The organism is Patescibacteria group bacterium, from assembly GCA_041651155.1.
Lineage (GTDB): Bacteria > Patescibacteriota > Patescibacteriia > CAIXNZ01 > CAIXNZ01 > JAPLYF01.
In genome coordinates, this window is record JBAZJU010000001.1 from 229387 (window position 1) to 340448 (window position 111062).

The following is a 111062-nucleotide window of genomic DNA, read 5'->3' on the forward strand; positions in this document are numbered from 1 at the left end:
ATATGAGCAGGGTGAATACGAATATTATGAAATTATAAAGAATAAAATTATTGAAGAAAACTTGCTTTTTCCATAAATAAGAAAACCCCCGGCTTTAGCGGGACGCCTTACGGTATCCCAATGCAGGAGGATTTACTTCTATGATTAAAGTATATCAAAGGTTATGCACGTTGTCAATATAGCCTAACTCATCTAAAATAACTTTATGACCAAACAATTTTTAAGAGACTCTTTAATTTGGGGCGTGGCTTTATGGTTAATTGGCTATATTTTAGGCTTTATTTTTTTTGCCATGGCTCCGGCTAATTTAATCGGCTGGTATATAATGCCGTTTGGTATTGTTATCACTCTGTTTGTCGCTTACAAATTTATTAAAAGCAATAATTTGCAGGATTATTTGAAAGTCGCTTGCATCTGGACAATTTTGGCGATTGTTTTAGATTATATTTTTTTAGTTAAACTGCTTAACCCAACAGATGGTTATTATAAGCTGGATGTTTATGTGTATTATAGCTTAACTTTTATTCTGCCGATTTTAGTCGGTTGGTACAAAATTGCCAAATTTGCCAAATAAAAAACTTATGAAATATGATGTCTCAATTATTGGCGGGGGTCCAGCCGGATTAATGGCCGCGGCGCGAGCAGCCGAGCTTGGCGCTAAGGTTATTTTAGTGGAAAAAAATCCTGGGCTCGGAGTTAAGCTTCTTTTAACCGGCGGCGGCCGTTCAAATTTGACCAATAATATCACAGATCCGCGGGTTTTTGCGGCACGCCTTGGCAAAAATGGTAAATTTCTACTGGCTGCTTTATATAAATTTGGCGTTACAGAAACTTTGGATTTTTTTCACAGTCGCGGTTTATTGACAAAAGTGGAGAATAACAACAGGGTTTTTCCGGTTAGTAATAAAGCCGCTGATGTGTTAGCTGTTTTTTTAAAAGAATTGCAGAAATATCAGGTGGTAATCAGCGCTAAAAGCCAAGTTAAAAAAATTGTCAGCCAAAATAATAAAATTGTTAAAATCGTTTTGGCTAGTGGCCGGGAAATCCTGGCTAATAATTTTATTCTGGCGACCGGCGGTAAATCATATCCGCAAACCGGTTCCAGCGGCGATGGCTATAAATGGCTTGTGCAATTGCACCATACCATAATTTCTCCTCAGCCTTGCCTAGCGCCGCTTTTAGTTGAAGCTGCTTTTATTAAAGACCTGGAAGGCTTAAGTATTATTGGAGCGAAGCTAAATCTTTATTTTGGGGCAAAAAAGATTGCCAGCACAAGCGGCGATATTATTTTTACCTCAAGTGGTTTAAGCGGTCCGGCGGCTTTAGATTTGAGCCGTTTGATTGCTCCCGAAGCAATCAAGGATTTATATGTGGAGGTTGATTTTTTACCGCAGCTGGAATCATCTTTTTTGGACAAAAAATTACAGCAAGCTTTGGCCTGCGGAACTAAGCAGATTAAAAATTGTCTTGATGGCTTGGTCGCGCCAAAATTTAAGCCGGTTTTATTTAAACTGAGCCAAATAGATCCAGCCAAAAAATCCAGCCTTATCAGCCGTCAGGAAAGATTAGCCCTGGTAAAATTATTGAAAAATTTTAAACTTAAAATAAAAGCTCTGGCTGGTTTTGAGCGCGCCATGATTACCAGCGGCGGAGCGGTTTTAACTGAAATTGATCCCAGGACAATGCGTTCTGAAATAATAAGTAATTTATTTATTTGTGGTGAGATTCTGGATCTGGCTGGCCCGACCGGCGGTTTTAATCTGCAAATTTGCTGGTCAAGCGGCTATTTGGCGGGTGAGTCAGCAGCAACCGGTATAATAATAAAAAGCCAAAGAACAAAGCTCAAATAACAAACCTTTGTCCTGCGTGGCGGGACTATGGCTGGCGAAGGCAAAATAATACCAAAATCTAAAATTAAAAATTTAAATTTCTGGATTAAATCAGCTTCTTGAGACTAAGTGCGACTTTTTTAAATTAAAAAAGGCAGAGATGACTCTGCCCTTTAATTTTGAAGCTAATGAAGAGTTCTATTCCAGTCCGCCGGGATCTTTCCAGCAGTCTGGCTCCAGATGGAAAACTGCCAGCGGAAGCTTGAGTCCGGTTTGTGTGAAGATACATAGGAACGGCCGATTGATGATAAGCTTTTTTTTCGGAATTGTTACGCAGGCACGTATCAATGTCATGGCTGCTGCATCCTGAACCCTGGCGCCGTTTTCATTCAGGCGCAGTTTTGTTTCCTGCAGAGCTTGGGATATAACAGCAGGGTTGCCGTTACTGTCAGTGGTGGACATGCCGATTAACCAGGAAAGGTCAGGCTGATTGGTAAAGTCAACCATCGGAAATTGGAGGCCTTCGTAGCCAGGATTATACCGAAGTTGTGAGATTAGCTTTGAGGCATAGCCAATTAGCTCCAAACCAGTCGGGACATCATTGGCCATGGTCAGATAAACAGCATCATCTGAAGCCGTGCTTATTTTGGCAATCGGCTCTGCCCGGTCATAAGCGTTGAAAAAGCTCACTTCTTCTTGCAGGTGAATACCAGGGTATTTTGCCCCATTTTGTCCCTGGATCTGGATCCTTTTACCTTTAAGAATCCATTCAACCATTAAGTCCAGAACAGCGGCTACGCCGAATTCTTGCGTTTTAAATTCAGGCAACCGGATGGAAAAACCGCGTTTTTTCAGGAATTCGTTGATCATTTTTGCATCCAAAGAGGCGATGCTCTCAATTTCCTTGATCTTTGTGATTTCCTTACTATGTTCCAGAAATTTCCGAATCAATTTCTCTTGGTCGGGGTTTTGGGCCAGCCATTCTCTTCCTTTGCCGAGCAAGTCTTCTGATTTGAGCAGGGCAGCTATGAGCGTGTAGATCGTTGCAGAATGAGACATTTTTTCCTTCCTCCTTTTTTTTGGATTTTTTCTTAAATATTCATTTGTAGAGCTGATTAAAAAGTAGCAAAATAATTAATTTTTGTCAATAATCTGATATAATAAATTAAGCTGCTAATTCTAAATAATTTGCATGCAAGCTCAAAAACAATATAAATTCCATTTATTCGTATTATTAGGGTTAATCCTCTTAAATTTAGCCTTTTTTGCTTTTAATTTAAATGATTTTTTTGTGTCTGATGATTTTGACTGGCTGACTATTTCCAAAAATACAGAGCACTCTTTAACTGATTATTTTGGTACTAATTATTACGGGAACAGGGGAGCTGGCGGCAGCTATCGGCCCTTGGTTAATTTGGTTTTTTGGCTCAATTATCAAATCGGAGGTTTAAACCCATTATCATACCACCTGACAAATTTAATTTTTCAGATTGGTGTGTGTTTTTTAGTTTATTTGTTGGTTTTAGTTTTATTTTCAGAATTTCCCGAGAAAAAACGTTTGGCAATTTTATCAGCACTTTTTTTTAGCATTTTGCCCAATCATAGCGAGGCAGTAATTTGGATTGCAGCAGTCTCAGATCCAATGGCTGCCTTTTTTTATTTGCTGGCATTTTATTTTTATATTTTATTTAGGAAAAAAGCCAAGTTTTATTTTTTGTTAATTTCTGCGACTGGTTTTATTTTGGCATTATTAACAAAAGAAATCGCCATGACTTTGCCGCTTTTAATTTTGGTTTGGGAACTTTATGAGGCGATTAACAAAAATAAATTCTCCTGGCGAAATATCATTTTAAAGCCATTGGGATATTGGCTGATTTTAACTCTGTATTTTATTGCGCGTTATGCCTCAATCGGCTTGTTTTTCGGCTACTATGCCCAGGAAAAAATAAAAATACACTTAGGCTTAATTTTTAAAATGTTTGCTTCCTTGGTAACTGATTTATTCTTCTATGGCAAAATGCGGGTGGTTTTAATAGATTATTTTTGCGCCAATAAATTATTCTTTGTTTTCTTGCTGATTTTAATTTTAACTCTGGCTTGGTATGCGCTTAGGAATTATCAGCCTTTGGCTGATAAATTTAAAGTCCTTTTTTTATTTGACGCGTATTTTGTTTTAATTCTGCCGGTTTTGCTTTTGAATTTTAATAATCTGACTGATGAAGGGGAGAGATATAATTATCTGCCTTCGGTTGTATTTTGCATCTTGCTAAGTTTGTTAATTGTCCAGATTAAAAAAGACAGGTTTTTAAAAATGATAATTCTCGGCAGTTTACTCCTTTATTTCTCTGCCTTTTTAATAACTAAGAATGAGAATTGGCACCAAGCTAGTTTGATTTCGCAAAAAGCCGTTTTAAATGATTTTAAACAAGCAGTTGATTTAACTAAGCAAAATCAAAAGCTGCTTTTTGTGGGTTTGCCTGATAATTTTGAGGGAGTGCCGGTTTTAAGAAATGGGATTAAATTAGCGATCAACTTGTATTATCCAGATTATAAATTTACAGGTGAAGTTTTAAATGCTTATCTGCGGTTAACCCGGCAAAATTGGGATCAGCAGATTTTAAAATGGGCAGATTATCCAACTGGTGGTTATTTGGCCAAAACAATAGATGGCAGGTATTGGGTAACTGGCTTTGACCGCAGGGAAACAGAAACTTATATTTTTGAAAACTGGCATTATAATTATGCCAATTACACGGCTGATACAATCCGTTTGATTTTAAAAGGGGACTATGAGAAAGCTTTAGCTGAAAATAATTTGCAGATTTTAATTTTTGATCAGGGGCAATTGAAAAGCTTGAATAAATAAGGTGGTTTGTCTAAAAAATTATAAATTTAAAAGACCCTCGGTTGTGAGGGCCTTTTGAGTTGGTCGCTTTTTAGAAGTAAATCTTTGGCATAAGATTCTGCTATGTAATCCTCGTCTCGCTCCAATCTTTTTTTGCCATGTTTGCCTGGATTCTTTGCGTGATCTCGTGGGGCACTTCAATTTCTTCACCACGGGTATGGTTGGCAAGCCTTTTACAGAAGTCCGGAAATTCACGCTTTAATTCTTTAACGTGTTTTCTGATTATCTTTAATCTTGACACTTTCTGGGGCATTTTTACCTCCTTTAATTTCTTTTCTGCTTAGCAGTAAATCTTTGGCGCACTTTCGTGCGCGTGTGCCTCGGATTCTTCGGCGGAAAAAGAAATTTTATCCAATTTTGGGCTGACATTTTTTACATGTTCAGCCCTGATCCTGTTAGAAAGCTCCTTGGGCATGGCGACTGGTTCGCCCGGTGCCGCTTTTCTAATGGCTTCAAAATATTCAGGGAATTCCTTTTTCATTTTTTTTAAGTTCCGCTTGGCCTTCTCAAAGATCGACATTTTTTTTGGCATTTTTACCTCCCTTTCAAAGTACTCTGTCAGCTAACTTTTTAGTGGCGGGATCCTCAATTTCGTGGGGTCCGATTTTGATGACTGGTTTAGACTTTACTTTGTACATCCTTGCTTCACCCTGCCGTCCTATTAGAATTACCTCAATTTTCCGTTTTTCTTTTCCACTGCTTTTCCCTTCTGTTTTTTCTTTAGCCATCTCAACCCTCCTTTTGATTTTTTGAGTTAAAGATCTATTTCTAGTTGTTTTTCTTGTCTTAAATATAATTTAAATGGCCTTTGAAGTCAAATTAAAAGCCCCTCGTTTATTTGAGGGGCATGTTTTGATTCCTGAGTTATTTTAGGTTTTTTTTGTTTTGGGCAGTTGAAGTGTAAACCGCATGGTTTTTTCCAGGCGCTTTAAGGAAGCGGGTTTCCCGATTTCTTTTAGGAGATTAGCCATTAGTTTTTTGCGTTGGCCAAAAAGCCTTAATTGTCCGTCTGCCCGAATATAACCGCGCGCTTCCGGATGGCGTTTATACAGCTTTTCTTCTCCCAGCTGTTTTTGCATTTTCAAGAAACGTTGCCTTTTATCCAAGAGCGCCCAGGCAATCAATGGCATTACCGTGGAATAATCTGTCTGGAAACTTTCCACTGTGGACTCTAGCGCTTCTTTGGAAACCTTGCCCCAGGTGTGGGCTTCTTGGCCTTTGCAGGAGGTAAGAGAGCCGTCAGTGACTGGCGCGCCGACAATTTGCACGTCATAATCATAGCCATTGATATTGGGAAGCATGAAGATCTGCGAAAGAGTCGGCTCTGGCTGGAGGGAAAAATTTTTCGGTACGCCGCCGCCCAAAATCAGGATGGCCAATTGCTTGGTTGCTGATTGTTTCAGACCCCAATAATGGTAGGCGCAGCTCTCAAAAACTTCCTCATGGATGTCAATATCAAATTTGTAGTTTATTTCTTTGAGCTTACGAAGAGCCCACAGTTTTACTGAGTTTAGAAAGTTTGAGCCATCGCCAGGTGCGCCAACAAAGACAGGAATTGCATTGCGATAACAGGTTGAAATTAGGCCGGGTTTTATCTTGAATGCTTGTTCTTGCGCTGCATAGTATTTGCCAAGCAGATAGCGAAATTCTGTGCCTGTCATTTTGCGTTGGAATTCGGGCTGACATAGCATGGCAGTGATAAACTTGTCTTGATCGTAGAGGATTTTTTCTGAAAAGCCGATGTCAGTAATCCGAATTACTCCCTCTTCGCGTAATTTTTCATCAGCTCCTTCAATGGGAACCTCGTAAAGCGGGCGCTCGGCAAAGGCCTGGAGCAAATCATGACCGTCATGATAGCAGACAGCATCAGTTGTCGTGATATAGGCCACCCAGCCGGTTTCCAGAAGAGGGATGAACCAGGCTCGGTGCTGGTTAGAGGCTGTGAGCGGACCAGAGACTGAAATAATCAGGGGAACGCCGCGGCCAATGGCCTTGTCCAAAATAGAATAGATGCGCCTGACATAAGCGCCGCCAAAAGCTGGCATGCACTCTAAAATAAGCTGTTCTGGCGTGCTGATGTCTGTGACTGGTGTTACTTGAATAGATCTCCCCATGAGCTTTGATTTTTTAGTACCAATCCCATTTTTGCAGGGATGTCTTTTTTTAGCTTTCGCCATTTAATGCCTCCTTTTTTGTATTAGCGAGTGTTGGTCGGTGAGGAATGTATTCTGAAAAAAATATCATCTGTTGGTTGCTGTTTTTTTGTGAGCGCTAAATTCGGCTCTTCTGACATAGGTGGAATATGTGAATTTTGCCCATAGCAGGTTTTGCAAGTCAATTTTCTTTCAATCGTGGGTTTAAATGATTTGCCGCACCTTGCGCATTTCCTTGACTTAACTTTTTCTTCTTTCATTGGATCCCTCCTTTAGCGCCAGCCAATACCCTGAGCACTGGGGGAGAAATGTTTGTTTGAGCTATTGCATTTTGGGCAAGTTCTGTTGTCGCGATTTTTGTGGACTAATAATTCTTTTTTGCATTTGAGGCATTTTACAATAATTAGGTTTTCTTCTTTACATTCTGAACAAAGCTGATGATCAAATTTTGGATTTGTTAAAGAACTTAGCTGTTTGCGGCAGTGCCAGCAAAATATTTTTTCTTTTCCTTCTTTCATTACTCCCTCCTTGGTTAATTTGCCTATAATTTAACATGCAAGTTTGCAAAAGTCAAAGCCAAAGGCTTAACTTTAAGAAAATAAAAGCCCCAAAAAAATGGGGCTTGTTTAATGGACGAAATGAGTTTTTAAGGCGCTGCTGCTGCTTTGATCGAACCTCTGACAGAGTAGGTGCCTTCAGTTGTTAAGTCTGGTTTAAGCCTTTTACTTCGGCATTCATTGCACATGCGTAGATTTTTTGCCAGTACCTTAACTGGCTTTCCGCACCTTGGGCAGGGCAGCTTTTTAGGTTTATCAAAATAATTATTCATCTTTCTCCTATTGCCATTGTTTTTTTACATGGTTTGCAGAGCAGTTTGCGAGGGTTTTTTGTTTTAAAGGGTTTTTTGCAGATCAAACATAACCTTCCTACCTTTTTTCCCTTATTTTTTGCTGACATCCTGCCTCCTTTTTGTTTTTTGACTTGTTTTAAAGTTAGCAAAACTATTTATAAACGTCAAGGATTTATGCTATAATATATTGAGATCGTGGATTGCAGATTTCTGATTGCTGATTGCTGTTTTTCATCTGTAATCGGTAATCTGCAATCATTAATCATTAATAAAAAATTATGCCAAAATGCGGCTGCAGTTGTTGCGCTCCCAAAAAGAAAGTAGTTAAGAAAAAGAAAAAGTAGGGGAGTGAAAATCGTTTTCCGCGGTGTGGGAGGCGATTTTTTTATTTGCCTGCAGTGAACTGAGCGAGCTAAACGAGCTCTGGTGCATTGTGGATAAGTCACCCTTGACATGCGGTTTTTGTTCGGGTATTATACTTGTATAATTTGGTAAATGTTCGGATAAATTGAAAGATTATAGAATATAGATTTTAGATTATAGTTTAGTCGTATGAATAAATTAAATTCATTTAAAGATTTAAAAGTTTGGGAAAAAGCGCATAAGCTAGTCTTAGAAATTTATAGGGTTACTAGATGTTTTCCTAATTATGAACTTTACGGATTGGTATCTCAAATGAGAAGATGTGTTGTATCTGTCGCTTCTAATATTGCAGAAGCTTTTAAAAGACGAGGTCGTGATAAGTTCAATTTTTATAATTATGCCGAATCATCTTTGGAGGAGTTAAAATCTCAAATGTTATTAAGCCAAGACTTAAAATATATGACTGAAGTTGATTACTTAAACTTAGTTGAATTAGCTAGCGAAGTTAATCGTATGTTGTCAGCATGGGTCAAATCATTAAAATAAAATTATTCTTCCACAATCTATAACCTATAATCTACAATCTGCCATCTAAATATAACTTAACGTAATACTTAACACTTACTACTTAATACTTAATTCTATGTCACTAACCAAACGACAAAAAGAAATTATAGACTTCATCAACGAATTTACCCAAGACAAGGGCTATTCTCCGAGTTACCGGGAAATTGGCCAGCATTTTGGTTTGTCTTCAACTGCCACAGTCTGCGAGCATATTCAGACCTTGCAGGAAAAAGGCTATTTAAAAATGGATCCAAATGAAGCCAGGTCAATTGAAATTATTGATGATAATAAGGCAGAAGCTTTTTTATTAAATTTGGCTGGCTTAATTACTGCTGGTGAGCCAATTGAAGCAGTAGAACAAAATGAAAAAATAGCCGTGCCAAAAGATTTGGTAAAAGATGAGTCTAAAGCTTTTGTTTTGAAAGTCAAAGGCCAGTCAATGATTGATGAAGGTATTTTTGATGGTGATTTTGTAGTGGTTGAAAAAAATCCTAGCCCGAAAAATGGGCAAGTGGTAGTGGCTTTGCTTGATAATACCTTTGCCACCTTAAAAAAGTTTTACAAAGAAGCAAACAGAATCAGGTTGCAGCCGGCTAATTCCAGTATGAAACCAATTTTTGCCAAAAACGTTATAGTCCAGGGAGTAGTCAGAGCAGTTATTCGTAAATTTAGTACTATTTAAGAATAACCTATAGATCAAAACTCGCCCGAGTTTGAGCCTGGACGAGTTTTGGAAAAGAGAACACCTTGTTTAAAGAAGCGCTCTTTTATTTATCATAACATATTTAATTTATTTTTAAAAATTAATTTTATAACATTATGTCACGCAGACAAAAAGCTATTTACCGCAGATTTATTTGTAGAATATTTGATTTTATAGTATCCATGGATCCTGTGGCGAAAACCAGACAATTTTAGCTTTAATTCCGTTTAAGTTTCGGCTGGGCTGGCAACTCCGGGATATTATGGGCTCTTGGGGTTAGCCCCGGCCGTCTAAATTCGCTTAGTCAAATGTTAAATTAATTACTGACAACGAAATTTAGCCGAGCCAGGGCTTTGCCAGCCCAGCCGAGTAATTTTTTTATGATTATAAAATTTAGCGACAAATTTGAATCAATTTTTTATGCCATGTTGTTAGCAAATATCAGTGGAAATTTTTTGGTGTCAAAAAATGATGAAATGGGTTTGTTTGCCAATGAAGAATTTATTGATATTGATCAGTTAAATTGGTTGCAGATTTTGCTGGAACATGATAAAAAATTCGGGGAGATTAAATGGTTTAATTATAATAATTTCAGTTTTATTAAATTCAAAAATGAAATAGATTCAGCCTTGCAAAAAAATAAGGCGAATAAATATAAAAGAGTTGTGTTTTTAATAAAACAAGCTTTAAAATTCGGCTTAAACTATAATGAATATTCGCCTAAAGAAAAAGTTAATAAAGAAAAAAGTAAGTTTAGCCCAATTTTTGTATTTGACAAAAGGTTAATTTAAGAATAAATTTAGATAATCAAATAAGAAAGGTCCGTTTTCGCATAAGCTATAGCGGACAAAGGGAGGTGATTAAATTGGCAGATGCTATTGTCACGACAATTGGCGGAGGGACTGGACATAATGCTGTACTTAACGGTTTAAAAATGCACTCTGGCATAGATTTAGCCGCCATAGTAGCCATGTTTGATGACGGCGGTTCTTCGGGAGTTTTAAGAGATGAGTTGGGCGCTTTGCCACCGGGTGACTCACGTCAGTGTTTAGTCGCCTTATCGCAATCTGAGGAAATTTGGCGTAAACTTTTCAATTTCAGATTTGTAGGGGATTCATTATCTGGCCAAAATTTTGGGAATTTATTCATTGCTGCCTTACAGCAGATCACAGGCAGTTTTGAAATGGCTTTGAATCTAGCTGGCGAAATCCTCAAAACAAAAGGCAAGGTAATCCCGGTAACTTTAGATGATGTTCGGCTAGTAGCCCATACGCCTGATGGAAAAGTAATCATTGGCGAACATCAAATTGATCTAAAAGAGATGCCCATCAAATCACTAAGTTTTACAAAAGAGCCTACGCCGAATCCCAGAGCGATTGAGAGGCTTTTGGAAAGCGACATGATAGCATTTTGTCCCGGAGACCTTTACGCAAACACTTTGTCAATTCTGAAAGTCAGAAGCGTGGCAAAAGCTATTTGCGCTTCAAAAGCACTTAAGGTCTATGTCTGCAACATCATGACTCAAAAAATGCACACGGCTGACCTTCAAGTCATTGATTTTGTGGAATTGCTTGAAAAGTATCTGGGACAGAAAGACATCTTTGATTACGTACTATACAACACGAAAAAGCCCAGTCAGAAATTTTTGGCTTCGTATTTGCAGGAAGGGGAATCACCAGTAAAATTTTTACGTAAAGATTTTGTCGGCCGGCGGACAAAGTTTATTGGCCAAAATTTCCTTTCCCAGAAAATGCCACAAAAAGTGGAAGGAGATAGCTTGAAACGGGCTCTGATTCGCCACGATCCAATAGAGGTGGCCTTGGCTCTGAAAAAACTACTTTAAAAAAGAGAGTGAAATACCTCTCTTTATTTTTTATTGACATTTTTAGTTTAATAAGTTAAGTTAAAGAAAAAAAATAGTACTTTGAAAGGAGTAAAAATGCTATATACCCTGAAAAAAGCAACACCTCAGGCGTTGGCTCAAATTGAAGAAGAAAAAAGAATTCGCCAAACAAATGAAATTTTTCTTTTGTTTTCTCTGGGCAGCCAGTTTGATCACCTAATTAAGCAGGAGATTGAAAAGCTCGGTGTTTATTGCTTGGTCGCTGACCCGGCCAGCGTGACTGCTGAAGATGTCAAAAAGTTGAAGCCAATCGGTATCATTCTTTCAGGCGGTCCAGTTTCAGTCTATGATTCACCGCCGCCTTTTGACAGTAAAATTTTTGATCTGGGAATTCCGGTTTTGGGAATTTGCCTCGGCTTTCAGCTGTGGGCAAAACATCTTGGAGTTGGAGTGATTCCAGCCCAAAAGAGGGAATTTGGTACACATCTTTTTGAGCAACTTTCACGTTCGCGGCTTTTTAAAGGTTGCCCACAACAAATGAATGTATTGGAAAGCCATGGCGACAGAGTAGAAGCAGTCGGTAAAATAAAAATTTCAGGCCAAACCGCAAATGCGCCTCTAGCTGCCGGTGAATACAAACATTTATATGGAGTTCAATTTCACCCGGAAGTGACTGAAACAGAATATGGGCCGCAAATTTTCAAGAATTTTCTTTTTGGGATTTGCGGAGCCAAGGATCATTATCCAGCGGCTAAAGTTGCTCAGCAAAAAATTGAATCGCTAAGGCAGCAAATCGGCGATAAAAAAGTGCTTTTGGCTCTTTCTGGTGGCTCAGACTCTTCAACGTGTGCTTTTCTATTAAAGCATGCCTTAAAAGGTAAAAAGGGACGGGTTCGGGCAATTTACATTAAAGGCATTGACCGTTCTGAAGATGAAGCTCATGTGCTGGAATACTTTGGCAATCAGGACTGGTTGGATTTAAAAGTGGTTGATGCCACTGACCTTTTTCTCGCTATCTTAAAAGGTAAGGTGACAATGCAAGAAAAGCGGATAGCCATGCGTTCAGTTTATAAGGCTGTTTTGGAAGAAGAGGCAGCTTTATTTGGCGCAAGCTTCATTGTTCAAGGTACTCTTTACACAGACATTTCAGAAAGCGGGGGCGGTTATGCCACGGGTGCACAGAAAGCTCAAATTAAACAGCACCATAATGTAAACCTGGGCTTAAATGTAACAGAAATTCTTCCACTTTCGGACTGCGTAAAAGATTCAGGTAGAAATATTGGCCGCGAAATCGGTGTGCCAGAAGTACTTTTAACTCGCCATCCATTTCCCGGGCCAGGCATGGTCGTGAGAATTGAAGGTGAAGTGACTGCTGTCAATTTGTCAATTGCGCGCAAAGCTGACGAGATTTTTATTGGAGCGCTGCGCAAATGGAAACTTTATGACACGGTCTGGCAAGCAGGTGCGACCGTGGAGCAATCCATAACAACCTGTACAAAGGGTGATGATGCTACCAGTGGTGTAGTTGTTAGTATTTGGGCAGTCTGGAGTGTTAATGGTTTTACAGCCAGACGAGCCAGGTTATCAGATGATTTCCTGGATTACGTTGCCCAAAGATTAACCAATGAAATTCGTGAAGTTGGTGAGGTGACATTTAGAATTTCTGGTAAACCGCCGACTACGATTGAAAAAGGCTAATTAAATTCAAATTATAAAACCGTCTCTCAAAAATTAGAGGCGGTTATTTTTTTATAAATTATGACAGGGCGTTTATTTTCCGAAATTTTTTGATTTTTTCATTAGTTCAATAACTTCCTCGTCTGTAGTTTGTCCAAAATCCTGATAAAAAGCGCCGACTGCGCCAAAAAATAAAGGCGCATCTAAATAAATAACATTTGGAACTTCTTTTTGAATTAATTTAAGCGTATCCTGGGCAGAAACTGGCACTGCCACGATAATTTTTTTTGCAGCCTTTTCTCTAACTGATTTAATGGCTGCCCGCATGGTTAAGCCGGTAGCAAGACCATCATCAACAATAATCACTGTCATATTTTTTAAATTTAAAGCTGGTCTATTTAGGCGATATGTTTTTAGTCTGCGAATGGCTTCCATTTTTTCCGCTGTTACTTTTTTAGCTAGATATTCTGGGGAAATATTAAGTGATTTAATTGCTTCTTGGTTAAAAATGCCTTCACCGGTTTCAGTTATTGCTCCAATTGCATATTCCTCATTATCAGGCGCGCCAATTTTACGGGTGACTATTAAGTCCAAAGGTAAGTTTAATTCTTTGGCAACTTCAAAAGCTGTTATTACTCCGCCTCTAGGCAAAGCTAAGACTAAAACATTTTTTTGGTTTTTAAATTCTTGTAATTTTTTAGCTAATTTCTGGCCAGCTTCCTGGCGATTTTTAAATATCATATGTTTATTATAACTTAACTTTTAGTCCATCAAAAGCCAAATATACTTTAGTCTTAATCTTATTTAGTCTGACAAATTTTTGTATTTCTTTTTGGGCTATATTGTATGGTGGATATGAATGTCCGATTTGGGTCAAATAAAGATTTTTAATTTTTAGTTTATCGGCTAATAAAATTGAATCTCCTGTATTTAGATGGCTGAAAATTTGTTTATTAAAGTACATGGCTGCATCTAAAATTAAGTCTTTAACATTTTTAAAATAAACCGAAGAATCTGCAGGAATTTTTTTTACATCTGAACAATAGATAAAATTATTGATTTTAAAGGCAAAAGTGGGAAATTTTTGTTCATTAATAATTGAATGTCGAACTGACAGTGGCAATATCTTTATATTGTTGATTGATAAATTACGTAATGGTTTAATTACGTTAAATTTTAAATTTGGTAAATTTTTAAAATGTTTTTTAATAATTCGCCAGGTTTGTTTCTGGCAGTAAACGGGGATAGGGGATTTAAGCCAAGAATTTAATTGTTTAAGTCCGCCATAGGCATCAAAATGCGGATGGGTAATTAAAACCGCATTAATTTTTTTTATTTTGTTAATTTTTATTTGTTTTAGAAAATCAGGGGAAGCGTCAATTAAGATATTAAAATTAGTAAAACTTAAAATAACAGAACTGCGGGTTCGTTTAGATTTGCTTTTAAATTTTCTGGCATCTTGGCAAGCAGGGTCTTGATGCTTAAGATGAGGAATAGAGTCCATTGGCCCAGTGCCTAAGAAAGTTAGTTGCCTATATTTATTTGACATATAAATTTGGTTTGGATAAGATGACTTTCAGAACCTTGATTTGCTAATGGGTAGCAGGCACCGTCAAGCTCGGGCATAAAAAAGAAGCGTCTTTCTCCGCGAACTTGAACTTCCCAAATAAAATAGCGGACAAAATAACCTTGACGCAAGCTGAAATTGTGCCCAAACGAATGCTGGAGACAATCTGCCATTGCACTTCAAAACCCAAACCATTGCCACAAGCCATGGTTAGGATGCGCATAGTTGCGTCTGCGCGTCAAAGCAATCAAGGTTCTATTTTTACTTTGAGCTCCTCTTTAAAAGGGGGGCTTTTAATTTGAATGCGAATTTACAAATTCGCTGCGAATCTACGAATAGATTTAAATTATAAGAATTTAAGGAGTAAAAGTTGAATTGTTTTTTTAAAAAATATATACTTATTATACAGCCAATTGACAAAACTAAAAAGTTGCTTTAAAGTTTGCTTAAGAGCATTGAAATACACTATAAAATTTTCAATGCAAGAAGTGCTAGCGCCACAAAGCGCACAAAAGTCAAAAGGAGGCAGCTGAAAATGAACATTTTGAAAAAGGCGTGGTTAAGTTTTACTTCCTCTGAGAGAGACGGCATGAAAGTGCTCATCTGGGCCGTAGTCATTATATTAATTGGGATTGCTGGAGATGTATTAATTTCTTCAGTGACAAAAACTAAAACCGCAACGGCCGAACAAGACAAAACGTATAATATTGAAATGCTCGTGCCGGAAAGAGTAGTTCTTATCCAGGTAAAAAAGCCAATAGGCTTCCCGAGTGACTATGCTGTAGAATTAAGTGATGGATTAAAGGAGGTAGGCAAAACTTACAAAATTTTGTACCTAACCCCGATAAATGGTCAAATAGGCAGCGGAAGCGCAACCACTTCTCTAATTGTCCTGGTAGAACCCAAGCCTAATTAACGCAACTGCAAATCAAAATTAAAGCTGAAAGGTGCAAACCGAGTAAGCTTTTTTTATTTTTAGACATTGGCTTTTTAATGCTATAATGAGGTTAAGAATAATTTAATTGTGCTATGAAAATAAAATTACAACAATTTTTAAGCTTTGGTTTTCTTTTGGAGCTTTTTTTATTTGCGTTTAGCCTTTTTTTGGCCATGAGCATTGCCTTTAATTTGGGCAGTAGAATGCAACTTGTTCCTCAAAACACGCCAAGCAATTTTAGCGCCTGGGAATTTATTCTGGCCTTTTTTATTGGTACTTTAATCTTATGGCTAAGCATAAAATACTTTAAAAGGCCGCTATTAATTAGGATATTTTTTTATCTGGCGATTTTTGACGGCTTAATTATTTTTAGCCAGGCATATTTTGGCTGGCCCTGGTCTTTGCTTGCGTTTGGATTTATTATGGGGATTTGGCTGGCTTACAATAATATTTTGCTGCATAACCTGATTTTGGCCTTAGCCATAAGCTCAATTTCCGTAATTTTTGGCTTAAATCTTACGCCTAACGCGGTTATAATAATTTTGCTGATTTTGGCGATTTATGATTATTGGGCTGTTTACAAAACAAAACATATGGTCAAGATGTTTACTGGTATGGCTGAAGTCAAAGTCCATTTTGCCTTTATAATTCCGCCAGCTATCAGAGGTTTGTTCCAAAAAGTTAAAGATGTCAGCTTGTCCTCTGAATATGTATTTTTAGGAACTGGTGATCTAGCCATGCCGACAATTTTTGTTGTGACTTGCTTAAAAATTAGCTTGCTTGCTAGTTTTTTTACTGCTTTTGGCGCTATTTTAGGTTTTATCGGGTTATATGCTATTTTTATGAGCCAAAAGGATAAAAAACCAATGCCAGGCTTGCCCCCGATCATTTTAGGGGCTTTAATTGGTTATTTAGTGTCTTTTTTAATTTAAAAATCTTTTGACTTCAGCTGTTATTTGGTGTTGTGAAAGGGGAGCGAAAGGGGTATACTTTACTTATCAAATAGCTAAAATAAAAATAAAATTTTAAGCGAATCTAAAGAAAATTGATTTGTAATATTTTTATTGTAAAAGTAAGTTTATTTACGTATGAAATTTGTACCGCTTCATGTCCACTCTCATTACAGCCTGCTTGATGGCTTGGTTAAAATTGATGATCTAATTGCCAAAGCCAAAGCCGATGGCATGGAAGCCATGGCTTTAACAGACCATGGTTCAATGTATGGGATTATTGAGTTTTATCAAAAAGCAACAAAAGCAGGGGTAAAGCCAATTGTTGGCGTGGAAACATATGTGGCGCCTTATGGCCGTTTAAATAAGAGGACCAGGATTGATGAAGAACGTTTTCATTTAATTTTATTGGCTAAAAATAATCAAGGTTATCAGAATTTATTGAAATTAGTGACTATTTCTAATTTGGAAGGTTTTTATTATAAGCCCAGAATAGATTTGGAAATTTTGGAAAAATATAAAGATGGCTTGATTGCGCTTTCGGCCTGCATAGAAGGTGAAATTCCCAATTCAATTTTAACTTATAAGGATTTAGAGAAAACCGAGAAGATACTGGAAAAATATTTGAAAATTTTTGGACAGGACAACTTTTTTTTAGAGTTGCAATCTCATCCTAACATGCCTCAACAAAAATTCGTCAATGAACAATTGCAGCTCTTGGCTAAAAAATATAATTTGGGCTTGGTCGCGACCAATGATACTCATTATTTAAACACGGAAGATGATAAGGCTCAGGACATTCTTTTATGCGTACAAACCAATCATAAAGTGACTGAAGAAAATCGACTGACCATGATCGGCGATGATTTTTCTTTAAAAACAACAGCGCAAATGGTCAAAGAATTTAAAGATTGTCCGGAGGCTATTTCTAATACAGAAAAAATAGCAGAGCAGTGCGCGGTTAAAATAGAGTTTGGCAAAAACATTTTGCCGGTTTTTGAAGTACCAGAAGGCAAAAGCGCAGAAGTATATTTGCAGGGTTTGTGTTCCCAAGGCTTGGTAAAAAGATATGGCGGTGAATTAACCAAAGATAATGACTGGGAGATTGATGAACATAAGGTTTTGATTAAAAATAAAAATCAGGATTTTAAAAAGAAAGAAATTCTGGAACGCTTAGAATACGAAACTTCAGTGATTGCCAAGACAGGTTTTGCCCCTTACTTTTTGATTGTGGCTGATTTTATAAATTGGGCAAAAGATAATGGAATTGTGGTCGGGCCAGGTCGCGGTTCAGCCGCAGGTAGTTTGGTTGCTTATTTGACCCGCATTACCAATATAGATCCTTTGGCCTATGATTTGCTGTTTGAAAGGTTTTTAAATCCCGATAGAATCTCCATGCCTGATATTGATATTGATTTTGCCGATATAAGACGAAGCGAGGTGATCCGTTATGTTGAAGAAAAATACGGGAAAGATCATGTTTCCCAAATTATTACTTTTGGAACCATGGCAGCGCGCGCTGCTGTGCGTGATGTGGGACGCGCTTTGGGGATTGCTTACGGTTATTGCGATAAAGTGGCTAAAATGATCCCCATAAATACTAGTCTGACCCAGGCTTTAGACAAAGTCCCTGATTTAAAAAACGAATATCGCAGCAATAAAGAATGTAAAGATTTAATTGATAATGCTAAAAAATTGGAAGGCGTGTGCAGGCATGCTTCTACTCATGCGTGCGGCGTTTTGATTACGCCTGAACCCCTCATAAATTATGTGCCATTGCAATATGCTTCCAGTGATGATCAAAGCATTGTTTCACAGTATTCTTTACACCCGATTGAAGATTTAGGCCTGCTGAAAATGGACTTCTTAGGTTTGCGCAACTTAACTATTATTGAAAATACTTTAGAAACTATTGAAAAAATTCATGGCCAAAAAATTGATATTGATACCATACCTTTAGATCATAAAAAGGCTTTTGATTTGTTGCAAAAAGGCGAAACCATGGGTGTCTTTCAATTAGAATCAGGCGGGATGAGAAGATATTTAAAGCAATTAAAGCCTAATGAATTTGAAGATATTATTGCCATGGTGGCGGCTTACCGTCCAGGCCCCATGGAATTGATTCCTCAATACATCAGTAATAAGCATGGCCAGACAAAGCCCACTTATTTGCACCCGAAATTAGAGCCGATTTTGGCTAAAACTCATGGGGTGGCAATCTATCAGGAGCAATTAATGGAAATCGCGCGCAGTTTGGCAGGCTTTACTTTGGCTGAAGCAGATGTGTTGAGAAAAGCAGTAGGTAAAAAAATAAAAACTCTGTTGAATGAACAAAAGAATAAATTCGTGGCCGGCTGTTTGAAAAATGGGGTTGAGAAAAAAACAGCCAATGAAGTTTTTGCTTTTATTGAACCTTTTGCCGGCTATGGCTTTAACCGTTCTCACGCCGCTTGTTATGCCATGATTGCTTATCAGACAGCTTATTTAAAAGCCATTTACCCTGTAGAATTCATGTCAGCGTTATTAACCGCAGATTTAGATGATATTGAAAGGATTGCTCTGGAAGTCAATGAATGCCGCAATATGGGAATTGAGGTAATGGCGCCTGATATTAATGAAAGTTTTACACGCTTTACAGTGGTGGCGGAAAGTTTGCAGGAAGAACGGCCGAGGATTAGATTCGGACTGTCTGCGATTAAAAATGTAGGTTTAAAACTTACCAAGGCCATTATTCATGAAAGAAAAGAAAGCGGTTCTTTTCAGTCATTGTGTGATTTTTTAACACGTATTAAAGATAAAGATCTAAATAAAAAATCATTAGAGAGCCTGATTAAATGCGGAGCTTTAGATCAATTTGGGGATCGCTATGAAATGCTGATGAATATAGACAAATTATTGAATTTTATCAAGGAAGTCCATAGTAGTGAGAATTCCAACCAGAATAGCTTGTTTTCTTTGTCAGAAGTAAAAATAAGACATAATTTGCAATTGGAAAAATTTCCGCAGGTTAGTAAAAAAGCCAAATTAACCTGGGAAAAAGAGCTGCTGGGTCTGTATTTGTCAGATCATCCATTTAGCGACTACCAAAAAGAATTAGAAGGTTATGTTTTTACGACCCAAAGCGTTAAAAAGGGCAAAGCAGCCGGTAATATAAGAATAGCCGGTGTGATCAATAAAATAAAGAAAGTCATCACCCAAAAAGGCGAAATTATGCTTTTTGTCAGGCTGGAAGATACTTTTGATAGCGTGGAAATCATTGTTTTTCCCAGTGTATATAGCGTGACTAAAGAAAATTGGCTGGAAGATAACACGGTTATCATCAGCGGCGCTGTTTCCAACAAAGACGGAGAATATAAGGTAATCTGTAATGAGGTTAAAACCCTGAGCTTGGAAATTATAAAGGATTTAAAAAATAAATTGCAAAAAATTAATCAAAATGTGCAGGCCGGTGTTAAAAATTTATTTATTTTTTTTAAAAAAGTTGTGACTGCCCAGACAATCAGCAAATTAAATAATATTTTAAGCGCGACTACAGGGGAAAATAAAGTTTATTTGGCCGTGCCTATTGACGATTCGCGCTTTAGGAAAATTGAAACAAATTTTTATGCTGATTTTAATAATCAAGAACTGCAAAAAGAATTAAATAGCCTGGGTGAAGTGAAATTTGTTAAACTAATGTAAATTTGCTACAATATTGACAGTATAAAGTATTAAGAATATAGAATATGGAAGAAATACATATTGATTAAATTATTTGTTCTTAATTCTTAATTTTCAAAAATATGTACCGTAAGCATCACGTTAATCCGCCTTTAAGCATTTATAAAAAAATAGCTTTGACTTTTATCATTCTCACGGTCATTCTAATCGGGGTGATTTTTTATTTTACGCTGACTTATGCTTATATCACAATTTATCCCAAGCAAGATGAAGTTAAAACAGATTTTAATTTTGCGATTGTGGAAGATGATAAGGCAATCAGCCCTGAACAGGGGATTTTCCAGGGTAAAATTGTGGAGCAAATAATTCAGGGTGAAAAACTTTTTGTCACAACAGGGAAAAAACAAATTGTTGGGGACACAGTTGGCGAGGTAAAGATAATAAATAATTTGGCTAAAACCCAGACCTTGGTTGCTACCACGAGGCTTTTAACAGCTGACAATATTCTCTATCGTTTAAAAACAAGAGTAGATATTCCAGCGAAGGGTTCGGCTGTTGTTGCTGTTTATCCCGATGATGCTGCAAAGCCATTAGCCAAAGCAGGCGCAAAATTCACTATTCCCGGCCTGAGCCAAAGTGTCCAGGAATTAGTTTATGCAGAGAATTCTCAAGATTTTATGGCTAGCGGGCAGTTTGTAGCGGCAATTAGCCAGGAAGAATTAGATAAGGCAGTTGCAGATTATTCCGATGAATTAGCTCAGCAGGCTTTGACAGCTGAAGATAAAGATAAAACTAAAGTTTTAAGCAAGGAGATTTTAGAAAAAAGTTTTGACCAAAAAGCAGGCGATGAAGATTTGAATTATCATTTAACCTTAAAAATAAAAGTAAGCGGAGTTATTTTTACTGGTCAGGCAATAAAAGATTATGCAGTGGCTCAGCTAAATAATTTAGTTACTCAGGATAAACAATTAGTCTCAAATACTAGCGACCAATTGGTTTATGAAATTAAAAAGCTTGATTTTACCGGTAAAATTGCGCAAATAAAAAGTTCAGTCAGCGGGACAGAGATTATTAGCCAAAATAGCCCTATTTTAAACCGTGATAAATTTGTTAAGTTAAATCAGGAAGATATTCAGTCATATTTAGGAAATTTCCAGCAAATAGAAAGAACTGATGTGTCATTTTTTCCGGTCTGGGCTAAAAAAGCGCCTTATTTCCAGGATCATATAATTATTAAAATCGCCCAATAATTTAAAATTATGCCAAAAGAATTTGGGAAACATTTTGAAAAACCAGATGTAGAAAAAACAGGGGAAGATAAATCGGAAGATTTTATAGAATTAGATGAATCAGCGCCAGACATTTTAGAATTAGTTGAGCCTTTGGCTGACGCTTCTGCAACTAGAAACAATGAAAAACCTGTTCATTGGGAAAGACCAAAAGAGGAAGATTTGCCGATTGAAGAGCGGGCGTCATTTCAGAAAGTTGAATTGTTTGGCTTGAAAAAAAATAAGGGAAATTTTAAAATCAATGCTTTGGCAGACGGCAGTTATATCTTGGAATATTTGGATAAAAATGGTAAGCGCGAGGAAATGTATTATTTTGATAAAAATGGCAATTTGACTGAATTCAGAGATCCAAAGTATGACCTGAAAGATCTGCAAAGTACAGCAGGGAAAATAAAGAAAAATTTGAAAAGAATGAATGATCTAATGATTGAGACTTTAGAAACGGAGGCAATCCATTCCAAGAAGTTTTATAACTAGGGCTTGACGGCAAATTAAAATTAATTTATTATTGAAGTATCCTTAAAAAGCGATTGAAATGGCTACCAACCATTTGGCCAGCCTAGCATGTCTAGGCGGTTAAATCCTTAAGGGTTTCTAAGCTTTATAAAATCAAGAGTTCTGCTAATGCAGAGAATTTGGGTGGAACCGCCCTAATTTTAAAAAGGGTCCCAAGATTATCTATATTTTTAGGTAGTTGAGGGATCCTTTTTAAAATTAAAATCCAAATGACAAATCACAAATAACAAACCTTCGTCCCGCGGGGCGGGACTACGGTTTGCGAAGGCAAAATAATATCAAATTTTAAAATTCTAAACAAAATTAAATTTTTAATTTAAAAATATGAAAGATCAAGAAAAATTAGACATTATGCGACATTCAGCCAGCCATGTTATGGCTGCGGCTGTTAAGGAACTTTATAAAGACGTTAAATTCGCAATTGGGCCGACAATCTCTGAAGGTTTTTATTATGATTTTGATTTGGGCTCAAGAACTTTGAAAGAAGAAGATTTAGCAAAAATTGAAGCCAAGATGAAAGAAATTATTAAAAATAATTTAAAATTTGAAAGAGAAGAAGTGCCAATCAAGAAAGCCCTGGAAAAGGTTGAAGGCCAGCCCTATAAAATAGAATTGATTAAAGACTTAGAAAAAGAAGGGGAGAAGGAGGTAAGTTTTTATAAATTGGGTGATATTTTTGAAGATTTATGTCGCGGTCCTCATGTCAAATCAACCAAAGAAATTGGCGCGTTTAAACTCTTGCGAATTTCAGGTGCCTACTGGCGCGGGGATGAGAAAAATAAAATGCTGCAAAGAATTTATGGCACTGCGTTTGAAACACAAAAAGAATTGGACGAACATTTAACTTTATTAGCTGAAGCAGAAAAAAGAGACCATCGCAAAATCGGCAAAGAGCAGGAGTTATTTGTTTTTTCAGATCTGGTTGGGCCTGGTCTGCCGCTTTACACAAATAAGGGTGCGATTATCCGCAATCAGATCCAGAATCTTTCCAGGGAATTAAGAGAAAGCATTGGCTATAAAGAAGTGCATACCCCACAAATAAATAAGGCTGAGCTTTTTAAGATATCGGGACATTATGATAAATACAAAGAAGATATGTTTAGGGTCATATCTAATTATACTGATGAAGAATATTATTTAAAACCCATGAACTGTCCTCAGCATACTCAGATTTTCGCTTCTGCCTTGAGAAGCTATAAAGATATGCCTGTGAGAATTGCGGATTTTGCCAATCTTTATCGTGATGAAAAGCCAGGTGAACTTTCTGGTCTGACTAGATTAAGAGCATTTTCTCAGGATGATGGGCATTGTTTCTGTACTGAAGATCAGATCAAAGATGAATTCAGCAATGTTTTGAAATTAATTGAGGCTGCTTTAAAAATTTATAATTTGGAATATTATGTGAGATTGTCATTGCGTGATGAAAAGGCGAAAGATAAATATTTGGGTGATGATAAGGTCTGGCAAAAGTCCCAAAAATTACTGGAAGAGCTTTTAAAAGAAAAGAAACTTAAATATGTTATCGGCGAAGGAGAAGCCGCTTTTTACGGACCGAAAATGGATATAATTGCTAAGGATGCAATAGGTAGAGAGTGGCAGATTTCTACTATTCAGTTGGATTTTAATATGCCAGAGAGATTTAAGCTTGAATACATTGGCCAGGACGGGAAAAAACATGTGCCAGTAATGATTCATAGCGCAATTGCCGGTTCGCCCGAACGTTTCATGGCTTTATTAATTGAACACTATGCTGGTGTGTGGCCGGTTTGGTTAGCTCCTGTTCAGGTTAAGATTATAAATATTGGCGCAGCGCATGAAAAATATTGTCAGGATGTGGCTGAGAAGTTAAGAGCTGAAGGAATTAGGGCTGACTTGGATTTAGTTAATGAGACAGTGGGCAATAAGATTAGAAAAGGTGAAAAGGATAAGATCCCTTACATTTTGGTTGCAGGTGATAAGGAAATGTCTTCTGGCCAAGTTGCTGTCAGGCAAAGAGGCAAGGGTGATTTGGGACCACAGGATTTGGAAAAATTTATTAAGCAAATCAAGGCAGAAATTTTAAACCGCTTGTAATATCAATTACATCCCCATTGAAGAAGCGATTAGCCAATCGCTTCTTCGTCGGTTAAGGCGGTTTAAAATTTCTTGGCAAGTATGAAATATTTTATTAAAATTTTCGGCTGCCAGATGAATTACTCTGATGCCGAACGGGCAGCCGCTAAATTGGAAGAATTAGGATACAAAGTAGCATCTAATGACAAAGATGCTGATTTGATATTGCTGGTCACTTGTTCTGTCAGAAAATCAGCAGAGGATAGGGTTTATGGCGCGATCAATAATTACCACAAGAAAAAGTTATACCCAAAATTAAAAACAATAATTTTAAGCGGCTGTATGGCTTTGCGACCAGAAGTGGTTAAGAAAGCTGATAAAGCCGATATTTTTTTAGATATTAAAGATTTAAATAAATTGCCAGATCTTTTACAGAAAAAAAGTTTGCAAGGTGAGGTTGAGACCTATTTTTCTTTAAAACCAAAATATCAAAGTTCTTTTACTGCTTATGTGCCGATTATGACTGGCTGTAATAATTTTTGTTCCTATTGCATTGTGCCTTATGTGCGGGGCAGGGAAGAGTCTCGCTTGCCCGAGGAAATAATTAAAGAAGTGAAGGATTTAATTATACAGGGATATAAGGAAATAATTTTACTGGGGCAAAATGTAAATTCATATCTACCTAAATTAAAAATTAAAAATTTAAAATTAAAAATTGCGATTGAGAATTCAAAATTGGAAATAAGTGATTTCCCCGACTTATTGGAATGTTTATCTAATCTTTCTGGCAAATTCTGGCTAAGCTTTATTACCAGTCATCCTAAAGATTTGTCAGATAAATTAATTAAAGTAATTGCCAAGAACAGAAAGATTTGCGAATACATAAGTTTGCCGGTTCAATCGGGTGACAATGAAATTTTAAAAAAAATGAATCGCCACTATACTATCTCGCATTATAAAAATTTAGTTAAGAAAATTAGAAAAAATATTCTTGGGGTAGCAATTTCCACGGATGTAATTATTGGTTTTCCGGGTGAAACCAGAAAACAATTTTTAAATACAGCCAAACTTTTTGAACAAGTTAAATTTGATATGGCTTATTTAAATCAATATTCGCCCAGAACGGGAACTGCCTCGGCCAGATTAAAGGATGATGTGTCTAAAATTGAAAAGAAAAGAAGAGAGAATGAATTAAATGATATTTTGTCAAAAACAGCTTTAGAAATAAATAAAAAATTAATCGGCAAGGTTTTAGATGTTTTGGTTTATCAAAAAGGAAAAAATGATATTTGGCTCGGTAAAACAAGGACATTCAAAGTAGTTAAGTTTAAATCAAAGAAGAATTTACTAGGGAAATTTGTAAAAGTAAAAATAATTAAGGCCAAAGCTTTTGGTTTGGAAGGTGCTCCCGCTCTGTCATTCTGAATTTAATAAAGAATCTATTACACCGATGTAATGGATCCTTCGCAATGCTCTGGATGACAGAGCGGGGTTGACTTTATAAATTTGTTGAGCTAATCTTTAACCAAGTTCGTTAAAATTTTCAAAAGGCACAATGTGCCAAGGAGGAGGAAATATGAGAAAGAAAGAGGAGAACCTCGAGGTTGAAAAAAGTGATAAGGCTTTTAAGCGAGCATTTGAAGAAGGGCAACCTTTCTCGTTAGAAGAATTTTGTGATATACTCTCACAGGCGCAAGAGGATGCAAGAAATAAACCAGAAGAAATTGAATCAATTATTGAGGCGTTCAGAGCACGAATAACAGATCAGATCGGCCCTGACGCCACAGCACATTTTGACCTGGGCATTGCTTACAATGAAATGGGGCTGTACGACGAGGCAATCACAAGTTTTGAAAGGTCGCTAAGCTGTAAATACAGCAATCCAGCTGAATGTCTACACATGATCAGCAGATGTTTGCAAGGGCAAGGGGAATTTGCTGAAGCAAAAAAGGTTTTGCGCGAAACTTTGTCTTATAAAAATTTGCACGCTCACGAAACAGCAACTCTCAATATGGAATTGGGCATTGTGCTTGACAAGCTCGGAGATAAAAAGGGCGCCTTAAAATGCCTGGAAATCGCGCGTGAAATTACGCAAAACCTTGCGCAAAATTCCTCAATCAAGGATCACAACCAAGAGCGAATGCTCAATGGGATATTAAGTCTCATTGTCAATATCAAATGGGAAAGCCTTAGTCCCTGGCAACAGAAAATTCACATCATCATGGACAAAGTGCTCAGGCGCAGGAAAAGGTTTGAAGACTTAAAAAGAGCCTAGAAAAATAGCGGCAGGTGTAAACTTGCCGCTTAGCTTCTAAAGGAGGCGATTAATGAAAATTCAATTGGAACTTAGTCCTGAAGCAATTAAATTCCTGGATCTACTTCAGGAAAAAATGGGATTTGCTTCAAAGGCAGAAACAATTCGTTATGTTTTTGATATATTGAAAAGCGGCTGGGGATGGAAAGACGCCAATATAAGCGAGCTTGCTAGCAATTTTCAAGTTGAACAAAAAGTGCCAAACTGAAAAATACACGATTTAGCTCCTTGCAACGCAGGGAGCTATTTTATTTGATTTGACTATTATAAATAATTATGATAAATCTAAGTTAGTACTTTTGGACAAAAAGAAAGGAGAATCCAATGGGTTTATTTGGCGGAGAAAGAAAAAAATCTTATATTGGCGGAAGAATTGATCCCCCAAATATAAGAGAGCAGAAACAAAAGCAGTGGGAAAAAGTTGAAAAAGCAATGAAAAATAAAGACCCGGATGGCGCGATTGATCCGCTTAAACGGATTTTGGAAATTGACGAAAAAGATTCTCGGGCGCTTTGTCGGCTCGGTTGGATCTTTGTACAAAAGGGTTATAAAGAAAATGCTGCCCACTATCTAATAAGAGGGGCCGAGGAATACAGCAAAGACGGCTTTTATCCCAAAGCAATTGCCGTTTACAAAGAAGTGCTGGAGCTGGATGATTCCCTCATGGATGTAAGGGAAAAGATGGCTGTTCTTTATGACAAATTAAATTTGTTTGAAGACGCCGTTAAATTGCGTCGGATAATCTCCTCTGCATCGGCTGCCAAGGAAGAAGAAGTTTTGAAATTCATCGAGGGTAAACGCCAGGCAGCCGATAATGGCGATGAGAGCGCCAGAAAATTCCTGAAAGGGATATTCAATCAGACAGGCCGATTTTTAAAAACACAGAAAGTCTAGAGTGAATGTCTTTCTAATCCTTAAACAAAAATCAAGCTCCTTGCAACGCAGGGAGCTATTTTATTTAAAAAAAGAAAAAAGCCCCGCGTTTGCAGGACTTTTAAATAATTTGATGTTTTTTTGCTTATTCGTCGGTATATAAACCGAGTTGAGTTGAAAGGTGCAGAAAGTGTACCCAAAGCCCTGTTACAATCGGAGTGAGAAAAAGGGCAGGTGCAATGAGATATGTTTTGGCTGGGATTTCTACGATTACAGGAATAAAGATCGCCCAGGAAATAAGCAAAGTTATTAGACAAGTTTTCCATCCTGAGCTTATAGTGTCACTGTTATGACAGGTTTACTATAATCTCTATATTTGATGATTTGGTAGCAGAAATCCAGGGCAAGCATTGTTACTCCAAGATAGATAAATCCATAGACGAAGGGGATACCTATGGTTGAGAGTAGGACAACCAATATAATCTTGCGGACTTTTTTGTCTCGGTGAATTCGCCAGAACCATCTTTTGTCTTCAAGCAATTCCCAGCCGCAGAATCCGGAAAGGCCGCAAATAATTGTCGTAAACGTGATTGCTAGCACAACGATTATTACAGTTCCCATTTTTTTTCCTTTCATTGTGGGTTTTTAAGTTTAGTTGATTTTTCTTTTCTTTCTTCCAGCTTGGTTTTGATCATATAGAAAAAAGTTTTAGCCAGAAGTATTGACCAATAAATTATGATTACGCAAAAAATGAATTCAAATATTTTTTCAATGAGCACAATGCCTCCTTTTTTGGTTGATTATTTTATAAATTAGCATATAGATTCAATTGTGTCAAGAAAAGCCCCGTACTTTAAGTACGGGGTTAGAATTGTATTCTTGGAAATTATCGTGGCCACCAAATTAAAGTTATTCCAAGGCCACAAGCTGCGGCCATGCGGTCATAATTCTGCCAATCTTTTTTTATGGGAATACATAATTTTATGATTGGCGGAAAACCTGCGAAGGCAATGATTAAGATTGGATTGACATTGGCGATAATGAAAAAGAGTCCAATAATTTGCATGATTGTGCAGACAAGGTAGCATGTTTTTAATAGGAAATGACAATCTTTTTTACCTTTTGTTTTTTCCTTTTGGCAATCCGTGTCTTCGTTGTCTGACAGTTTCCTTTCTTCCATACGGAACCTCCTTATTTGATTTTGTTTATAAATTATCATATTATTATTTATATGTCAATACAACTACCTAAAATTTTAATAATAGTCGGCCCCACATCTAGCGGAAAAACCAGCCTGTCTATTAAATTGGCAAAAAAGTTTAATGGGGAAGTGATTTCTGCTGATTCGCGCCAGGTTTATAAGGGCATGAATTTGGGGACAGGTAAAGTGACCAAAAAAGAAATGCAGGGAATTAAGCATTATCTTTTAGATGTGGCTTCGCCAAAGAGCAGGTTTAGCGCCGCTCAATTTGTGAAATTGGGTGAGAAGGCGATTAAAGAAATTCAGAAAAAAGGGAAGTTGCCGATTATTTGCGGCGGCACTGGCTTTTATGTTGACGCTTTAATTTATGGTTTGCCGCAAACAGTGGCGCCTGACTGGAAACTGCGTCAACACTTAGAAAAGCTCAGCGCTGACGCTTTATTTATGAAATTAAAAAAAGTTGACCCAGTGCGGGCAAAAAATATTGACCCTCATAATAAGAGGCGATTAATCCGCGCTTTGGAAATAGCGCTAAAAACTGGCGCGCCAATGCCGCCGCAGTCCAGGACTCTAAGATACAATGTTTTAAAAATTGGAGTTAAACGAAGTAATGTGGAATTAAGAAAAAGAATTCATAATCGCTTGTTGGCTCGTCTGAAACAGGGGATGGTTAAAGAAGTTGGGAAATTACACAAACAAGGCGTTAGTTGGAAAAAAATGGACGACTTTGGTTTGGAATATAGATTTATATCGCGCTATTTAAAAGGGGAGTTGGGCAAAGAAGAAATGCAAACCCAGCTGGAAACAGCTATTTGGCATTATGCCAAAAGGCAAATGACCTGGTTTAAAAGAGATAAAGAAATTTATTGGATTAACAATGCTCAAAATGCAGAAAAAAAAGTGGAAAAATGTCTATTTGACAGAAGTTAAAATTCGTGTTGTGGTGCATTGACAACTAAATATTTTTGTGTCAAGGTTAAATCAGAATTAACTCAAAGTTCTTTTTAAGGAGGTGATTTTAAGTGCATTGCACAATTTTCAGCAGATATCGCATACCTTTAAAAACAACAGTCATTGGTAATTTTGGGGAGGCTATCAAAAGAATCAGAGAGGTTAAATTTTGGCCTGATCAGGTAGTAATTAATCTTGTTTCGCTTGACCTCTCGGTCAGAGACAGTGTCCTTTTACTTAAGATGAGGGTAATTGTTGAAAACGGTATCTTCCCTTATATCTCCGGAGAATTTGATTTGACAGAAGAGTATCTGCAGCATTCAGTAGATTACGATACGTCTTTGCAGGCCATTGTTATCCCGATCCGGGGGGTAAAGTCAATAATTTTTCTTGGTAAAAATAGCAAGAAAATTTTCAGTAAAAAATAAACCCGACCACTCAACGAATGAAGGTCGGGTTTTCTTATTTAGATCAAATTTATCTATTAGGCATGACCAGCTGTTAGCTCTTCTCTTATCAAAGCGATTGCTTTCAATGATTCTGGATCATTAGAAACTTGTTTTTCCAAGGCATCCAATTCCATTAAGAGGCCATTTCTGGCAACTATTTTTTCTGTTGATTCCTTTGAGCTTTCCTGTAAATTCTTCCAATTGGCCCATTCATCAGTAGTATAGAAATTGGCAATTTGTTCTTTAGGAGATTGTTTGGCCTTTAATTCTGCTTTTTCTTTAGCTGTTAATTCTTCTTCAATCTCTGAACCTATCTTTGCTAATTGCTCAGATTCAATAGGTTGCATTGAGTGAATTTTTGGTTTAATTTCTCTTGAATATTCAGGTGTAGGCATATAAATTCCTTTCATTAATAGTTAGTTTAATTTAAGATACCGTTATTATAGCATAGATATAATAATTTGTCAAGGCTTGAGCAGATTCTTCATTATTTCAGCTATTTTCTCTGGATTAGCCTTGCCATGCGTTTTGGCCATAACCTGGCCTATAAGGGCGCCTAAAGCCCTTTCCTTGCCCTTTTTATAGTCTTCTACTGGTTTGGGGTTTTTAGCGATTATTTCTTTGGCAATTGTTTCTAATTCGCCTTCATCTGAAATTTGGGCTAAATTGCCTTCCTTTATCAAGTGGGAAGGGTCAGCGCCGGTTTTTATCATTTTGGGTAATATTTGCAGGGCAGTATTAGTGGTAATTTTTTTACTAAATAACCAGGTAATTAATTCAGCCATATTTTCCGGGGTCATTTTAATTTTTTCAATATTCAAATTAGCTTCAGCCAAATAGGGGATTAAATTATTTATAATTAAATTGCTGGTTAGTTTTGTTAATTGCGGTTTATAATCTTCCCAGACATTTTTAAGTTTATTAGGCTCTTCCAGGCTTTCAACCCATTCCCTTAATTCAGAAATCACCTCTTCCGTATAATTGGCAGTGGCTTTGTCTTCAGTTAAAATTTTAACTTCATCATAATTCAAATCAAATTCTGCCATAAATCTTTTACGTTTAGGGTCTGGCAATTCCGGCAGCTTTGTTTTTAAACATTCAAGGTCAATGGCAATTTCTTTTTGGTCGCAAACAATTTCTGGGCTGATCAAAAAATGAATTGGGGGAATGTCCGGCTCGGGAAAATAGCGGTAATCATGAGCTTCTTCTTTGGTCCTTTGTTCTTCAGTTATGCCCTTGGCATCATTCCAGCCGCGGGTGGTCAGATCTTTGGGCGCATTGCCTTCTAGCCAAAGTTTTGTCTGCCTTTGGATTTCATATTCTAAAGCTTTTTCCACGTTTTTAAAGGAATTAAGATTTTTAATTTCAGTTTTGGGATACAATTTTTCTTCGCCAATGGGCTTCATGGAGATATTTGCATCACAGCGTAAATGGCCTTTTTCCATGTCAGCTTCGGAAATATCCAGATAACGCATGATTTGGCGCAATTCTTGTAAAAATAATTTAGCTTGGAGAGGAGTTTTTATGTCTGGTTCACTCACAATTTCCATCAAAGGCGTTCCTCCGCGGTTGTAATCAATCAAACTGTAATTCTTTTTGGCTGGATGAAGTAATTTAGCAGCATCTTCTTCTAAATGAATGCGGTTAATCCTGATTTTTTCTCCATCCTTATCTTCAGGATTTAAAATATATAAGTAGCCATTTTGACAAATGGGCTGGTCAAATTGGGATATTTGGTAAGCCTTGGGTAAATCCGGATAAAAATAATGTTTGCGGTCAAATTTAGAATATTCAGCAATTGTGCAATTCAAAGCCAAGCCAGCTAAAGCTGTCCATTCAATGGCCTGTTTATTTGCCACAGGCAAAGTGCCTGGATGACCCAAACAAACCGGACAAACACAAGAATTGGCAGGTAAATTTTCACCGCCATTATCACAAGTGCAAAACATTTTTGATTTGGTTTTTAATTGGACATGGATTTCCAAGCCAATAACTGGTTCAAGTTCCATAGAATTAATAGGTGAATAAAAGCGAGAAGAGCAATAAGGGAAAAGCTTTAAACAGTAGGTTGAGTTGGGGTTGGAGTTTCTTTGGTTTCTTTTAAATTGTTATATAAGATAAGGCTAAAGGATGCAAATAAAGGAGCCAGGAAAATAAAAATAATTGAGGAAACAATATTCATCATTATGCTTTGGCTGTAGGAATTAGAATCAATATGTCCGCCGGTTAATAAATACATAAGTATAATTACGACTAGCATGACAACAAAATAAACGGCTAAAGCAGGGAGGATTAAACGCCAGAAAGTTGAACCCCAGCGTCCTTGGACTAATTCTTTGCTGGATTTTAATGCTTCCCAGCCTTTTTTATTTTCTAAAATATTAGTATAAGCAGAAAAGGCATACCAGACTGCGAAAATAATGCCTGGAATAATTAATAAAACAAAGCCGCCAATTAATATTAAGCCTGTCAGGATGGCAACTAAAAGGTAAGAGGGGATTTTTTTTAGCGAAGATTCAAAGATTTTATTTAAATCATAGGCCTGCTTTTTTAAAATTGCATTTATCAATTGGATTATTACAATTGCAATCCAAAGATTAACGGCCAGCATTATGACAGTCAGTAGCAAAACCAGAATTAAAATAGAAGGATTGCCAAAATATAAGGCCAAATAGTAAACCAGATATGGAATGATCATGATAATGACTGGGGTGATGAATTTTTGGAAATTGTCAGTGTAAAAATCCCAGCCTTTTTTCATTAAATCTGAGATTGGCATTAATTGTTGCATAGGTTTGTATGATTAGGTTTTATTAGGTTAAATGAGGTTTGATGAAGTTATATAAGGTTGCTTTAGGTTTGAATTATTCAATGATAGTTATTTTGCGTTTAATTATTTCCATAATTTGCGCCTGGACTTCTTCAATTGTTTGGTTGGCTTTGATTATATGCCAGCCAAAGTCCTGGGCGATTTCCGCAAAAGCATTATTAACTTTAGCCAGAGTTGCGGTGTTTGTTTCATGTATATTATTTTTATCCAAATCTTCAGGGAATGATTCTCCTTGAAATAATATGCCAAGGTCTTCTTTTATGAGATGTGAGTTCAATTTGTAAAGCAAGTTTTTATCAATGCCGGCGACCATGCCCCAGGCAATGCCAGTGCCAATATAATCTTCAGCCACTATCCAGGTGCCTTTATTTAATTTTTCCGCTAATTTCGGCTCATATTGAGTCCTATTTAAAACCTGCAGCATTTGAAATTCGCGGGCTGTAAATTGGTTGGGATTGCCTTGTCTCAGATACTCATTAATTAAACTGCCTGAAGGTTCCAGGTTATAAATCGCATATTTTAAATATTCCGCGTTTTTGCTTTGTTTAATAATTAAATTTTCCACGAGTAATTTAGCCTGGGTTGATTTGCCTAGGTTGTTTATGCCGTAAAGAACGATGAATTTGCCTTTTTGGTTTTTCATAAAATGGAATTATGAATTATGAGAGCCCGGCTTCGGCTCAGGCTGTTTTATTAGTCTTTTCTTAAGTGAGCAAAAGCCGAGACGAGCTGAAATCTGAAATTTGGATTTGTTATCAAATTACTATAATTTTAACAAAATATGCTAATTTTAGCCAGCCTTCGCAGGCCGAAGCCTGCTACGGCATGCATAGGCCTGTGGTACCAAATCCTCCGCGCGAAGGTTCATCCATTGATTCAACTTCATCAAAATCAAAGTTTTCACATTTGATGAGGACTAATTGGCAAAGGCGTGTACCTTTGTTGATGCGGACTAAAGAGTCAGTAAAGTTTCTTACAGCAAAGTGATATTCATCATCATTACCACAGTAATCACGATCCATAATCCCAACGCCATTAATACCCTGGATCCCTAATTTATGAGTTGATGATCTTGGAGCTAGCAAAATAAAATAACCATCAGGAATTTTTATGGCTACATTCATAGGGATATAGGTAATCTCTTTTGGTTTAATTTCAACATCAAGGCGGGAACAGAGATCAACGGCAACGGCTCCGGGAGTTTTATGAATTGGCAGTGGAAGGGATGGGTCTAATCTTTTAATTTTTATTCTCATAAATTTTTACGTTTTAAAATTCCAAATGACAAATTTCAAATAACAAATAAAATTCAAATCTCAAATTCTAAATTATAAAAACCGTTTGTTTCGGTGTTTGTATTTTGTTATTTATCTGGTGCTTGTGGTTTGGATTTTGTGATTTTTTTAAATTTAAATTAAATGACTAATTGTCTGCCAAAGCAGGGTACTAATTTCATCAATAGTCAAAAGTTGATTTTCTGGAGCGCAGTCAATTGTTATCCAATTATATTTATCAGCCACATAACGATAAGCCTCGGCTGCATTTTTCAAATGTTCCAAATCAGCTTCATGGATGTCTCTTTTTTTATCACCTATGTAATCGCGCTGGCCTTTTTGGCCAACTAGTTCTTGCCCAATTTCCGGTGGCAAATATAAAAGAATATTCAAGTCAGGTTTTGGAATGCCAAATAAATTATATTCCAATTCAAATAGCCATTCTAAAAATTTATCCCTTTCTTGCAGATCTGAAATTTTGCCAGCCTGGTGGCCCATATTGGATGAAACATAACGATTACTGATCACAATATTGCCTTCATCCAGCCATTTTTTTATTTGAGAAGAAGAAGCATAGCGATCGCAGGCATAAAAAATAGACGCTCGGTAAGGGCCGACATCATTAGCTGAGCCAAAATTTCCATTCAAATATTCTTCAACCAAGCCAGCGCTTTTTTGGCCATATTGGGGAAAATCAATCATTTTGACTTGATGGCCTGATTGTTCTATTTTTTCCACTAACAATTTTGTCTGGGTTGCCTTGCCAGAGCCATCAGTGCCGTCAATCACTATAAAAAATCCTTTTGACATAGATTATATTTTTAATTCGCGATCCTGCTGATAGGTCAGATTATTTTTTAAGGCTAATTCAGCTTTCATTAATTCTCTGCCCAAATCCAAAGCATGCAAGATCTCGCTGATAAAAGTAAAAATTTGGTTATTAATTTCTGTGGCAGTTGCGCCTGAAAATTTTTGGATAAATTGGCCGGTGGGAGAATAGTGGCTGACGATTATTTTATCGTTTTCAAGTTGAATTTCAAAACTGCCTCTTGGGTCTTGGACGCATTCAGTGGGTGGTTTATGTTTGGCCACTGTTTCAGCGGCTGCTAAAAAATCTCTTTCGTAAATATGCGCCGAATTGGAAATAAAACAAAGTTTGCCCATTTTAACGCCTAATGCGTCAGCAATTTCTTTTTGGACTTTGCGCAAAGCAAAACAGTTTTGCGGCCAGGCTCTATACATATCATTAGAACGCATATAGGTGGTTAAATAAAGTTTATCGCCCTGAATTAAGGCATTAACTAAATTGATGCAAGGACTTTTTGGGTTTCCAGTGTCTTTCATCACATCCCAGGTAAAGGCAATGGCGCGGCGGCTATAGCTATTAGCTTTTAAATCATTGATCAGGGCTTCAATCTGGTTAATGCCGTTAAAATTTCTTAAACGGCTGCCATAAGTGTATTCCACGCCTTCAAAAATGCGGTCAGTCATTAATTGCGGATAGTAATTTTCCAGATCTTGTTTGTTAAAATAAAGATAATCTGTCAGGTAAGGATTGTCAGGGTCTTCATCACTGATTATGGTTGAGACATTGATTAATTCACGCTGCATTTCAGAATACTGGCACATTTTATTAACCCCAAATTTTAAAACGCGATCCAAGATTTTTAACCACAAGTCAGCAATCTTTTTGTCTTCCAAGCGGAAGCATATTTCTTCAGAAGGGAAATCAATCTTTTCCCTTTGGGCTTGATCAGGAAAGTCAATTATTTCAGGCAGCCAGGCTGGGCTATTTTGGGGCTGCTCGCTAAGGAAATCATTAATTTTTTCCTCTGGAATAAAATGGGTGTTATTTTTAAACCAGTCAATAAATTGTTGGGTTTTTTCCGCTGGTATTTCTTTGTGTAAAACTTCCTGTCCTTGCCCTGCAGCTAGAAAATTTTCAAAAAATTTGAGACTGCCGGAAAGGTCTTTGCCTGTCACAATTAATTTGGAGATTTTTGGATTTAAAAAAATATTGCGGATAATATAATTAATGCCTTCTTTGCTGTAAAGCTGGCCAATGGCGCCAATTTTGGCTTTATTGTCAGGAGAAATTAAATCATTAATGTGCTCTTTTTTGCTCCAGCCCGTAATAATGCCAAAATATCCTTCGGTTGAAGGTATTAAAATTTGGTTATTATAATATTTTGGCCAAGTCATATTTTAGCGAGTTAATTGTCGGATTATATTTTCAATTTGGCGCTGTAAATCTTCAGCGGTGCCGTTATTATCAAGATGAAATTCGGCGATTTTTGCCACTTCTTTTATTTGTAATTCAGCTTCTTTTTGTTCATCATCTTGGAATTCGGCAAGTGTTTTTTTGTTGTCATCAGTATTCTCACCCCGCCTAATAATGCGCTCAAAACGAATTTTTTGCTCAGCATTAATTTCTATAAGATGAAAATTTGGCATTTTTTGAAGATATTTAATATCAGCTTGGCGGCGAACCCCATCCAAAACAATTATATGCGCAGAAGAGTTTTTAACATCATTAGCAATAGTTTGAGCCATTAAATCATCGCCAAAAGTTTTCCTTAAGGCTGAAGAGGCAGCCTGCATATTTTCACGGCTTTGAGGAATGTAAAAACGGTCTAGGACATCACGCAACATGCTGGAAAACCGAAAAATTTGCGCCTGGTGTTTGTCTTTGAGATAATTGCATGCCGTGCCTTTGCCTGAAGCAATCGGGCCGACAAATCCCAGAATAATTTTATTGTTTGTCATATTTTTCAATTTCATCTTCAAAAAAAATAAGTTCCACCCCGGCGCATTTAAACATTTCTTCGCTTTCTTTGCCGGCATGATATTTTTTTTCGCTGACAACGCGTTTAATGCCGGCGTTAATAATCATTTTGGCGCAGGTTGAACAAGGCGTCATTTTGCAGTACAATGTCGCGCCATTTATGGAAACGCCCAGTTTAGCTGCCTGCACAATGGCATTTTGTTCAGCATGAGTAGTCCGAACACAATGTTGCGTCTGGCTGCCGTCTTCATGGACCATGGTTTTCATTTGGTGCCCGATTTCATCGCAATGAGGCAAGCCTTTGGGCGAGCCAACATAGCCAGTGACCAGAATTTGTTTATCGCGGGCAATTACGCAGCCAGAGCGGCCTCGATCACAAGTTGCTCTTTCAGCCACTGTTTTGGCAATATCCATAAAATATTTGTCCCAGGAAGGCCTTTGATATTTTGTTTCTTCAGCCATAGGAATTAAAAATAATTAATAAAAAATAAAATTTAAGGTGATTATATTTTAGCAGAAGAATTTATAAAAATAAAGGGGATAAATACAAAAAAACGCCCCGCAGTGCGGAAGCGTTTTTTTTGCTTAAATTTGGACTCGGATGCCAGGACCCATGGTTGAAGAAAGTGTGATGTTTTTGATAAAAATTCCTTTAGTGCTTGCAGGTTTTAGTTTGTTTAAAGCTTCTACTACAGCCTGATAATTTTCCTGTAGTTTTTTATCATCAAATGAGGCTTTGCCAATACTTAGGTGGATATTGCCGGTATCATCATTTTTAAAGCTAATTTTGCCTTTGGCCAATTCTTCAATAGTTTTTTTCAGGTTGTTTGTAACCGTTTCTGTTTTAGGGTTTGGCATCAAGCCTTTTGGGCCTAAAATTTTGGCTACTTTGGCCAGATCTTTCATCATTTCCGGCATGGTGACCAAAATATCAAAATTTATCTTCTGTGTTTTGGCAATCTCGTCAATTATTTCCTGTCCGCCAACAATATCAGCGCCAGCTGCCTTGGCTTCTTTTTGCTTTTCAGCCGGCGCCACCACAGCAATTTTGATTTTTTTGCCTGTGCCATTAGGTAAAAGTACCGTACTTCTGATTTGCTGTTCGCTTTTGGCCGGATCTATGCCGGTTTTGATTGCAACGTCAATTGATGAATCAAATTTGGCAGTGGCAGTGTCTTTTGCCAGTTTAATTGCTTCTTCAAAGGAGTAAGCTTTTGTTTTGTCAATCTTGGCGTTTAATTCGCTAAATCTTTTAGAATGAGGTGCTTTTTTTGTTCGTCCTCTTCGCATAAATTTTTTATGATTAATTTTGTTAAAAGTGATTATACTTGTTGTATGTATGTGGCTCTACGGATTACAGATATGTACAGATATACAAATCAGTTATGTATTCGTAAATCTGTATCTATCTGTAATCTGTAGTAACAAAAAACTGATGTCGCAATACACCAGTCTTTAAGTAAATAGGGTAGTAGTATTGCGTGGTGCAAGCGAAAGGAAAATTCTTTCTCCCACTTATTTAATGCTGAATGCTGAATTCTGAAATAATATTTTAGTTTTGTGATTTGAGATTTATATTTTGATATTTTTTTGAATTTTGTGATTTGTCTTTTGAATTTTAAAAATTTAGCCTTCAACTGTCAAACCCATTTGTCTGGCAGTGCCTTCAATAATCTTCATAGCTGCTTCAATGTTATCAGTATTCAGGTCTGGCAGTTTTTTTTCTGCTATCTCCCTGATTTGAGCTTTAGTAACTTTGCCTACCTTTTCTTGAAGCGGTTTGCCTGAACCTTTGGCAATGCCAGCGGCTTTTTTAAGAAGTTCAGCAGCAGGTGAAGTTTTTAAAACAAAATCATAAGTGCGGTCATCATAGACTTTTATTTCTACCGGGATAATATCGCCCATTTTATCTTTAGTCGCTTCATTAAATCTTGCGCAAAATTCAGCAATATTTAAGCCATGCTGGCCTAAAGCTGGTCCGACTGGAGGTGCAGGATTGGCCGCACCAGCTGGAATTTGTAATTTGATAATTGTTTTGATTGGTTTTGGCATAGGGTAAATTGGGTTAATTGAACCACAGATTTATACTCACAGATTGCACTGATTTTTTTAATGAGAAGCCCATCTAATGGCATTAAAAAAATGATTTATCTGTGGAAATCAGTGAACGAAATCAGTGGTTCCATTATCATATCTTTTTTATCTGTAGAAAGTCAAGTTCAACCGGGGTTTCGCGGCCAAACATAGAGACCAGGATTTTGACTTTGCCGCGCGCTTCATCAATGGCAGTAACTTTGCCTTCAAAATTTTTAAACGGCCCATCTGTAATTTTAACCGGCGAACCTTCAGAAACATCAATTTTGAATTTCGGTTCTTCTTGGCCCATTCTTTTCAATAAGCCCTGGACTTCTGTTTCAGAAACCGGAGTCGGGCTTGCGCCTGAGCCGACAAAACCAGTAACATTAGGTGTGTTTCTGACCACATACCAGGAATCGTCAGTCACATCCATATTAACCAGCAGATAGCCTGGAAAAATTTTTTCAATCACGGTTTTTCTTTTGCCGTTTTTTATCTTAATTTTTCTTTCAGTTGGAATAATAACATCAAAAATTTTATCTTCCATGTCCATTGACTCAATCCTTTGTTTTAAATTGTCCGCGACGCTTTCTTCATAGCCGGAATAAGTGTGGATTACATACCAGCGTTTGCCGCGGGATATTTGTTTTGCCATAGAGTAATTGGGTTAATTGAACCACTGATTAATATTCACAGATTACACGGAGATTATCTGCGTAATCCGTGAGCAAAAATCCGTGTTTCAGTTTCCTATTTAATTATTAATTGGACGCCCAAAGATAACAGATAATCAGCCAGGCCAATAAAAGCGGCTAAGCCCAAGCTAATGCCAATCACCAAAAGAGTATAGTTGACTGTCTGCCTTCTGGTCGGCCAGGTAACCTTTTTTAATTCGGCGATTGAATCTTTGATGTAATCTGTTATTTTTTGAAAAATGTTCATATATCTGAATTATGAATTATGAAATCTGACCTTCGTCAGCCGAAGCTCCGCACCGCGGAGCGAAGGCTGAGATATGAAATTAGATAAGTAATTCTTGGTTTTTAAAAAGACCCTGGCAGGTCTTGTATACTTATATTATAAACTATTTAAAGATATTGTCAAGCTTTTATTTTTGGAAGCTTTTTATTTGACAAATTATGGGATTTATGTAAACTAAAGACAAGAACCTTTGGTTCTTTTAAATTCAAAAGGAGGAAGAAAATGAAGCACATGATATCAAGATTTGTTGTTTTGGGGCTGTTGGTAATTCTTATCGCCCTTGTCACTTCAAATGAAGTTCGTTCAAAGGGTAAACAGGATTTTCCCACAATATCGCCATCCGAAAGTTACGTTGACTTTTTAGGAATGGTGAAACTTCAAGCCATGGATGCTCTGATTCAAATAGACAAAGAAGCGTATGAAAAGAGTAAAAACGGAGAGAAAATATTGCCTCCCCAGACTGAATTCGTAATGCAGTATCTTCTGGATACAGATGCTAAGGTCTGTCCAACTTGCTCAGCCGATCTTCAGAAAATACTGACCGTACTTTTTTTTAACTCAAAACTCGCAGAAGAAAAGAAGATTACGTTCACACTTTTATTGAGATCAAATGAAACAGAATCATTTGATTTCGTAGCTTCCGTTCTGGCCAGGGTTGCTTATGAACATGGCGGCTTTCAGCGCGGTTCATTTGCGACATCAGAAGAGCTTGTCTCACTTTTGCACAGGATTAATTTTTCCTATGGAAGTGAAATTCTCTTTTCCGATCTTGGCTTTCCAGATGATGTAGTAACGATACTGGAAAAAAATGTGGGTAAGGTTTTCCCATTCGTTTTTATTTGGGGCCCGGCCAGTGACACTGAATTCAAAGAAAGAAAAATAATTTATCTGGGCATCCATGAAAAAGTCAATTGGTCTAAACTTGACCAGATAATTACTGATAATACTCCCCAATAAAATAATTTAGAATTTAAAAGCGGTCTCCCAGTGCGGGATCGCTTTTTACTTGAAAAGGTTTGATTTTAATATATAATTAAGATATAAATTTTAATTCTATCTATGGAAAATAAATTTGAAGACCGCAACCAAAATATAAATTTTCCTCCCCAAAAAGTATTGCATGCTTTTAATCTTACTGGAGACCCCATTCTCTTAAGTGGCGGACAAGGTAATTCTTTCCTTGTTGATAATGTCGTTTTAAAGCCTACAAAAGATGTGCAGGAAGCTTCATGGCTGGCTGAAATTAATAACAGTCTAATTAGTAATGAATTTAGAGTACCTAAGCCAATTCGTGCAAATGATAATTCCTGGGTTTTTGAAGGCTGGACAGCAAACACGTTTTTATCAGGCGAACATATCCCTGGCAATTATTCTGGGGTGATTGATGTTAGTAAAGTTTTCCATAAAGCTTTAATTGGCATACCTAAACCTGATTTTTTTGATCAGAGAAACACGGTGTGGTCTGTGGCTGACAAAATCGCTTGGGGGGAATTACCGCTTCCTGATTTTGCATTGACCAATAATCCTTTACTGAAAATTTTTAAGTTACTTAGAAAAAATGAATTACCTAACCAACTTATACACGGTGACATGGGTATTGGCAATGTCTTATTTGATAAAAAATTACCTCCGGCAGTAATTGATTTTAGTCCTTATTTCAGGCCTGCTGATTTTGCTATTGCCATAATGATGATTGATGCACTCGTTTTTGAAAATGCAGATAAATCAATTCTGAATCTAGGCAAAGATTTTAAGGATTTTAATCAGTTGCTCCTGCGAGCTTTAGTCAGACGTATTTGTGAATATATCGGACATCAGACGCACAAAGAGGCTAGTAAGGATTTTTCACCGGAAATCATTAAACATTTGCAGATTATAGATATTATTAGTAAATAGGTGTTTATTGCTTTAGCGTATTTTGGGCTATTTTTTGCGTTAATTGTTACTTTTTTGATAAAATATCCAAATTGCAGTTGACAGAAACATAAAATTGGTATATAATTAAGAGCATAAATGATAAATTTATCCAGCTGAAGTCAGCGGATTTTTTTATTTTTTAAATTCTTAGGCACTATTTTATGATTAATATTAGAAATGTCGCAATCATCGCCCATGTGGACCACGGCAAAACAACGCTGGTGGATGCTTTGCTGCGCCAATCAAAAACCAATTTGAATAAAGATGTGGTTGATACAGAACTAATCATGGACAGCAACGAATTGGAAAAAGAACGCGGTATTACAATTTTCTCAAAAAACGCCTCAGTTATTTGGCAGGATGTGAAAATAAATATTATTGATACTCCTGGCCATGCTGATTTTGGCGGGGAAGTGGAGCGCGTTTTAAATATGGCTGACGGCTGTCTGCTTTTGGTTGACGCCAAAGAAGGGCCAATGCCGCAAACAAGATTTGTTTTGAAAAAAGCTTTGGAAATGGGCTTAAAAATTATTGTCGTAATCAATAAAATTGATAAGCCAGATGCTCGGCCTGATTTTGTTTTGGATAAAACTTTTGAATTGTTTATTGAACTGGGAGCTGATGATCAGGCTTTAAATTTTCCTGTTATTTACGCTGCAGCCAAACAAGGCAAAGCAGGCTTAGACAAAGACTTAAATAAAATGACAGATATTAGTCCGGTTTTTGAAGCAATTTTAAAACATATCCCGGCGTTTTTAGGCGATTCTGACTTACCTTTACAAATGTTAGTTACAAATATCACTGGTGATAATTTTAAAGGCCGAATTGCAATCGGCCGGGTGCATAATGGCAAGATTAAAGCAGGCCAGGACGTAATGCATATCAATAGACTGGGCCAGATGGCTAAATATCGTTTGGTTTCGCTTATGACTTTTAAGGGTTTGGGCAGAATTGAAACAGCAGAAGTTCAAGCAGGCGATATTGCAGCCATTGCCGGAATTGATGATATTAATATCGGTGAAACCATTGCTGACACAGAAAATCCCAAAGCCTTACCGCTTTTAAATATTGATGAGCCGACAATTAAAATGGGCATTATGGTTAATGATTCGCCATTTGCCGGCAAAGAAGGCAAATACAGTACTTCCAGGCAGATTAAAGAACGTTTATATAAAGAATTAGAAACTGACATGGCTTTGCGCGTTGAAGACGGTTTAAAAGGGGATTGGGTAATTTCTGGCCGCGGTGAATTACATTTAGCAATTGTGATTGAACGCATGAGGCGTGAAGGCTATGAATTCCAGGTTTCACGTCCGCAGGTAATCAATAAAGAAATTGATGGTAAAAAATTAACACCCTATGAGCGGGTATTTATTGAAGTGCCTGAGGCTTATTATGGTTCAGTCATGCAGAAATTAGGCTCTCGCAAAGGCGAATTAAAGGACATGAAAACTATTGAAGGTATTGTTTATTTAGAATTTATCGTACCGACTCGCGGTTTATTTGGTTATCGCAGTGAATTTTTAACAGACTCTCATGGCATGGGAATTATTAATACAACTTTTTATCAATATCTGCCTGATCCAAATAATTGGAAAGAAAAAGAGCAGGGCTCATTGGTTGCCCACGAAAGCGGTGTGACTAATTTATACGGTTTGCTTAATGTTCAAGACCGCGGTGTTTTATTTTACGGACCGGCTGTTCCGGTTTATGAAGGCGAAGTGGTTGGCCAAAATTCCAGGCCTGGAGATATTAGGGTAAATGTTTGTAAAACCAAACAATTATCAAATATGCGTTCTAAAGGTGATGGTTCGGCTGACCATTTTAATACTCCAAAAATAATGGACTTGGAAGACGCGCTTGAATATATTGGCGATGATGAATTGGTTGAGGTTACGCCAAAAAATGTGCGTATTAGAAAAATTTATTTAAATGCGCTGACTGCAAAGAGAATGGCGCAGGCTGGTAAGGATTAAAAATCTTGTGGAGACGGAATCTAATTCCCAATTGGGAATTGGATTCCTAGAACTCTCAAAAATGTGGTATAATATTTGTAAGCCAATAAGCCAATAAGCCATTGGCCATTGGCCATATAAATTTTTATGATAAATTACCAGGAATTAAAAAAAATAGGCCTATCAGACAAAGAGGCTAAATTATATTTGACTTCTTTGCAGCGCGGTCCGGAAACAGCGCCGACTTTGGCAAAGTTGTCAGACATTGTTAGACCGACTGCTTACGTGATTATTGATAGTTTAACGAAAAAGGGCTTAATGAGTTCTACTGCCAAAGGAAAGAAAACTTTTTATACTGCTGAGTCGCCAGAGCATCTTTTGAGCCTGATACGTCTGCAAAAAAGAGAAATTGAAGAAAAAGAAAGGGAAATTTTTAAATTGATTCCGCAATTAGAGTTGCTTGCCAATATAAAAGGGGAAAAGCCTAAAGTCAGGGTTTTTGAAGGTAAAGAAGGCTTAAAAGCAGTCATAGAGAGTATTTTAAAAAGCAAGACCAAAATTATTTACAGTTTCATGCCAGCTGATCGGCTTTTTGATTTATTCCCAGCGGATGAACATAAAGAATTTATGGCCAGTCCCCGAGTCAAGAAAGGAATTAAAGGGAAGCTTTTATATACCAGTAAAAATGGACATATTTATAAAGCTAAAGATCCGCAAAATTTACGCGAGGCAACTTTTATTGACCAGAAAGATTTTCCTTTTGATTGCGGGATTGATATCTATGACGATAATATTGCTTTTTACACGTATAAAGGAGCAATAATGGGGGTTGTAATTGAGAATACAGATATTGCCAATACGATGAAAACAGTTTTTAATATGATTTGGGAAAAATATAATAGAAAATAATTTTTTTTGCGTAGAATCCTGAAAATGTCAATAGCTATTGACATTTTTTTTAATTTATGGTAGAATACCAGATTGATTGTCGGAGGGGAGATACTTTTGGGCAAGGAGGTGAAATAATCATGGGAGCAGGATGAAATATCTCAAAGATGCCTAAAGGGCTGAGAACATGAACAGATTTAGTTAGTATAAAAAGTAAACCACTAGCTGACAAAATTAAAGGATTGTCCTTTGGCAAAATCAAGAAGCAAAACATGACAATAAGGAGAAGCGTACTTGAAAAAAAGAAGCAGACTCTGTCGTCTGGGCCGTTATAATTAAAGAAAAAATGGTTTGGCCTAGGCTGACTTATATGCGATGATTCAGTCCATATCCCATCAGGCTTATCAGAAGCAAGCCAGTAGATAAAGAATTAATGGGGTGGATAGAGAATCAAGTACTCAACGAGCAAAATGGCTTTCGGAAATTTCGCAAATGCGAAAAATCCGGAAGCCATTTTTTCTTTTCTAAAATTTTTTTTCAAATGTACAATCTAGTATAAATTGACTTTAATTTAATACAAATAACCTTTATTTTATGAGCCTTTTTAGCATTATTTTGAAATTTGGTATAAGGGGGCTTGACAAATTTTTTTACTTATGCTAAGATGCTATATTAACTAAAAAAAGTTTCTGGAAAAAAAGTTAGCAGAGGGAATAGTACAAATAAGATTTTGCAGCATTGATCCCGAAAGCCCCAAGAATTGGGGATCAATCTGGTCTTATTTGCACTATCCTCTTTGTTAAAACAAAGAGTCCCATGCTTATCGCCGCTCTTTAAAAAAATAATTTCACTGCGTGCTTTTGCAGCTTTATAGAATTAAGGCTCCAGAATGGACGCAGTGAAAAATGCTGGTAGGAAAATTTTTCCTGCGGCTTGCCAAAATGAACTGGGAGTATTTCCTACTCCCGAATCCTGGGTCACCTTGTTAATTATTGTCCTTAGATTATTGATCAGAGCAAATAAGTCCTGTAAAAAGGATAAATCAAAGATAAGCCAGGAATCTCAGTCGCTTGAAAAAGCAGCTGATTGGGAGAGGGAAATCTCCGACGACTTATCTGCGATTTCAGCAATGATTATTTGCTTAAGGGATAAAACCCGTGATCAATCGGAGGACTGCATAACGAGGTTACTTCAAAAACAATGAAGCTGGGCTTTCTCAGTTCATTTGGCAAGCACTAAACGCAAGTAAAAACAGTTAGTCGTTATAGCAAGAGATGACTAAACTGTTTTTACTTGGAGGAACAGCAATACTCTGGATTTCTTGCAGCTCTTTATCCCGCAAGGGAAACCTTAATTTCTTTTTGCCTTCACTCTTTTGCTAAGAGCGATCATGCTCGCGGTGATTTCCCGGCAAAAGACTTGGGCTGCGAATTGAGGTTACTCCAATAAAAGATTAATAACAGAGATCTGTTGCCAGAGTGTTGGCTGTTCCAAATTTTAAAATATCAAAGGGCTTTTACGCCCTTTTCTTAAACTCTATAATTTTTGTTGCTATGTAATCCTTCGCGCTACATAGCAGAATAAAGGATTGTAGGATTTAAAAAACACATTAACTAAGCTAGTGTGCAAGGTACATTACAATTTTCAACCAACTAATAACTTAGGACAAAAGGAGGTCCCAGATGAAGAATATTGCGAGATTGATTAAGTCAGTAAAGGCTGCCAACCAGGGCTCTCAAACTCATCCCAATAGGGAAGGGGCTCCGAGTTTCTATCGGAGTATAAAAGAGCAGGTTGTGCAGATCCTCACCACTGGGACCTTAAGCAACACCTTTTATGCCTCGACCGAGCAACTCGGCAGGGAAGCCATAGAGGTTTTGTTGCAGGCAAGGCAAGAGTGTCCGGAATTTTTGGCTAAGGCCGTTGCCTATGCCAGGAATGAGGGACTACTCAAGTCAATGCCGGTCCTGGGGCTAGCGATGCTCTCCGGAGAGAGAAAGGCCAAGCAATACTTCCAGGCCACTTTTAATCAGGTAGTAAAAACGCCGGATGATTTGAGGGCATTTGTACTGCTCTGCAAATCAGGCGTTATACCTGGGCGAAAGGGCTTGGGCGGGATGACTCGTGATGCGGTGGCGAACTGGCTGGGAAATCTTTCAGAGTATCACACGATGAAATACGGTTCGGCCGTTTCTCGTGAGATTACACTCAGAGATATACTTCGCTTAGCTCACCCCAAACCGCAAAACGAAGCTCTCTCCGAGCGTTTCGGCTACTTGGTTTCAGGGAAGCGGGCTTTGAGTGCAAACTCTGGTCTTAATCCCCAGATTCGCATGCTGGAAACTTTGAAGCGGGCGACTACTGAAGAAGAGACGCTGAACCTCGTGCGCGAGGGTAAGCTGCCTTTTGAAGTAGTCATTCCTGCGGTTAAAGCGACCACGCCTGCAATCTGGTCAGCTCTGCTTCATAACGCGCCCTACTTTAACTTGCTGAGAAATTTGGTGACGTTCACGCGCCATCAGGTTTTTTTAAGCGAGGCAGAGGTAGAGTACGCTGTGCAGCGGCTGACTGACGCCAGAGCTGTCGAGCGTTCGAAAGTGTTGCCGTTCCGGTACTTCCAGGCCTGGCAGCAGTATGTGGCGATGGAAAATCCAGACAGCCTGATCGCAGATGCACTGCGACAGGCTTTGGAGCTTTCCTTTGTTAACATGCCATCGCTGGGTTCTTGCCAGATTGCGATCGGTACTGATACTAGTGGTTCAATGGGCAGTCAGGTCTCTGAAAAGAGCTCGACTCGTTTCATTGATATCGCAGGTATCTTTACCGGTGCATTACTGCGCAAGGCAGAAGGCCGGGTTATTCCTTTACCTTTCGACACCGAGATCCACATCAACCATGGTCTTTCTGGCCGTGATGAAATACTCACGACTACTGATAAGATCAGCCATTGGTGTGGCGGTGGCACTGCGGTTGGCGCGCCGATACAGTTCCTACTTGATCGACGGATTTCCGTTGATGTCTTTATTGGCATCACTGATCAGGAGGAATGGGCGTATGGCGGCGGATATCCCTGTCGTGGGAGTTTCCTTGACTTGTGGCACGAGTACCGCAAGCAGGTTAACCCTCATTGCAAGGCATATCTGGTAACCATTGCCCCGTATCGAGACGCGGTTGCACCGCAGGGCGAGGAAGGTATTCGTTTCACCTACGGATGGAACGACAGCGTGCTCGGTTACATTGCCAATGATCTGGCAGGCGGCGCAAGCCAAATCCAGGCCATTGAGCAAATGGAGCTTGAGTTCGTTGGGGATAACGGTCCGCTTTCCGAGACCGCTAGCGAGGACGCGCAGATTGAAGATTAACCATGGGGTTAGTCTTCACTTCCAAATGGAAGTCCCACATCAGACTGCGCGAAGCTCTGTTTCCGCATTGCGGAGATCTTTACCTTTACTGCGGTTAATGTGATGCCACACGTTTTCTGCGGTTCTGTGTGATGACCAGAGAGCACCCTGGGTCTAAAAGACCGAAACCAATTGTTTAGACTTTAATGTCTGACAATTGTCCCAAATGGGATCAGGGATAAATTAAGTGGGAGAACGTAGATTCTTCCAGGGTGACAAAAAGTCACCCTGTTCATTCAAAGCTTGTAAATACTTGTAGGTTTTGAAGGTAACATCAGATTTGCTGGTGTTAAAAAGTAAATTGAAAAAATAGGGAGGTGCTAAATGATTTATACAGATACAGCTTTACTAAATTTAAATCCTGCAGATTTAGCGCAAGCAGATGACGCGGAAATCAATGCGCTTAGAAAACTTCTGCACCAAATGTGGGATGAGAGCAAGGGAGATGATAAAAAATACCATCGAGCTATTTGGGAACTCTGGGGTAGCTTATCTTATCCTTTCACGTCCACGGAAGTTGCTGAATATCAGGCAGAGAGAGAACTCACGCCTCGCCAGGCTTGGATTAAAAACTATAACGAGCGATTTAAGCCGGATAGTGATATTCTTTGCCTTAGCGATGCCGAGTTCGATGAAGTCTTTCGGCTTCTGCTTCGGCCTTATTCGGAAATTTATCAGCGTCTTGATGAACTAACGTCAAAACGCTGGAATCCTTTCCAGGCTGAATATTTGTATGAACTTGAACATATGACTTTCCCGATCTGTAAGCGGGATAGCTGGCTGGTCAGCAAAATCATGCAATATGATTTGGATGACTATAAAACCAGGATACTTCCTCACCTCGGTCTTAAGACCGAATGGCAGGAAGAGTCTGATGCCGAATATGAGGAATATCTTCTTGAGCTTTCTAATCGTAGCCTCTGGAGAAAATCTATTGACAAACTGAGATCTTGGAAATGGAGAATTAAATCTCTGTTTCAGAAACGTGAAAGTCCCTGGGAGCAACCTGGCATTCAGCAAGCCCTAACAGGCAGCATCTATGAGCAATCTCCGAGTGCATATGTACAGCTTAGATTCAGACGGGGTTATCACGAATTACCTGATCTAGTTTTTGTTCCCTTGGTACCTCTGGAATATTTCCGTCTTTCGTTCAATGGGCATGCTCTCTGCGGGTATGCTTACGGTCCTTGTTATTCTGAATATGGCATGCTTGACATGCTCGACAATTTTACCGGCAATGACGATGATTGGCGATTCATGGACGGTTTTAGTTACGAATTCAATCCGGTCAATTCATTTCCATGGAAGGATGAATTACCGGGTAATCCTGACCGCCTTTCGAATGATCATCGCATTGAATGCCGTTATTATTGATTATTTGCACCCCACCAGATCAGCCCTCGGGCCTCTGGTGGGGTTATTCATTTTCAAACCTCCTTGGGTGCTGTGAAAAAATGGAACAAAGAAGTGGTTTCCCAAACAGCAACCCTTAACAATTGGCTAGAATGCCAATGAGGAGGTAAAATTATGTGGAGTGATAATGGTTTAGCGAGTGAGCATCTTCAACCAAATTTTCCTAAAAATGTTTGGAGAGCTCTCTACCGGCATCTATGTGGGATTGATCCTAATTGGTGTACAGCTCATTTCATATTCGATGAAAAATGTGAGATCATTAGGTCATTCTTTAATGGTCCAAAATTTGGAGATTTTGGATCTTTAGTAAAACTCCCTAAACTTCTAAGGGGACAATTTTTTGAACGGTTGAAAACATACATGTTAGCACATCCATATAAATCTAACATTGTCGGCGATACCCGTTATGGTATCAAATTCTATAACCCTAGCTACAAAATTGAACTCATCAATGGCCGAACGGAAATTGTCTTTGAACATTGTGTTGAGGGAATTGTTCAAAACTATAACCCTCAAAAACATACTTTTGAGATTCAAAATCTGCGCGACATGTTTAGCGGGAAATCTGAAATGAGGGTTATTGATGGGAAGACATGGAATCAGTCCTGGAAAATGACAATGCAGGAACTTAAGCAACAGCTTAAGGATGATGGCCCTAATTTTCAGGCAACTGAAATATGCTATTTACCCCCAAAATAATCAATTAGCCGCAAAGCCCTGAACTCAACGAAGTTCAGGGCTCTTTTAATTATGTCAGAGTTACAAAAAAGCAGACACAAATGTCTGCTTTTAAAATTTACCTGCTAAAGCAGGGTATAAAAATAATTTTAAATATCCAGATTTTTTACATTCTTCGCATGAACCTCAATGAATTTTTTGCGGTTTTCAACTTCGTCTCCCATAAGGATTTCAAAGACTTCATCAGCTTTGGCAGCATCAAGTATATTAACTTTTTTCATCACGCGATGTTCTGGATCCATGGTTGTATTCCATAGCTGTTCTGGGTTCATTTCACCCAAGCCTTTGTATCTTTGGATCACAATTTTTTGTCCGCCTTTTGAAACCACTTCTGTTTCCTCTCCCTCAACTTCAACAACTTCTGTAATTTCTTCCTTTTCTTTTTTATTTTTTTCCGGTTTTTCTTTTAGTTTAGTCAGTTCAGCAATGATTTTTTCTTTTTCTTCATCACTATAAACATATCTGATTTCTTTGCCTTTAGCTAAACGATAAAGAGGCGGTTTGGCAATAAAAATGTGGCCGTTGGTAATTAATTGGGGAAAATAGCGATAGAATAAAGTTAAAAGCAAGGTTCTGATATGCGAACCATCAACATCAGCATCAGTCATGATAATGATTTTGCCATAGCGCAAATCTTCTATGTTAAATTGTTCGCCAATGTTTGTGCCAAGCGCAATGATTAAGGATTTTAATTCATTGTTAGCCAGCATTTTATCAATTCTGGCCCTTTCCACATTTAAAATTTTGCCGCGCAAGGGGAGGATAGCCTGAAATTCTCTGCTTCTTCCTTGTTTTGCTGAACCACCGGCAGAATCGCCCTCTACGATATATAGTTCAGATGCAGCCGGATCTTTTGATGAACAATCAGATAATTTGCCAGGCAAGGTAAATCCTTCTAAGGCGCCTTTTCGTAAAATTGTGTCGCGGGCAGTTTTGGCTGCTAAACGCGCTTTAGCTGCCAGCAAACATTTGCCAATTATGCTTTCAGCATCGCGCGGGTGTTCTTCCAGGTAGATACCAAAATTTTCGCTCATAACTGTGTCCACGATTGATTTTACTTCCGCATTGCCAAGCTTGGCTTTAGTCTGGCCTTCAAATTGCGGATTTTTTAATTTAACGCTGATTACAGATGTTAAACCTTCCAGAGTATCGTCGCCAGTTAAGTTTTCATCCTTTTCTTTGAGGATATTTTTACTGCGGGCGTAATTATTTAGTGTTCTGGTTAAAGCAGTTTTAAATCCAGCCAAATGCATGCCGCCTTCCAGGGTATAGATGTTATTGGCAAAAGTTAAAGTGTTTTCATTAAATTCAGTTGTATACTGCAGGGCGATTTCTACCATCACACCTTCAATTTCTTTTTGGACATAAAAAACATTATCATGCTTCGGCTCTTTAGTGTGGTTTAAATATTTTACATAAGAAGCAATGCCGCCTTCAAAATAAAAAGTATAGCTGATTTTGTTTTTTTTATCCCTGTCGTCCAAGACAACAATTTTTACGCCCTTTGTTAAATAAGCCTGCTGGCGCAAATGGTTGAGAATTATTTTAAGCTTGAATTCCAAGGTTGTAAAAATTTGGGGATCTGGCTGGAAAATAATGGTTGTGCCAGTGCCGCGAGCTGGCTTGGTCGGCTTTACTTTGGAAAGCGGCTTGCCGCGCTTGTATTCTTGAACCCAAAGTTTGCCGTCTCTTTTAACTTCCGCGCGCATATATTCTGACAGGGCATTAACAACTGACACGCCGACACCGTGCAAACCGCCGGAAACTTTATAGCCGCCTTCGCCGAATTTGCCGCCGGCATGAAGTTTTGTTAAAACTGTTTCTAAGGCCGAGACTTTTGTTTGGGGATGGATTTCAACCGGGATGCCGCGGCCATTATCCTCAACAGAAACAGTGCCGTCGGCAGCCAGAGTGATAATTATTAAATTACAAAAGCCTGCCATTGCTTCATCAATGGCATTATCAACAACTTCCCAGACAAGATGATGCAAGCCAGCTTCGGCAGTATTGCCGATGTACATTCCGGGCCTTTTTCGCACCGGTTCAAGGCCTTCTAAAACAGTAATTTGTTTGGCTGTATATTCACTGGAAGCTTTGCTTTTTGCTGTTAATTTTGGAGCTTTTGGGGACATAGGATAATGAGGTTAATGTAAAAAGAGTAAGAAGAGTAAAAAGGGTAAAAGGGGTAAGAAGGGATGGTAAATTTAAAATTGTTATAAGCAAATAAGCGACGGATTTGGCATCGCTTTCTAAGATAATTATATCATAGATTAGAGTATGGCTCAAGTTTGATTTTTACTAAGTAAAGTTAAAATGGTATAATGTAATTGATAAATACAAAAGACAAAATTCAAAAGATAAAATAAATCTAAATACAAAAATTCAAAATTTAAAATTAGGATGTACTATGATTCCAGAGGATAAAATATATGAAAAGCAGCTGGGGTTTTCTTATTGGTATGTGACCCACAAGCTTTTGTTAAAAACTATTATAACTATTATTTTGTTAGTTATAAATTTTGGTTTAATTGCGTATTTTCTTTTTTTAGCGATTTTTAATCTGGCTATTTTTCAAAAAAGCTATCAGGCTATTCTGAACGATTTAGTTTCGGCCAATCCTGACTATGCCATCTTGCGCCAGTTTAATTTGCCGCCTGAAATCAAAGTTGAGAGTATTACTACGTTGCAAAATACTGTCGGTTATGATATTGTAGCGGAAATCAGCAATGCTAACGACAAATGGTACGCGACTTTTGATTATCAGTTTAAAATAGGCGCTGAATTAACTCCTGTTAGAAAAGAATTTATTTATCCGGGGGAAACAAAGAAAATTGTTAATCTGTCGGTCGTGGACGGAAATTTAGCTTCTGAAGCGGTTATTTCCAATGTAATCTGGCAAAAGGAAATTGATTTTGCCCAGCTGTATCAGGAAAAATTTAAATTTAATATTAAGGATGTGAAATTTATTCCTGCCCAGGAACTTGGCTTGGGAGAGAAAGTCCCGGTCAGCCGCGTTAGTTTGACGATTGAAAATTTAAGCGCCTATAATTACAAAAATATAAATTTATTAATCACCTTGAGCTCTGGCGGTCAGCCGGCTGCCCTTACTCAATTTCCGAGCAGTACGCTTGCTAGCGGCGCCTCTAGAAATTTGGATATTAATTTTTTCCAGCGTTTGCCCAAAATTGACAAGGTGGAAGTTATCCCAGAAGCGAATATTTTTGATGAGTCTATATTTTTGAAATATTAAGCAGGGGTCTTTGATTTTATGAAATTGAATAGAATAAATGTAATTTTCCAAAAATTTGATTGGCTGCTTTTAATCACTATTTGTCTTTTAACCATCTTGGGCCTGGTCATTATTTACAGCGTCGCCACTGGCAGCGGCACGGATCAGAGCTTAATTAATTTTAAAAAACAAGTAGCTTTTTTTATTTTAGGCATTTTTTTGCTTTTTTTTGCGGCTATTTTTTTTGATTATAGAATTTTGATAAAATATAATTTTTTAATCTATGGGTTGGGCGTTGTTTTGCTTTTGGCTGTTTTAATTTTTGGCAGGACTATCAGAGGTACGACCGGCTGGTTTAATTTGGGAATTTTTGCTTTCCAGCCTGTTGAATTTGTTAAAATTTTCATGATTATTTATTTAAGCAAATATCTCAGTGATAAGGCCAAATACATCAGCCAATTTAAATATCTTGTGTTAAGCAGTTTGGGCGTGATTTTAGTTATGGTGCTGATTGCCCTGCAGCCTGATTTTGGCTCTGCCTTGATTATTTTTTGTTTATGGCTAGTTTTGATTTTGCTGACTGGCATAAAAAAAAGCCATCTCCTGATTTTAATTGGTTTATTCCTGATCAGCAGCGTAGTGCTATGGTTTTTTGTTTTTCAGGGTTATCAAAAAGAAAGGATAAAAGTTTTTATTGATCCCAGTCTTGATCCTCTAGGTCGGGGCTATAATGTGAGCCAGGCAATAATTGCTGTCGGCTCCGGGCAGTTATGGGGCAAAGGCCTGGCTTTTGGCTCCCAAAGCCAGCTAAAATTTTTGCCTGAAAGCCAGACTGATTTTATTTTCGCAGTCTTAGCGGAAGAATTGGGCTTGGCTGGCGTGATCCTGTTTTTAGGCTTATTAGCTTTTTTGTTTTTACGCTTAATTAAAATTGCCAAAAATTGCAGGGATAATTTTGCCATGTACATAATAGTCTCTATAATTTCACTTTTTTTTATCCAGACTATTGTTAATGTCGGCGGCAACTTGGGTATTTTGCCTTTAACCGGCATTACCTTGCCCTTTATGAGTTATGGCGGCAGTTCCTTAATAGCTAATTTGCTTTTAATCGGGTTGGCAGAATCAATTGTTGTCCGCCAATAAATTCTTTCAATTAGCTTGTGGTTGTTGACAAATTTATAAAAATATTTTAAGATGATTAAATAAATTGCCTTTTGGCAGAAATTATTGAATGTAAAAATTAATTAAACATTATGACAAATTTTTCAATTAAAGCCCAAGCCAGAGAATTAATAGGTAAAAAAGTTAAAAGTCTAAGGATTAAAGGCTTAATTCCAGCTGTTTTATTCGGGCACAACATAAAAAATCAAAACCTTACAGTCAAGCGAAACGAATTTTTGAAAGTATATGGCCAAAGCGGCGAGAGTAATTTGGTAGATTTGCAGATTGATGAGAAAAAACCAGTTAAAATTTTGGTTCATGATTTACAAAGAGATCCGGAAAATGATGAAATAATTCATGCTGATTTTTATCAGATCAGTGAAGATGAAAAATTAAAAACAAGAGTTAAATTGGAGTTTGTCGGCGAAGCGCCGGCAGTCAAAGAATTGGGCGGCGTGCTGGTTAAAAATTTGGATGAAATTGAAATTGAATGTTTGCCTAAAGATCTGGAACTTTTAGGTGAGTTAAAAGTTGACTTATCGTCTTTAAAAACCTTGAATTCCGCAGTTCATATTAAAGATCTGGAAGTCCCAAATCAAATTAAGATACTTGCTTCACCCGATGAAGTTGTCGCTTTGGTCGCCGAGGTCAAGGAAGAGGCTGTGGTTGAAGCGAAACCCATTGCTGAAATAGAAGTGGTGAAAAAGGAAAAGGAAGGTGAAGAAGCTAAAGAGGGGGCGGTTGGGGAGAAATCTGATGCCAAGGGCGGCAGTAATGAAAAAAAATAATTTTTTGCTTAAATATACTCCACTGGCTGGGGTATATTTAAAATATATAAAATTTTAAAATTACAGTTAGTTAAAATAATATGAAAAAACTTTTTTATCTTATTTTGGCTCTGAGCATTCTCGGGCTCAGCGGCTGCGAATTAGTCAGGATTTTAAACTACAAAATGATCAGCAGTCCGAATTTAGTTTTGAGGCAAAATATTGAACCGGAGATAATTCGCCGTAAAATTGACGGCCAGGAAGTAAAATCAGAAGCTGAGGCAAATTTATATCCAGTGGCCATCATGGTTGAGAATGCCGCTGATTCATGGCCAGCCAGCGGATTGGATAAAGCAAATTTAGTATTTGAAGCCATTACCGAAGGGTCTATTCCGCGTTTTGTGGCGCTCTATGCGAATTCTGAGGAAATAAAAAAAATCGGGCCAGTGCGTTCTGCCAGGCCATATTATTTAGACTGGATAGATCCTTATGAACCACTTTATCTCCATGTCGGCGGATCTCCCGATGCTTTGGCTAAAATAAAAAGCGGCAATTGTGCTCTTACTGATTTGAATCAATTTTGGAATGCCCAAAACTTTTGGCGGGATAAATGGCGCTATGCTCCGCACAATGTTTATACTTCTTCGGAATTGATTAAACAGGCATTGGCAGATAAAGAATTAACTGCGCCAACTGATTATCAGACGTGGCCCTATAAAAAAGATTTAGAATTAGAAAAACGGCCGGAGCAGGTTAATGACATTGCTATTAATTATGCCCAGCAATATTACAAAGTAAGATGGCAGTATAATCGCGAGGAAAATAATTATATCCGTTATCAAAATGGCGATATCCATAAAATGAGCGATGGGGAATGGATTAAAGCCAAAAATGTAATTGTCCAGGTCAATGATATGATCGTGCTTGATGAGGTGGGCCGAAAAAAAATCACCACCACTGGCGAAGGCAAAGCCTGGATTTTTAGAGACGGCGAAACTACTGCCGGCCAATGGAAGAAAGATGATATAAAATCAATCATAAAATATTACGATAATAATGGCAAAGAAATTGAATTAAATGGCGGCACGACTTGGGTAGAAGTAATTCCCAACGAAGATTTCTTAAGATATTGATGCTGAATTACGAAGTCAGAATTATGAATTATGAGATATGAGATATGAAATTTGGTAGTTTTAAAATTCCTAAAATCCGGGAATTTTTTATTTAGATCAAGATTGACATTTAGTTTGTGTTGTGCTAAATTTTAGTAAAATAAATTTAAAAAACAAGGAGGTGATTTTCTTGGAGGAAAGAAAATTTAAAGTATCAGCGCATATCAGAGTAAAATCCGATGTGCAATCCGGCATTACTATTGCGCCACCAATGGAAACAAAGATAGATAGTTATATCCAGCCCTTGGCCAGATTATTTCAGCACGTAAAAGCAGAATTTGAAGAGAATTTCAAGGGCATTAAAGTGGCTGAAGTAACTAATATCAGAATTAGCATAAGCCAGGAAAGACAATTTGCACTAAGCGCGCATCTATTTGTCCAAATACCGGAATTGTTTACCTGTTCAATTGATAAAAAAACCGGCGATCAAAAATTTGAACTAAGCCGGCTCTTTGAGCAATTTGAAGAGGTGGCAAAAACTCTTTACTCTGACTTTGAAGCGATCGTTTATTTAAGGGTTTTGCCCATAAACAAATTGGGCGAATCCACTGGAATTAAATTTTAAAAACCTTTTGGGCTTAAGGAAGCGAAAAGGTTTTTTAAAATAGGAAGAAATTTTAAGTTTTATTTTGTAATGGCAAGAGCCCGATCATGTCCGCAAAAATCCTTTATGACTTTAAATTTATATTTTGGGCCGTTATTTTTATTCTCAATAAAAGCAATTGAATTGTGTTGACTTAATAATTTAAAATAGTTAAGATGTGCTTAGGATTTAATGCCGAGTACTTTAAAAAGGAGGAAACTGAGATGTCAATAACTGAGCTAAAAAAACCCGGTGAGATTGTAAATTTTAAAATCACCAAACCTGACTCAAAAAAAATTTATTGGGTGCAAGCCCTGGTCAATGGCGTTTACGGGGATAATCTGGTAATTGAGGGAGGATGGTTTGTCCTGGAGGGCAAAAAATGGTATCCGGTCAATTGCGGTCATCAATATGAAATAGGAACAACGCCACCCCAACTTTTCCCCACTGCTAAATTATTAAAAACAGGGATTGATTTTCCTCCAGAGATTCCCAAGATTAACCAGGCAGTAAAGATTAGCTGGGATGAACCCACTATTCCCGATAAATTTGATTCATTTGAAATCGGTTCCCTGGTGCGAGTCAGGCAAAAGATTTGCCTTAAAGGCAAAGAAGACATCGTATTGATTGATGTCACAAATCCTCGCCAGGTCGGGTATTCAAATAAACCGCAACGAGTATTTTTTGCCAAAAACAAATTTTTCGTTAATGACTTTCGAGGGCGAAGTTGTCCTGCGGAAATAACGCTTCTCTGAAAGCAAAAAAAGGCCTCAGCAAATGGGGTCTTTTAAAATTTTGAAATTATTACTGCGCGATCATGGCCGCAAAGATCTTTTATGATTTGAACTTTGTATTTTGGCAAGGCTTGCTTAGCCAGATTTTTAATTCTTTGTCCTTGTTTGTGTCCGATTTCCAGAAAAATCGCTTTTGGTTTTAAATTATATTTTTGCACCTGGGCAAAGAGCTGACGAAAATATTTTAAGCCGTCAGATCCGCCGTCATAAGCTAGTTTGGGCTCAAATTTTAAGCCAATTGTATCTGAGGAGGGGAGAAGGTTCTCTTCTTTTTTATCAAGGTAGGGGAGGTTGGCTGTGATGATGGAATTCTGAATGACGAAAGCCGAATTCTGAATTTTGTTAAGTGGTTGGAGAAGATTGCCCTTGAGAAACTTAATTTTTGCTTTATTGTCTTTGGCATTTTGTTTGGCGATATTTAAAGCTTTGGCTGAAATGTCTGTGGCAAGAAATTTAGTGTTTTGGATGTTTTTAGCTAAGGCAATGATAATTGCGCCTGAACCGACTCCTATTTCAATAATTCCGATTACGGATTGCTGATTACGGATTGCTGATTTGTGGTATTTAATTATTTCTTCAACCAAGATTTCTGTTTCTGGGCGGGGGATGAGGACGTTTCTATTAACTTTAAAGTCAAGGCCGTAGAATTCCTTATGCCCGAGAATATAGGCGATTGGCTCGCCTTTGAAACGGCGTCTAAACAATTTTTTAAATTGGTTAAATTGAGAATTTGTTAATTTTTTTTCTGGGTATTCAAAAAGATATTCTTTGGGTTTGGTCAAAACTTTTGTTAAAAGAAGTTCAATATCTAAAATTGGGCTGCTTGATTTCGCTTTTAAGTGTGCTGAATAAATTTTGATAATTTGTTTGATTTGCATATAACGATTGTAAAACGGTTGTAAGATTGTAGTAATACAGTTGTAGGACATTGTAAAACAATTGTATTACTATGTCTTACTATTATCTTACAATCACCAATTTATTCATCAGCTTCTTTGAGGGCATTAATTATTGGCGCAAGATCTCCATCCAAAATTTTCGGCATATTGTGCCAGCTTTCTTTGATGCGATGATCCGTAATTCTGTCCTGAGGAAAATTATAGGTCCTGATTTTTTCCGCGCGCATGGCAGTGCCGATTTGGATTTTTCTTTTGGCTCTGAGTTCTTTCATCTTTTTTTCTTCTTCATAGGCAAAGAGGCGTGAACGCAGAATTTCCATGGCTTTTTCTCTGTTTTGCAATTGAGATCTTTCATCCTGGCAGGAAACTACGATGCCAGAAGGATTATGCACGATTCTAACAGCTGAATATGTGGTGTTAACACTTTGCCCGCCGTGGCCGCCTGAGCAAAAAGTATCAATTCTTAAATCTTTCGGGTCAATTTTAAAGTCCACCTCTTCAATAATCGGCAAAACTGCGACTGAAGCAGTTGAGGTATGGACACGGCCGCTTTTTTCAGTTGCCGGCACTCTTTGGACTCTATGAACGCCGCTTTCATATTTCATGTCTCCGTAAACATCATGCCCTTTGATTTCAGCAATGACTTCTTTCAGGCCGCCGATTCCAATTTGATTGGACGAAAGCATTTGCACGCTCCAGCTTTTGCTTTCCGCATAACGGGAATACATGCGAAAAAGTTCAGCGGCAAATAAAGCTGCTTCATCTCCGCCTGCGCCAGCTCTTATTTCTAAAATCACATCTTTTTTATCATGCGGATCTTTGGGCTTGAGAAATAATTTGATTTCATTTTCAATTTTTGCTTTTTCAGGAATAAGCTTGGACAGCTCTGATTCAGCCAGTTCTTTTAACTCTTTTATTTTCAATGATTCATTGGCCTCATCAATGCCCTGATCAATTTTTTGCAATCTAATGATTTTTTTGTATACGTCATTATAATCTGCAAATTCACGGCTGATTTTTTTATATTCTGCCGCATTATTAATAATAGCAGGATCCTGGAGCTGCTTTTGGAGTTGGTTGTATTTGTCTAGGATTTTTTGATATTCAGGGTTGTTCATAGGATGTGGAATATCTGAAACACGGATTAATTTCACAGATTAACACTGATAAATAATTCTCGTTGGTATCTGTGAAATCAGCCCGCCTTGCTCGCTATTAATTCGGATTATTAAGAAAATAAAGGGATCAAGGCAAGCGAGGCAGGTGATAAAAAATCCGTGGTTTTATTATAACACAAAACCCCCATTTAGTCGGGGGTTATGTTTTATAACAATAACCTCCTTCGCGTAAAAACGAAGGTAGGGGTAGTAGTTATTTTTTTGTTTTCTTGGCTTTTTTCGCAGACTGGGCAGCTTTTTTAACCTTTTTGCCTTTTCTGGCAATGGCTAATTCAGCTTTTTTTGCCACTCTTTGTTTGAATCTATCAACGCGGCCGGCAGTGTCAACCAGCTTTTGTTTGCCGGTATAAAATGGATGGCAAGCTGAACAAAGTTCAACTTGTATTTCAGGCGCAGTTGAGCCCACTATAAATTCATTGCCGCAGGCGCAAATTACCTTGGCTTTGTCATAGTATTTCGGATGGATTTCTTTTTTCATAATGGTGATTAATTTTTGAATATATTAAACTTATCATAAAAAATAATATTTGGCAAGTAGGTGTACAAGATGAGTACATAGGTAACACTTTAGAATATTGAAGGGGTGTTTGGTAATTTAAGGAATAATGAGGCCTGCGGAAATTGTATTCAATAAGCCATTCGGTCAAGGCCTTGTTGAATTGCTTAACATCGGGATTAAAGTTACCCATGTCCAGAAATTCAGTTTCCAACGTCTGGTTAAACCTTTCACAGTCGGGGTTGTCCTTTGGGGTTCTGATTCTGCTGAAGTACTGCTTGATGCCAAGCTTCAGGCAAGCCTGTTGAAAGTACTTTTTAAATTCAGTTCCGTTATCATGGCCGACTCGGGGAATCTGTCCATCCAGCAAATAATTGAACCTGTAAAGAAAATCCTCTCCATTTTTTGAAGTCTTGGTATGATAGGATCTGGCATAAGCAAATTTACCATATTTATCTATCGCTGTAAAAACATAACGCTTTAATTTCAGCCGGTAAATTGTAATCGTATCAAGGCAAATGATATACCCCGCTTTTTTCTTGTAACTCGGCAGCTTGCCCACTAGTTCGATTGTTCTTTTCTTCCTCCCCATTTTCTTCGTTTGAGCCCGTTTTTTGCTGGTTTTATCCGTTTTGGAGTGATTGTAATACAAGCGGTACTTTTTGATTGTATACTGGACTTTCCAGGCGCTGATTTTGACCCCGAATTCACTCTCGTAAATCCTAGCAATTTTTTCCTTGCCGTACCTGATACGATCTTTGCGTAAGGCAATAATCCTGCTTTCTTCTAAAGGCGTAATTTCTCTGTGCCGAACATGCTTAGGCGCTCGGGATCTGTCTGCCAGCTTGTATAGGCTGTAAAGGTTGTCTTCATCAAATTCCTTAAACCATTTGTAGAATGTTTTAGGGGCGATGTCAAAATGGCGGCTGGTTTCCGCGGGGCTATGGTCATAGCTGTAAATTATCCAATCAAGACGCTGCTTTGCCTCTTTTGAGACCTTAAGTATCTTGGCTACCTTACGCCATCTTTCAAATTTATTTAAAAGCTTTATTTCGGGAACAAGATAATATGGAGCTATTTTTTTAACATGTGGTGCTAGCATAGTTGATGAGATTAGGTATTTAACCCTTCATTTTGCCCTTTTTGCCTATTTTAGGCAATCTAGAAGTGTTACCTATGTATCTCATCTTCCGCAGTAGGCAAGATGATTGAGGCTAAAATTTGTGGGAATAAACTGCTTAAGCCTTGCATCAATTTTGTTTCTGTGATAAGATTCAAATCAAGTTTTATTTAATTTTAATTACTCATTTAATCTCCCACATCTGGTATTTTTCCTTGCCCTAATCGGGTGAAGCCGGATGGAGGTTAGAAAGGAAAAACTATGACAAAAATCCCTGATATTTTGGAGCTTTTAAAGGCAGGCGCGCATTTTGGCCATCAATCATCTCGCTGGCACCCAAAAATGGAACCTTATATTTTTGGCGTTCGCAACGGCGTTCATATTATTGATCTAGAAAAAACAGCTCAAAAATTGCAAGAAGCCCAGGATTTTATTAAAAAGGTAGTTTCTAATAATGGGACTATTTTATTTTTGGGCACAAAAAGACAAGTTCAGCCGATTTTAGAGCGTGAAGCAAAAAGATGCGGCATGCCATATATCAGCCAGCGCTGGATCGGCGGCTTTTTAACTAATTTCCCAGTGGTCATTAAATTGACCAAAAAATATAAAGATCTGGTTAAAAAAAGAGATAGCGGTGAATTAAGCAAATACACTAAAAAAGAACAGATTAATTTTGAAAAAGAAATCGCCAAGCTTGAGTCAATGGTTTATGGTGTCAAAGATATTGAAAAAATCCCTGATGTAATTTTTATCTGGGATGTAAAAACTGAGAAAACAGCGGTTAAAGAGTCAAAAGTAAAACACGTGCCAATTATCGGCATTTGCGATACCAATACCAATCCTGAAGACATTGCTTGCGTTATTCCGATCAATGATGATGCGACCAAAACCATTGAATTGGTTATGACTTATATTGCTGATTGCGTGATTGATGCCAAGGGCAAAGTCGCAGAACCAGAGAAAAAATAAAAACTAAATATTAATTTTAAAAAATATGAAAATTGATTTGGAATTAATTACAAAATTAAGAAATCAGACTGGTGCTGGCGTGGTTGATTGCCGGGAAGCTTTGATTGAAGCTGAAGGAGATATAGACAAAGCCATTGCTATCTTAAGAAAAAAAGGCGCAAAAATCGCCAGTAAAAGAGAGGCTAAAGAGGCGAGTGAAGGCATTATTTATGCTTATATCCATGCTAATGGCAGAGTTGGAGCTTTGGTGGAATTAAAATGTGAAACAGATTTTGTCGCCCAAAACCAGGAATTTAAAAATTTAGCCCATGACCTGGCCCTGCAGATTGCCGCTCAAAGCCCGTTATATGTTGCGCCTGAAGATGTGCCAGAAGAAATATTGAACAAAGAAAAAGATCTTTATAAAGAGCAATTAATACTTGAAGGCAAGTCTGAAAAAATGCTGGATAAGATAATTGAAGGCAAAATAAATAAATGGCATGAAGATGTCTGCCTGCTCAAGCAATCTTTTATTAAAAATGAAGATATTACCATTGAGGATTTGATAAATGAAAAAATTGCCAGTTTAGGTGAAAAGATCAAAGTCGGCGGTTTTTGCCGCAAACAAATTTAAAACACTGATTTTGTTCACAGATTGACACTGATATTTGTAAATATCCATGATAATAATCAGCGGTTCCAGGTTTTTATCATATGCAGATTCGTGATTTATTCGTTAAATTCGCATTATATTTATGAAGATAGCTGAAGTCCAATTTAATTTATGGGAAACGCCAGGCCAATTTTTATTAAACGAATTGGATTTAAAAATTGGCGATTATGTAATTGTGGAAACTGACACAGCAGTTGAAATAGGAAAAATTATTGAAATTAAAGAAATGGATGATAAAACAGCAACTCAGTCAGTTACCCCGATAAGCAGAAAAGCCACCTTAGCTGATTTGGAAAGTCTGGAAAAATATGAAAAGAGCAAAGAAGAGACGATGGATATCTGCAAAAAAATGATAATCAAAAACCAGCTGGCAATGAAGCTGATTGACATCCATTATTCTTTTGATGATAAGAGAATTACCTTTGCCTTTATTGCTAATGGCCGCGTTGATTTCCGGCCTTTGGTCAAAGATTTAACCAGGCAATTTCAAAAAAATATTCGCCTTCAGCAGCTCGGGGTTAGAGATGAGGCCAAAATTGACGGCGATATCGGCGCTTGCGGGATTGATCAGTGCTGCAAAACGCACCTCAAAGTTTTAGGCAATGTGAGCGCTGACCAGGCGCAATTGCAGCAAGTTTCTCATCGCGGGGCAGAAAGATTATCAGGCATCTGTGGCCGTTTAAAATGCTGCCTGCGTTATGAAAATGATTTGTATAAAGAATTATCAGCCAAATTTCCAGCCATTGGCAGTAAAGTTAAAACCCCGCGAGGCAAGGGTGAAGTGGTAGATTGGCATATTTTAAAACAAACAGTAAATGTCAGGCTGGCCGATGATCCTGATTCAATTGTTGATGTGCCTATTGATAAAATTAGTTAAGATGCTTTTAAAAAGGTTAAAAATCCTCTATACTATAAATAGGGGATTTTTATAATCCTAAAAAGTCGCTTTAATTATCTCAATAAAAAAATATGTCAAACAATTTAGATAATAAAAAACCAATTAAGCCTCAAGATTCCCAGGCAGTCTTATTTTTAAAGCTGCTTATCTTGCTTGTAATTGTAACATTGCCCGTGGCTTTTATGTTTTTGGATTTGTCTCGCACTTTTTTTATGGTGAATAACGGAATAGCTGGTTTAAATATTCAGGCTAATTCCAATATGTCCAAAGGCACTGTTAATGAATTTAATATCCAGGTGCCTTTGCCAGCTAAGGCCGCAGATATTAATTCAGTGCCAAAAGAAGAACTTGATTCTCTTTTCCCTGAACTTAAAAAATAAATACTTAATGATTAAAGCAAAAATTATGACAAAGATAGTCGCAATTAATGGCTTTGGCCGGATTGGCCGCCAGGCCTATAAAGCGGCGATTGATCTTAAATCCAAATTTAAAGTAGTGGCTGTCAATGACTTAACCGATCCAGCGACTTTGGCTTACCTTTTAAAATATGATTCAGTCTATGGACAATGGAAAGGGCATAAGGTTTCAGCCACTAAAGATTCTATTATTGTTGATGGCAATAAAATCCAGGTTTTTGCGGAAAAAGATCCCGGCAAATTGCCCTGGAAAAAGTTAAAAATTGACGTGGTTATTGAATCAACTGGTTTTTTTACTGAAAAGGAGGGCGCGAGCTTGCATTTGAAAGCAGGTGCGAAGGCAGTTGTTATTTCAGCGCCGACCAAATCTGAAGATATAAATACTTTTGTGATTGGCGCAAATGAAAAAAAACTGAAAAAAGGTGAACAAATTATTTCCAATGCTTCTTGTACTACAAATTGCACTTCGCCCGTGATGTCTGTTTTAATGAACCGTTTTGGCGTAAAAAAAGCCATGTTAACGACTGTTCATGCTTATACCGCCACTCAAAAGCTCGTTGATGGCCCTGATGCCAAAGATCCAAGACGGGGCAGGGCAGCTGCGGTAAATATTGTGCCCTCAACCACTGGCGCTGCAAATGCGGTTATCCAGACTTTGCCTGAACTTAAAAATAAATTTGACGGTCTATCAATCAGAGTACCTGTTATAACAGGATCATTAATTGACGTGACAGCGCTATTAAAGAAAAAAGTTACTGTTAAGCAAGTTAATGATGCATTTATTAGTGCGTCAAAAAATCCATTATATAAAAAAATAATTGGTGTGACTTATGATCCGATTGTTTCCACTGACACAATCGGCACGACCTTGTCTGCGATTGTTGATTTGGGTACAACGAAGGTGGTTGACGGGGATTTGGTCAAGGTTTTGGCTTGGTATGATAATGAATATGGATATTCATGCCGTTTGGCTGAAATGGTGGAAATGGTGAAGATCTGAATTATGAACTCTGAATTATGAATTATGAAATATTGATATATTAAGCGCTTCAGTAAAATGGGGCGCTTTTTCTTGACAATAAAAAAAATACGTGTTTAGATTTATTTAAGAAGAATACAATTGATCTTTAAAAAGGAGGAAAAAATGGATCTAAGGGATAAATTAGGGATTGTTTGTATTTTTTTAATGGTATTGGCTTTTGGGTTGGCTGGTTTTTTACATGTATATGAAAAAAAAGTTCTTCCCGAAGTCAAAGACGCAAAACAATATTTTGAGAATTACAAACAAAAAAATCCAGTGCCCAAAAATTGTAATGCAGAAGGGCCGATTGACACCAATGACTGGGAACAAAAAGCCAAGGTCTACACTTATGTTTATCAATGTGAAAAAGGAATAACCCCAGACGGCCGTTTGAAGGAATTAGAGATAAAATATCTCTTTGTCGTCTGTTCATCGCAGGGTTCAAATCTCAAACTGGATATTATTCCCAGATTTGAAAATCATCTGGATCTCGTGCCAACCAAGGATAATGTTGTTTGTGGCTCAAAAGGGCCAATCTGAAAGAAGTTAACTGGCGAATAAGGAAATGCATTAAGCGTTTCCTTTTTTATTATCTCAAATTTTGATATAATTAGAGCAGTTATGAATAAAACCAAATTAAATCAATTTGTTGATTATTTAGTAAAAAATAATCTAGTTTATGCGCCACAATATAATGTTGAGGGATATTTGCATTTGGCTGAATTAAAAAATGCCAAAGATTTTTATTTGGGCTCAGAACTTCCGCTTGATTCCTGGAAATGGTACATGTTGCCGCCTTATCAGAAAATGTTTGATTATGAGGGACAAAATTTTAAAGAAAGCTTGCCCGTCTTGGCCGAGGCCAGGTCTAAGATTAAAAGTCAGATTTTTCTTGGCGTTTCAATTCTAGATTTACAGGCCTTAACTTTGCTAAATCAGGTTTTTGAGCAAGACCCTTATTATCAGGAAATTAAAAAGAAAACTTTGGTTATTGGCACAAGTCATGTGCCCAAAGAAAATTTTTATAAATATTTTGCCAAGTTTGAGGAGGATAAACTTGAACATCTGCAGTTTGATATTTTTCTGGCAGTGCAAAAAAATGATTTTAAAATTTATACTGGCTCAGAAGACGGACAGCGACTTTTGGATAAGTTTTCCGCCAAAGGCGGATCCGCCTCTGGCGGAGGCTATAAAAATTACCAGCATATTGAATATGCAGGACCAATCAGGGAAGAAGGGCTAGATGCTCAAATGGTTTCAGTCATGGATGGCATGCAAAATTTCCATAACCAGAAAATTTGGGATGATCTGGGTAAACGCTGTATTCAATGCGGCAAATGCACCATTGCCTGCCCTGTTTGTTTTTGTTTTAGGATTTATGACCAGTCAAATTTAGCTAAAGATTCTGGTAGCCGAAATCGCTGTTGGGACACTTGTTTTTATAATGAATTTACCCAGGTCGCTGGTCCAGCGCCGTCTGCACCAAAACATCGGCTTATGACTACCACCGCTCAGAAAATTTATTTTTGGTACGAACATCACTTTGTCAGAACACCAGCAACCTTTTCTTTGCCTGGGTGCGTGGAATGCGGACGCTGTACTAGGACTTGTCCGGCAGATATAGATGTCTTTCAGACGCAAAGAGATATATTGAAAGCGAGAGAAAAGAAAGCGAAGAAATGAGGAGGTTTGTGTAAATGGTTCGGTTTAATGATTAATTAATAATTTTTAATTTTTAAAGAATTTTTAATAATTTAATGATTAAATTCTTATGGGGGAAAAGAAAAATGGCGTATTTGATTTAGAGGAAAGAACTGGTAAATTCGGCGAAGAGATTATTGATTTTGCTAAGACTTTGCCTGAAACAATTATCAATAAACCATTAATTAATCAATTGGTAAGATCAGGAACTAGTCTTGGTGCAAACTATATGGAAGCCAACGGCGCAGAATCAAAGAAGGATTTTGTTCATAAAATTTCAATTTGTAAAAAGGAATCGAAAGAAACAATGCATTGGTTGAGAATGCTTGCTAAAGCTAACCCGGCCAGGAAAGAAGATTGTGGCAAGCTTTATCAAGAAGCGCACGAATTAACCAAAATATTTGTCAAAATATTAAGTTCATGTAAGAAAAATGGTAATAAGGATAATTAAATCATTATAACATTAGCCATTGATTAAAAATTAATAATTAATAATTAGAAATTAGACCCGACATTTATTGATTAACTATGTTAAACGAATACAAGACCTACAATTGTAAAATTCTAAAGATAGATACAGAGAGTATTGGTTCCAAGACCTTTACTTTAAGTTTGCCTTACAAAGGTTTTTTATTTGAGCCAGGACAATATGTTATGGCTTCACTCCCAGGGTTTGGTGAGGCGATTTTTGGAATTGCATCAAACATGGAAAATAAAAAGTCCATGCAAATAACTGTTAGAAAAGTAGGAACATTAACTTCAGAACTGCATAATAAGAAAATAGGGGATATAATTGGCATTCGCGGTCCATATGGCCATGCTTTTCCAATTGATTTGGCTAAAGGTAAAAATGTGCTTTTGGTGGCTGGCGGCATTGGCATTCCACCGTTGCGACCAGTAATTTTGGATGCTGTAAAATATCCGAAAAAATATAAGAAGGTCTATATTTTTTATGGCTGTCGTGATGAGAGTTTGTTGAATTATACAAAAGAGTATAAAGAGTGGAAAAATGTTTGCGATTTAAGTATAACTTTGGATAATCCTGAAACTAAAAAGTACCGTAAAGGAGTGGTAACAACATTGTTTGATTTAAAAAATATTCCCGCAGATGCCGTAGCTTTCATGTGTGGTCCGCCGATAATGTATAAATTTGTTATCCAGAAATTGATTGCCAAAGGATTAAAACCAGAAAATATTTTTGTCTCTTTGGAGCGCCATATTGATTGCGGACAAGGCGTTTGCCAGCACTGCGCTATTGGCACAAAATATGTGTGCAAAGATGGGCCGGTTTTTTCTTATGCGGAACTTAAGGATTTTAAAAGTTGGCTTGGTCCGATTTAATCCCGAATTATGAAAGCCGAAATCTGAATTTTGGATTTAATTTTTAAAATAAAATATGAAAAATTTTAAAATCATTTTAATTTTATTTGTAACGATAATTTTTTTAAGCGGCTGTAATTTGGTTGTCAAGCCAGTTAATAATGTTAATTTGAACCAGAATATAAATCAGCCGGTCCAAAATGAATTTAATTTTTTTGCCACAGGCAATATGGTGAAAAATAATCCTGGCTTAAAGCCAGACACCTGGTATTTGGTTTATGAAGAGCCGGGCGCGCCAGCTTTGACAATGGAATTAAAATTTGATCAAAATAGCAAATGTAATGTTGAAAACACCCAGGTTCTATGCGCCTCAATTAATTCAGCTGACTTTTTCCAGCAGGGTGAACAGGTGACAGTTAAAGGGACAAAAAGCGATAGTTTGGTTTTAGTGGCAGAAGTGACAAAACAGCCGATAAATACATCTGCGGGGAGTCAGACCGTTACCTTGGCTGATAACAATAAAACCATAACCCTAAAAATCGGTGAGACGTTTTTATTAAATTTAGGTGAATTTTATAATTGGGATATTAGCATCAGCGATCAAAATATTATTAGCCGGGTAGTAAATATTTTGGTGATCAGGGGAGCGCAGGGTGTTTATAAAGCCAAAACTGCAGGCACAGTTACGCTGAGTGCGACGGGTACCCCGACCTGCTACCCTCAATGCCTGGCGCCGTCAATCTTATTCAAGTTAAATATTGAAGTAAAATAGATGAAGAGCCATTACCCACAAATTAAGTTTGTAATTGATTATAAAAAAGATACAGAGAATGCAATTGATTTTTTAAAAAGAAGAAAAGGTCACCCCTTTATTAAATGGTTTTTACCACAAAATTTTCAGTATGTATTAGAAAGTAGTTTCTCAGAAAAGGAGAGAAATAAAATTCTCAGGGCTTATACAAAATTTATTTTTGCAGTAAAAAAACAGGAAATTGTTAAGGGCACGCAAGAAGCGAGAGAAAATTGGGATAAAGTAAAAGATAGATATTTTAAATTAGTTGATAAAATTTTTTACGGACGGAAGTGGCCAAAAGGCAAATATCTAGCAATTGTTACAATTTATGGCATGTATCCTAGAGATATAAAAAATAAAATGTTTTCTTTTCCTTTTTGGCATCGCTTGCCAAAATTTTCCAATTCAGTAATTGCCCACGAAATGCTGCACTTTATGTTTTTTGCTTATATTAAAGATAGATATGGACTAATTGAAGGAAGCAAAATTAAGAATAAAAATCCCGAATATTTATGGCAGGTTTCAGAGGTATTCAATGATGTAATTGAAAGATGGGCACCGCATTATAGAATTTTTAAGCGCGGCTCCAAGCCCTATCCCGGAACACAAAAGATGTATGATAAAATGAAAGCTGATTGGAAAAAGTCTTCGGATCTAAATAAATTGCTTGATAAGTGGTTAAAATAAATTTATGCAATATAAAAAACATCCAGAACGAGTTTACCGGCATCTATTATCCATGCCCGTGATTTATTTTATGATTATTCCCTTGGTTCTTTTTGATCTATGTTTGGAAATGTATCACCAGATTTGTTTCCGGCTTTATAAAATTCCCATTGTTAAGCGTTCAATGTATATAAAAATTGACCGCCAGAAATTAAAATATTTAACGCGCTGGGAAAAAGTTAATTGCGCTTATTGCGGTTATGCCAATGGCTTAATGCATTATGCTTCAATTATTGCAGCTAAAACTGAGAAATACTGGTGTGGCATTAAGCATGCCAAAGATCCGAATTTTATACCGCCGGAACATCATAAGAATTTTTTAGAATATGGCGATGCCAAAGCTTATGAAAAATTAAGTAAATAAAATATATGTTTAAGCCAAAGATTTTTGAAGGGGGGAGGAGTGAGCCTTTGCAGAAGAGCGCGGAATTTAAGATAGTAAAAATTAGAAATTCAGTAATTGAGGAGGAGAAGATTTTTGAAAAATTTGAAATATTAGGCTTGATTAAAAATATTGCCAAAGAAGAGGATATTGAAGATGATCAACTTGAAATCACAGAGGAATATTATGATCGGAATAATAAATTGGTTGGCTTAAGAGTTTATGTGAAAGTTGGCAGGGCTAAAGGCGTGGGGTGGGGCAGTATATTTTATGAATATATGGTTAAAGGCGTTCACGAAGGACTTGGTTCTAGTGCGGATTCTTCAATTTGTAGAATATACGGGACTATAGATAATCCGGATGTCCCTGATCAGGGCGGTATTGTTGGAGAATATAAAGATGGGAAATGGGAATTAAGGCCAGGCGTGATTGCGCCAAAAGCAACAAATCTTCACTTGTTGTAGCAAGCTATGCTTTTGCGAAGGTAAATGTAAAATAAGTAATTTAAAATAAAATAAAAGCTGGATCAGATGATCCAGCTTAAGGGGGTTTTACGCCTGTGTTTGCAGCAGCCTTAGTTGCTTTCTGCGTTCTCTTTCCCTTTGCCGTTTTTCTTCTTTTTCCATTTCAGAAGCTGCTTCCTTAATCGCGGCAATGGTTTTGCCTTGTTTGCCCTGGCCGACGCAAAAGCTGACTTTCAGTGGGTCTTGACCCTCTTTAATCGGATTTTTGTGCTTTGGCAGGGTAAAAGGCGGAGGAAGATTAAAGATTTGTCCGCAAAATATGCAGCGTACTTCCTCTTTTTGCGGCGGCACGGGTACGGGTTTTTGATCGTTTTTTTCCAAAATTCCCTCCTTGGTTGATTTTTTTGCCACAGTCCCTTTGTAGCGCCTTAATTGTATATAATAATATAAGCGTTTGTCAATTTTATTAAATTTATGTGTTTAAGCATCCCATATAAAATAAAAAAAATTATCGGACAAAAAGCAGTCGTAAGTACTGCCAATAAAAAAAGCAGGGAAGTAAGTTTGAATTTATTAAATAAAGTTAAAGTCGGGGACTGGATTTTAGCTCTAAATAATTTTGCGATCCAAAAGATTGCAGCTAAAGAAGCAAATCAAATTATTAATTTATATAATTATGAAAAAAGTAAATAAGGGCTTGTATCTGGTTTTGGGCACTGCATTAATTTCAGGCGTTTCGGTTTTTCTTAATAAATTTGCGGTATCAACAGTCAGTAATTCTGATATTTTTACCACTAGCAAAAATTTGATAGTTGGCATAATTTTAACTGCCTTGATTGTAACTCCTTTTTTGTTTAATAAGTTAAGAAAAATTGCTAAAGATGATTGGGTAAAATTAGGCCTAATAGGAATTATTGGCGGCAGCGTGCCCTTTCTTTTATTTTTTAAGGGTTTAAGCATGACCAGTGCTACTAGCGCTGCATTTATTCATAAAACATTATTTGTTTGGGTCAGTTTATTGGCCATCTGGTTTTTAAAAGAAAAAATAGGCAAATTGCAATATTTGGCTTTGGCTTTATTATTTTTAGGTAATTTAGCGCTGTTAGGCTTTAAATTTTTTAATTATGGCTATGGCGAACTTTTAGTTCTAACTGCGACTTTGATGTGGACAATTGAATTTGTGATAGCCAAAAAAGTTTTAAAAAATGTTGCCTCAGAGATCGTGGCTTGGGCCAGGATGTTTTTTGGTTCAATGATACTACTTGCTTATTTATCAGCTACAGGTCAGATTCATACTCTAGTCTCTTTAAATTTAAACCAATGGATTTGGGTGATAATCAGCTCAGTTTTATTGTTAGGTTATGTTTTAACGTGGTATAAGGCTTTGAAATATTTGCCAACGGTAACCGTGACATCAATTCTAGTATTAGCTTCGCCGATTACAACCAGTTTGGAAATTATATCTAGCCATAAGTTTAATATTTATCAAATTGGGGGATCTTGCTTGATTACTTTAGCTTGCATATTAATAATTTATTCTGTAAGGAAAATCAAAGATGTCCAAGTTAATTCCCCAAAATTCAATTGAAGGTGTTTTGCGCTGCGCCAGATATGCATTTATGCCCAATTATTTCGCCTATTGCGGGCCTGATAAAAACAAGGCGCTCTTTGAGTATTGCAGCCAAAATTATTTTGAGCCGACTTTACAAAATATTTTGTCAGAATTTGAAGTAATGCACCCTTATTTAAAATTAATTGCCAGAGAAAATAGGATTAAAGATGAATTTGACCCAGAAGTTGTTGAGGCCTATTGGCTTGGCAATAATTTAATTGAGAATGTGCAAATTAAAAAGTTGTACAGGCATTTTACAGAGGATAAAAATCTAAAAGCAAAATTGCCAACTTCTGTGGCAGAAAAAGTTTTAGGTTTAGCGCCTCAAATGACAAAGCCGCATCATAATTTTCATGTCATGAATATCTGGTTGCGCGCCGGTAAGGTAAATATTATGCACACCTTGAAATCAATTGATGAATGCAGGATTTCCTGGGGTAAAATTAAAAAAATAAAAAAATCATCCATTTTGGTTGATTACAAGCCTTTAATTATAAAAGATGATAAAATAACTTTAGGCGATACATTAGAACGAGAAGTTTTAACCCAGTTTGCGGATAAAGGATTTGTTAAAGATTTAAAAATCGGGGATATTGTGACAATTCACTGGGGCTGGGTCTGTGAAGTAATTAATAATTCACAATTAAATAATTTGCAAAAATATACACAAGAAAGTTTGAATATTTTTAATGAGCAGGGGAAGGAATTTATATGGGGAGGGTGAAGAAGGTAAATTGATAGTAAGACAATGGTAAGACAATTGTAAGACAGTGGTAAGACAATGGTAAAAAAATTATAAAATAAAAACAAAAATCATGGAATTAAATAATTTGGAAATCTATAAATTGGCTGTGGAAATTGCCGAAGAATGCTGGCCAATATATTCAGAATTTGATTGGCAAACCAAGAAGTTGATGGGCGATCAATGGATGCGGGCGGTTGATTCTATGGGAGCTAATATTTCTGAAGCAAATGGCCGTTATCATTTTTTGGACAGAAATAGATTTTATTACGTCGCTCGCGGTTCTTTAAAGGAGTCTGTCCATTGGACTAATACTTTATATAAACGTGAAAAACTTACTGAAATGCGATATAACTCAATATTTGGGAAGCTTAAGAATTTGGATGTAAAATTAAATAATGCGATAACTTCTACCTATAAGACGAAACAAGACGAAGGGCAACGGAATCGTTTGTAAGACGATTGTAAGACTATTGTAAGACAATGGTAAGGCAGCTGTAAGATCGTGGTAAAACAATTGTATTACAATATATTACCATGGTATTACAATCGTTTTATTCGCCTAATTCCAAGCAAACATTATGAAGTCAAAAAACAGATTAAAACCCCACGTCGCCATCTTCGGACTAACAAGCTGTGAAGGTTGTCAATTCTCTCTCTTGGATTTGCATGAGAAATTTTTAGAATTAACCAGCTATATTGAATTGGATGAATTTAGATTAATTGAGGATGAAAAAGAACGCTCACATTATGATATTGCTTTTATTGAAGGCAATCCTGTGACCACGGAGAATTTGCATATTTTAAAACGCATTAGGAAAATTTCAGATGTGGTGGTTGTTTTAGGCAACTGCGCTGATTTAGGCGGGGTTTGGGAAATAAAAAATTACCATGATTTTAAAAAAATAGGCTGTTATGTTTACAAATCATGCAAGACAATTGAAAATAGGGAAGTAGTAGAAGTGCCCAAGGCCATTAAGGTTGATTATGTAATTCCTGGCTGCCCGATTAATGCCCAGAATTTTTTAGATTTGGTATATAATCTTATAAACAAAAAACCCTGGGCTTTGAAGATGAATCCGGTTTGCTGGGAATGCCAGATTAATAAAAACCCTTGCCTTTTGCAGGAAGGGAAGATTTGTCTGGGGCCAATTGCTTTAGCTGGCTGTAATGCAGTCTGTTTGAATTCGCGTCAGGAATGCTGGGCGTGCCGGGGAATTTTAGATCAATCAGATGAGAAAATCAGGAATTTGATTAAGATTTTACAAAATCATGGTTATAGCCTGGCTGATATTTTAGAGAAAATGGAATTTTTTGGAGCACGAGATAGAATTGAAGCTGCCATGAAAAAGGCAAATGACTGAGGAAATAAAGCTAAGAGACTTGACAATCATTATATTAAATTGTATACTCCATTCGCGGAACAAACTGCAGCCCAAAAAGCGGCATACGGGAAGCTGTATAAGTTTCGCAACCCTCCTTTTGTAGCGCTGAGTCCTAGGTCTCGGGAAATGACTGTCGCCCAACAGTCATATATCAGGGCGGGCTCAGCGCTGAAAACTCTGGGGGAACATTAATTGTTCCCCCTTTTAAATTTCTTATGTTAAAACTTGCTTGGAAGCGTCTTATTGACAAAGTTTCCAAAATGTATATAATTTAGATGAAGCCTGTTGTCACTGCAGGCTTCTCCTCAAAGCGCTGAGCTTAGATCTCGGGTATGACTGCTACCGTCACATATTCAGGCTGGGCTCAGAGCAAGCAAATTCGGGAGAGCGTATTATCGCTCTCCCTTTTAAATTATTAAAAAAGAAAAAGGCGAGATTGCTCTCGCCCTTTTATTTTTTAGTTCTTAGCTATGCCGCTAATGTTTTTCTGGTTGATTTTCCTTCTTTGAAGGCTTGTAACGAGCTAAGAAGATTTTCCCTTATTTGCCAGTTGCTTTTGTCTGCCATTTCAATGGCTTTGCCAGTTTGAACGATAAGCGCGGCTACTTGTTCTTCAAGTGATCGCTCAGCTGGAAAACGTTTGGCATAAGGGCCGGGAATTTCGTTGTCGTGGTCTGTCCCGCAATTGCATGTTCCACCATCATCGATAAACGAGCCGCATCTAGCGCATCGATTACCGAATCGACCAGGATATGATGCCCGGTTGAATTCGATGAGGAAGGGTTTTTCGCCGATAAATTCTGCAAGAGCATTAAATACCGGCTGGGTTTGATGTTTACACCGAGTCCCTCTCTGGAGCAAGGAAATGGCGCAGGCACATAAGGTGCCTAACTTTTCCGCGTGGTTGGTCGCAGCAACCATTTTAAATACCTCCGGTTTGTTGTTAATGTTTTTCTTTTGCTAATGGTATTAGCACTAGCAAAGAGCTTCTTTGCTTTTATCATAATAATTACTTAAAATTTTGTCAAATTTGGGTTTTTAAAGATTTTTGGTATAATGTTTATAGAATAAAGCAGTAAGAATTTAGAATATAGAAGAAATTCGTAATTGTTGTATTCTTTGTTCTATATTCTTAATTCTTAATTCTAAAAAAATATGACTGAATTTTTATCATTTGACTTGCAAACAGCTTACAATGAAATCAAAAAACGCGCTGAAGAGGCGCCAGTGACTAATAAAGAGGCCTGGGATGAAATGGTTGATGATTATATTACTGAAAGGTTAGAAGTTGGGGAATTAGATTTGGATAATGACAGCCAGGGGATGATTGAAGAACTAAAGTCAATGTGGTCTGAATATGAAAAAAATCTGAATATAAGATAACAGAACCACGAAATTTTATCACTAAATAACACGAAAATTAATTTAATGTAAATGAACAAGTGGTTAAAAATTTTAGTTATTGTTTTTGTCATTCTTGCCATCGGGCTAGCTGGTATTGTTATTTATTTTTATCCGCAGATTGGGCCGGCTTTTGGTCAGCCAGTGGCAGATGTGAGTAAATTATTAAATGCGAATAATAATACGAATGTAAATAATAATGCGAATATTGCGAATGATGCGAATGTCGCGAATGTGGTTCCGGAAGTTATAACGCCAACTGTTCAGGGTCCATTTACGATTTTGGGTAATTTTAAAATTGATGTATTTGCCAAGGATTTGAATACGCCAAGAGTATTGCTTTTTGATGATCAAGGTAGTTTGCTGGTTTCAGCCATGGGCGAGGGCAAGGTTTATGCAATTAAATCCGATGGCTCAAAAGTTGTCATAGCTTCAGGTTTGAATAATCCGCATGGTCTGGCCATTGATAACGGTTATTTATATATTGCTGAAACAAACAAAGTCAGCCGTTATACTTATGATTCAGCCAACTTAAAATTAGGCAATAAAGAATTTTTGTTTAATTTGCCAAGCGGAAGCGGACATTTTACCAGAACATTGCAATTTGGCCCCAATGGATTTTTATATGTGTCAGTTGGCTCATCCTGCAATGTTTGCCATGAAACTGATGAGCGCAGAGCTACGATTTTAAAATATGACCCGTCCAATTGGTCTTATGAAATTTTTGCTAAAGGCTTGAGAAATACTGTTTTCTTTATTTTAAATCCCAGGACCAAGCAGTTTTGGGGCAATGATATGGGGCGTGACAATTTGGGCGATAATTTGCCGCCAGATGAATTTAATATTTTAAGTGCTGGCAAAAATTATGGCTGGCCAATTTGTTATGGCCAGAAAATTAATGATCGCAATTTTGATAAAAATGTTTATATCCGTGATCCTTGCGCTGATTCAGTGGCACCGATTTATGAATATGGCGCGCATAATGCGCCGCTTGGCCTAACTTTCATTGATTCAAAAAAGTTCCCAGCAAGTTGGCAAGGAGATTTACTTGTAGCATTACATGGTTCCTGGAATAGTTCAGTACCAGTTGGTTATAAAGTTGTGCATTTGAAAATTGATGGCAATAAAGTTGTCAGCTCTGAAGATTTTATAACTGGATTTTTAACTTCAGCTGGAGTAATTGGCAGGCCTGTTGATTTGGTGTTTGGGAAAGATGGTGCGCTTTACCTCTCTGATGACAAAGCAGGGGTAATTTATCGGATTTATCGGTAATAAGATGATTGTAAAACAATGGTAATATGGTGGTAAGACAGTGGTAAAACAATTGTATTACAATATCTTACAACTGTCTTACAATCGTCCATCCCTTGACATTTTTATAAAAATGAACTAAGCTAAAATATCAAGAGTTCTTTAAGGCATCAGTTTATACTTAATTCTAAACAAAGTAAATAAGGAGGTAAATAATGTTAATAGATGAAAAAGATGAAAGGTGTTCTGAAGAGTCAATAATCATGAGTGGATGTAAAAAGCGAGATGAATTATGGGAATCTCTGCATATGAATAAAGAGGCAAATAGCCCATTAACAGAAGTTGAATGGGATATGTTAATGAAGCATGTCGAGGAGTGTGATATTTGTAGAGAGTCATTCGCGGCATTTCATCAACTCCTGGAAACACATGGAAAGGAGATAGTGGAGGGTATGATAGATGATTGGCCGGAATTAAGGAGAGAAATACTATCTCCGAAATGTCTTCATTAAGGAGTCAGTTTCTTAGGAATAAAATATAATGTAAAATTTAGCTAGCGGGAAATGCTAGCTTTTTTATTTGCGTAAATTTGGTAAGGCGAAAACGCCAAGAAACGGAATGACAGACTTTAGTCTGTTACTTAAAATAGGAATTTGGTAGTTTGTGTTTTACCTGGGTTCAGTACAACCTCCCCTGAGCCACTCCTTTTTTAAGGAGGTAAAGCGAGGATAAGAATTTTGTATATTTGTAGAAGATTCGTAATTTTGTAGGAATCCCTTGACATTTTCATAAAAATGAACTAAGCTAAGATATCAAGGGTTCTTTAAAAAGCATCATTTGATGCTGAAAGTTTGAGTACAAAAAAGATAGTCTAAAAAGGAGATAATTATGTCAGAATATAAAAAATGCCCAGAAAAGGAGAAAATTATGGCTTCCTTTGGCAAGAAATCTAATTTTGAATTAACAGATGAGGAATGGGATAAAATTCGTGAACATACAAAAGAATGCAGTATATGCAAAGCAAATAATGCAAAAGTAGAAAAAAAATTTTTTCACGGAATTGAACCCGATGCCCTCCGGCAACCATTAAAAGAGATTGAAAATTCTCCTCACAATGATGACTAAGTAAATTTTAACAAAAAAATGTGAATAAGAGCTACTTTTTAATAAGTAGCTTTTTTGTTATGCAAATATAAGGTATAATAAAAGCAAGATTACTATGTCAAAAACAAAAACAATTAAAATCAACCACATTGCCAAAATGGAAGGGCATACTGGATTTGTGGCTTCAATTTTGGAAGGAGATGTGATAAAGGCGAAATTGGAAACATTAGAAGGCGCGCGTTTGATTGAGGGCATACTTTTGGGTCGGGATTATTTTGAAGTGCCCATGATTACTGCCAGAATCTGCGGCATTTGTCCGATTGTGCATTTTCTTTCAGCCACGCATGCGATTGAACATGCTTTTGGCATTAAAGTTTCCAGCCAGACCATTGCTTTGCGCAAAGTCATGGAACTTTTGCAGATAATCCATTCCCATTCTTTGCACATGTTTTTTCTGTCTTTGCCTGATTTTTTTGGCATTGAAAATGATTTGAATTTTATAAAAAAATATCCCAAAGAAACCCAGGCGACTTTGCGAGTGCGCCAATTTGCTATAAGTATGGTTGAATTAATTGGTGGACGTATTGTTCATCCTTTAACCATTGAAGTCGGCGGGTTTAAAAAATTGCCATCTATTCAGGAAGTAAATAAATTATTGAAAAATTACAATTCTCTTTTGGCTGATGCGATTTTTATTGCTGAATTTGCGCGCAAAATAAAATATCCAAAATTTAGCCGGGAAACAGAATTTATTGCCCTGGATAATAAAAAAGAATATGAAATTTTATGGGGTGACATTATAACCAGTAAGGGGAAAAAATATACTGTTAAAGAATTTCAGCATAAGATCAAGGAATTTCACCAGCCGTTTGAAAATGTTAAAAGAGTAAGTTTGGATAAAGAGCCTTATTTTACCGGTGCTTTGGCGCGTATAAATTTGAATCATGATAAATTAAATCCCCAGGCTAAAAAACTCTGGCTGGAGGCAAAACAAAAAATGCCTTGTTATAATACTTTTTATAATGTCTATGCCCAAGCAGTGGAAATCGTCCATTGTCTGGAAGAAATTAATAAAATTTTTAAACAACTGGGTAAAATTGACCAGAAAAATATTAAAGTTAAGGTTAAGCCCAAAGCAGGCGTGGGTTATGGCGCGGTTGAAGCGCCGCGGGGAATTTTACTGGATTATTATAAATTTGATAAAAATGGCAAAGTTCTTGAGGCCAATGTGATTACGCCCACGGCGCAATTTTTGGCCAATTTAGAAGCTGACTTAAAAGCATATTTGCCCAATGTTTATAAATTGCCGGTTCATGAGCGCAGGATAAAAATTAGGGCTTTGATTCGGGCGTATGATCCGTGCATCTCTTGTGCGACACACTAAATTTACACCCTGCTTTAGCAGGCCCACTAAAGTGGGGAATAAAATTTAATATGTTTAGATTCTTTCTTCCCACCACAATTGAAGACCCACAGAACATAGTCATTTCTGATAAAGATATTATCAAGAAAATCACCAAAGTTTTGCGTCTAAAAATTGGTGATTCTTTGTTTTTGTTTGATAACACTGGTGAGGAATACGAAGTGATATTTAGTGAGCTAAAAGATAAAAAAATTTTTTGCCGTTTAATTAGGAGGATTGAAATTGACAGGGAACTGCCAATTGAAATAGTTTTATATCAAGCACTCTTAAAAAAAGACAAATTTGAATGGGTTTGTCAGAAAGCAACTGAAATTGGAGTTAAGAAAATTGTGCCTGTAGTAACGGAATTTTGTGTGGTCAATGAATTGAACCAGAATAAAATTAGTCGTTATAAAAAAATAATTGAAGAAGCCACAATGCAAAGCGGAGGGAAAATTCCGCCAGTTTTTGAGCCAGTAATTAAATTCGCAGATGCTGTAAAGAATTTAAATCCCCGAGATTTGAATTTAATTTGTTATGAACAGGAAAAATCCAATAATTTATTAGATATTTTAAGAACTCATGGCAATAAGACAATAAACATATTTATCGGATCTGAAGGCGGCTTTTCGCAGTTTGAAATTGATCTAGCGCGGCAGAATTCTTTAATTCCGGTTAGTTTAGGAAAAAGAATTTTACGCGCAGAAACTGCGGGAATTGTGGCGTGTGGGATAATATCTCAACTATTCGTAGATTAGTAGCTAATTAGTAGATTAGTAACCTATGCATGATTTACATCTTGCCAACCAAATAATGAAACTCATTTTAGAATACGCCCAGAAGAATAAACTCAAAAAAGTTACTGGCGCGGTTATTGGATTAGGACAAATTACTGAACATGGTTCAGAAATCGCGCCAGAGAATTTGGAATTTAATCTTAAAATGCTGGCCCAAAATACTTTGGCAGAAGATTTAAATGTTGAGATTAAAATAATTAAAGGGGATAGTTGGGTTTTGAATGAAATAATTGGTGAATAGCGAAAACGGCACGAGACCTGTACTTTATAGCGGACTTTAGTCCGCGAAGGCCTGGTATTACCTTACGGGGACTAAAGTCCCCTGTAAATTATTATTATACGGCGTTTTCGCCCTATTCCATTTTTTCTGTTATAATATACTTATGAAATTAAGAACTCTTAAAGCTCTCAAAAATTTAAAAGGCAAGACTGTTTTGGTTCGCGTTGATTATGATGTTGAAATTAAAAATGGAAAAGTTATAGAGCCAGAAAGAATTGAACGCAGTTTTCCAACCATCAACTTTTTATTGAAAAATAAAGCAAAAGTTGTTTTAATGGCTCATCTGGATAGGCCGGGAGGAAAAATAATTAAAAAGCTAAGCTTAAAGCCAGTAGCAGTTTATCTGGATAGTATTGCCAAAAAACCGGTTCAGTTTATTGACGATTGTATTGGCGAAAGGGTAAAGCAAAAAGTCGCCAAAATGAAAGCCGGGCAAATTTTGCTTTTAGAAAATTTAAGATTTTATCCGGGCGAAGAAAAAAATGACGCAAAATTTGCCCAAGAATTAGCTTCATTGGCTGATATTTATGTTAATGACGCCTTTGCCAATTCTCATCGTACTCACGCTTCAATTGTTGCGATAACTAAATTTTTGCCTGCTTACGCCGGTTTTAATTTATTAAAGGAAGTGATAAATTTGAGCAAATTGCTCAAGGGGTTTAAAAAGCCAGCCACAGCGATAATAGGCGGAGTAAAGATTGAGACAAAGATTAAGGTGATTGAAAATTTTTTAAAAAAATACAATTATGTTTTAATTGGCGGGGCATTGGCCAATAATTTTTTGAAAGCCCAGAAAATTAATATCGGCAAGTCAGTTTATCAAAAAGAATTTGTTGGTTTGGCTAAAAAGTTAATGCTAAAAGCCAAAGGCAAATTGATTCTGCCGCTTGATGTGAGGATTTGTAATAGCTTAAATGGCCATGGCAAGATTTTAATCAAAAAAATTTCAGAACTAAATAAAATTAAGTCCAAGAATTTTTATATAGTGGATATCGGTTTACGCACAGAATTAAACTTTGCGCGCCATTTTAATCAGGCAAAAACTTTAGTTTGGAATGGGCCGATGGGCATGTTTGAAATTCCAGAATTTAGCCATGGCAGTGATTTTATCGCTCAGCAATTTGCCATAATCTCCAAAGGACCGTCTTTTGGAGTTGCTGGCGGAGGAGAGACGATTGCCTTGCTAGATAAATTAAAATTAAAAACCTGGCCTGATTTTGTGTCTACTGCTGGTGGAGCCATGCTGGAATTTTTGGAAGGCAAAGTTTTGCCAGGGATTAGACCGCTTTTAAAAAAATCTTAATTCTTAATACTTAATTCTTAATTTTAAAACTTATGCTTCCAAATTTCAAAGAAAATCCATTATTGTCTGTTCTTTTGTCATTGTTTATTGTAGTTTTGGGCATTGCCATTGGCTTATGGGCCTGGAACATGTCCAAGCAGCATTATTACATTGGTAAAAATCCAGACATTCAGAGAACCATTAGTATTATGGGTGAAGGCAAAGTAACTGCTATTCCTGATATTGCTTTAGTTTCACTTGGCTTATCTACCCAAAAAGCCAAAGTTGCTGATGCGCAAACAGAGAATTCAAGGACAATTAACTCCTTAATAGATAAATTAAAAGCTTTGGGCATTGCCAATGAAGACATTCAAACTACTGATTATTCTATTTATCCAAACTATGACTATAGCAATGGCAAGCAGACTTTAACCGGCTATACTGTTTCTCAGAATGTGCAGGTTAAAATAAGACAAACTGACAAGGTTGATGATGTTTTAAAAACTGCCGGTGATTTGAATTTAAACCAGATTGGAGGTTTGACTTTCACTATTGATAATCCTGAAAAATATAGACAGGATGCAAGAATTTTAGCCTTAGAAAATGCTAAACTAAAAGCCGACGCCTTAGCCCAGGTTATGGGTGTTAAATTAGGCAAAGTTATTTCTTTTAGCGAAAGCGGTTCTGGCGTGCCCACACCTTATCCAATTTATGCAAAATCAGACTCGGTAGGTATAGGCGGGGGAGCGGCAGCACCTACAGTTTCAGCTGGCAGCCAGGATATCATAATTGATGCCACGATTAGCTACGAACTTGATTAGTGAAAGAGTAAAATGGGTAAAAGGGGTCATCCTACGCTAAAGCTTCGGATGACAGGTAAAAATGGAATTAATATAATAAATTTATTTAATCACAAATTTATTTTTTGTATATTTGTATTAGATTTGCCTTCGCAAACCGTAGTTTGCTACGGCAAACGAAGGTTTGTAATTTTGTAGTGTATGTTAAATTCCAGAAAAATAAAAAAAATTCACGCCTTGGAAATTTTGGATTCACGCGGGAACCCCACTCTTAGTATTAAAGTTGAATTGTCTAATGGTATTGTGGGCAAGGCCAGTGTGCCATCCGGGGCATCAACAGGCAGTCACGAAGCCTGGGAATTACGTGATAATAATAAAAAGCGCTATCAAGGAAAGGGAGTATTAAGAGCTGTAAAAAACGTAAATGAGGCTATTGATTATTTATTGAGAGGCATTGAAATTACTAAGCAACAAGATATTGATAAATTAATGATCAAGCTGGATGATTCAAAAAATAAAAAAGATTTGGGTGCCAATGCGATCTTAGGAGTTTCTTTAGCCTGCGCCAGAGCCGGTGCCTTGTCATCGGGTCAGCCATTGTATGCTTATCTTCGTGATATTTATAATGTGCATTATAAGAATTATTTACTGCCTATTCCAATGATGAATGTCTTAAATGGCGGCGCGCATGCAGACTGGGCTTTGGATTTGCAGGAAATCATGATTGTGCCTAAATTTAAAACAATGGCAAAACGCGTCCAAGCTGGCAGTGAAATTTTTCAGGCCTTAGGAGGCATCTTAAAACAAAATGGTTTTAAAACAATGGTTGGAGATGAAGGCGGTTATGCTGTAAATTTGCCAAAAAATGAAAAAGCCTTTGATTTTCTTTTGGCTGCAATTAAAAAAGCAAAATATAGAGCTCACAAAGATATTGGTTTGGCAATTGACGCAGCTGCTACCGGATTCTATTTACCGCAAAAAAAAGTTTATAAGATTAATGGTAGAAAATTAATGGCCAGAAAATTAATTTCGTTATATGAGAAGTGGAAGAAAAAATACAAATTGATTTCTATTGAAGACGGTTTAGCTGAAGATGATTGGCAAAATTGGAAAATTTTAACTAAAAAATTAGGGGAAAAATGCATGTTGGTTGGCGATGATTTATTTGTGACAAATACTGATAGATTAAGAAAAGGGATTGAACAAAAAGTTGCCAATGCCATTTTAATTAAACCAAATCAAATCGGTACTCTAACTGAAACTGTGGCTGCTATTTATTTGGCAAAGATGAATAATTATAAAGTAATTATTTCCAATCGCAGCGGTGAGACTTGCGACTCATTTATTGCTGATTTAGCCGTGGCAGTCAATGCTGAATATATCAAAGCAGGCTCATTGTCACGCAGTGAAAGATTGGCAAAATATAACCGCTTAATGGAAATTGAAGAAGAATTGGGGAAATGACAAATCACAAAACTCTAAAGACAAAATAAAAAAAAATTATAAATCTAAAATTCAATTTTTTGTTATTTAATATTTGTGTTTTAAATTTATTTTGTCTTTTGCCTTCGCAAACCGTAGTTTGCTACGGCAAACGAAGGTTTGTCCTTTGTTCTTTTGAATTTTCATATAGAAGCCACGGCGATTTTTCAGCTGCGGTTTTTTTATTTGAAAATAATAGCATTTTGAGGTAGAATATAGATATATGAAACAGGACAAAAATATTGATTTTTTGCCTATAGTTTTAGTTATATTAGATGGCTGGGGCATTGCGCCAGCTTCAAAAGCCAATCCAATTTCTCAGGTTAAAAAGCCAAATTGGGATTTTTTTAATAAAAAATTTTCCCACACCGAATTGATTGCTTCTGGCTTAAAAGTCGGCTTGCCAAAAAACCAAGATGGCAATTCAGAAGCAGGCCATATGAATATCGGCGCTGGCAGGATAGTTAAACAAGAGGCAGTCTTGATTGATGAAGCCATTAAAAATGGAACATTTTTTAGAAATCCAGCGTTATTAGAAGCAGTCAGTTGGGCTAAGAAAAATAAATCAAATTTACACTTAATGGGTTTATTATCCAATGGTGAGAGTGCTCATTCTGACCCGCTTCATTTGTACTCGCTTTTGGAACTAATGAAAAGAGAAAAATTTGAACGAATTTATTTGCATCTTTTTACTGATGGACGCGATTCATCACCGCATGCAGCTTCACGTTTGGTCAGTAAACTGATAAATAATTTTAAAAATCATGAAACAATATCAACTATCGTGGGACGCTTTTATGCAATGGATCGCATAAAAAAATGGTCAAGAACAGAAATGGCCTATAATGCCATGGTTTTAGGCATTGGCCTGGCATCTGATAATCCTTATAAAGCCGTGAGTGAAGCCTATAATCGGGGAGAGACAGATGAATTTATTTCTCCGATAATAATTTTAAATCCCCAAAAGAAACCCAAATTTATAAACGATAATGACGCGGTTATATTTTTTAATTTAAGGTCTGATCGTGCCAGACAAATGGCTAAGCCTTTTGTCCAAAAACAATTTGAAAAAGATAATCTGGGCGCATTTAAAAGAAAAAAAGTTTTAAAAAATGTAAAGTTTATTGCCCTGACTGATTTTGGCCCGGATTTAGACAGCATAATGACTGCTTTTCCTAGCGTGATTCTAAAAAATACCTTGCCTTTGGTTTTAAAAAAGTATCGCCAGCTATATCTGGCAGAACGAGAAAAATACGCTCATGTCACATATTTTTTCAATGGCGGACATGGCCAGCCTGTTAATGGCGAAAAATGGCTGGTGATTCCATCTCTTGGAACGAATTATTTAAAGCATCCTCAGATGTCAATTCATCCTTTAACTAATATAATTTTAAAAAATTTGCAAAATAAAAAATATGATTTTATAGCAGTAAATTTTGCGAATGCGGATATGATCGGTCACACTGGTGATTTCAAAGCAGCGCTTAAAGTTATAAAAATTATTGATACTTGTTTAGGAAAAATATACAAGGCTGTCTCTAAGGCAAATGGCACCTTGCTGATAACCGCTGATCACGGCAATATAGAGGAAATGATTAATTTAAAAACAGGGGAGGAGGATACGGAACATAGCGCAAATCCCGTGCCGTTTATTATTATTAACAACTATTGGCAAAATAAATTAAAATTAAAAAACAGCGGCATCTTGGCAGATATTGCTCCTACTATTTTACAGCTTACTGCAGTTAAAAAACCCAAGGAAATGACAGGTACGGGATTAATAAAAAATAAAGTATAATCAATATATGAAATTAAAAAATCGTCCAGTTGTTTTAGTTATATTAGACGGCTGGGGTGTTGCGCCGGCATCACCTGGCAATGCCATTACTCAAGCTAAAACGCCAAATCTGGATAAATTTATCGGTACTTATCCAGCAATGACTCTTGTTGCGTCTGGCGATGCTGTTGGTTTGTCTTGGGGTGAAATGGGGACTTCAGAAGTCGGCCATACCAATATAGGTTCAGGTACAATTTTTTATCAAAGCTTGCCGCTTATAAGTAAAACTATTGCAGACGGCGCTTTTTTTACGAATCAGGCTTTTTTAGATGCTGCAAATCACGTCAAGAAATACAAATCAAAATTACATCTGCTTGGCCTGGTTAGCAATGGAGGTGTGCATTCTCATATAGACCATTTATACGGTTTATTGGAATTTGCCAAAAAACAGCAAATAAAAGAAGTCTATATACATGTAATTTTGGATGGCCGAGATTCAATTTTTAACAGCGGTTTAGGTTTCGTTAAAGAGCTTTTAGCAAAGATTAAGGAATTAAAAGTAAATGCTAAAATCGCCACCATTTCCGGACGTTTTTATGCAATGGATCGCGATAATCATTGGGAAAGGTTGCAAAAAGCCTTTTGGGCCATGACCAAAGGCGAGAGTGAACAAAAATTTTCTGATCCGATTAGGGCAATTGAAGCTTCTTATGAAAATAAAATTTATGATGAAGAATTTATTCCGACTGTGATTACCAATAAAAATAGGCCAGTCGGCCTGATAGAAGACAATGATGCTGTTATTTTTTTTAATTTTCGGGCAGACCGCGCTCGGCAATTGACTCAGGCCTTTGTCTTGCCTGATTTTAGCAAATTTGAACGCCCAATTAATTATAAAAATTTGTTTTTTGTCAGTATAATGCAATATGACAAGGATTTGCCTGTAGATAAAATTGCTTTTTTTTCAGCGGAAATTACCAACCCTTTAGCCAAAGTTTTAAGTACGGCAGGCTTAAAACAATTACATATCGCTGAGACTGAGAAATATGCGCACGTAACTTTTTTCTTTAATGCCGGAGTGGAAGCGCCCTTTCCTGGAGAAGATCGGATTGTTATCCCGTCTCCGCGTATTGCGTCATATGCTGACAAGCCAGAAATGTCAGCCTCAAAGGTTACGGACGAAGTATTAAAAGCCATTGAAGCAAATACCTATGATTTTATAGTTATAAATTTTGCCAATGCTGATATTGTAGCGCACACCGGCAATCTAAAGTCAACCATTAAGGCTTGTGAAATAATTGATAAATGTTTAGGCAAAATAGCAGCCTTGGTTTTAACAAAAAATGGAGTAGTTTTGGTTACGGCTGATCATGGCAATGCTGAGGAATTACAAAATATAAAAACAGGGGAAATTGATAAAGAACACAGCACAAATCCCGTCCCATTTATTATCATCGGGCATGATTGGGAGGGAAAAAATTTAGGCTTGCCTGATAGCATGGGCTCTGACTTAAGCTTGGTCACTCCGTCGGGTGTGCTCTCGGATATTGCGCCAACAATTTTAAAATTAATGGGTGTTAAAAAACCGCCGGAAATGACCGGGACTTCTTTGATATAGGAAATAGGTAATATGAAATATGTCCGGCTTCGGCTCATTAATATCTAATAGGATGAGAAATTTGCGAACTCATGCCGAGACGAGTAATATGGATTGGCCTTCGCCAACCGAAGTTGGCTTCGGCCAACGAAGGTTGGAAGATTTTAAAAATATAATATTCCTTTCCGTATTTCATATTACTTATTTCTTATTACATTCATATGCCCGAATTACCAGAAGTTGAGACAATTAAACGCGGCTTGCAAAAAAGTATTGTTGGGAAAATTATTTCTGATTTTTCTTGTGATTGGCAGAAAATGATTAATTATAAAATTGCTGATTACAGATCGCGGATTAAAGGTTTGAAAATTATAAGCTTAAGGCGGCGGGCAAAGATGCTGATTATTGATTTAAGCAAATCACGGCATATTTTAATCCATTTAAAAATGACTGGCCAATTAGTTTACGGCAGTAAAGTAAAATGTTTAGTCGGCGGGCACCCGATCAAAGAAGGTTTTGAATGTCTGCCGAATAAATTTACCCATGCGATTTTTACGTTCACTGACAAAAGCCATTTGTATTTTAATGATATTCGCAAATTTGGCTGGTTGCGGCTTTATAACAGCAAACAGTTAATTGAACAATTAAATAAAATGAAATTAGGACCAGAACCTTTATCTGCAGAATTTACTTTAGATTATTTGCAGTCGGCCATGAAAAAACGGCCAAATAATAAAATCAAGCAATTATTAATGGATAATAAAATTGTAGTAGGCATAGGAAATATTTATAGCGATGAAGTATGTTTTTATGCCAGAGTCAGACCAGACCGCAAAGTCAAAAGTTTAACAGCTAAAGAGATTAAATTAATTTATCAGGGCATTGGAAAAATTTTAACTGCGTCTATTAAAGCCCAGGGCACGACATTTAGCAATTATCGCAATGCCAACGGGGAAGCAGGCGCTTATTCCAAGCAATTAAAAGTTTATGGCCGTTATGGCGAGAAATGCAAGCATTGTGGGACTATAATTAAAAAAATGACAATTGGTGGCAGGACATCATCATATTGCCCTAAAGATCAGAAATAAATTTATGGCTCAAGAAATTGCTTCAATTTCACTTAATAAGGATTTTGAGAGCATTAAAAAGACAGATGACAATGGCATTGAATACTGGCAAGCAAGAGAATTAATGCCAATTTTAGGCTATAAAAAATGGGAAAATGCTGAAGAAGTCATTGGGAGGGCTGCTAGAGCTTGTATTAATAGCGGGCAGGCTGTGGATAACCATTTTCTCCAATTCAGGAAAATGGTTGATATTGGCTCAAATACAGTGAGGGGAATAACGCTAGAAAATTTACCTCCAGAAAAACATATCATGGAATTGAAAAACGATAAAAAGAAAATATTAAATGCAAAGAATAGAAAAATATAAACTTATGGTTTACAATGATAATTTTACAACTGAAACAAAGGGCTGTTGTGATGTCCGGGATATTACCAGCCAAGTTAAAAAGATAATTGAAGATTCAAAAATTCAAAATGGTTTGGTTTTAGTTTTTGTCACAGGCTCAACCGCTTCCATCTCAACCATGGAAATCGGAGCAGAATTAGATAAGGATTTAAAGGAAGCGATGGAAATAATCGCGCCAGAAGGCAAGCATTACAACCACGATGATAAATGGCAGGATGGCAATGGATTTTCCCATATTCGCTCAACTATTATTGGCACACATTTAACATTGCCATTAATTAATGGCGAGCCTGTTTTGGGCAACTGGCAGCAGATTGTTTTACTTGATTTTGATAATAAAAAAAGGGACAGGCTAGTAACTGTCCAGATTGTGGGGGAATAAGATATTATTGTAATACAATTGTAAAACAATAGCAAAAAGATTGTAAGACAATTGTTTTACCAAAGTATTACTATTGTCTTACCATTTTTTTATATTAACAATGCAACAATAATTCCTAAAATAATTCCAGCCAACGCTTGCCAGTAGGTATGCCCCAATCGTTCTTCCAGAAAAGGATATTTATCTTCTTTGTAATCAGGCAGATCTTTAATCAGCATATTGAGAATTTTAGCGTGCTTGCCCAGCATTTGGCGCAAACCAACAGCATCGCGAATTACCACAAAAGCCAAGGTTATGCTGATAACAAAGGGAATAGATAAAAAACCGCTTAGCAAGCCAACTTCAGTCGCTAAGGCTGATACCAGGGCTGAATGAGAAGAAGGAAACCCGCCATAAGAATTAAAGTTTTTCCAGGAAAATTTACCCCTTGTTGAATCAACGATTACTTTAATTAATTGGGCGATGATTAAAGCAATAAATGGCGTTAGAAGAATTTTATAAGACATATTTTTATTCTAAAATACTAAAACACAATAACATTAAAATACTAATACTATTATAGCAAAATTTAAAAAAAATATGAAGAAATTTTTACTTATTATTTTAATTATTTCATTGGTTATATCCTTAGGCTGGATATTTAAAATTGTTTTTATTAGTCAGGCTGGTAATGGTGAAATTAAGAATTTTAATATCAGTCAAGGAGAGGGTGTGCATCAAATCAGCCGAGATTTGAAAACTGCAGGCTTAATTGATAATTCCTTTATTTTTGAAACTTATTTGTGGGCAATCAAAGGAGGCAATAAAATTTTAGCTGGTGAGCATACCATTAATGCTTCGTGGAGCATTAGACATTTGGTAAATGCATTGATTTCTGGTTCAGACTTGGAAAACGAGCGAGTAATAACAATTTTAGAGGGCTGGAATTTGCGCGACATAGCAAATTATTTTGTTAAAATTGGAGTTATAACAGAAAGCGATGAATTGTATGGATTAGTGGGTTATCCGGGAGTTGATTATACTAATAATTATACGCTGCCTAATCCTACGGATTTTTCAGCTGACTATGAATTTTTAGCAGAAAAACCTAAGAATTTAAGTATTGAAGGATATTTATTCCCTGATACTTATCGTGTTTTTAAAAATGCCAAGCTTGAGGATATAATTAAAAAAATGTTGGATAATTTTGACCATAAAATAACTTCTGCTATGGCTGGACAAATAGAAAGTCAGGGGAAGAAGTTATATGACATTTTAACTTTGGCCTCAATAATTGAAAAAGAAGCCAAAACACTGGAAGATAAAAAAAGAGTGGCAGGGGTGTATTATAATCGTTTAGAAATTGGCATGGCTTTACAGGCTGATCCGACCGTTAATTATATAACAGAGAAACAAACTGATCGTCCTTCAAGCGAAGATTTGCAGACAGACAATCTTTATAATACATACAAATATCCTGGTCTGCCTCCCGGTCCGATTTGCAATCCAGGACTTGATTCTATTATGGCTGCAATATATCCTGAAAAAAATGATTATTATTATTTTATAAATACGCCTGATGGAAAAATGATTTTTGCTAAAACATTTGCAGAACATAAGCTAAATAGGGAAAAATATTTTAATGACTAATTAATTAAGTAAAAAGTTTATAAAGTGGGAGGTTTTTAAAGAATTGTGAAAATAAATAAATTTGAGTATATTATTGCATGGCAAAAAAGTAAGGAATTAGTTATAATTATTTATGATGCCTTTAGGGAATGTATTGATTATGATTTTGCCAGACAAATTAAACATGCAGTAATCTCTATAATGAATAATATAGCCGAAGGTTTTGAGAGAAAGACCAATAAGGAATTTATTAGATTTTTATACATGGCAAAAGGTTCTTGTGGGGAAGTAAGATCAATGCTTTATTTAGCCTTAGAACTAAAATATATTTCAAGAGTAGATTTTGAAATATATTATGAAATGTCTTTGGAAATATCCAAAATCTTATCCGGCTTAATAAAATCTTTATAAACTTTAAAACTTTATACTTTAAACTAAAAACACATGCTAGACAAAAAATTTTTTGCGAAATTAAAAAAAGATTATAATTCCTATGATATTGGCCGCAGGATTATAATTAAGCACAGTAATGACATCTTGAAGCTGGCAAAACAAGCCATCTTTGCCTTGCACCGCGACAACATTGCTGAAGCTGAAAAGAATTTTAAAGAATCAGAAGAACTGCTAAAATATTTGGGCACTAAGATTAAGCAAGAAAAAGGCTTGGAATACGAGGGTGCATTTTTGGCAGCTCAAGAAGAATATTGTGAGGCCAAATTGCTTTATCAGTTTTTAAAAACAGGTAAAATTGGCGCCTTGCCTGGAGTTAAATTTGATGAAAATACTTATTTAGGCGGCTTAAGCGATTTTACCGGCGAATTAGTCAGGCGCGCGGTTTTTTTAGCCACCAGAAGGCGGTATAAAGAAGTAGCAGTCTGTGAACAGGCAATTGAAGATGTGGTTCATGAATTAATCCAGTTTAATTTGATCGGACCTTTGCGTCCCAAATTTGACCAGTCCAAAAATAATTTGCGAAAGATTGAGGAGATAATGTATGATTTGGAGATAAAGAAAAGACATTAAATTGGTAAAAAAGAAAAGGCCCTTGTCGGGCCTTTTTAAAGTAAACTATTTATTTTTGGGATCTCTTTTTTTGAGATGTTCCAATAATGCAGTATTATTACCTAGGCTTATTTTATAGATACTGACCGAGGTAATAATTTTACCCAATTTTTTCATCTCATCAGTTTGAATTTCTCTTCTCCAAACTTTGAGGAGTTTTTTTTCTACCTCATTGATGATTTTCCAGTATTGGCCGAGTAAATCGTGCTCCAAAGCATGTTTTTGAAAAGTTTTGAGTTCTTCGAGCGAGCGCATATCTATTTCCCCAACACCATATTCAGCTATTAGTGATTTGAGCACGTCAATTATGCCCTCGGTATTAACTTCATATGATTTAGGCTTGAATTCTAGCACGAAGAATTTATCGTTGTCGACGAGATCCGTTGCATCTTGTGTATTAAAGTCAGGAAGTTGTATCTCTTCAAACATCAGGTCAATATTTTCATCGGAATCGTCAGCGGGAACACCTTCAATCTCGGCTTTTTTTAGGCGAGCTTCAATTGACGCGATGCTTTCTTTTTTTGGCAACGGCAGGCGTACTTCTAGGGGCTCATAGCTATCAAGATATTTGGCGTAGAGCTTGTCAAAGTCACTTAATCGTTCCGATGTTAAATTTTGGAATTCAAGTTTTAGCAGTTTTTTGAATTCAGCCGCATCAGTTTTGATTCTGTAGTTGATGATTTTTTTTATGGCACTGCCCATTTCTTTGCGAAAGACTATGACATTCCTTTTTGTCGTGAGTTGATCTTGCAGCCCTCTTGTGTCCACCATGTAGGTTTCAATGATGGCACGTATGGTTGTAATGCGATCAATCTCCAAAAGGCGAATTGCATCTGCCTCATTCCGTTCCTCAGGAAGGCGATTCTCTAGCGCAAGATGATCCCACATATGCAGCGTTAAATCCGTGTGCAGCACTTCTTCCCAGATTTCTCTGTTATTGATGCCATAATGTTTCATTAAGGCATCAATTAATTTTAGTGCCTCCCACCTGGTTACCCAAGAGCCGACATTAAATAAGATTTGAGCAACCCCTTCCCATTTTTTTTTGAAGGTCAGTATCGCTAAGTTTAAGTCGTCGTATTGGATATCCTTCAATATTTGGATGGCGTCTCCCATCTCTATTTTTGATTCAAGGGCTAAACCAAAGATTTTTAATCTTGCTCGTTCTGAAATCATTTTTTCCTCCTTGGCATTTAGTGCCTTTTGTTATCCATTGCCCAAGGGCAAAAGACGTTAATTGTATTGTTAAATTGCATTGTTTAACTCATTCATTAATGATTAAAATTATCATAAATTTTATAGTTTGTCAATATCATTAATATTTGCTAAGATTATACTAAATTATATGACTGAAAGAATTGAAAAAGTTTTAAAAAAACTGGAGGAATTAAATAAAGCAGGCGGCCAGTGGAATATCTCCAGGGAAACTGGTCTTTTTTTGCATAAATTAATTTTAGAAAAGAAGTCCGAAGTAATGGTGGAAATTGGCGCTTCTAATGGGTATTCTACAATTTGGTTGGCAGATGCTGCGCAAAAAGTTAACGCTAAATTAATAACTTATGAGTTTGTACCGGAAAAAGTGCGCGATTTAGTTTCTAATTTACAAAAAGCTGATTTGATAAAATACGTGCAAATAATTCCTGATGATGCCAATAAAAGGTTAGGGGAATTAGATGAAAGAATTGATTTTGTTTTTTTAGATGGCAGGAAAAATGAATATTTACAGCAATTAAAACTACTGGAGCCAAAATTGAAATCGGGCGCTATTATTATTGCTGATAATGCCATTTCCCATAAGCACGTCATGGAAGATTATCTTTATTATGTAGAGAATGAGAAAGCATATCAAAGCGAATTAAAGGATATTGGGGCTGGTTTGGAAATAAGCATTTATCAAGGATAAGCTGTTGCCTTGTCCTTTTTCTTTTTTCCAAGTATGATGAAAATAGAAGAATTAAAGTGAAGGGAGGAATTCACATGGCTAGTAAGCCTGAAAAAAAAGGAAAGTCGGATGAAGCAATAGCTGAGCAAGTAAATGCCTGGATTTCGTCACCAGAGGGTAACGCAGCCTTAGAAAAGGCGATAGCAGACTGTGATCAGACAGTTGCCGAGCTTAATAAAAAACGTTCATTTAAACCGTCTGAACTTTTAAAAACATTTGGCCCAGTTGAGGGACAATGATGAAAAAATAAATCTGGAGGAGGACTTAATGGCTAAGAGATCTAAAAGTGGTGAATCAAGAAAGACAAAGGGTAATCGGTCATTAGCGAATGGGCTGAAAAAAGCGGCTGAAAGATCAGAAAAATTAATAAATAGATTTGAAAAATCGTCTCGTGTTGACGAGAAAAGTTTAAATGAACCAATGACAATCTAAATGCAATTAGGATGAGGCGCTAGCCTTGTCCTTTTTCTTTTTTAAAGGTAAGATTACTTTATGAAAATAAAAAAAATTCATTTCCAAAACAAATTTGATTACATTTCCGCTGGTGAGCAGGATTATTTAGGCCGTTTGAAAAAATATTTAGAGTTAGAAATTTTAAAAGTGAATGAATATTATAAATAATAAAATGCAGCTAATTTATGTTTAAAAATAATGAGAATTTTTGCACGCTCTATCTGGTTAGACATGGAGAGACGGAGTGGAATAAAAACGGAATTATTCAGGGTCAATTAGATTCTCCACTCACCAATGAAGGAATAAAACAAGTTCAACAAACGGCTAATGATCTAAGGGATATTCATTTTGACGTTATTTTTTCTTCAGATTTACATCGGGCTCGAAAATCCGCGGAAATAATAAAGCTAGAAAGACAACTGGCTATCCAGACCTCAAGAGCTTTAAGGGAGCGAACATTTGGTCACTATGAAGGAACCCCTGGAGAAAAATACAGAGAAAAATTTCAGCAGCTTTTTGAAATGGTTAAGAAACTTTCTGACGAGGATCATAAGGCATTTAAGTTTGATGATGATATTGAAAGTGATGAGGAAGTCATTGGCAGGTTTATAACTCAATTAAGAGAAATTGCCGTTGCTTATCCCAATAAAACTGCAATTGTAGTTACTCACGGCGGTTGTATTAGGACATTTTTAATGCACATGGGATATATTAAATATAGTGAATTACCGGTTGGCGCCTTCTTAAAAAATGCCGGCTATGTAAAAGTTCTATGTGATGGCATTGATTTTTTTATCCAAGAAGTAAAAGGCGTTAATAAGCAAACACAAAAATAAAAAAAGGGATTTTTAGTCCCTTTTTAGGTGCATTTCATTAATTTGCATAATTCGTCGGAAGTGCCTTTTCTCACGGGAGAATTTTGTAGTAAGCCAAATCCCAATGATTCTGATGATTTGTTCTTGGCTCATTTGTTTGGCACCCAAGCATAAGACATTAGCATTATTATGTTCACGGCTTAGTCTGGCTACCTCTTCGTTGTAGACCAGGGCTGCTCTGATTCCCGGGTAGCGATTAGCTACAATTGACATGCCAATACCTGTTCCACAAATTAGAATGGCTCTATCCATTTCACCTTTGAGAACTGCCTCAACTGCCGACTGTGCGAATTGAGGATAATCAACTGGTTCATCTGAAAAACAGCCGAAATCTACTACGTTTACTGGGGAATTTTTTAAAGCAGCTTTGACTGCTTCTTTCACTTTAAATCCGCTATGATCACTTGCAATTACTATTTTCATTTTAATCCTCCTTTACTTGACCTTAAATCAACTAATAAATATTGTCAATATGCGAAAAATTAAAAAAACAATAGTTATTTCACTAGGCGGTTCATTAATCTCGCCTTATGAAATTGATGTTGATTATTTAAAGAAATTCAAAAAGATAATTGAGAAGTTTGTTAAGCGGGGTTTTCGCTTTGTGATCGTGACCGGTGGCGGAAAAATTTGTCGCAAATACAATCAGGCAGCCAGGGAATTAAATAAAAAAGTGAAACCAGTTGAATTGGACTGGCTGGGAATTAAAGCAACTAAAGTAAATGCAGAATTAGTCAGGGTGATGTTTGCTAAGAAGGCGTATTTTAAAGTTATTGATAAGCCCGACACAAAAATTAAAGGATCTCAACCGATTATAATTGCTGGGGGCTGGAAGCCAGGCGCTTCTTCGGATAATATGGCAGTTAATTTAGCCAAATCATTTAAAGCATCAATTGTGATTAATTTAAGCAATGTGGAATATGTTTATGATAAAGATCCTAATAAATATAAAGGCGCTAAGCCTTTTAAAGCTCTTTCCTGGGCTCATTATCGCCGTTTAATCGGCGCTAAATGGGATCCTGGCGCTAATTGGCCATTTGACCCCATTGCCAGCAAATTAGCGCAGAAATTGGGTTTAGAAGTCATTATTTGTAATGGACATAATTTGGAGAATTATTTAAGCGAGAAAAATTTTAAAGGGACGATTATAAGATGAATCTAATATACTAATAATTTACTAATGATACTAATTGGTTATGAAAAATAAAATTGATTTAATTTATCCAGAATTAAGTTATGAGATAGTAGGAGTATTATTCAGGGTATCTAACGAATTAGGGTATGGTTATCAGGAAAAGTATTATGAAAATGCGATCAGCAAGTTATTGGATCAAAATAAAATAAGTTACAGAAGGCAAATAAAATGCGATTTAAAATTTAATAATGAAAAAATAGGCCTTTATTATTTGGATTTTTTAATTGACGATAAGATAGTATTAGAGATTAAAGTCGGAAAACGATTTGCTAAACAAGCATTTGATCAAATTATTGCTTATCTTAAAGCAACTAATAAGAAACTGGGTATTCTGGCACTATTTAATAGCCAAGGTGTTAGATTTATTAGAATTGTGAACTTAGAAAATAAATTTGAGTTAAAAGAAACAGAAATCAAATTAAGTAACTTCCGTAAATTAATTAAACACTAGAAATTATTAGTATAATTAGTATTAAATTAGTACATTAGTATCCTTATGAAGGAAGTATACCCGCCAATGCACACTGCCGAGCATTTGCTTAACCAGACCATGGTTCGTTTATTCGGCACCAAGCGCTGTTTTAGCGCGCATATTGAGAAAAAGAAATCAAAATGTGATTATCATTTTGACCGCGCTTTAAATCCCGAAGAAATAAAGTTGCTGGAAGATAAGGTTAATGAAGTAATTGCACTGGACTTGCCAGTGAAAGAAAAATTTATTAATTATGAGATTGCCAGTAAACAATTTGATTTGACCCGCTTACCTGAAGGACAAAAAGAAGATTTAAGAATTATTGAAATAGGGGATTATGATTCAGTGCCTTGCATTGGTCCGCATGTAAAGTCAACCAAAGAAATTGGACAATTTAAAATCATTTCCAGTGATTTTAATAACGGGGTTTTGAGGATAAGATATAAGTTAAGTGAAAATGGCTAAACATTGACATTAGCATTATTTTTTGCTAAGCTAGAGAATTAATTGTAAATGGAATTTGAACCTTAAAAATTTAGTAAAAAGAAAAATAGGAGGTAAAGATGACCCAAATGGAAATACTTAGAAACCTCAAGCGTTTTCTAAGGAGCGAAAAATTCGCAGAGCGATTAAAGTTAGGCCAGCAAAGCACTTTCCAGGCCATTTATAAGGCTATCAGAAAAGGAATGAATGCCTTTTACATAAAAGAGCCGAGCGGTATTGGCAAAACTCAATATGCGATTGAGCTTACCAATGCTGGTCAGTTCAAAAAGGTTTTATTCCTTGTGCCGACATTGGCTTTGGTAGATCAGACTGATAATCGTTTCCGTAAGTTCGGCGAAAACATTGTCTCAATCAATAATTTCACTGGTACTAAGAAAGAAATGGACGGGCAGATCATTATTGGCACTTATCAATCTTTTCAAAGGGCTAGTGAATTCCCGATTGATCCGTCATGCTTTGATTTGGTAATCTGGGACGAGGTTCATGAGGCTTTAACGCCGGCACGCCAGCAGATTATGAATTTTTTCGACCCTCAAACAATTCATCTTGGCCTAACTGCTTCGGATGAATACAATGAATTGAAGCGAGTTGAAAATTTCATGCCGTGTATTGCAAGAATGACCATCGAAGAGGCAGTCAAACTGAACTTGCTTTGCGGGGTACGATGCTGGCTTGCCCAGACAAACATAGATATCTCCAGAATTACTCTTACACGCGGCGATTATGATATTAAGGAGCAAAAACGCATCATAGACATCGTTCGTCGCAATAGAGCTGCACTGGATATTTACAGTGAATTCTTTAATGGTCAAACTTGCTTGATTACGTGCATTAACGTTGAGCATGCAATGAAGATCGCAGAAATTTTTCAGCATGCAGGTATTTCAGCTCGAGCAGTCTGGGGCAGTACGCAGGAATACTATTTGCCCAAAAGAGAATTACAGCAGCGCTTGGATGATTTCAAAATCGGCAAAATCAAGGTTATAACCACTGTTGACTTAATTGATAAGGGCTTTGACGACACGCTTATTAGTGCCCTAATCAATTTGCGCATCACCAGTTCTGTAGTAAAAGCCACTCAACGTGGTGGGCGAGTCTTGCGTCTTTTTAGCGACGAGGATAAAAAACAACCAGTGGCGAGAAAGATGTTCAGAAGATGGGGAGGAAAACTTGCAACTGTGGTTGATTTCCTTGATGAATGTCAAAACCATTCTTTCAGGCCAGTCCTCTTTAGTGATATTTTAGGAGGGACATATATCTTACCACCACCCATGGAGGAACACGAAAGGAATATTGGCGTTGGTGGAGACAAATTGTGGCCACCTAATGGCAGAGTCAGTATAAGACTCATAACTGATTTAATCCAAGTTGCCAAAATCACTGCCCAAATGACAACTTTTGACAGCTTACCCGTGGCAAATGAAGACGGTATAGTTTTCCTGCCAGTCCAGCGTTAATTGTTCTTTCTTCAAAATTCCAGCCCGACAAATAATCTTTGTCGGGCTTTTTTATTGACAAAATCTATTTTTCTTGCTAAGCTCCATTATCGGACTTTGAAAATTTAAAAAAGGAGGCCACTATGAATATGAATGAATTCGTTAAAGAATATCGCCTCCTTCAGGATGAAGAGGGACGGTATCACTGGATTAATGATCAGGGGATAAGAAAAGAGCCATATTGCACTGTCCAAGCGTTATCCCAATTATTAAATTTGAGCATACCAACTATAATATCTCGTACTTCAATATTGACTCCAGTGCTCGTTAAAAAATATAAAAATCGAGTTGCTAACTCATACAACTTTAACGATGCCAGAAACGTTTTTAGTGATTTGTTAGATGATACTTTGTTAATTGTAGACAAATATGGTTGGGCTATCAAAAATGGCCAAAAATACGCTTCCATAAGTATCATTGCTCAAGAATTAGGGCTATCTTCACGGACAATAAAGATACGTGTAAAAAACAAGGTCGCTCTTAAAGGGAAAATCAAGAATGGCCTTCTCGTCGTTCTATATAACTTTGAAGAAGCTAAGAATGCTTGTGCCGATCTGATTGACGAAGAACTACCAATCGCTAGCAAAGATGGTATTTTGAGGTATAAGGGGGAAGAATTTGCAGCAATATCACGGCTTGCAAAAATTTTAAACATTAGCGCGACTACTCTGACAAGAAAAATCAATAAAACGAAGCAACCCTCTTTAAGATATAAATCTTGGAGTGGATTACCTCTAATAGGTTATAATATCGCGCAAATAGAGAAGGCTTTTCCTGAATTATTTGAAGAGTTACCAATGGCAGACGAGAATGATATGATTTTTTCCAACGGTGAATACTATGCAACGCTTAAAACCTTGGGAAAAATTTTTGGTATTAGTAAGCGTGCGATACGCATAAGGGTAGAAAAATCTAAATTACCAACAAAACAATTTAAAGCAAAGAATGGTAATTTAGTTGAAGGCTTTAGTGTAAAAAAAGCGAAATCATTGTGTGCTGATTTGCTTAAAAAAATTCCTCATATTAATGAAAGTGGTATCGCCATGATTGATAACGAGCAATATGCTTCAGTGCCTCAATTGGCCAAACTTTTAGGTATTGCTCATACAGCCATTAATGTCAGAATTAAAAAAGCCGGAATACGCCCGACAAAGGCAAGGAGAAAAACCGGACGAATAGCAGATGTTTATAATGTTAAGAAAATAAAAACAGCTTGCTCTGATATTCTTGATCACGACTTGCTTATTGCTGATGAATCAGGTTGGGCAACTAAAAATGGACGAAAATATGCGTCAATAAAAACCATTGCTGGAGAATTAAAATTATCTCCAGCAGCTATAAATTCACGCATAAAAGATTTATCATCTGTAAGGGGTAAGCGTGGGATATTAACTGATTTTTACAGCTTTGATGAGGTTAAAAAATCATGTGCAGATCTTCTAGATGACACCTTGCTCATTGCTGATAAATCTAATTGGGCTGTCAAAGATGGTAAAAAATATGGTACTATTCAGATTATTTCTGAAAAGTTAAAGCTATCTTATGATTCCGTTGTGCTACGTGCCAAAAACTCATTGGCTTATAATGGAAAAAGTAGTACTGGAAAGATTGTTTCTCTTTATAGCCTTGAGGAAGTTGAGGCCTCATGTGTTGATATTCTAGCAAAAAAGAAAAAAAGAAAAAGCACCTAAACCCGTTTCCAAATGAAGCGGGTTTTTTAATCCACAACCAAATTTGACAAAAACTTTACCCCTTGTTAAGATATTTTTATATGAAAAATATTAATCAAGCTTGGTTTAACTTTTACTTTTTTAGCGGATTTAGCCTGCCAGCTTGTTTAAATATGTAAATTTAGGAATAATTATTTCCATATAAACAAAGAGCTGGCTAAAAAGTCAGCTCTTTAAGTTTTAAAAAAAACAAAGGAGGACAGTTAGTGAGTCGGAGAAAAAAGAAGAAAAAAAGAAAATTTGGAGAGAAAGAGCCGTATTTTACAAGTAATGGCACGCCCTTTAACAAATTAACAAATGGAGGGAAAAATGGACAAAAACCAAGGCACTAAACAACAGCCGCCATTCTGGATAACTGGCAAAGGTTTGCTTAATGACATGCATGAATTAAAACCGGAAATTAAGAATTTTTTGGGAAAACATGGGATCACCCTAAAAAGCAGCAATCCTGCTTCACAGAACGTACATAAAAAGGATATGGTGGAATTAGACGTTCCGGTAAACGAAATCATAGGCTTAGAAACACTTCTAAAAGCTAGTAAAGTTATGTAAAAAAGGAGGCAAACATGTCTAAAAATAATTCAAAGGAAACATGGATTATTTGCGAAGCAATTTCTAGTCTTGCTGACCGGGCAAAATTGGATGAATTATTATCTCTTCTCGGAGTAGAATTAAAAGAACTGACTCCGAGAGAGGAGAAAAAAGGGTGCATGATAAATGTAAATGGCCAAAGACTTATTATTGATGGCTTGGAGATGATTTTAAAAAAGTGGGTTCCGTCATAAGGAAATACCATAAAGAGGCGCGAAATTTGCGCTTCTTTTTTTCTTGACACGTCGTTCGCGAACGACATGTCTTGACATATTTTTTCACTATGTTATACTTATTTTAACCGCAGACAATAGGTATTCCGCCAGGAAGTAAAACCTATCGAGGTGAAAATTACTAATAGCCAATAAGCCATTGGCCAAATAGCTATTAGCTAATTGAATTGTCTGTGGCATCCCCACAGTTTTTTATTTCATAATTCAGCTTTCATAATTCATAATTCCAAACCTATGCCTAAAACAAAGGACCAAAAAAAGAAAATTATTGAGAATTTAACTGATAAATTCAAATCTTTCAAGAGTTTGGTTTTTACCGATTATAAAGGTTTAACTGTGAAAGAGGCCTCTGATTTAAAGAGGTTATGTAAAAAAGAGGGAATAGAATATCTAGTTGCTAAAAAGACTCTAATTACCAAAGCTTTAGAAAAAGCCGGCTTAACAGATATGAATGTTAAAAATTTACAAGGCAACATTGCCTTGGTTATTGGGTTTGAGGATGAAATTGCCCCAGCTAAAATAACAGCAAATTTTGCCAAAACACACGAAGCTTTAAAAATGCTTGGCGGTATTATGGAATCAAAATTCATTGATTTGGCTCAGGTTGTTGCCTTATCAAAGATTCCAAGTAAGGCCGAACTTTTGGCCAAATTAGTCGGCAGTATTAATGCTCCGGTTTCCGGCTTTGTAAATGTTTTGGCAGGCAATCTACGAGGCTTAGTCCAAGTATTGAATTCAATTAAAGAACAAAAAATTTAAATAATTAATAATTAAAATTAATTTTAAAATTTATGGCAGAAGAAAAAGAATCAAAAAAAGAGGTTGAAGTTCCAAATAAATTCAAAGCCCTAGTTGAAGAAATTGAGAAGATGTCAGTTATTGATTTGTCTGAATTAGTGAAGGTGCTGGAAGAAAAGTTTGGAGTTTCAGCAGCTGCTCCAGTCGCGATGATGGCAGCCGCAGGCGCTAGCGCTGAAGCCGCGCCAACCAAATCAGAATACGATGTTGAATTGGCTGCCGCAGGCGAAAACAAAATTGGCGTGATCAAGGTCGTGAAAGAAGTAACAGGTTTGGGCCTGAAAGAGGCTAAGGATATGGTTGATGGCGTACCTCAAATGATTAAAAAAGCTTTGAAAAAAGATGAAGCTGAAGCCTTGAAAAAGAAATTAGAAGAAGCTGGCGCCACAGTTAATTTGAAATAAATACAAGAAATAAAAAAGAGCCCCGCGTAACGGGGTTCTTTTTTAGTGTTTTATTTAATGTGAGTTAAATTAAAGAAATATATTTTATTATCATTAATAACAAACATTTTTTTCTCTTGTTCTGAGATCTCAATGCCTTTTAAATTCTCAAAGCTTTGGCTGTAATACTGGGTAATTAAATTGCCAGCTTTATCAAGGACAACAATCCTTTTATTTTTTGGTTCCAAAATATAAAGGTAATTGGTTTCGTCATTCGTTAAAATTTGGCTTGGCGCTTCTAAAGACGGTTCTAGATTTTTCGGAGTAAAATTTTGCAGACTTCCTTTATTAAATTTTAAAATTGGGCCGGTTTTATCAAGCAGCCAGATATTTGAATCAATGCCCAAAGAAACAATATTTTTAAGATCAGAGCTGCTTTTTAACCAGGCTGTTCCCGGACCATAACCGGTATCAGTCTTTGGCAAACGATAAATTTGATTTGAATTGGAATCAACAATATAGAGTTTGCCTGAATAATCCGCAAAATCAATTAATTTGCTGGTAGCTGAAAGGCTAACTGCAAACGGCGTATATTTGCCATCTTGAAATTGAACAAAGCCATTCTTGTCATGATAAAGCAAGATTTTATTATCAATATTTTTGGCTTTAACAATCTGGCCAATATCTGATAAATTGGAATCACTTTTTTTGATTTCCCTGGTGTCAAGATTTATTTGGTAGGCAAAATTGTTAAGCGATTCAAAGGCAAAAAGCTGATTATTTTGATAAATAAGGCTGGAGACATTAATGTTTGATTCCTGTTGAGCGCCTAAATCTGCGATCAAAACTGGATCCTCAATTGTGGTAATTTTTCTGATTTTGGCAACGACTACTTCAATATTTTTATTCAATTCTGCCTGCTGATCTTTTTGTTTCTGAGACTCAATGATTAAACTGGTCAATAATTTTTGTGCTTCGGCTATTTCTGTGCGTGCTTTATCTTCATTGCCATAAATTAAATCAGATTCAGCTAAATTTCTTTGTTCATCAATTTGCGCTGCGATTTTATCAAATTCCTGCGAATGTTCATCTCTGACCTGCTGCTGTTTAAAATAACTTGTGCTATAGACAAAAAGTATTACCAGAAAAGTTGCCACAAATAAAAGGATCTTGCTTAAATTAGGAATTTTTTTTAAATTATTGCCCAGGTAGGCAATTTTTAAGCGCAGCCAGACTTTCAAATTATTTAGGCGATCTTTAAGTGACGGCATCTTGTTTCCCAGCCATTTAAATAATTTTTTGAAAGGAAGTGCAATTACGTATAAAAATTTAGAAAATTTAGGCTGGCCAGTCAGTTTTTTTGAAGTTTGGGGCAGGGAAGCAGGATCTGAGGAAATATTTTTCTTGGCTTCGGTTTTGCCTAAAAGATTATTAAAAAAATTAGGAATTATTTTAAAGCCAGACCAAAAGGAAGGTTCAAGCAGGCGTTCTGTGGAAGATTCAGTTGAATTAAGTTCAGTAATGGAAATTAAGGAAGAAGGCGAGGTTTTTGGTTCTGTTTCAAGTAGTGAATTTTTTATCATGATGGCGGCAAAATTTTGCCCCTCAAATTGTAAGAGAGAATTTTTAAAATATTCAGCAGCCTTATGGATGGGCAGGGAAGTGATGGTCTTTTGAATCCTTTCCAGGGAAATATAATCCAATAAATTAATATTACATAAAAATAAATAATCACCTGGCCTGACTTCCCCGGCAATTAGATTGGAAAAAAGCTTGGCCGATTTGTCCTGCGTTTGAGCGTCTTTTTCTTCTGAAGAGATTTTTTTAATATCTATCAATTTATAATCTTGCTTAGTCTTGTGGATTAAATATAAGCCGATATTATTAAGATAGGAAATAAAAAGATTGCTTTCATATAAAACTCCCACTACCAGGTTGATTTTTTCCCTGATGGTAATTTCATTTAGATTGCCAACTAGATAAAATTTCTTTTCCTTAAGCAACTGGCTAAATCTTTGGTTAATTTGTTCCAAAGTATTTTCCAGAGCTTTCTCAATTCCAAGATTATTATCAATTTGGCTATAATAAATTTCTTCCAGGTCGCTGATTATCTGGGTCAGAATCAAGCTGTTTTCCCGGCTAGGAGTGTTGATTTCCAGGATGCCAAAAATCCGGCCCATTTGCGCCTCCTGATTTTTATTAGGTTCGCTAATAAAAAGCTTGCAAGTCGAAGAAGCCTTATTTGAATAATAATGGATAAAAATGTGGGCAAATTGACTAATAATGGTATCCATAGCCGGTTAAAGATTGACTTAATTTTTATAACTGTATTATACTAAAGATAGGGAAATTTTAAAAGGGTAGGGTCTATTTGTTTTTAATCTACTATTTAACCTTTATCTATGCTTGAACAACTATTTGGTTCACATACAAGAATGAAGCTTTTGCAGCTTTTTTTAAGCAATCCAGAAGAAAAATATTTTGTGCGTGAATTAACCAGAATATTGGATTCACAGATAAATGCAATTAGAAGGGAATTAGAAAACCTGGAAGAATTAGGAATCATAATTTTGTCAGAAGACACAAGCGAAGATGCTAATCGTAAATTTTACCAATCAAATGTTAAATTTGTCTTATACCCTGAATTAAAATCAATCTTCCAAAAATCCCAGTTTCTTTTAGAAAAGAAATTTGCCAACTCTTTAAAAAAAGCTGGCAAGGTTTACTATTTAGCTTTAACCGGTTCATTCACTGGCGATAAAAATATTCCCATTGATATTTTAATTGTTGGTAATCTCAATAAGAAAAATTTTGTCAAAGTGATGAAAAGCTTTGAAAAAGATTTGCGCCGAGAAATCAATTATACTCTTTTGGACAAAGATGAATTTAATTATCGCCGCAGCGTGGCTGACCGTTTTTTGTATTCAATTTTAGACGCTGAAAAAATAGTAATGATTGATGAAATTTTTAATAAATACGAACCGGAAAATGAAGTTAAATAAAAAGTTAAACCAAAAATATTTTTTATTTATTAATACATCTAAGCCCAATGAGTTAGATGTTTTTTTATTGATGAATAATAGAATAATTAGTAAATTAAGTCTAAAAGGCAATTATAAGGTCTCGGAAAATTTATTAAAATTAATAAATAAACTGCTTAAGAAAAATAAGTTAGGACTCGGGCAATTAAAGGGGATTATTGCAGTCTCAGGTCCAGGACCATTTACTTCTCTGAGAATCGCAGCTGCAGTCGCTAATACTTTGGCTTTTGCTTTGAAAATTCCAATTGCTGGTGTTGCTAATAAAGAAAATCTTTCAGATATGCAATTAATAAAAAAAGGTCTTAAAGAAATGAAAATAGGGAACTATATCCAGCCTTTTTATAATCAGGAGCCGAATATAACTATTGCTAAATAAATATAGAATTCCCGAAGAAGCAAATCATAATTTACTTCTTCGGTTCGCAACTAATACGCCATGGGGGGCTATAGCGGAAAATGAGTAGTAAGATTGGATTAATTAATCCACAAACATAATTAATTTACGAACTAGGCTATACACAGCCTAGTTTTTTTTATTTAGTTTAAGCAGAAAAAGTGGCTGTGTATAAAGTGGTTGACCGGTAATGCGCGGTGGGGTATAATAATTACATCAGGGAGGAAAGTGGATAAAAGTGGGGATAAGTAAGGGAAACTGTGGATAAGTTTATTTAAGCAAATGTTATTAAAAATACCTATGTTTATTGGAGAATATCAACATAATTTAGATGAAAAAGGCAGGCTGGCAATCCCAGCTAAATTTAGGGCGCAATTAGGCAAAGGAGCTGTAGTAACTAAGGGAGTAGATAATTGTTTGTTTTTATATACAGCGGAAGAATGGGAAAAATTGGCCACCAAATTAGCTGCCTTGCCAATCAGCAAAGCAAATACCCGCGCTTTTAGCCGACAGATGCTGGCAGGCGCCATGGATGTGCAATTAGACAAACAAGGCAGAATTATTTTACCTGAATATTTGAGAAAATTTGCAGTCATTAAAAAGAAAGCAATTTTAGCTGGTTTGTATAACCGCTTAGAAATCTGGGATGAGGATACTTGGAATAAATATAAAAAGGGCATTGAAAAAGAAAGTTCAGATATTGCTGAAGCGCTGGAAGGTTTGGACGTTTAAAATAATTAAATTTAAGTTTAAATAATCTATATATATTATTTAAACCACTTGTTTTCCAGTTAATACTTGAGGGTCAAAAATTTTTTTCGTCTTTGTACCTTACAAAGTAAAATATGGCTGTTAAACAAGTAGGGTTTTATTCAGGAGAGAAATGGCCATGCTTATCCTATTTCTCTCCTGCAAAAACTTGAAAAAAACAGGAGGTGATTCAATGTTAAATCCAAAGGGTGAGAATTTAGGAGGGATAATTTATAAGACGCCAAAGGAATTACATTCGCTTAATTTTGAACAGCGCTTGCGCGTTTTACGCGCTCGGGCAGAAAAGGCAAAAGAAATTGCCGATGAAAATCTTATGGCCTTCGCACGAAGAGCCAGAAACACGTTTGCCTTGCCAATGCGGCTTTAATTATAACCTTCCCTAAAATTCTTTCGGGGATAAGAATTTATCCCCATTCTCAAAAATAAAAATTAAAATATTAATGAATTAATTCTAGCTGATGAAATTTGAGCATGTGCCAGTTTTAAGCCAAGAAGTTCTAGAATATTTAGATCCCAAAGCTAATGAAAATTTTATAGACTGCACATTGGGCGGCGGCGGTCATGCCAAAGAGATATTAAAAAGGACTGCGCCTAATGGCAAACTGCTGGGTATTGATCTGGATAAAGAAGCCTTGGGAGCGGCTCGCGAAAATTTAAAAGAATATCAAGCAAGAATTACTTTCATCAATGATAATTATAAAAATCTAAAGCAAATAATATATGATGCAGGATTTAATCAGATTGGCGGCATTTTACTTGATCTTGGTTTATCCAGTTATGAGCTACAAGATTCAGGCAGGGGTTTTTCTTTTAAAGGATCTGCTTACCTAGACATGCGTTTTGGTAAAACCGGCCTGACCGCAGCAGATATTTTAAATAGTTATAAAGAAACAGAGCTGGCTAGAATATTTAAAGAATATGGCGAAGAACGCCATTCTATGCTAATTGCCAGAGAAATAGTCAAAGCACGCAAGCAGAATAAAATTACCAAAACAGATCAGCTGGTTGCTCTTATTGCCAAGGTTTATGCGAATAAGCCTAAACCGAAAAACATTCATATTGCCACCAAAATTTTTCAGGCTTTAAGAATAGAGGTAAATGATGAATTAAATGGTTTGAAAAAAGTCCTGCCGGATGCTTTGAATGCTTTATCAAAGGGCGGGCGCTTAGCAGTAATATCTTTTCATTCTTTGGAAGACAGAATTGTCAAAGAATTCTTTAAGAGGGAAGCCAAAGAATGCATTTGTCCGCCGAAACTGCCTGTTTGCCAGTGCGGACATCAAGCACAATTAAAAATTTTAACTAAAAAAATAATAACGCCGACTTTGGCAGAAATAAAAATAAATAACCGGAGCAGAAGCGCAAAACTGCGCGCCGCTCTGAAAATAATTTAAGAATATGAACTGCTTAATTAAAAGCGAAAGATTGCATTTTGCTAAAGAGAAGACAAATTTAAAAAATTTTATTTTGCATTCTCAAGTTAGATCTAGAAAATCATTAATAATGCTCACAGCCTTAATTTTAGTTACTTGTGCTTGCTATCTATGGCAGACTAATAGTTTGGCGACAAAAGGCTATAAAATTAAAGAGCTGGAAGATAAAGTAGCTGATTTAAGAAAAGAAAATAAGGATTTGCAATTAGGCATAACTGAACTGCGTTCAACTGACAGAATCGCCAAGGAAGTTGAAAATTTACAAATGGTTTCAGTGGCTAGAATTGAATATCTGCAAGCTGATGGTACTGCCGTGGCCATGAATCGCTAGCAATAAATTTTTCCCCAAAATTAAAACAACGACTAAGTGAAGCCGTTGTTTTTGATTTGCTTAAGCTACCTGTGGCCTAATGATTCTAAATGCTTTTATATGGCCATATGAGCTCATTAAACCGAGCAGGATGCAGGCTATAAGCAAGGGGTTGGAAAGATGAAACAGCGTTAAATTGTGTGGCAAAAAGCTATACTTTTCATGAATCCATAATGATGAATTCGGGTCAAAAAAGTAATAGGCCACTAACACAGATACTTGCGTTACCATTTTGGCTTTGCCCCAATTATTGGCGCCTATTTTTTCCACGGCAATTCTTTGGCATAGCCAATGATTGTCTGGTAAAACCACCTTGATTAGGAATTTTACCGTAGCAATGAAAAAAAGCATTAGGTCAATAATTATAATGGGTAAAATCAAGCTAAAATAATAACTTGATTTTATATAGAAATTAAAGCCCAAAAAGGTAGCAAAATTTACTGCTTTGTCTGCTAAAGGATCTAGAAATGCTCCCAATTTGGTTTCTTGATTCCTGTATCTGGCAATTGAGCCATCCAGGGCATCTAGCAACGCAGCAAAGATATAGACACAACCTGCTGGCTTGAAAATTTGTCCGTACATGAGTAAGATTAGAGGTAAGATCAAGACTAGGCGTGAACATGTAACGACATTTGGCGTTATAGCTTGCGGTAGTTTCTTGATCAGCGGTAAGAATAAATAATCATGCCTTTTTAACCTCGGGAAATATATTGCTTCCATCTTTTCGTTTCCTCCTTTTTTTGTTAAGAACAATGTTCTAAAGTTATCAGATTTTATTTAAAGTGTAAAGAATTTTATGTTAAAAATAATTAAAGTCTCAAAGAAATCTAAAGCCAGATTCGGCGAATTAAAGACTAAACATGGTAAGATTCAGACTCCGTTTTTTATGCCCATTGCGACCAAAGCAGCGGTTAAAAATATTTCCACTGATGAATTAGAAAAATTGGGCGCGGAAATTATTTTGGCTAATACTTATCATTTATACTTGCAGCCTGGCGAGAAAATAATCAAAGCCCATGGCGGTCTGCATAATTTTTTAAATTGGCCAAAACCGATTTTAACAGATTCAGGCGGTTATCAGATTTTTTCTTTGTCTAAAATAAGAAAGATTAAAGAAAATGGCGTGGAATTCCAATCTCATCTTGATGGCTCTAGGCATTTTTTAAGTCCGGAAAAATCAATCCAGATCCAGCAGGATTTAGGAGTTGATATAATGATGGCTTTGGATGTTTGTCCGCCAGGTGAAGCAGAATTTGAAGCTGTGAGAGAAGCTTGTGATATAACTTTTGACTGGGCGAAAAAGTGTCATGATCAATGGATGCAAAATAAAAATGACCAGCAACTTTTTGGCATAATTCAGGGCGGAATTTTTAAGAATTTAAGAGATCAAAGTTTAGAGCAGATTACTTCTTTAGATTTTTCTGGCTATGCCCTGGGCGGTTTGGCAGTTGGCGAACCTAGAGATAAGATGTATGAAATTTTAGAATATATAACATCTAAAATGCCAGCAGATAAACCTCGTTATTTAATGGGTTTGGGCAAGCCTGAAGAAATTGTTTTTGCAGTTAGGCAGGGAATTGATATGTTTGATTGCGTCATTCCTACCCGCGAAGCCCGCCATGGCCGCCTGTATCAATTTTGTACTCAAGATGAAAAAGGCGCTATTTTGCTTTTTAATAATTTAGCTTACAAAACTTTGGCTGCAACTAATGAGCAATATAAAGAGGATTTCAATCCTATAAATTCTGACTCAAAAGTTAAACTTTTAAAAAATCACTCCAAGGCCTATTTGCATCATTTGTTTAAAACCAATGAAGGCCTGGGTTTGCGTTTGGCAACTTTAAATAATTTGGAATTTTATTTGGAATTGATGAGGAGAATTAGGGAGGGAATTGAGAATTCTGAATTATGAGATATGAATTATGAAATAAAAGTGTGGGCGAAAATGTTTTATTACAGAGTGAATCATGCAGGCGCGAATTAGAATTCGCGCCTATAACAAGAGGACCAAAACATTTTCGCACAGTTGACAAAATAATTTTTGTCCGTTAACATCAAATTAAATTTAGCAAAGGGAGGTCGCAAATGACTTTAGGAAAATTTGTTGACTTATTAAGTCAAACTAAGAATTTGAATGGCCAAGAGTGGCTCAATGAATTCAAAGTGCGAGTTGATAAGAAACAATGGCAGGAATTGAAAGACACGCTGCTAGATAAGTCTCTGACAATAAAATTTGCCAGGATTATCGGGTCATTGATCGCAGAAAGGCTTGAATCTATTGGTACTGAAAGCCTTT

At 36.7% G+C, this 111062-nt stretch carries 131 protein-coding genes and 1 other annotated feature (2 of these 132 only partly in view); of the genes, 93 read left to right on the plus strand and 38 right to left on the minus strand.

Annotated elements, in window-relative coordinates:
• The 3 genes from WC460_01240 to WC460_01250 form a co-directional block, all read left to right on the plus strand.
• Positions 1-76: the 3' end of a DUF3800 domain-containing protein gene (locus WC460_01240; GenBank protein MFA5187965.1), read on the plus strand. The gene continues 554 nt to the left of window position 1, outside the view; only the last 76 of its 630 coding nucleotides appear in the window; its start codon lies beyond the left edge, outside the window; it ends in the stop codon at positions 74-76.
• A gap of 129 nt (positions 77-205) precedes the next feature.
• Positions 206-574, plus strand: a complete 369-nt coding sequence (locus tag WC460_01245; GenBank protein ID MFA5187966.1) for a hypothetical protein — start codon at positions 206-208, stop codon at positions 572-574.
• A gap of 7 nt (positions 575-581) precedes the next feature.
• On the plus strand, positions 582-1850 hold the full coding sequence (locus WC460_01250; GenBank protein ID MFA5187967.1) for an NAD(P)/FAD-dependent oxidoreductase: 1269 nt from the start codon (positions 582-584) through the stop codon (positions 1848-1850).
• Positions 1851-2027: 177 nt separating this feature from the next.
• On the opposite strand, the gene WC460_01255 is transcribed toward WC460_01250, so the two are convergent.
• Positions 2028-2888, minus strand: a complete 861-nt coding sequence (locus WC460_01255; protein MFA5187968.1) for a hypothetical protein — start codon at positions 2886-2888, stop codon at positions 2028-2030.
• Between the two features lie 133 nt (positions 2889-3021).
• Between WC460_01255 and WC460_01260 the strand changes: the two genes are divergently transcribed.
• Positions 3022-4695, plus strand: coding sequence for a hypothetical protein (locus WC460_01260; protein MFA5187969.1), 1674 nt, complete (start codon positions 3022-3024; stop codon positions 4693-4695).
• 100 nt (positions 4696-4795) lie between these two features.
• On the opposite strand, the gene WC460_01265 is transcribed toward WC460_01260, so the two are convergent.
• The 6 genes from WC460_01265 to WC460_01290 form a co-directional block, all read right to left on the minus strand.
• Complete coding sequence (locus WC460_01265) at positions 4796-4987, minus strand: hypothetical protein (protein ID MFA5187970.1); 192 nt, start codon at positions 4985-4987, stop codon at positions 4796-4798.
• A 27-nt stretch (positions 4988-5014) separates the two neighbouring features.
• Entirely contained in the window at positions 5015-5266 is a 252-nt protein-coding gene (locus WC460_01270) for a hypothetical protein (protein ID MFA5187971.1), read from the minus strand.
• Positions 5267-5279: 13 nt separating this feature from the next.
• The gene (locus WC460_01275) at positions 5280-5462 is read right to left on the minus strand and encodes a hypothetical protein (protein MFA5187972.1); all 183 of its coding nucleotides are present in this window, start codon (positions 5460-5462) and stop codon (positions 5280-5282) included.
• Between the two features lie 141 nt (positions 5463-5603).
• Entirely contained in the window at positions 5604-6911 is a 1308-nt protein-coding gene (locus WC460_01280; protein ID MFA5187973.1) for a deoxyhypusine synthase family protein, read from the minus strand.
• 20 nt (positions 6912-6931) lie between these two features.
• Entirely contained in the window at positions 6932-7147 is a 216-nt protein-coding gene (locus WC460_01285; protein ID MFA5187974.1) for a hypothetical protein, read from the minus strand.
• 12 nt (positions 7148-7159) lie between these two features.
• Positions 7160-7405, minus strand: coding sequence for a hypothetical protein (locus tag WC460_01290; GenBank protein MFA5187975.1), 246 nt, complete (start codon positions 7403-7405; stop codon positions 7160-7162).
• 884 nt (positions 7406-8289) lie between these two features.
• Between WC460_01290 and WC460_01295 the strand changes: the two genes are divergently transcribed.
• The 5 genes from WC460_01295 (at position 8290) to guaA (ending at position 12911) form a co-directional block, all read left to right on the plus strand.
• Positions 8290-8646: a four helix bundle protein gene (locus tag WC460_01295; protein MFA5187976.1), complete on the plus strand. Its 357-nt coding sequence runs from the start codon at positions 8290-8292 to the stop codon at positions 8644-8646.
• Between the two features lie 97 nt (positions 8647-8743).
• Positions 8744-9349, plus strand: coding sequence for a transcriptional repressor LexA (gene lexA / locus WC460_01300; GenBank protein MFA5187977.1), 606 nt, complete (start codon positions 8744-8746; stop codon positions 9347-9349).
• Positions 9350-9750: 401 nt separating this feature from the next.
• Positions 9751-10161, plus strand: coding sequence for a hypothetical protein (locus tag WC460_01305; protein MFA5187978.1), 411 nt, complete (start codon positions 9751-9753; stop codon positions 10159-10161).
• A 74-nt stretch (positions 10162-10235) separates the two neighbouring features.
• Positions 10236-11213: a gluconeogenesis factor YvcK family protein gene (locus tag WC460_01310; protein MFA5187979.1), complete on the plus strand. Its 978-nt coding sequence runs from the start codon at positions 10236-10238 to the stop codon at positions 11211-11213.
• Between the two features lie 96 nt (positions 11214-11309).
• Positions 11310-12911 (plus strand): glutamine-hydrolyzing GMP synthase, encoded by a 1602-nt coding sequence (gene guaA, locus WC460_01315; protein MFA5187980.1) that lies wholly within the window; start codon positions 11310-11312, stop codon positions 12909-12911.
• A 72-nt stretch (positions 12912-12983) separates the two neighbouring features.
• Here the strand turns inward: guaA and WC460_01320 are convergent, their stop codons facing one another.
• From WC460_01320 to WC460_01330, 3 genes are read right to left on the minus strand one after another with little or no spacing between them, the layout of a single operon-like run.
• A complete protein-coding gene (locus WC460_01320) occupies positions 12984-13631 on the minus strand; it encodes a phosphoribosyltransferase (GenBank protein ID MFA5187981.1) in 648 nt (215 codons plus the stop codon).
• A 7-nt stretch (positions 13632-13638) separates the two neighbouring features.
• Entirely contained in the window at positions 13639-14439 is an 801-nt protein-coding gene (locus tag WC460_01325) for an MBL fold metallo-hydrolase (protein MFA5187982.1), read from the minus strand.
• A 43-nt stretch (positions 14440-14482) separates the two neighbouring features.
• Entirely contained in the window at positions 14483-14680 is a 198-nt protein-coding gene (locus WC460_01330) for a hypothetical protein (GenBank protein MFA5187983.1), read from the minus strand.
• Between the two features lie 312 nt (positions 14681-14992).
• Here WC460_01330 and WC460_01335 point away from each other — a divergent pair, with 312 nt between their 5' ends.
• The 10 genes from WC460_01335 to WC460_01380 all read left to right on the plus strand — a co-directional run bounded on the left by WC460_01335 (position 14993) and on the right by WC460_01380 (position 27069).
• On the plus strand, positions 14993-15373 hold the full coding sequence (locus WC460_01335) for a hypothetical protein (protein ID MFA5187984.1): 381 nt from the start codon (positions 14993-14995) through the stop codon (positions 15371-15373).
• A gap of 113 nt (positions 15374-15486) precedes the next feature.
• Complete coding sequence (locus tag WC460_01340; GenBank protein MFA5187985.1) at positions 15487-16326, plus strand: presenilin family intramembrane aspartyl protease; 840 nt, start codon at positions 15487-15489, stop codon at positions 16324-16326.
• Between the two features lie 156 nt (positions 16327-16482).
• Entirely contained in the window at positions 16483-20025 is a 3543-nt protein-coding gene (locus WC460_01345; protein MFA5187986.1) for a DNA polymerase III subunit alpha, read from the plus strand.
• 101 nt (positions 20026-20126) lie between these two features.
• A complete protein-coding gene (locus tag WC460_01350; protein ID MFA5187987.1) occupies positions 20127-21254 on the plus strand; it encodes a hypothetical protein in 1128 nt (375 codons plus the stop codon).
• A 9-nt stretch (positions 21255-21263) separates the two neighbouring features.
• Positions 21264-21770: a hypothetical protein gene (locus tag WC460_01355; protein MFA5187988.1), complete on the plus strand. Its 507-nt coding sequence runs from the start codon at positions 21264-21266 to the stop codon at positions 21768-21770.
• 363 nt (positions 21771-22133) lie between these two features.
• Positions 22134-23882, plus strand: coding sequence for a threonine--tRNA ligase (gene thrS, locus WC460_01360; protein MFA5187989.1), 1749 nt, complete (start codon positions 22134-22136; stop codon positions 23880-23882).
• A gap of 81 nt (positions 23883-23963) precedes the next feature.
• Positions 23964-25286 (plus strand): tRNA (N6-isopentenyl adenosine(37)-C2)-methylthiotransferase MiaB, encoded by a 1323-nt coding sequence (gene miaB, locus WC460_01365; protein ID MFA5187990.1) that lies wholly within the window; start codon positions 23964-23966, stop codon positions 25284-25286.
• A gap of 151 nt (positions 25287-25437) precedes the next feature.
• Positions 25438-26136: a tetratricopeptide repeat protein gene (locus tag WC460_01370; protein MFA5187991.1), complete on the plus strand. Its 699-nt coding sequence runs from the start codon at positions 25438-25440 to the stop codon at positions 26134-26136.
• A gap of 52 nt (positions 26137-26188) precedes the next feature.
• Positions 26189-26383, plus strand: a complete 195-nt coding sequence (locus WC460_01375; protein ID MFA5187992.1) for a hypothetical protein — start codon at positions 26189-26191, stop codon at positions 26381-26383.
• Positions 26384-26499: 116 nt separating this feature from the next.
• A complete protein-coding gene (locus tag WC460_01380; protein ID MFA5187993.1) occupies positions 26500-27069 on the plus strand; it encodes a hypothetical protein in 570 nt (189 codons plus the stop codon).
• 312 nt (positions 27070-27381) lie between these two features.
• On the opposite strand, the gene WC460_01385 is transcribed toward WC460_01380, so the two are convergent.
• The 3 genes from WC460_01385 to WC460_01395 all read right to left on the minus strand — a co-directional run bounded on the left by WC460_01385 (position 27382) and on the right by WC460_01395 (position 28228).
• Entirely contained in the window at positions 27382-27684 is a 303-nt protein-coding gene (locus WC460_01385) for a hypothetical protein (GenBank protein ID MFA5187994.1), read from the minus strand.
• A complete protein-coding gene (locus WC460_01390; protein ID MFA5187995.1) occupies positions 27681-27827 on the minus strand; it encodes a hypothetical protein in 147 nt (48 codons plus the stop codon). Before WC460_01390 ends, WC460_01385 begins: the two co-directional genes overlap by 4 nt.
• A 107-nt stretch (positions 27828-27934) precedes the next feature.
• The gene (locus WC460_01395) at positions 27935-28228 is read right to left on the minus strand and encodes a hypothetical protein (protein MFA5187996.1); all 294 of its coding nucleotides are present in this window, start codon (positions 28226-28228) and stop codon (positions 27935-27937) included.
• A gap of 51 nt (positions 28229-28279) precedes the next feature.
• On the opposite strand from WC460_01395, the gene miaA reads away from it, so the two are divergent.
• Positions 28280-29179, plus strand: coding sequence for a tRNA (adenosine(37)-N6)-dimethylallyltransferase MiaA (gene miaA / locus WC460_01400; protein MFA5187997.1), 900 nt, complete (start codon positions 28280-28282; stop codon positions 29177-29179).
• A gap of 92 nt (positions 29180-29271) precedes the next feature.
• Complete coding sequence (locus WC460_01405; protein ID MFA5187998.1) at positions 29272-29628, plus strand: hypothetical protein; 357 nt, start codon at positions 29272-29274, stop codon at positions 29626-29628.
• A gap of 56 nt (positions 29629-29684) precedes the next feature.
• On the opposite strand, the gene WC460_01410 is transcribed toward WC460_01405, so the two are convergent.
• The 13 genes from WC460_01410 to secE all read right to left on the minus strand — a co-directional run bounded on the left by WC460_01410 (position 29685) and on the right by secE (position 39556).
• Positions 29685-30059, minus strand: a complete 375-nt coding sequence (locus WC460_01410) for a hypothetical protein (GenBank protein MFA5187999.1) — start codon at positions 30057-30059, stop codon at positions 29685-29687.
• Between the two features lie 54 nt (positions 30060-30113).
• Entirely contained in the window at positions 30114-31658 is a 1545-nt protein-coding gene (gene gatB / locus WC460_01415; protein ID MFA5188000.1) for an Asp-tRNA(Asn)/Glu-tRNA(Gln) amidotransferase subunit GatB, read from the minus strand.
• Positions 31659-31705: 47 nt separating this feature from the next.
• Positions 31706-32440, minus strand: a complete 735-nt coding sequence (locus tag WC460_01420; protein MFA5188001.1) for a glycerophosphoryl diester phosphodiesterase membrane domain-containing protein — start codon at positions 32438-32440, stop codon at positions 31706-31708.
• 73 nt (positions 32441-32513) lie between these two features.
• Positions 32514-33122, minus strand: a complete 609-nt coding sequence (locus WC460_01425) for a hypothetical protein (protein ID MFA5188002.1) — start codon at positions 33120-33122, stop codon at positions 32514-32516.
• A 175-nt stretch (positions 33123-33297) separates the two neighbouring features.
• Positions 33298-33735, minus strand: a complete 438-nt coding sequence (locus WC460_01430) for a dUTP diphosphatase (GenBank protein ID MFA5188003.1) — start codon at positions 33733-33735, stop codon at positions 33298-33300.
• 153 nt (positions 33736-33888) lie between these two features.
• On the minus strand, positions 33889-34563 hold the full coding sequence (locus tag WC460_01435) for a thymidylate kinase (protein ID MFA5188004.1): 675 nt from the start codon (positions 34561-34563) through the stop codon (positions 33889-33891).
• 3 nt (positions 34564-34566) lie between these two features.
• Positions 34567-35955: a thymidylate synthase gene (locus tag WC460_01440; GenBank protein MFA5188005.1), complete on the minus strand. Its 1389-nt coding sequence runs from the start codon at positions 35953-35955 to the stop codon at positions 34567-34569.
• Between the two features lie 3 nt (positions 35956-35958).
• A complete protein-coding gene (locus WC460_01445; protein MFA5188006.1) occupies positions 35959-36519 on the minus strand; it encodes an AAA family ATPase in 561 nt (186 codons plus the stop codon).
• Positions 36506-37000 (minus strand): cytidine/deoxycytidylate deaminase family protein, encoded by a 495-nt coding sequence (locus tag WC460_01450; protein MFA5188007.1) that lies wholly within the window; start codon positions 36998-37000, stop codon positions 36506-36508. The genes WC460_01445 and WC460_01450 overlap by 14 nt, the downstream gene beginning before the upstream one ends.
• Before the next feature lie 123 nt (positions 37001-37123).
• Entirely contained in the window at positions 37124-37828 is a 705-nt protein-coding gene (rplA, locus tag WC460_01455; GenBank protein MFA5188008.1) for a 50S ribosomal protein L1, read from the minus strand.
• Positions 37829-38164: 336 nt separating this feature from the next.
• Entirely contained in the window at positions 38165-38590 is a 426-nt protein-coding gene (rplK, locus tag WC460_01460; GenBank protein MFA5188009.1) for a 50S ribosomal protein L11, read from the minus strand.
• A 136-nt stretch (positions 38591-38726) separates the two neighbouring features.
• A complete protein-coding gene (gene nusG, locus WC460_01465; protein ID MFA5188010.1) occupies positions 38727-39269 on the minus strand; it encodes a transcription termination/antitermination protein NusG in 543 nt (180 codons plus the stop codon).
• A gap of 95 nt (positions 39270-39364) precedes the next feature.
• Positions 39365-39556, minus strand: a complete 192-nt coding sequence (gene secE / locus WC460_01470) for a preprotein translocase subunit SecE (protein ID MFA5188011.1) — start codon at positions 39554-39556, stop codon at positions 39365-39367.
• 261 nt (positions 39557-39817) lie between these two features.
• On the opposite strand from secE, the gene WC460_01475 reads away from it, so the two are divergent.
• The 8 genes from WC460_01475 to WC460_01510 all read left to right on the plus strand — a co-directional run bounded on the left by WC460_01475 (position 39818) and on the right by WC460_01510 (position 49868).
• A complete protein-coding gene (locus WC460_01475) occupies positions 39818-40552 on the plus strand; it encodes a hypothetical protein (GenBank protein ID MFA5188012.1) in 735 nt (244 codons plus the stop codon).
• 102 nt (positions 40553-40654) lie between these two features.
• The gene (locus WC460_01480; GenBank protein ID MFA5188013.1) at positions 40655-41491 is read left to right on the plus strand and encodes a phosphotransferase; all 837 of its coding nucleotides are present in this window, start codon (positions 40655-40657) and stop codon (positions 41489-41491) included.
• A gap of 182 nt (positions 41492-41673) precedes the next feature.
• A complete protein-coding gene (typA, locus tag WC460_01485; protein MFA5188014.1) occupies positions 41674-43488 on the plus strand; it encodes a translational GTPase TypA in 1815 nt (604 codons plus the stop codon).
• 126 nt (positions 43489-43614) lie between these two features.
• Positions 43615-44376 (plus strand): helix-turn-helix domain-containing protein, encoded by a 762-nt coding sequence (locus WC460_01490; protein ID MFA5188015.1) that lies wholly within the window; start codon positions 43615-43617, stop codon positions 44374-44376.
• An 868-nt stretch (positions 44377-45244) separates the two neighbouring features.
• Positions 45245-45559: a hypothetical protein gene (locus WC460_01495; GenBank protein MFA5188016.1), complete on the plus strand. Its 315-nt coding sequence runs from the start codon at positions 45245-45247 to the stop codon at positions 45557-45559.
• Between the two features lie 478 nt (positions 45560-46037).
• On the plus strand, positions 46038-47717 hold the full coding sequence (locus tag WC460_01500) for a TROVE domain-containing protein (protein ID MFA5188017.1): 1680 nt from the start codon (positions 46038-46040) through the stop codon (positions 47715-47717).
• Between the two features lie 363 nt (positions 47718-48080).
• Positions 48081-49130: a hypothetical protein gene (locus WC460_01505; protein MFA5188018.1), complete on the plus strand. Its 1050-nt coding sequence runs from the start codon at positions 48081-48083 to the stop codon at positions 49128-49130.
• A 153-nt stretch (positions 49131-49283) separates the two neighbouring features.
• The gene (locus tag WC460_01510; GenBank protein MFA5188019.1) at positions 49284-49868 is read left to right on the plus strand and encodes a hypothetical protein; all 585 of its coding nucleotides are present in this window, start codon (positions 49284-49286) and stop codon (positions 49866-49868) included.
• A 128-nt stretch (positions 49869-49996) separates the two neighbouring features.
• On the opposite strand, the gene gyrB is transcribed toward WC460_01510, so the two are convergent.
• On the minus strand, positions 49997-52039 hold the full coding sequence (gene gyrB / locus WC460_01515) for a DNA topoisomerase (ATP-hydrolyzing) subunit B (protein MFA5188020.1): 2043 nt from the start codon (positions 52037-52039) through the stop codon (positions 49997-49999).
• 275 nt (positions 52040-52314) lie between these two features.
• Between gyrB and WC460_01520 the strand changes: the two genes are divergently transcribed.
• From WC460_01520 to WC460_01545, 6 genes are all read left to right on the plus strand, one after another.
• Positions 52315-53157: a hypothetical protein gene (locus WC460_01520; GenBank protein ID MFA5188021.1), complete on the plus strand. Its 843-nt coding sequence runs from the start codon at positions 52315-52317 to the stop codon at positions 53155-53157.
• Between the two features lie 18 nt (positions 53158-53175).
• Complete coding sequence (gene rodA, locus WC460_01525) at positions 53176-54279, plus strand: rod shape-determining protein RodA (GenBank protein MFA5188022.1); 1104 nt, start codon at positions 53176-53178, stop codon at positions 54277-54279.
• A 110-nt stretch (positions 54280-54389) separates the two neighbouring features.
• Entirely contained in the window at positions 54390-55085 is a 696-nt protein-coding gene (locus tag WC460_01530) for a 50S ribosomal protein L25 (protein ID MFA5188023.1), read from the plus strand.
• Positions 55086-55165: 80 nt separating this feature from the next.
• Positions 55166-56197, plus strand: coding sequence for a DUF3048 domain-containing protein (locus WC460_01535; protein MFA5188024.1), 1032 nt, complete (start codon positions 55166-55168; stop codon positions 56195-56197).
• Between the two features lie 121 nt (positions 56198-56318).
• On the plus strand, positions 56319-56801 hold the full coding sequence (locus WC460_01540) for a hypothetical protein (GenBank protein ID MFA5188025.1): 483 nt from the start codon (positions 56319-56321) through the stop codon (positions 56799-56801).
• 242 nt (positions 56802-57043) lie between these two features.
• Positions 57044-57574, plus strand: a complete 531-nt coding sequence (locus tag WC460_01545) for a hypothetical protein (GenBank protein MFA5188026.1) — start codon at positions 57044-57046, stop codon at positions 57572-57574.
• 32 nt (positions 57575-57606) lie between these two features.
• Here WC460_01545 and prmC read toward each other — a convergent pair whose 3' ends face one another.
• The 4 genes from prmC to WC460_01565 all read right to left on the minus strand — a co-directional run bounded on the left by prmC (position 57607) and on the right by WC460_01565 (position 61288).
• The gene (gene prmC, locus WC460_01550) at positions 57607-58491 is read right to left on the minus strand and encodes a peptide chain release factor N(5)-glutamine methyltransferase (GenBank protein ID MFA5188027.1); all 885 of its coding nucleotides are present in this window, start codon (positions 58489-58491) and stop codon (positions 57607-57609) included.
• 101 nt (positions 58492-58592) lie between these two features.
• Entirely contained in the window at positions 58593-59630 is a 1038-nt protein-coding gene (gene prfA / locus WC460_01555; GenBank protein MFA5188028.1) for a peptide chain release factor 1, read from the minus strand.
• A gap of 253 nt (positions 59631-59883) precedes the next feature.
• Positions 59884-60168, minus strand: coding sequence for a 50S ribosomal protein L31 (rpmE, locus tag WC460_01560; GenBank protein MFA5188029.1), 285 nt, complete (start codon positions 60166-60168; stop codon positions 59884-59886).
• Positions 60137-61288, minus strand: coding sequence for an integrase core domain-containing protein (locus WC460_01565; protein MFA5188030.1), 1152 nt, complete (start codon positions 61286-61288; stop codon positions 60137-60139). The genes rpmE and WC460_01565 overlap by 32 nt, the downstream gene beginning before the upstream one ends.
• A 279-nt stretch (positions 61289-61567) precedes the next feature.
• Between WC460_01565 and rpsB the strand changes: the two genes are divergently transcribed.
• The 13 genes from rpsB to WC460_01630 all read left to right on the plus strand — a co-directional run bounded on the left by rpsB (position 61568) and on the right by WC460_01630 (position 70648).
• Positions 61568-62275 carry a 30S ribosomal protein S2 gene (rpsB, locus tag WC460_01570; GenBank protein ID MFA5188031.1) on the plus strand — a complete coding sequence of 236 codons (708 nt, stop codon included), beginning with the start codon at positions 61568-61570 and terminating at the stop codon, positions 62273-62275.
• A 25-nt stretch (positions 62276-62300) separates the two neighbouring features.
• Positions 62301-62888, plus strand: a complete 588-nt coding sequence (locus WC460_01575) for a translation elongation factor Ts (GenBank protein ID MFA5188032.1) — start codon at positions 62301-62303, stop codon at positions 62886-62888.
• A gap of 121 nt (positions 62889-63009) precedes the next feature.
• The gene (ricT, locus tag WC460_01580; protein MFA5188033.1) at positions 63010-63804 is read left to right on the plus strand and encodes a regulatory iron-sulfur-containing complex subunit RicT; all 795 of its coding nucleotides are present in this window, start codon (positions 63010-63012) and stop codon (positions 63802-63804) included.
• Positions 63805-63896: 92 nt separating this feature from the next.
• A complete protein-coding gene (locus WC460_01585) occupies positions 63897-64205 on the plus strand; it encodes a hypothetical protein (protein MFA5188034.1) in 309 nt (102 codons plus the stop codon).
• 25 nt (positions 64206-64230) lie between these two features.
• On the plus strand, positions 64231-65241 hold the full coding sequence (gap, locus tag WC460_01590) for a type I glyceraldehyde-3-phosphate dehydrogenase (GenBank protein MFA5188035.1): 1011 nt from the start codon (positions 64231-64233) through the stop codon (positions 65239-65241).
• Positions 65242-65385: 144 nt separating this feature from the next.
• The gene (locus WC460_01595; GenBank protein MFA5188036.1) at positions 65386-65802 is read left to right on the plus strand and encodes a hypothetical protein; all 417 of its coding nucleotides are present in this window, start codon (positions 65386-65388) and stop codon (positions 65800-65802) included.
• 81 nt (positions 65803-65883) lie between these two features.
• Positions 65884-66945, plus strand: a complete 1062-nt coding sequence (locus WC460_01600; protein ID MFA5188037.1) for a 4Fe-4S dicluster domain-containing protein — start codon at positions 65884-65886, stop codon at positions 66943-66945.
• Positions 66946-67033: 88 nt separating this feature from the next.
• On the plus strand, positions 67034-67414 hold the full coding sequence (locus WC460_01605; protein ID MFA5188038.1) for a four helix bundle protein: 381 nt from the start codon (positions 67034-67036) through the stop codon (positions 67412-67414).
• Positions 67415-67491: 77 nt separating this feature from the next.
• On the plus strand, positions 67492-68304 hold the full coding sequence (locus tag WC460_01610) for an FAD/NAD(P)-binding protein (GenBank protein ID MFA5188039.1): 813 nt from the start codon (positions 67492-67494) through the stop codon (positions 68302-68304).
• Positions 68305-68359: 55 nt separating this feature from the next.
• On the plus strand, positions 68360-69055 hold the full coding sequence (locus tag WC460_01615; protein MFA5188040.1) for a hypothetical protein: 696 nt from the start codon (positions 68360-68362) through the stop codon (positions 69053-69055).
• Positions 69056-69763 carry a hypothetical protein gene (locus tag WC460_01620; protein MFA5188041.1) on the plus strand — a complete coding sequence of 236 codons (708 nt, stop codon included), beginning with the start codon at positions 69056-69058 and terminating at the stop codon, positions 69761-69763. It abuts the gene before it with no gap.
• 4 nt (positions 69764-69767) lie between these two features.
• Positions 69768-70166 (plus strand): hypothetical protein, encoded by a 399-nt coding sequence (locus tag WC460_01625; protein MFA5188042.1) that lies wholly within the window; start codon positions 69768-69770, stop codon positions 70164-70166.
• A 5-nt stretch (positions 70167-70171) separates the two neighbouring features.
• A complete protein-coding gene (locus WC460_01630; protein ID MFA5188043.1) occupies positions 70172-70648 on the plus strand; it encodes a hypothetical protein in 477 nt (158 codons plus the stop codon).
• Between the two features lie 87 nt (positions 70649-70735).
• On the opposite strand, the gene WC460_01635 is transcribed toward WC460_01630, so the two are convergent.
• The gene (locus WC460_01635) at positions 70736-71029 is read right to left on the minus strand and encodes a hypothetical protein (protein ID MFA5188044.1); all 294 of its coding nucleotides are present in this window, start codon (positions 71027-71029) and stop codon (positions 70736-70738) included.
• Positions 71030-71122: 93 nt separating this feature from the next.
• Here WC460_01635 and WC460_01640 point away from each other — a divergent pair, with 93 nt between their 5' ends.
• From WC460_01640 to WC460_01660, 5 genes are all read left to right on the plus strand, one after another.
• Positions 71123-71341, plus strand: a complete 219-nt coding sequence (locus WC460_01640) for a HypC/HybG/HupF family hydrogenase formation chaperone (GenBank protein MFA5188045.1) — start codon at positions 71123-71125, stop codon at positions 71339-71341.
• Positions 71325-72236: a DMT family transporter gene (locus tag WC460_01645; GenBank protein MFA5188046.1), complete on the plus strand. Its 912-nt coding sequence runs from the start codon at positions 71325-71327 to the stop codon at positions 72234-72236. Before WC460_01640 ends, WC460_01645 begins: the two co-directional genes overlap by 17 nt.
• Entirely contained in the window at positions 72205-72984 is a 780-nt protein-coding gene (locus WC460_01650; protein ID MFA5188047.1) for a DUF6390 family protein, read from the plus strand. Before WC460_01645 ends, WC460_01650 begins: the two co-directional genes overlap by 32 nt.
• 91 nt (positions 72985-73075) lie before the next feature.
• On the plus strand, positions 73076-73459 hold the full coding sequence (locus tag WC460_01655; protein MFA5188048.1) for a four helix bundle protein: 384 nt from the start codon (positions 73076-73078) through the stop codon (positions 73457-73459).
• A gap of 124 nt (positions 73460-73583) precedes the next feature.
• A complete protein-coding gene (locus WC460_01660; GenBank protein MFA5188049.1) occupies positions 73584-74366 on the plus strand; it encodes a hypothetical protein in 783 nt (260 codons plus the stop codon).
• Positions 74367-74855: 489 nt separating this feature from the next.
• On the opposite strand, the gene WC460_01665 is transcribed toward WC460_01660, so the two are convergent.
• On the minus strand, positions 74856-75308 hold the full coding sequence (locus WC460_01665) for a hypothetical protein (protein ID MFA5188050.1): 453 nt from the start codon (positions 75306-75308) through the stop codon (positions 74856-74858).
• A 234-nt stretch (positions 75309-75542) separates the two neighbouring features.
• Here WC460_01665 and WC460_01670 point away from each other — a divergent pair, with 234 nt between their 5' ends.
• The 15 genes from WC460_01670 to WC460_01740 all read left to right on the plus strand — a co-directional run bounded on the left by WC460_01670 (position 75543) and on the right by WC460_01740 (position 89415).
• Positions 75543-75770, plus strand: coding sequence for a hypothetical protein (locus tag WC460_01670; GenBank protein ID MFA5188051.1), 228 nt, complete (start codon positions 75543-75545; stop codon positions 75768-75770).
• A gap of 51 nt (positions 75771-75821) precedes the next feature.
• Positions 75822-77060: a PQQ-dependent sugar dehydrogenase gene (locus WC460_01675; GenBank protein MFA5188052.1), complete on the plus strand. Its 1239-nt coding sequence runs from the start codon at positions 75822-75824 to the stop codon at positions 77058-77060.
• 194 nt (positions 77061-77254) lie between these two features.
• Positions 77255-77551, plus strand: a complete 297-nt coding sequence (locus WC460_01680; GenBank protein MFA5188053.1) for a hypothetical protein — start codon at positions 77255-77257, stop codon at positions 77549-77551.
• Positions 77552-77927: 376 nt separating this feature from the next.
• Positions 77928-78164 (plus strand): hypothetical protein, encoded by a 237-nt coding sequence (locus WC460_01685; GenBank protein ID MFA5188054.1) that lies wholly within the window; start codon positions 77928-77930, stop codon positions 78162-78164.
• Between the two features lie 94 nt (positions 78165-78258).
• On the plus strand, positions 78259-79527 hold the full coding sequence (locus WC460_01690) for a Ni/Fe hydrogenase subunit alpha (protein ID MFA5188055.1): 1269 nt from the start codon (positions 78259-78261) through the stop codon (positions 79525-79527).
• A gap of 50 nt (positions 79528-79577) precedes the next feature.
• Positions 79578-80303, plus strand: coding sequence for an RsmE family RNA methyltransferase (locus WC460_01695; protein MFA5188056.1), 726 nt, complete (start codon positions 79578-79580; stop codon positions 80301-80303).
• A gap of 25 nt (positions 80304-80328) precedes the next feature.
• On the plus strand, positions 80329-80583 hold the full coding sequence (locus WC460_01700) for a hydrogenase/urease maturation nickel metallochaperone HypA (GenBank protein MFA5188057.1): 255 nt from the start codon (positions 80329-80331) through the stop codon (positions 80581-80583).
• Positions 80584-80725: 142 nt separating this feature from the next.
• A complete protein-coding gene (locus WC460_01705) occupies positions 80726-81925 on the plus strand; it encodes a phosphoglycerate kinase (protein MFA5188058.1) in 1200 nt (399 codons plus the stop codon).
• A gap of 32 nt (positions 81926-81957) precedes the next feature.
• Positions 81958-82725, plus strand: coding sequence for an SIMPL domain-containing protein (locus WC460_01710; GenBank protein MFA5188059.1), 768 nt, complete (start codon positions 81958-81960; stop codon positions 82723-82725).
• A 180-nt stretch (positions 82726-82905) separates the two neighbouring features.
• Positions 82906-84168, plus strand: coding sequence for a phosphopyruvate hydratase (gene eno, locus WC460_01715; GenBank protein MFA5188060.1), 1263 nt, complete (start codon positions 82906-82908; stop codon positions 84166-84168).
• 241 nt (positions 84169-84409) lie between these two features.
• Complete coding sequence (gene gpmI / locus WC460_01720) at positions 84410-85984, plus strand: 2,3-bisphosphoglycerate-independent phosphoglycerate mutase (protein MFA5188061.1); 1575 nt, start codon at positions 84410-84412, stop codon at positions 85982-85984.
• A 7-nt stretch (positions 85985-85991) separates the two neighbouring features.
• A complete protein-coding gene (gene gpmI, locus WC460_01725) occupies positions 85992-87581 on the plus strand; it encodes a 2,3-bisphosphoglycerate-independent phosphoglycerate mutase (protein ID MFA5188062.1) in 1590 nt (529 codons plus the stop codon).
• A 200-nt stretch (positions 87582-87781) separates the two neighbouring features.
• Complete coding sequence (mutM, locus tag WC460_01730) at positions 87782-88648, plus strand: bifunctional DNA-formamidopyrimidine glycosylase/DNA-(apurinic or apyrimidinic site) lyase (protein ID MFA5188063.1); 867 nt, start codon at positions 87782-87784, stop codon at positions 88646-88648.
• Between the two features lie 4 nt (positions 88649-88652).
• Positions 88653-88994 carry a hypothetical protein gene (locus tag WC460_01735; protein MFA5188064.1) on the plus strand — a complete coding sequence of 114 codons (342 nt, stop codon included), beginning with the start codon at positions 88653-88655 and terminating at the stop codon, positions 88992-88994.
• A gap of 4 nt (positions 88995-88998) precedes the next feature.
• Positions 88999-89415: a secondary thiamine-phosphate synthase enzyme YjbQ gene (locus WC460_01740; GenBank protein ID MFA5188065.1), complete on the plus strand. Its 417-nt coding sequence runs from the start codon at positions 88999-89001 to the stop codon at positions 89413-89415.
• A gap of 89 nt (positions 89416-89504) precedes the next feature.
• Here WC460_01740 and WC460_01745 read toward each other — a convergent pair whose 3' ends face one another.
• Positions 89505-89921 (minus strand): divergent PAP2 family protein, encoded by a 417-nt coding sequence (locus tag WC460_01745; protein ID MFA5188066.1) that lies wholly within the window; start codon positions 89919-89921, stop codon positions 89505-89507.
• Positions 89922-89994: 73 nt separating this feature from the next.
• Between WC460_01745 and mltG the strand changes: the two genes are divergently transcribed.
• From mltG to WC460_01760, 3 genes are read left to right on the plus strand one after another with little or no spacing between them, the layout of a single operon-like run.
• Complete coding sequence (gene mltG, locus WC460_01750) at positions 89995-91044, plus strand: endolytic transglycosylase MltG (GenBank protein MFA5188067.1); 1050 nt, start codon at positions 89995-89997, stop codon at positions 91042-91044.
• A gap of 45 nt (positions 91045-91089) precedes the next feature.
• Entirely contained in the window at positions 91090-91434 is a 345-nt protein-coding gene (locus tag WC460_01755) for a four helix bundle protein (protein MFA5188068.1), read from the plus strand.
• A gap of 33 nt (positions 91435-91467) precedes the next feature.
• The gene (locus WC460_01760) at positions 91468-92046 is read left to right on the plus strand and encodes a hypothetical protein (protein MFA5188069.1); all 579 of its coding nucleotides are present in this window, start codon (positions 91468-91470) and stop codon (positions 92044-92046) included.
• A 45-nt stretch (positions 92047-92091) separates the two neighbouring features.
• Here the strand turns inward: WC460_01760 and WC460_01765 are convergent, their stop codons facing one another.
• On the minus strand, positions 92092-93261 hold the full coding sequence (locus tag WC460_01765) for a hypothetical protein (protein MFA5188070.1): 1170 nt from the start codon (positions 93259-93261) through the stop codon (positions 92092-92094).
• Between the two features lie 169 nt (positions 93262-93430).
• Between WC460_01765 and WC460_01770 the strand changes: the two genes are divergently transcribed.
• The 5 genes from WC460_01770 (at position 93431) to WC460_01790 (ending at position 95316) form a co-directional block, all read left to right on the plus strand.
• Positions 93431-93988: a class I SAM-dependent methyltransferase gene (locus WC460_01770; GenBank protein ID MFA5188071.1), complete on the plus strand. Its 558-nt coding sequence runs from the start codon at positions 93431-93433 to the stop codon at positions 93986-93988.
• Between the two features lie 74 nt (positions 93989-94062).
• Positions 94063-94266, plus strand: coding sequence for a hypothetical protein (locus tag WC460_01775; GenBank protein ID MFA5188072.1), 204 nt, complete (start codon positions 94063-94065; stop codon positions 94264-94266).
• 28 nt (positions 94267-94294) lie between these two features.
• Positions 94295-94459 (plus strand): hypothetical protein, encoded by a 165-nt coding sequence (locus tag WC460_01780; protein ID MFA5188073.1) that lies wholly within the window; start codon positions 94295-94297, stop codon positions 94457-94459.
• A gap of 60 nt (positions 94460-94519) precedes the next feature.
• Positions 94520-94648: a hypothetical protein gene (locus tag WC460_01785; GenBank protein ID MFA5188074.1), complete on the plus strand. Its 129-nt coding sequence runs from the start codon at positions 94520-94522 to the stop codon at positions 94646-94648.
• Between the two features lie 17 nt (positions 94649-94665).
• Positions 94666-95316: a histidine phosphatase family protein gene (locus WC460_01790; protein ID MFA5188075.1), complete on the plus strand. Its 651-nt coding sequence runs from the start codon at positions 94666-94668 to the stop codon at positions 95314-95316.
• Between the two features lie 12 nt (positions 95317-95328).
• Here WC460_01790 and rpiB read toward each other — a convergent pair whose 3' ends face one another.
• The gene (gene rpiB / locus WC460_01795; GenBank protein ID MFA5188076.1) at positions 95329-95778 is read right to left on the minus strand and encodes a ribose 5-phosphate isomerase B; all 450 of its coding nucleotides are present in this window, start codon (positions 95776-95778) and stop codon (positions 95329-95331) included.
• Between the two features lie 49 nt (positions 95779-95827).
• Here rpiB and pyrH point away from each other — a divergent pair, with 49 nt between their 5' ends.
• The 9 genes from pyrH (at position 95828) to rplL (ending at position 102778) form a co-directional block, all read left to right on the plus strand.
• Complete coding sequence (gene pyrH, locus WC460_01800; protein ID MFA5188077.1) at positions 95828-96511, plus strand: UMP kinase; 684 nt, start codon at positions 95828-95830, stop codon at positions 96509-96511.
• A 40-nt stretch (positions 96512-96551) separates the two neighbouring features.
• Positions 96552-97001, plus strand: a complete 450-nt coding sequence (locus tag WC460_01805; GenBank protein ID MFA5188078.1) for a GxxExxY protein — start codon at positions 96552-96554, stop codon at positions 96999-97001.
• Positions 97002-97046: 45 nt separating this feature from the next.
• Positions 97047-97487 (plus strand): hypothetical protein, encoded by a 441-nt coding sequence (locus WC460_01810; GenBank protein ID MFA5188079.1) that lies wholly within the window; start codon positions 97047-97049, stop codon positions 97485-97487.
• A 98-nt stretch (positions 97488-97585) separates the two neighbouring features.
• A complete protein-coding gene (locus WC460_01815; GenBank protein MFA5188080.1) occupies positions 97586-98983 on the plus strand; it encodes a DEAD/DEAH box helicase family protein in 1398 nt (465 codons plus the stop codon).
• A gap of 122 nt (positions 98984-99105) precedes the next feature.
• Positions 99106-100713, plus strand: coding sequence for a hypothetical protein (locus tag WC460_01820; protein MFA5188081.1), 1608 nt, complete (start codon positions 99106-99108; stop codon positions 100711-100713).
• 348 nt (positions 100714-101061) lie between these two features.
• Positions 101062-101304, plus strand: a complete 243-nt coding sequence (locus tag WC460_01825) for a hypothetical protein (protein ID MFA5188082.1) — start codon at positions 101062-101064, stop codon at positions 101302-101304.
• A gap of 14 nt (positions 101305-101318) precedes the next feature.
• On the plus strand, positions 101319-101537 hold the full coding sequence (locus WC460_01830; protein MFA5188083.1) for a hypothetical protein: 219 nt from the start codon (positions 101319-101321) through the stop codon (positions 101535-101537).
• An 89-nt stretch (positions 101538-101626) separates the two neighbouring features.
• Positions 101627-101779, plus strand: a sequence feature (ribosomal protein L10 leader region).
• Positions 101780-101810: 31 nt separating this feature from the next.
• A complete protein-coding gene (gene rplJ / locus WC460_01835) occupies positions 101811-102335 on the plus strand; it encodes a 50S ribosomal protein L10 (protein MFA5188084.1) in 525 nt (174 codons plus the stop codon).
• 32 nt (positions 102336-102367) lie between these two features.
• Positions 102368-102778: a 50S ribosomal protein L7/L12 gene (gene rplL, locus WC460_01840; protein ID MFA5188085.1), complete on the plus strand. Its 411-nt coding sequence runs from the start codon at positions 102368-102370 to the stop codon at positions 102776-102778.
• 50 nt (positions 102779-102828) lie between these two features.
• Here rplL and WC460_01845 read toward each other — a convergent pair whose 3' ends face one another.
• Complete coding sequence (locus WC460_01845; protein MFA5188086.1) at positions 102829-105051, minus strand: hypothetical protein; 2223 nt, start codon at positions 105049-105051, stop codon at positions 102829-102831.
• A 108-nt stretch (positions 105052-105159) separates the two neighbouring features.
• On the opposite strand from WC460_01845, the gene WC460_01850 reads away from it, so the two are divergent.
• The 6 genes from WC460_01850 (at position 105160) to WC460_01875 (ending at position 108727) form a co-directional block, all read left to right on the plus strand.
• Positions 105160-105759 carry a hypothetical protein gene (locus tag WC460_01850; protein MFA5188087.1) on the plus strand — a complete coding sequence of 200 codons (600 nt, stop codon included), beginning with the start codon at positions 105160-105162 and terminating at the stop codon, positions 105757-105759.
• Positions 105746-106174 (plus strand): tRNA (adenosine(37)-N6)-threonylcarbamoyltransferase complex dimerization subunit type 1 TsaB, encoded by a 429-nt coding sequence (tsaB, locus tag WC460_01855; protein ID MFA5188088.1) that lies wholly within the window; start codon positions 105746-105748, stop codon positions 106172-106174. Before WC460_01850 ends, tsaB begins: the two co-directional genes overlap by 14 nt.
• Before the next feature lie 318 nt (positions 106175-106492).
• Complete coding sequence (gene mraZ / locus WC460_01860) at positions 106493-106924, plus strand: division/cell wall cluster transcriptional repressor MraZ (GenBank protein ID MFA5188089.1); 432 nt, start codon at positions 106493-106495, stop codon at positions 106922-106924.
• Between the two features lie 211 nt (positions 106925-107135).
• On the plus strand, positions 107136-107330 hold the full coding sequence (locus tag WC460_01865) for a hypothetical protein (GenBank protein ID MFA5188090.1): 195 nt from the start codon (positions 107136-107138) through the stop codon (positions 107328-107330).
• Between the two features lie 91 nt (positions 107331-107421).
• Positions 107422-108357, plus strand: coding sequence for a 16S rRNA (cytosine(1402)-N(4))-methyltransferase RsmH (gene rsmH / locus WC460_01870; GenBank protein MFA5188091.1), 936 nt, complete (start codon positions 107422-107424; stop codon positions 108355-108357).
• A gap of 4 nt (positions 108358-108361) precedes the next feature.
• On the plus strand, positions 108362-108727 hold the full coding sequence (locus WC460_01875) for a hypothetical protein (GenBank protein ID MFA5188092.1): 366 nt from the start codon (positions 108362-108364) through the stop codon (positions 108725-108727).
• Between the two features lie 60 nt (positions 108728-108787).
• Here WC460_01875 and WC460_01880 read toward each other — a convergent pair whose 3' ends face one another.
• Complete coding sequence (locus tag WC460_01880; protein ID MFA5188093.1) at positions 108788-109486, minus strand: CDP-alcohol phosphatidyltransferase family protein; 699 nt, start codon at positions 109484-109486, stop codon at positions 108788-108790.
• Positions 109487-109562: 76 nt separating this feature from the next.
• On the opposite strand from WC460_01880, the gene tgt reads away from it, so the two are divergent.
• Both tgt and WC460_01890 read left to right on the plus strand, forming a co-directional pair.
• On the plus strand, positions 109563-110678 hold the full coding sequence (gene tgt / locus WC460_01885; protein ID MFA5188094.1) for a tRNA guanosine(34) transglycosylase Tgt: 1116 nt from the start codon (positions 109563-109565) through the stop codon (positions 110676-110678).
• A gap of 173 nt (positions 110679-110851) precedes the next feature.
• Positions 110852-111062: the 5' portion of a hypothetical protein gene (locus WC460_01890; GenBank protein MFA5188095.1), read on the plus strand. The gene runs 233 nt beyond the window's last position; only the first 211 of its 444 coding nucleotides appear in the window; its start codon is at positions 110852-110854; the stop codon falls past the right edge of the window.

What these genes read in the sequence shown, in the direction of transcription:
- WC460_01495 (MFA5188016.1), top strand. Translation starts at nt 45,245, where the DNA reads ATGGACGCAGTGAAAAATGCTGGTAGGAAAATTTTTCCTGCGGCTTGC.
- WC460_01350 (MFA5187987.1), top strand. Translation starts at nt 20,127, where the DNA reads ATGTACCGTAAGCATCACGTTAATCCGCCTTTAAGCATTTATAAAAAA.
- WC460_01385 (MFA5187994.1), bottom strand. Translation starts at nt 27,684, where the DNA reads ATGAAAGGAAAAAAAATGGGAACTGTAATAATCGTTGTGCTAGCAATC.
- WC460_01245 (MFA5187966.1), top strand. Translation starts at nt 206, where the DNA reads ATGACCAAACAATTTTTAAGAGACTCTTTAATTTGGGGCGTGGCTTTA.
- WC460_01620 (MFA5188041.1), top strand. Translation starts at nt 69,056, where the DNA reads ATGAAGAGCCATTACCCACAAATTAAGTTTGTAATTGATTATAAAAAA.
- WC460_01480 (MFA5188013.1), top strand. Translation starts at nt 40,655, where the DNA reads ATGGAAAATAAATTTGAAGACCGCAACCAAAATATAAATTTTCCTCCC.
- WC460_01340 (MFA5187985.1), top strand. Translation starts at nt 15,487, where the DNA reads ATGAAAATAAAATTACAACAATTTTTAAGCTTTGGTTTTCTTTTGGAG.
- WC460_01325 (MFA5187982.1), bottom strand. Translation starts at nt 14,439, where the DNA reads ATGTCAAATAAATATAGGCAACTAACTTTCTTAGGCACTGGGCCAATG.
- WC460_01770 (MFA5188071.1), top strand. Translation starts at nt 93,431, where the DNA reads ATGACTGAAAGAATTGAAAAAGTTTTAAAAAAACTGGAGGAATTAAAT.
- gpmI (MFA5188061.1), top strand. Translation starts at nt 84,410, where the DNA reads ATGAAACAGGACAAAAATATTGATTTTTTGCCTATAGTTTTAGTTATA.
- gatB (MFA5188000.1), bottom strand. Translation starts at nt 31,658, where the DNA reads ATGGAACTTGAACCAGTTATTGGCTTGGAAATCCATGTCCAATTAAAA.
- WC460_01425 (MFA5188002.1), bottom strand. Translation starts at nt 33,122, where the DNA reads ATGAAAAACCAAAAAGGCAAATTCATCGTTCTTTACGGCATAAACAAC.
- WC460_01530 (MFA5188023.1), top strand. Translation starts at nt 54,390, where the DNA reads ATGACAAATTTTTCAATTAAAGCCCAAGCCAGAGAATTAATAGGTAAA.
- WC460_01785 (MFA5188074.1), top strand. Translation starts at nt 94,520, where the DNA reads ATGAAAATAAAAAAAATTCATTTCCAAAACAAATTTGATTACATTTCC.
- WC460_01565 (MFA5188030.1), bottom strand. Translation starts at nt 61,288, where the DNA reads ATGCTAGCACCACATGTTAAAAAAATAGCTCCATATTATCTTGTTCCC.
- WC460_01680 (MFA5188053.1), top strand. Translation starts at nt 77,255, where the DNA reads ATGTTAATAGATGAAAAAGATGAAAGGTGTTCTGAAGAGTCAATAATC.
- WC460_01595 (MFA5188036.1), top strand. Translation starts at nt 65,386, where the DNA reads ATGGATCTAAGGGATAAATTAGGGATTGTTTGTATTTTTTTAATGGTA.
- WC460_01320 (MFA5187981.1), bottom strand. Translation starts at nt 13,631, where the DNA reads ATGATATTTAAAAATCGCCAGGAAGCTGGCCAGAAATTAGCTAAAAAA.
- WC460_01280 (MFA5187973.1), bottom strand. Translation starts at nt 6,911, where the DNA reads ATGGCGAAAGCTAAAAAAAGACATCCCTGCAAAAATGGGATTGGTACT.
- WC460_01255 (MFA5187968.1), bottom strand. Translation starts at nt 2,888, where the DNA reads ATGTCTCATTCTGCAACGATCTACACGCTCATAGCTGCCCTGCTCAAA.
- WC460_01600 (MFA5188037.1), top strand. Translation starts at nt 65,884, where the DNA reads ATGAATAAAACCAAATTAAATCAATTTGTTGATTATTTAGTAAAAAAT.
- WC460_01815 (MFA5188080.1), top strand. Translation starts at nt 97,586, where the DNA reads ATGACCCAAATGGAAATACTTAGAAACCTCAAGCGTTTTCTAAGGAGC.
- WC460_01410 (MFA5187999.1), bottom strand. Translation starts at nt 30,059, where the DNA reads ATGAAAGGAATTTATATGCCTACACCTGAATATTCAAGAGAAATTAAA.
- WC460_01500 (MFA5188017.1), top strand. Translation starts at nt 46,038, where the DNA reads ATGAAGAATATTGCGAGATTGATTAAGTCAGTAAAGGCTGCCAACCAG.
- WC460_01305 (MFA5187978.1), top strand. Translation starts at nt 9,751, where the DNA reads ATGATTATAAAATTTAGCGACAAATTTGAATCAATTTTTTATGCCATG.
- rsmH (MFA5188091.1), top strand. Translation starts at nt 107,422, where the DNA reads ATGAAATTTGAGCATGTGCCAGTTTTAAGCCAAGAAGTTCTAGAATAT.
- WC460_01650 (MFA5188047.1), top strand. Translation starts at nt 72,205, where the DNA reads ATGTCCAAGTTAATTCCCCAAAATTCAATTGAAGGTGTTTTGCGCTGC.
- gpmI (MFA5188062.1), top strand. Translation starts at nt 85,992, where the DNA reads ATGAAATTAAAAAATCGTCCAGTTGTTTTAGTTATATTAGACGGCTGG.
- ricT (MFA5188033.1), top strand. Translation starts at nt 63,010, where the DNA reads ATGAAGATAGCTGAAGTCCAATTTAATTTATGGGAAACGCCAGGCCAA.
- WC460_01765 (MFA5188070.1), bottom strand. Translation starts at nt 93,261, where the DNA reads ATGATTTCAGAACGAGCAAGATTAAAAATCTTTGGTTTAGCCCTTGAA.
- rpmE (MFA5188029.1), bottom strand. Translation starts at nt 60,168, where the DNA reads ATGAAAAAAGAAATCCATCCGAAATACTATGACAAAGCCAAGGTAATT.
- WC460_01810 (MFA5188079.1), top strand. Translation starts at nt 97,047, where the DNA reads ATGAAGGAAGTATACCCGCCAATGCACACTGCCGAGCATTTGCTTAAC.
- mraZ (MFA5188089.1), top strand. Translation starts at nt 106,493, where the DNA reads ATGTTTATTGGAGAATATCAACATAATTTAGATGAAAAAGGCAGGCTG.
- rpsB (MFA5188031.1), top strand. Translation starts at nt 61,568, where the DNA reads ATGACAAAAATCCCTGATATTTTGGAGCTTTTAAAGGCAGGCGCGCAT.
- mltG (MFA5188067.1), top strand. Translation starts at nt 89,995, where the DNA reads ATGAAGAAATTTTTACTTATTATTTTAATTATTTCATTGGTTATATCC.
- WC460_01790 (MFA5188075.1), top strand. Translation starts at nt 94,666, where the DNA reads ATGTTTAAAAATAATGAGAATTTTTGCACGCTCTATCTGGTTAGACAT.
- WC460_01670 (MFA5188051.1), top strand. Translation starts at nt 75,543, where the DNA reads ATGACTGAATTTTTATCATTTGACTTGCAAACAGCTTACAATGAAATC.
- guaA (MFA5187980.1), top strand. Translation starts at nt 11,310, where the DNA reads ATGCTATATACCCTGAAAAAAGCAACACCTCAGGCGTTGGCTCAAATT.
- WC460_01615 (MFA5188040.1), top strand. Translation starts at nt 68,360, where the DNA reads ATGAAAAATTTTAAAATCATTTTAATTTTATTTGTAACGATAATTTTT.
- tgt (MFA5188094.1), top strand. Translation starts at nt 109,563, where the DNA reads ATGTTAAAAATAATTAAAGTCTCAAAGAAATCTAAAGCCAGATTCGGC.
- WC460_01710 (MFA5188059.1), top strand. Translation starts at nt 81,958, where the DNA reads ATGCTTCCAAATTTCAAAGAAAATCCATTATTGTCTGTTCTTTTGTCA.
- WC460_01705 (MFA5188058.1), top strand. Translation starts at nt 80,726, where the DNA reads ATGAAATTAAGAACTCTTAAAGCTCTCAAAAATTTAAAAGGCAAGACT.
- WC460_01700 (MFA5188057.1), top strand. Translation starts at nt 80,329, where the DNA reads ATGCATGATTTACATCTTGCCAACCAAATAATGAAACTCATTTTAGAA.
- WC460_01250 (MFA5187967.1), top strand. Translation starts at nt 582, where the DNA reads ATGAAATATGATGTCTCAATTATTGGCGGGGGTCCAGCCGGATTAATG.
- WC460_01575 (MFA5188032.1), top strand. Translation starts at nt 62,301, where the DNA reads ATGAAAATTGATTTGGAATTAATTACAAAATTAAGAAATCAGACTGGT.
- WC460_01490 (MFA5188015.1), top strand. Translation starts at nt 43,615, where the DNA reads ATGATAAATTACCAGGAATTAAAAAAAATAGGCCTATCAGACAAAGAG.
- rplL (MFA5188085.1), top strand. Translation starts at nt 102,368, where the DNA reads ATGGCAGAAGAAAAAGAATCAAAAAAAGAGGTTGAAGTTCCAAATAAA.
- WC460_01665 (MFA5188050.1), bottom strand. Translation starts at nt 75,308, where the DNA reads ATGGTTGCTGCGACCAACCACGCGGAAAAGTTAGGCACCTTATGTGCC.
- WC460_01675 (MFA5188052.1), top strand. Translation starts at nt 75,822, where the DNA reads ATGAACAAGTGGTTAAAAATTTTAGTTATTGTTTTTGTCATTCTTGCC.
- WC460_01605 (MFA5188038.1), top strand. Translation starts at nt 67,034, where the DNA reads ATGGGGGAAAAGAAAAATGGCGTATTTGATTTAGAGGAAAGAACTGGT.
- gyrB (MFA5188020.1), bottom strand. Translation starts at nt 52,039, where the DNA reads ATGTCCCCAAAAGCTCCAAAATTAACAGCAAAAAGCAAAGCTTCCAGT.
- rplK (MFA5188009.1), bottom strand. Translation starts at nt 38,590, where the DNA reads ATGCCAAAACCAATCAAAACAATTATCAAATTACAAATTCCAGCTGGT.
- WC460_01825 (MFA5188082.1), top strand. Translation starts at nt 101,062, where the DNA reads ATGGACAAAAACCAAGGCACTAAACAACAGCCGCCATTCTGGATAACT.
- WC460_01475 (MFA5188012.1), top strand. Translation starts at nt 39,818, where the DNA reads ATGAAGCACATGATATCAAGATTTGTTGTTTTGGGGCTGTTGGTAATT.
- WC460_01260 (MFA5187969.1), top strand. Translation starts at nt 3,022, where the DNA reads ATGCAAGCTCAAAAACAATATAAATTCCATTTATTCGTATTATTAGGG.
- WC460_01545 (MFA5188026.1), top strand. Translation starts at nt 57,044, where the DNA reads ATGTCAATAACTGAGCTAAAAAAACCCGGTGAGATTGTAAATTTTAAA.
- lexA (MFA5187977.1), top strand. Translation starts at nt 8,744, where the DNA reads ATGTCACTAACCAAACGACAAAAAGAAATTATAGACTTCATCAACGAA.
- WC460_01645 (MFA5188046.1), top strand. Translation starts at nt 71,325, where the DNA reads ATGAAAAAAGTAAATAAGGGCTTGTATCTGGTTTTGGGCACTGCATTA.
- rplA (MFA5188008.1), bottom strand. Translation starts at nt 37,828, where the DNA reads ATGCGAAGAGGACGAACAAAAAAAGCACCTCATTCTAAAAGATTTAGC.
- WC460_01685 (MFA5188054.1), top strand. Translation starts at nt 77,928, where the DNA reads ATGTCAGAATATAAAAAATGCCCAGAAAAGGAGAAAATTATGGCTTCC.
- WC460_01435 (MFA5188004.1), bottom strand. Translation starts at nt 34,563, where the DNA reads ATGTCAAAAGGATTTTTTATAGTGATTGACGGCACTGATGGCTCTGGC.
- WC460_01640 (MFA5188045.1), top strand. Translation starts at nt 71,123, where the DNA reads ATGTGTTTAAGCATCCCATATAAAATAAAAAAAATTATCGGACAAAAA.
- WC460_01845 (MFA5188086.1), bottom strand. Translation starts at nt 105,051, where the DNA reads ATGGATACCATTATTAGTCAATTTGCCCACATTTTTATCCATTATTAT.
- WC460_01345 (MFA5187986.1), top strand. Translation starts at nt 16,483, where the DNA reads ATGAAATTTGTACCGCTTCATGTCCACTCTCATTACAGCCTGCTTGAT.
- WC460_01740 (MFA5188065.1), top strand. Translation starts at nt 88,999, where the DNA reads ATGGTTTACAATGATAATTTTACAACTGAAACAAAGGGCTGTTGTGAT.
- WC460_01805 (MFA5188078.1), top strand. Translation starts at nt 96,552, where the DNA reads ATGAAAAATAAAATTGATTTAATTTATCCAGAATTAAGTTATGAGATA.
- tsaB (MFA5188088.1), top strand. Translation starts at nt 105,746, where the DNA reads ATGAAGTTAAATAAAAAGTTAAACCAAAAATATTTTTTATTTATTAAT.
- WC460_01535 (MFA5188024.1), top strand. Translation starts at nt 55,166, where the DNA reads ATGAAAAAACTTTTTTATCTTATTTTGGCTCTGAGCATTCTCGGGCTC.
- WC460_01820 (MFA5188081.1), top strand. Translation starts at nt 99,106, where the DNA reads ATGAATATGAATGAATTCGTTAAAGAATATCGCCTCCTTCAGGATGAA.
- WC460_01370 (MFA5187991.1), top strand. Translation starts at nt 25,438, where the DNA reads ATGAGAAAGAAAGAGGAGAACCTCGAGGTTGAAAAAAGTGATAAGGCT.
- WC460_01380 (MFA5187993.1), top strand. Translation starts at nt 26,500, where the DNA reads ATGGGTTTATTTGGCGGAGAAAGAAAAAAATCTTATATTGGCGGAAGA.
- WC460_01375 (MFA5187992.1), top strand. Translation starts at nt 26,189, where the DNA reads ATGAAAATTCAATTGGAACTTAGTCCTGAAGCAATTAAATTCCTGGAT.
- WC460_01355 (MFA5187988.1), top strand. Translation starts at nt 21,264, where the DNA reads ATGCCAAAAGAATTTGGGAAACATTTTGAAAAACCAGATGTAGAAAAA.
- rodA (MFA5188022.1), top strand. Translation starts at nt 53,176, where the DNA reads ATGAAATTGAATAGAATAAATGTAATTTTCCAAAAATTTGATTGGCTG.
- WC460_01660 (MFA5188049.1), top strand. Translation starts at nt 73,584, where the DNA reads ATGAAGTCAAAAAACAGATTAAAACCCCACGTCGCCATCTTCGGACTA.
- WC460_01290 (MFA5187975.1), bottom strand. Translation starts at nt 7,405, where the DNA reads ATGAAAGAAGGAAAAGAAAAAATATTTTGCTGGCACTGCCGCAAACAG.
- WC460_01450 (MFA5188007.1), bottom strand. Translation starts at nt 37,000, where the DNA reads ATGGCTGAAGAAACAAAATATCAAAGGCCTTCCTGGGACAAATATTTT.
- WC460_01735 (MFA5188064.1), top strand. Translation starts at nt 88,653, where the DNA reads ATGGCTCAAGAAATTGCTTCAATTTCACTTAATAAGGATTTTGAGAGC.
- typA (MFA5188014.1), top strand. Translation starts at nt 41,674, where the DNA reads ATGATTAATATTAGAAATGTCGCAATCATCGCCCATGTGGACCACGGC.
- WC460_01430 (MFA5188003.1), bottom strand. Translation starts at nt 33,735, where the DNA reads ATGAGAATAAAAATTAAAAGATTAGACCCATCCCTTCCACTGCCAATT.
- WC460_01625 (MFA5188042.1), top strand. Translation starts at nt 69,768, where the DNA reads ATGCAATATAAAAAACATCCAGAACGAGTTTACCGGCATCTATTATCC.
- WC460_01335 (MFA5187984.1), top strand. Translation starts at nt 14,993, where the DNA reads ATGAACATTTTGAAAAAGGCGTGGTTAAGTTTTACTTCCTCTGAGAGA.
- WC460_01295 (MFA5187976.1), top strand. Translation starts at nt 8,290, where the DNA reads ATGAATAAATTAAATTCATTTAAAGATTTAAAAGTTTGGGAAAAAGCG.
- mutM (MFA5188063.1), top strand. Translation starts at nt 87,782, where the DNA reads ATGCCCGAATTACCAGAAGTTGAGACAATTAAACGCGGCTTGCAAAAA.
- WC460_01760 (MFA5188069.1), top strand. Translation starts at nt 91,468, where the DNA reads ATGCTAGACAAAAAATTTTTTGCGAAATTAAAAAAAGATTATAATTCC.
- WC460_01505 (MFA5188018.1), top strand. Translation starts at nt 48,081, where the DNA reads ATGATTTATACAGATACAGCTTTACTAAATTTAAATCCTGCAGATTTA.
- WC460_01440 (MFA5188005.1), bottom strand. Translation starts at nt 35,955, where the DNA reads ATGACTTGGCCAAAATATTATAATAACCAAATTTTAATACCTTCAACC.
- WC460_01745 (MFA5188066.1), bottom strand. Translation starts at nt 89,921, where the DNA reads ATGTCTTATAAAATTCTTCTAACGCCATTTATTGCTTTAATCATCGCC.
- WC460_01655 (MFA5188048.1), top strand. Translation starts at nt 73,076, where the DNA reads ATGGAATTAAATAATTTGGAAATCTATAAATTGGCTGTGGAAATTGCC.
- WC460_01265 (MFA5187970.1), bottom strand. Translation starts at nt 4,987, where the DNA reads ATGCCCCAGAAAGTGTCAAGATTAAAGATAATCAGAAAACACGTTAAA.
- WC460_01775 (MFA5188072.1), top strand. Translation starts at nt 94,063, where the DNA reads ATGGCTAGTAAGCCTGAAAAAAAAGGAAAGTCGGATGAAGCAATAGCT.
- WC460_01585 (MFA5188034.1), top strand. Translation starts at nt 63,897, where the DNA reads ATGTCAAACAATTTAGATAATAAAAAACCAATTAAGCCTCAAGATTCC.
- prfA (MFA5188028.1), bottom strand. Translation starts at nt 59,630, where the DNA reads ATGAACAACCCTGAATATCAAAAAATCCTAGACAAATACAACCAACTC.
- WC460_01270 (MFA5187971.1), bottom strand. Translation starts at nt 5,266, where the DNA reads ATGCCAAAAAAAATGTCGATCTTTGAGAAGGCCAAGCGGAACTTAAAA.
- miaA (MFA5187997.1), top strand. Translation starts at nt 28,280, where the DNA reads ATGTCAATACAACTACCTAAAATTTTAATAATAGTCGGCCCCACATCT.
- WC460_01690 (MFA5188055.1), top strand. Translation starts at nt 78,259, where the DNA reads ATGTCAAAAACAAAAACAATTAAAATCAACCACATTGCCAAAATGGAA.
- WC460_01420 (MFA5188001.1), bottom strand. Translation starts at nt 32,440, where the DNA reads ATGCAACAATTAATGCCAATCTCAGATTTAATGAAAAAAGGCTGGGAT.
- WC460_01445 (MFA5188006.1), bottom strand. Translation starts at nt 36,519, where the DNA reads ATGACAAACAATAAAATTATTCTGGGATTTGTCGGCCCGATTGCTTCA.
- WC460_01275 (MFA5187972.1), bottom strand. Translation starts at nt 5,462, where the DNA reads ATGGCTAAAGAAAAAACAGAAGGGAAAAGCAGTGGAAAAGAAAAACGG.
- prmC (MFA5188027.1), bottom strand. Translation starts at nt 58,491, where the DNA reads ATGCAAATCAAACAAATTATCAAAATTTATTCAGCACACTTAAAAGCG.
- WC460_01695 (MFA5188056.1), top strand. Translation starts at nt 79,578, where the DNA reads ATGTTTAGATTCTTTCTTCCCACCACAATTGAAGACCCACAGAACATA.
- WC460_01395 (MFA5187996.1), bottom strand. Translation starts at nt 28,228, where the DNA reads ATGGAAGAAAGGAAACTGTCAGACAACGAAGACACGGATTGCCAAAAG.
- WC460_01880 (MFA5188093.1), bottom strand. Translation starts at nt 109,486, where the DNA reads ATGGAAGCAATATATTTCCCGAGGTTAAAAAGGCATGATTATTTATTC.
- WC460_01330 (MFA5187983.1), bottom strand. Translation starts at nt 14,680, where the DNA reads ATGCGCATCCTAACCATGGCTTGTGGCAATGGTTTGGGTTTTGAAGTG.
- WC460_01780 (MFA5188073.1), top strand. Translation starts at nt 94,295, where the DNA reads ATGGCTAAGAGATCTAAAAGTGGTGAATCAAGAAAGACAAAGGGTAAT.
- WC460_01830 (MFA5188083.1), top strand. Translation starts at nt 101,319, where the DNA reads ATGTCTAAAAATAATTCAAAGGAAACATGGATTATTTGCGAAGCAATT.
- WC460_01875 (MFA5188092.1), top strand. Translation starts at nt 108,362, where the DNA reads ATGAACTGCTTAATTAAAAGCGAAAGATTGCATTTTGCTAAAGAGAAG.
- WC460_01630 (MFA5188043.1), top strand. Translation starts at nt 70,172, where the DNA reads ATGTTTAAGCCAAAGATTTTTGAAGGGGGGAGGAGTGAGCCTTTGCAG.
- WC460_01520 (MFA5188021.1), top strand. Translation starts at nt 52,315, where the DNA reads ATGATTCCAGAGGATAAAATATATGAAAAGCAGCTGGGGTTTTCTTAT.
- WC460_01850 (MFA5188087.1), top strand. Translation starts at nt 105,160, where the DNA reads ATGCTTGAACAACTATTTGGTTCACATACAAGAATGAAGCTTTTGCAG.
- WC460_01610 (MFA5188039.1), top strand. Translation starts at nt 67,492, where the DNA reads ATGTTAAACGAATACAAGACCTACAATTGTAAAATTCTAAAGATAGAT.
- nusG (MFA5188010.1), bottom strand. Translation starts at nt 39,269, where the DNA reads ATGGCAAAACAAATATCCCGCGGCAAACGCTGGTATGTAATCCACACT.
- thrS (MFA5187989.1), top strand. Translation starts at nt 22,134, where the DNA reads ATGAAAGATCAAGAAAAATTAGACATTATGCGACATTCAGCCAGCCAT.
- miaB (MFA5187990.1), top strand. Translation starts at nt 23,964, where the DNA reads ATGAAATATTTTATTAAAATTTTCGGCTGCCAGATGAATTACTCTGAT.
- gap (MFA5188035.1), top strand. Translation starts at nt 64,231, where the DNA reads ATGACAAAGATAGTCGCAATTAATGGCTTTGGCCGGATTGGCCGCCAG.
- secE (MFA5188011.1), bottom strand. Translation starts at nt 39,556, where the DNA reads ATGAACATTTTTCAAAAAATAACAGATTACATCAAAGATTCAATCGCC.
- WC460_01285 (MFA5187974.1), bottom strand. Translation starts at nt 7,147, where the DNA reads ATGAAAGAAGAAAAAGTTAAGTCAAGGAAATGCGCAAGGTGCGGCAAA.
- rpiB (MFA5188076.1), bottom strand. Translation starts at nt 95,778, where the DNA reads ATGAAAATAGTAATTGCAAGTGATCATAGCGGATTTAAAGTGAAAGAA.
- pyrH (MFA5188077.1), top strand. Translation starts at nt 95,828, where the DNA reads ATGCGAAAAATTAAAAAAACAATAGTTATTTCACTAGGCGGTTCATTA.
- eno (MFA5188060.1), top strand. Translation starts at nt 82,906, where the DNA reads ATGTTAAATTCCAGAAAAATAAAAAAAATTCACGCCTTGGAAATTTTG.
- WC460_01865 (MFA5188090.1), top strand. Translation starts at nt 107,136, where the DNA reads ATGTTAAATCCAAAGGGTGAGAATTTAGGAGGGATAATTTATAAGACG.
- rplJ (MFA5188084.1), top strand. Translation starts at nt 101,811, where the DNA reads ATGCCTAAAACAAAGGACCAAAAAAAGAAAATTATTGAGAATTTAACT.
- WC460_01510 (MFA5188019.1), top strand. Translation starts at nt 49,284, where the DNA reads ATGTGGAGTGATAATGGTTTAGCGAGTGAGCATCTTCAACCAAATTTT.